Origin of the sequence: Aliirhizobium smilacinae, assembly GCF_006335145.1 — a bacterium.
Classification (GTDB): domain Bacteria; phylum Pseudomonadota; class Alphaproteobacteria; order Rhizobiales; family Rhizobiaceae; genus Neorhizobium; species Neorhizobium smilacinae.
This window is the reverse complement of sequence record NZ_VDMN01000002.1, coordinates 629,248-744,590: the sequence shown is the minus strand read 5'-3', so window position 1 is coordinate 744,590 and position 115,343 is coordinate 629,248. Positions and strand designations below refer to the sequence as shown.

105 protein-coding genes (2 of these 105 only partly in view) are annotated in these 115,343 nt (G+C 59.9%); 56 read left to right on the top strand and 49 right to left on the bottom strand.

What is annotated here, in order from left to right; all coding sequences use genetic code 11:
- From FHP24_RS14175 to FHP24_RS14165, 3 genes are all read left to right on the top strand, one after another.
- Positions 1-118: the 3' end of an ABC transporter permease gene (locus tag FHP24_RS14175; protein WP_139676829.1), read on the top strand. Its footprint begins 764 nt before the window's first position; 118 of the gene's 882 nt are visible here — the last part of the coding sequence; the start codon falls outside the window, past its left edge; the stop codon is at positions 116-118.
- A gap of 168 nt (positions 119-286) precedes the next feature.
- On the top strand, positions 287-1,093 hold the full coding sequence (locus FHP24_RS14170) for a glycine betaine ABC transporter substrate-binding protein (protein WP_180356009.1): 807 nt from the start codon (positions 287-289) through the stop codon (positions 1,091-1,093).
- 66 nt (positions 1,094-1,159) lie between these two features.
- On the top strand, positions 1,160-1,417 hold the full coding sequence (locus FHP24_RS14165) for a helix-turn-helix domain-containing protein (RefSeq protein WP_139676827.1): 258 nt from the start codon (positions 1,160-1,162) through the stop codon (positions 1,415-1,417).
- 106 nt (positions 1,418-1,523) lie between these two features.
- Here FHP24_RS14165 and FHP24_RS14160 read toward each other — a convergent pair whose 3' ends face one another.
- The 3 genes from FHP24_RS14160 to FHP24_RS14150 form a co-directional block, all read right to left on the bottom strand.
- Complete coding sequence (locus FHP24_RS14160; protein WP_139676826.1) at positions 1,524-2,150, bottom strand: TetR family transcriptional regulator; 627 nt, start codon at positions 2,148-2,150, stop codon at positions 1,524-1,526.
- A gap of 93 nt (positions 2,151-2,243) precedes the next feature.
- A complete protein-coding gene (locus FHP24_RS14155; protein WP_139676825.1) occupies positions 2,244-5,390 on the bottom strand; it encodes an efflux RND transporter permease subunit in 3,147 nt (1,048 codons plus the stop codon).
- 12 nt (positions 5,391-5,402) lie between these two features.
- Positions 5,403-6,599 carry an efflux RND transporter periplasmic adaptor subunit gene (locus FHP24_RS14150; protein WP_139676824.1) on the bottom strand — a complete coding sequence of 399 codons (1,197 nt, stop codon included), beginning with the start codon at positions 6,597-6,599 and terminating at the stop codon, positions 5,403-5,405.
- Between the two features lie 491 nt (positions 6,600-7,090).
- Between FHP24_RS14150 and FHP24_RS14145 the strand changes: the two genes are divergently transcribed.
- The 6 genes from FHP24_RS14145 (at position 7,091) to FHP24_RS14120 (ending at position 16,023) form a co-directional block, all read left to right on the top strand.
- A complete protein-coding gene (locus tag FHP24_RS14145; RefSeq protein WP_139676823.1) occupies positions 7,091-8,302 on the top strand; it encodes an efflux RND transporter periplasmic adaptor subunit in 1,212 nt (403 codons plus the stop codon).
- A gap of 13 nt (positions 8,303-8,315) precedes the next feature.
- Positions 8,316-10,265, top strand: a complete 1,950-nt coding sequence (locus FHP24_RS14140; protein ID WP_139676822.1) for a MacB family efflux pump subunit — start codon at positions 8,316-8,318, stop codon at positions 10,263-10,265.
- Positions 10,266-10,314: 49 nt separating this feature from the next.
- On the top strand, positions 10,315-10,941 hold the full coding sequence (locus tag FHP24_RS14135) for a TetR/AcrR family transcriptional regulator (RefSeq protein WP_139676821.1): 627 nt from the start codon (positions 10,315-10,317) through the stop codon (positions 10,939-10,941).
- Between the two features lie 108 nt (positions 10,942-11,049).
- Positions 11,050-12,120, top strand: coding sequence for an HlyD family secretion protein (locus FHP24_RS14130; RefSeq protein ID WP_139676820.1), 1,071 nt, complete (start codon positions 11,050-11,052; stop codon positions 12,118-12,120).
- 10 nt (positions 12,121-12,130) lie between these two features.
- Entirely contained in the window at positions 12,131-14,908 is a 2,778-nt protein-coding gene (gene rbbA, locus FHP24_RS14125) for a ribosome-associated ATPase/putative transporter RbbA (protein WP_139676819.1), read from the top strand.
- A gap of 2 nt (positions 14,909-14,910) precedes the next feature.
- A complete protein-coding gene (locus FHP24_RS14120; protein WP_180355994.1) occupies positions 14,911-16,023 on the top strand; it encodes an ABC transporter permease in 1,113 nt (370 codons plus the stop codon).
- A gap of 9 nt (positions 16,024-16,032) precedes the next feature.
- Here FHP24_RS14120 and FHP24_RS14115 read toward each other — a convergent pair whose 3' ends face one another.
- From FHP24_RS14115 to FHP24_RS14105, 3 genes are all read right to left on the bottom strand, one after another.
- Positions 16,033-19,158, bottom strand: coding sequence for an efflux RND transporter permease subunit (locus FHP24_RS14115; RefSeq protein WP_139676817.1), 3,126 nt, complete (start codon positions 19,156-19,158; stop codon positions 16,033-16,035).
- Complete coding sequence (locus FHP24_RS14110; RefSeq protein WP_139676816.1) at positions 19,155-20,390, bottom strand: efflux RND transporter periplasmic adaptor subunit; 1,236 nt, start codon at positions 20,388-20,390, stop codon at positions 19,155-19,157. Before FHP24_RS14110 ends, FHP24_RS14115 begins: the two co-directional genes overlap by 4 nt.
- Positions 20,391-20,536: 146 nt before the next feature.
- A complete protein-coding gene (locus FHP24_RS14105) occupies positions 20,537-21,385 on the bottom strand; it encodes a MurR/RpiR family transcriptional regulator (RefSeq protein ID WP_139676815.1) in 849 nt (282 codons plus the stop codon).
- 100 nt (positions 21,386-21,485) lie between these two features.
- Here FHP24_RS14105 and FHP24_RS14100 point away from each other — a divergent pair, with 100 nt between their 5' ends.
- From FHP24_RS14100 to FHP24_RS14080, 5 genes are read left to right on the top strand one after another with little or no spacing between them, the layout of a single operon-like run.
- Complete coding sequence (locus FHP24_RS14100) at positions 21,486-22,223, top strand: 5-formyltetrahydrofolate cyclo-ligase (RefSeq protein WP_139676983.1); 738 nt, start codon at positions 21,486-21,488, stop codon at positions 22,221-22,223.
- 43 nt (positions 22,224-22,266) lie between these two features.
- The gene (locus tag FHP24_RS14095; protein WP_139676814.1) at positions 22,267-23,238 is read left to right on the top strand and encodes an ABC transporter substrate-binding protein; all 972 of its coding nucleotides are present in this window, start codon (positions 22,267-22,269) and stop codon (positions 23,236-23,238) included.
- A complete protein-coding gene (locus FHP24_RS14090; protein WP_139676813.1) occupies positions 23,238-24,008 on the top strand; it encodes an ABC transporter ATP-binding protein in 771 nt (256 codons plus the stop codon). The genes FHP24_RS14095 and FHP24_RS14090 overlap by 1 nt, the downstream gene beginning before the upstream one ends.
- On the top strand, positions 23,998-25,608 hold the full coding sequence (locus FHP24_RS14085; RefSeq protein ID WP_139676812.1) for an ABC transporter permease: 1,611 nt from the start codon (positions 23,998-24,000) through the stop codon (positions 25,606-25,608). Before FHP24_RS14090 ends, FHP24_RS14085 begins: the two co-directional genes overlap by 11 nt.
- Before the next feature lie 18 nt (positions 25,609-25,626).
- Positions 25,627-26,382 carry a 5-formyltetrahydrofolate cyclo-ligase gene (locus FHP24_RS14080; protein ID WP_139676811.1) on the top strand — a complete coding sequence of 252 codons (756 nt, stop codon included), beginning with the start codon at positions 25,627-25,629 and terminating at the stop codon, positions 26,380-26,382.
- 116 nt (positions 26,383-26,498) lie between these two features.
- Here the strand turns inward: FHP24_RS14080 and FHP24_RS14075 are convergent, their stop codons facing one another.
- A complete protein-coding gene (locus FHP24_RS14075; protein WP_139676810.1) occupies positions 26,499-27,452 on the bottom strand; it encodes an IS110 family transposase in 954 nt (317 codons plus the stop codon).
- A 452-nt stretch (positions 27,453-27,904) separates the two neighbouring features.
- On the opposite strand from FHP24_RS14075, the gene FHP24_RS14070 reads away from it, so the two are divergent.
- Both FHP24_RS14070 and FHP24_RS14065 read left to right on the top strand, forming a co-directional pair.
- On the top strand, positions 27,905-28,699 hold the full coding sequence (locus FHP24_RS14070) for a MetQ/NlpA family ABC transporter substrate-binding protein (RefSeq protein ID WP_139676809.1): 795 nt from the start codon (positions 27,905-27,907) through the stop codon (positions 28,697-28,699).
- Positions 28,700-28,742: 43 nt separating this feature from the next.
- Positions 28,743-29,792: a lipoate--protein ligase family protein gene (locus FHP24_RS14065; protein ID WP_139676808.1), complete on the top strand. Its 1,050-nt coding sequence runs from the start codon at positions 28,743-28,745 to the stop codon at positions 29,790-29,792.
- A 30-nt stretch (positions 29,793-29,822) separates the two neighbouring features.
- On the opposite strand, the gene FHP24_RS14060 is transcribed toward FHP24_RS14065, so the two are convergent.
- Positions 29,823-30,326, bottom strand: coding sequence for a hypothetical protein (locus tag FHP24_RS14060; RefSeq protein ID WP_139676807.1), 504 nt, complete (start codon positions 30,324-30,326; stop codon positions 29,823-29,825).
- Positions 30,327-30,583: 257 nt separating this feature from the next.
- On the opposite strand from FHP24_RS14060, the gene FHP24_RS14055 reads away from it, so the two are divergent.
- Complete coding sequence (locus FHP24_RS14055) at positions 30,584-31,684, top strand: methyl-accepting chemotaxis protein (protein WP_139676806.1); 1,101 nt, start codon at positions 30,584-30,586, stop codon at positions 31,682-31,684.
- Positions 31,685-31,700: 16 nt separating this feature from the next.
- On the opposite strand, the gene FHP24_RS14050 is transcribed toward FHP24_RS14055, so the two are convergent.
- Complete coding sequence (locus tag FHP24_RS14050) at positions 31,701-32,114, bottom strand: type II toxin-antitoxin system VapC family toxin (RefSeq protein WP_139676805.1); 414 nt, start codon at positions 32,112-32,114, stop codon at positions 31,701-31,703.
- Positions 32,111-32,377, bottom strand: a complete 267-nt coding sequence (locus FHP24_RS14045; RefSeq protein ID WP_139676804.1) for a type II toxin-antitoxin system VapB family antitoxin — start codon at positions 32,375-32,377, stop codon at positions 32,111-32,113. The genes FHP24_RS14050 and FHP24_RS14045 overlap by 4 nt, the downstream gene beginning before the upstream one ends.
- Positions 32,378-32,502: 125 nt before the next feature.
- Between FHP24_RS14045 and FHP24_RS14040 the strand changes: the two genes are divergently transcribed.
- The 6 genes from FHP24_RS14040 to FHP24_RS14015 all read left to right on the top strand — a co-directional run bounded on the left by FHP24_RS14040 (position 32,503) and on the right by FHP24_RS14015 (position 37,612).
- On the top strand, positions 32,503-32,880 hold the full coding sequence (locus FHP24_RS14040) for a GFA family protein (protein WP_139676803.1): 378 nt from the start codon (positions 32,503-32,505) through the stop codon (positions 32,878-32,880).
- Positions 32,881-32,952: 72 nt separating this feature from the next.
- A complete protein-coding gene (locus FHP24_RS14035; RefSeq protein WP_139676802.1) occupies positions 32,953-33,378 on the top strand; it encodes an HD domain-containing protein in 426 nt (141 codons plus the stop codon).
- A gap of 66 nt (positions 33,379-33,444) precedes the next feature.
- Positions 33,445-34,224, top strand: coding sequence for an SDR family oxidoreductase (locus tag FHP24_RS14030; protein WP_139676801.1), 780 nt, complete (start codon positions 33,445-33,447; stop codon positions 34,222-34,224).
- 144 nt (positions 34,225-34,368) lie between these two features.
- Complete coding sequence (locus FHP24_RS14025) at positions 34,369-34,827, top strand: MarR family winged helix-turn-helix transcriptional regulator (protein WP_139676800.1); 459 nt, start codon at positions 34,369-34,371, stop codon at positions 34,825-34,827.
- The gene (locus FHP24_RS14020) at positions 34,814-36,508 is read left to right on the top strand and encodes an MFS transporter (RefSeq protein ID WP_139676799.1); all 1,695 of its coding nucleotides are present in this window, start codon (positions 34,814-34,816) and stop codon (positions 36,506-36,508) included. Before FHP24_RS14025 ends, FHP24_RS14020 begins: the two co-directional genes overlap by 14 nt.
- A 36-nt stretch (positions 36,509-36,544) precedes the next feature.
- On the top strand, positions 36,545-37,612 hold the full coding sequence (locus FHP24_RS14015; RefSeq protein WP_139676798.1) for an HlyD family secretion protein: 1,068 nt from the start codon (positions 36,545-36,547) through the stop codon (positions 37,610-37,612).
- 108 nt (positions 37,613-37,720) lie between these two features.
- Here the strand turns inward: FHP24_RS14015 and FHP24_RS14010 are convergent, their stop codons facing one another.
- On the bottom strand, positions 37,721-38,836 hold the full coding sequence (locus FHP24_RS14010) for a glycoside hydrolase family 25 protein (RefSeq protein ID WP_139676797.1): 1,116 nt from the start codon (positions 38,834-38,836) through the stop codon (positions 37,721-37,723).
- A 263-nt stretch (positions 38,837-39,099) separates the two neighbouring features.
- Between FHP24_RS14010 and FHP24_RS14005 the strand changes: the two genes are divergently transcribed.
- Positions 39,100-40,536: a sensor domain-containing diguanylate cyclase gene (locus FHP24_RS14005; protein ID WP_139676796.1), complete on the top strand. Its 1,437-nt coding sequence runs from the start codon at positions 39,100-39,102 to the stop codon at positions 40,534-40,536.
- A 3-nt stretch (positions 40,537-40,539) separates the two neighbouring features.
- On the opposite strand, the gene FHP24_RS14000 is transcribed toward FHP24_RS14005, so the two are convergent.
- Positions 40,540-42,870, bottom strand: a complete 2,331-nt coding sequence (locus FHP24_RS14000; protein WP_139676795.1) for a heavy metal translocating P-type ATPase — start codon at positions 42,868-42,870, stop codon at positions 40,540-40,542.
- Positions 42,871-43,142: 272 nt separating this feature from the next.
- On the opposite strand from FHP24_RS14000, the gene FHP24_RS13995 reads away from it, so the two are divergent.
- The 4 genes from FHP24_RS13995 to FHP24_RS13975 all read left to right on the top strand — a co-directional run bounded on the left by FHP24_RS13995 (position 43,143) and on the right by FHP24_RS13975 (position 47,052).
- Complete coding sequence (locus tag FHP24_RS13995; protein WP_394344625.1) at positions 43,143-44,141, top strand: ABC transporter substrate-binding protein; 999 nt, start codon at positions 43,143-43,145, stop codon at positions 44,139-44,141.
- A gap of 215 nt (positions 44,142-44,356) precedes the next feature.
- Positions 44,357-45,181, top strand: a complete 825-nt coding sequence (locus FHP24_RS13985) for an ABC transporter permease (protein WP_139676792.1) — start codon at positions 44,357-44,359, stop codon at positions 45,179-45,181.
- A gap of 5 nt (positions 45,182-45,186) precedes the next feature.
- A complete protein-coding gene (locus FHP24_RS13980; protein WP_139676791.1) occupies positions 45,187-45,975 on the top strand; it encodes an ABC transporter permease in 789 nt (262 codons plus the stop codon).
- A gap of 18 nt (positions 45,976-45,993) precedes the next feature.
- Positions 45,994-47,052: an ABC transporter ATP-binding protein gene (locus FHP24_RS13975; RefSeq protein ID WP_139676790.1), complete on the top strand. Its 1,059-nt coding sequence runs from the start codon at positions 45,994-45,996 to the stop codon at positions 47,050-47,052.
- 461 nt (positions 47,053-47,513) lie between these two features.
- Here the strand turns inward: FHP24_RS13975 and FHP24_RS13970 are convergent, their stop codons facing one another.
- Entirely contained in the window at positions 47,514-48,509 is a 996-nt protein-coding gene (locus tag FHP24_RS13970) for a glycine betaine ABC transporter substrate-binding protein (protein WP_139676789.1), read from the bottom strand.
- Between the two features lie 179 nt (positions 48,510-48,688).
- Here FHP24_RS13970 and FHP24_RS13965 point away from each other — a divergent pair, with 179 nt between their 5' ends.
- The 6 genes from FHP24_RS13965 to speB all read left to right on the top strand — a co-directional run bounded on the left by FHP24_RS13965 (position 48,689) and on the right by speB (position 54,082).
- Positions 48,689-48,919: a type II toxin-antitoxin system CcdA family antitoxin gene (locus FHP24_RS13965; RefSeq protein ID WP_139676788.1), complete on the top strand. Its 231-nt coding sequence runs from the start codon at positions 48,689-48,691 to the stop codon at positions 48,917-48,919.
- Positions 48,919-49,212 carry a CcdB family protein gene (locus tag FHP24_RS13960; protein ID WP_139676787.1) on the top strand — a complete coding sequence of 98 codons (294 nt, stop codon included), beginning with the start codon at positions 48,919-48,921 and terminating at the stop codon, positions 49,210-49,212. The genes FHP24_RS13965 and FHP24_RS13960 overlap by 1 nt, the downstream gene beginning before the upstream one ends.
- A gap of 958 nt (positions 49,213-50,170) precedes the next feature.
- Complete coding sequence (locus FHP24_RS13955; protein WP_139676786.1) at positions 50,171-51,106, top strand: 2-dehydro-3-deoxygalactonokinase; 936 nt, start codon at positions 50,171-50,173, stop codon at positions 51,104-51,106.
- Between the two features lie 11 nt (positions 51,107-51,117).
- Complete coding sequence (locus tag FHP24_RS13950; protein ID WP_139676785.1) at positions 51,118-51,741, top strand: 2-dehydro-3-deoxy-6-phosphogalactonate aldolase; 624 nt, start codon at positions 51,118-51,120, stop codon at positions 51,739-51,741.
- A gap of 106 nt (positions 51,742-51,847) precedes the next feature.
- Positions 51,848-52,837, top strand: coding sequence for a cell division protein FtsZ (gene ftsZ, locus FHP24_RS13945; protein WP_139676784.1), 990 nt, complete (start codon positions 51,848-51,850; stop codon positions 52,835-52,837).
- Positions 52,838-53,026: 189 nt separating this feature from the next.
- A complete protein-coding gene (speB, locus tag FHP24_RS13940) occupies positions 53,027-54,082 on the top strand; it encodes an agmatinase (RefSeq protein WP_139676783.1) in 1,056 nt (351 codons plus the stop codon).
- A gap of 201 nt (positions 54,083-54,283) precedes the next feature.
- On the opposite strand, the gene FHP24_RS13935 is transcribed toward speB, so the two are convergent.
- From FHP24_RS13935 to FHP24_RS13925, 3 genes are read right to left on the bottom strand one after another with little or no spacing between them, the layout of a single operon-like run.
- Positions 54,284-55,918: a GMC family oxidoreductase gene (locus FHP24_RS13935; RefSeq protein ID WP_139676782.1), complete on the bottom strand. Its 1,635-nt coding sequence runs from the start codon at positions 55,916-55,918 to the stop codon at positions 54,284-54,286.
- 14 nt (positions 55,919-55,932) lie between these two features.
- The gene (locus FHP24_RS13930; RefSeq protein ID WP_139676781.1) at positions 55,933-56,460 is read right to left on the bottom strand and encodes a sugar dehydrogenase complex small subunit; all 528 of its coding nucleotides are present in this window, start codon (positions 56,458-56,460) and stop codon (positions 55,933-55,935) included.
- Between the two features lie 49 nt (positions 56,461-56,509).
- Complete coding sequence (locus tag FHP24_RS13925; RefSeq protein ID WP_139676780.1) at positions 56,510-57,973, bottom strand: c-type cytochrome; 1,464 nt, start codon at positions 57,971-57,973, stop codon at positions 56,510-56,512.
- Positions 57,974-58,263: 290 nt separating this feature from the next.
- On the opposite strand from FHP24_RS13925, the gene FHP24_RS13920 reads away from it, so the two are divergent.
- Both FHP24_RS13920 and FHP24_RS13915 read left to right on the top strand, forming a co-directional pair.
- Positions 58,264-59,163, top strand: coding sequence for a LysR family transcriptional regulator (locus FHP24_RS13920; RefSeq protein WP_139676779.1), 900 nt, complete (start codon positions 58,264-58,266; stop codon positions 59,161-59,163).
- A 201-nt stretch (positions 59,164-59,364) separates the two neighbouring features.
- Positions 59,365-60,600, top strand: a complete 1,236-nt coding sequence (locus FHP24_RS13915) for a PAS domain S-box protein (protein ID WP_139676778.1) — start codon at positions 59,365-59,367, stop codon at positions 60,598-60,600.
- A 70-nt stretch (positions 60,601-60,670) separates the two neighbouring features.
- Here FHP24_RS13915 and FHP24_RS13910 read toward each other — a convergent pair whose 3' ends face one another.
- The 11 genes from FHP24_RS13910 to FHP24_RS13860 form a co-directional block, all read right to left on the bottom strand.
- A complete protein-coding gene (locus tag FHP24_RS13910) occupies positions 60,671-60,997 on the bottom strand; it encodes a hypothetical protein (RefSeq protein WP_139676777.1) in 327 nt (108 codons plus the stop codon).
- Between the two features lie 12 nt (positions 60,998-61,009).
- Positions 61,010-61,915, bottom strand: a complete 906-nt coding sequence (locus tag FHP24_RS13905) for a 2-hydroxyacid dehydrogenase (RefSeq protein WP_180356008.1) — start codon at positions 61,913-61,915, stop codon at positions 61,010-61,012.
- Positions 61,916-61,970: 55 nt separating this feature from the next.
- A complete protein-coding gene (locus tag FHP24_RS13900) occupies positions 61,971-62,750 on the bottom strand; it encodes an amino acid ABC transporter ATP-binding protein (protein ID WP_139676775.1) in 780 nt (259 codons plus the stop codon).
- A gap of 24 nt (positions 62,751-62,774) precedes the next feature.
- Positions 62,775-63,572, bottom strand: coding sequence for a transporter substrate-binding domain-containing protein (locus FHP24_RS13895; protein ID WP_139676774.1), 798 nt, complete (start codon positions 63,570-63,572; stop codon positions 62,775-62,777).
- 50 nt (positions 63,573-63,622) lie between these two features.
- Positions 63,623-64,282: an amino acid ABC transporter permease gene (locus FHP24_RS13890; protein ID WP_139676773.1), complete on the bottom strand. Its 660-nt coding sequence runs from the start codon at positions 64,280-64,282 to the stop codon at positions 63,623-63,625.
- Positions 64,283-64,295: 13 nt separating this feature from the next.
- Positions 64,296-64,964 carry an amino acid ABC transporter permease gene (locus FHP24_RS13885; RefSeq protein WP_139676772.1) on the bottom strand — a complete coding sequence of 223 codons (669 nt, stop codon included), beginning with the start codon at positions 64,962-64,964 and terminating at the stop codon, positions 64,296-64,298.
- A gap of 73 nt (positions 64,965-65,037) precedes the next feature.
- Positions 65,038-66,093: a LacI family DNA-binding transcriptional regulator gene (locus FHP24_RS13880; protein ID WP_139676771.1), complete on the bottom strand. Its 1,056-nt coding sequence runs from the start codon at positions 66,091-66,093 to the stop codon at positions 65,038-65,040.
- A 100-nt stretch (positions 66,094-66,193) separates the two neighbouring features.
- Positions 66,194-67,255 (bottom strand): molybdenum ABC transporter ATP-binding protein, encoded by a 1,062-nt coding sequence (gene modC / locus FHP24_RS13875; RefSeq protein ID WP_139676770.1) that lies wholly within the window; start codon positions 67,253-67,255, stop codon positions 66,194-66,196.
- Complete coding sequence (gene modB / locus FHP24_RS13870) at positions 67,252-67,968, bottom strand: molybdate ABC transporter permease subunit (protein ID WP_139676769.1); 717 nt, start codon at positions 67,966-67,968, stop codon at positions 67,252-67,254. The genes modC and modB overlap by 4 nt, the downstream gene beginning before the upstream one ends.
- Positions 67,969-68,019: 51 nt before the next feature.
- Positions 68,020-68,808: a molybdate ABC transporter substrate-binding protein gene (gene modA / locus FHP24_RS13865; protein WP_394344624.1), complete on the bottom strand. Its 789-nt coding sequence runs from the start codon at positions 68,806-68,808 to the stop codon at positions 68,020-68,022.
- Positions 68,809-69,011: 203 nt separating this feature from the next.
- Entirely contained in the window at positions 69,012-70,514 is a 1,503-nt protein-coding gene (locus FHP24_RS13860; RefSeq protein ID WP_139676767.1) for an ABC transporter substrate-binding protein, read from the bottom strand.
- A gap of 333 nt (positions 70,515-70,847) precedes the next feature.
- On the opposite strand from FHP24_RS13860, the gene FHP24_RS13855 reads away from it, so the two are divergent.
- From FHP24_RS13855 to FHP24_RS13810, 10 genes are all read left to right on the top strand, one after another.
- A complete protein-coding gene (locus FHP24_RS13855) occupies positions 70,848-71,627 on the top strand; it encodes a GntR family transcriptional regulator (RefSeq protein WP_139676766.1) in 780 nt (259 codons plus the stop codon).
- Positions 71,628-71,629: 2 nt separating this feature from the next.
- Positions 71,630-73,138: an ABC transporter substrate-binding protein gene (locus tag FHP24_RS13850; protein WP_139676765.1), complete on the top strand. Its 1,509-nt coding sequence runs from the start codon at positions 71,630-71,632 to the stop codon at positions 73,136-73,138.
- Positions 73,139-73,211: 73 nt separating this feature from the next.
- Positions 73,212-74,138, top strand: a complete 927-nt coding sequence (locus FHP24_RS13845; protein WP_139676764.1) for an ABC transporter permease — start codon at positions 73,212-73,214, stop codon at positions 74,136-74,138.
- Between the two features lie 65 nt (positions 74,139-74,203).
- Positions 74,204-75,004, top strand: a complete 801-nt coding sequence (locus FHP24_RS13840) for an ABC transporter permease (RefSeq protein WP_139676982.1) — start codon at positions 74,204-74,206, stop codon at positions 75,002-75,004.
- Positions 75,005-75,011: 7 nt separating this feature from the next.
- Complete coding sequence (locus tag FHP24_RS13835; RefSeq protein WP_139676763.1) at positions 75,012-75,797, top strand: SDR family NAD(P)-dependent oxidoreductase; 786 nt, start codon at positions 75,012-75,014, stop codon at positions 75,795-75,797.
- A gap of 16 nt (positions 75,798-75,813) precedes the next feature.
- Positions 75,814-76,734: a polysaccharide deacetylase family protein gene (locus tag FHP24_RS13830; protein ID WP_139676762.1), complete on the top strand. Its 921-nt coding sequence runs from the start codon at positions 75,814-75,816 to the stop codon at positions 76,732-76,734.
- Positions 76,731-78,272, top strand: a complete 1,542-nt coding sequence (locus FHP24_RS13825; protein ID WP_139676761.1) for a gamma-glutamyltransferase family protein — start codon at positions 76,731-76,733, stop codon at positions 78,270-78,272. Before FHP24_RS13830 ends, FHP24_RS13825 begins: the two co-directional genes overlap by 4 nt.
- On the top strand, positions 78,269-79,243 hold the full coding sequence (locus tag FHP24_RS13820; RefSeq protein ID WP_139676760.1) for an ABC transporter ATP-binding protein: 975 nt from the start codon (positions 78,269-78,271) through the stop codon (positions 79,241-79,243). Before FHP24_RS13825 ends, FHP24_RS13820 begins: the two co-directional genes overlap by 4 nt.
- Entirely contained in the window at positions 79,240-80,244 is a 1,005-nt protein-coding gene (locus tag FHP24_RS13815; protein WP_180356007.1) for an ABC transporter ATP-binding protein, read from the top strand. The genes FHP24_RS13820 and FHP24_RS13815 overlap by 4 nt, the downstream gene beginning before the upstream one ends.
- Positions 80,241-80,639 (top strand): RidA family protein, encoded by a 399-nt coding sequence (locus tag FHP24_RS13810; RefSeq protein ID WP_210237830.1) that lies wholly within the window; start codon positions 80,241-80,243, stop codon positions 80,637-80,639. The genes FHP24_RS13815 and FHP24_RS13810 overlap by 4 nt, the downstream gene beginning before the upstream one ends.
- 41 nt (positions 80,640-80,680) lie before the next feature.
- Here FHP24_RS13810 and FHP24_RS13805 read toward each other — a convergent pair whose 3' ends face one another.
- From FHP24_RS13805 to FHP24_RS13770, 8 genes are all read right to left on the bottom strand, one after another.
- Positions 80,681-81,730 (bottom strand): LysR family transcriptional regulator, encoded by a 1,050-nt coding sequence (locus FHP24_RS13805; RefSeq protein ID WP_139676758.1) that lies wholly within the window; start codon positions 81,728-81,730, stop codon positions 80,681-80,683.
- A gap of 211 nt (positions 81,731-81,941) precedes the next feature.
- Positions 81,942-82,778, bottom strand: a complete 837-nt coding sequence (locus FHP24_RS13800) for an alpha/beta fold hydrolase (RefSeq protein ID WP_394344623.1) — start codon at positions 82,776-82,778, stop codon at positions 81,942-81,944.
- Positions 82,779-83,089: 311 nt separating this feature from the next.
- A complete protein-coding gene (locus FHP24_RS13795) occupies positions 83,090-84,688 on the bottom strand; it encodes an MFS transporter (protein WP_139676756.1) in 1,599 nt (532 codons plus the stop codon).
- Positions 84,685-85,128 (bottom strand): DoxX family protein, encoded by a 444-nt coding sequence (locus tag FHP24_RS13790; protein WP_139676755.1) that lies wholly within the window; start codon positions 85,126-85,128, stop codon positions 84,685-84,687. Before FHP24_RS13790 ends, FHP24_RS13795 begins: the two co-directional genes overlap by 4 nt.
- A gap of 350 nt (positions 85,129-85,478) precedes the next feature.
- Positions 85,479-87,461: an amidohydrolase gene (locus tag FHP24_RS13785; RefSeq protein WP_139676754.1), complete on the bottom strand. Its 1,983-nt coding sequence runs from the start codon at positions 87,459-87,461 to the stop codon at positions 85,479-85,481.
- Positions 87,461-87,751, bottom strand: coding sequence for a XapX domain-containing protein (locus tag FHP24_RS13780; RefSeq protein ID WP_139676753.1), 291 nt, complete (start codon positions 87,749-87,751; stop codon positions 87,461-87,463). The genes FHP24_RS13785 and FHP24_RS13780 overlap by 1 nt, the downstream gene beginning before the upstream one ends.
- Before the next feature lie 65 nt (positions 87,752-87,816).
- Complete coding sequence (locus FHP24_RS13775; RefSeq protein WP_139676752.1) at positions 87,817-88,506, bottom strand: hydrolase; 690 nt, start codon at positions 88,504-88,506, stop codon at positions 87,817-87,819.
- A gap of 462 nt (positions 88,507-88,968) precedes the next feature.
- Positions 88,969-89,880 carry a helix-turn-helix domain-containing protein gene (locus FHP24_RS13770; RefSeq protein WP_246091743.1) on the bottom strand — a complete coding sequence of 304 codons (912 nt, stop codon included), beginning with the start codon at positions 89,878-89,880 and terminating at the stop codon, positions 88,969-88,971.
- Between the two features lie 218 nt (positions 89,881-90,098).
- Here FHP24_RS13770 and FHP24_RS13765 point away from each other — a divergent pair, with 218 nt between their 5' ends.
- Entirely contained in the window at positions 90,099-90,662 is a 564-nt protein-coding gene (locus tag FHP24_RS13765; protein ID WP_139676751.1) for a hypothetical protein, read from the top strand.
- A 69-nt stretch (positions 90,663-90,731) separates the two neighbouring features.
- Here FHP24_RS13765 and FHP24_RS13760 read toward each other — a convergent pair whose 3' ends face one another.
- The gene (locus tag FHP24_RS13760; RefSeq protein ID WP_139676750.1) at positions 90,732-91,664 is read right to left on the bottom strand and encodes a VOC family protein; all 933 of its coding nucleotides are present in this window, start codon (positions 91,662-91,664) and stop codon (positions 90,732-90,734) included.
- 117 nt (positions 91,665-91,781) lie between these two features.
- Here FHP24_RS13760 and FHP24_RS13755 point away from each other — a divergent pair, with 117 nt between their 5' ends.
- Positions 91,782-92,681 (top strand): LysR family transcriptional regulator, encoded by a 900-nt coding sequence (locus tag FHP24_RS13755; protein ID WP_139676749.1) that lies wholly within the window; start codon positions 91,782-91,784, stop codon positions 92,679-92,681.
- Positions 92,682-92,754: 73 nt separating this feature from the next.
- Here FHP24_RS13755 and FHP24_RS13750 read toward each other — a convergent pair whose 3' ends face one another.
- Positions 92,755-94,422, bottom strand: coding sequence for an acyltransferase (locus FHP24_RS13750; RefSeq protein WP_139676748.1), 1,668 nt, complete (start codon positions 94,420-94,422; stop codon positions 92,755-92,757).
- A 59-nt stretch (positions 94,423-94,481) separates the two neighbouring features.
- Positions 94,482-95,345 (bottom strand): SMP-30/gluconolactonase/LRE family protein, encoded by an 864-nt coding sequence (locus FHP24_RS13745; protein ID WP_139676747.1) that lies wholly within the window; start codon positions 95,343-95,345, stop codon positions 94,482-94,484.
- Between the two features lie 261 nt (positions 95,346-95,606).
- Between FHP24_RS13745 and FHP24_RS13740 the strand changes: the two genes are divergently transcribed.
- Complete coding sequence (locus FHP24_RS13740; RefSeq protein ID WP_139676746.1) at positions 95,607-96,344, top strand: FadR/GntR family transcriptional regulator; 738 nt, start codon at positions 95,607-95,609, stop codon at positions 96,342-96,344.
- Positions 96,345-96,377: 33 nt separating this feature from the next.
- Here the strand turns inward: FHP24_RS13740 and FHP24_RS13735 are convergent, their stop codons facing one another.
- Together FHP24_RS13735 and FHP24_RS13730 are read right to left on the bottom strand one after the other, a co-directional pair.
- Entirely contained in the window at positions 96,378-97,166 is a 789-nt protein-coding gene (locus tag FHP24_RS13735; RefSeq protein WP_139676745.1) for a carbohydrate-binding protein, read from the bottom strand.
- Between the two features lie 10 nt (positions 97,167-97,176).
- Positions 97,177-98,967, bottom strand: a complete 1,791-nt coding sequence (locus FHP24_RS13730; RefSeq protein ID WP_139676744.1) for a heparinase II/III domain-containing protein — start codon at positions 98,965-98,967, stop codon at positions 97,177-97,179.
- Between the two features lie 225 nt (positions 98,968-99,192).
- Between FHP24_RS13730 and FHP24_RS13725 the strand changes: the two genes are divergently transcribed.
- The 7 genes from FHP24_RS13725 to FHP24_RS13695 all read left to right on the top strand — a co-directional run bounded on the left by FHP24_RS13725 (position 99,193) and on the right by FHP24_RS13695 (position 107,256).
- Positions 99,193-100,134: a carbohydrate ABC transporter permease gene (locus FHP24_RS13725; RefSeq protein WP_139676743.1), complete on the top strand. Its 942-nt coding sequence runs from the start codon at positions 99,193-99,195 to the stop codon at positions 100,132-100,134.
- Between the two features lie 3 nt (positions 100,135-100,137).
- A complete protein-coding gene (locus tag FHP24_RS13720) occupies positions 100,138-100,974 on the top strand; it encodes a carbohydrate ABC transporter permease (RefSeq protein WP_139676742.1) in 837 nt (278 codons plus the stop codon).
- A gap of 4 nt (positions 100,975-100,978) precedes the next feature.
- Complete coding sequence (locus FHP24_RS13715; RefSeq protein ID WP_139676741.1) at positions 100,979-102,151, top strand: glycoside hydrolase family 88 protein; 1,173 nt, start codon at positions 100,979-100,981, stop codon at positions 102,149-102,151.
- A gap of 12 nt (positions 102,152-102,163) precedes the next feature.
- A complete protein-coding gene (locus FHP24_RS13710; RefSeq protein ID WP_139676740.1) occupies positions 102,164-103,273 on the top strand; it encodes an ABC transporter ATP-binding protein in 1,110 nt (369 codons plus the stop codon).
- 24 nt (positions 103,274-103,297) lie between these two features.
- Positions 103,298-104,029 (top strand): DUF624 domain-containing protein, encoded by a 732-nt coding sequence (locus FHP24_RS13705; protein WP_139676739.1) that lies wholly within the window; start codon positions 103,298-103,300, stop codon positions 104,027-104,029.
- Positions 104,030-104,060: 31 nt separating this feature from the next.
- Positions 104,061-105,341 (top strand): ABC transporter substrate-binding protein, encoded by a 1,281-nt coding sequence (locus tag FHP24_RS13700; protein WP_139676738.1) that lies wholly within the window; start codon positions 104,061-104,063, stop codon positions 105,339-105,341.
- Positions 105,342-105,408: 67 nt separating this feature from the next.
- Positions 105,409-107,256 (top strand): DUF2264 domain-containing protein, encoded by a 1,848-nt coding sequence (locus tag FHP24_RS13695; RefSeq protein WP_139676737.1) that lies wholly within the window; start codon positions 105,409-105,411, stop codon positions 107,254-107,256.
- 39 nt (positions 107,257-107,295) lie between these two features.
- Here FHP24_RS13695 and FHP24_RS13690 read toward each other — a convergent pair whose 3' ends face one another.
- From FHP24_RS13690 to FHP24_RS13650, 9 genes are all read right to left on the bottom strand, one after another.
- Positions 107,296-107,946, bottom strand: coding sequence for a hypothetical protein (locus FHP24_RS13690; protein ID WP_139676736.1), 651 nt, complete (start codon positions 107,944-107,946; stop codon positions 107,296-107,298).
- A 35-nt stretch (positions 107,947-107,981) separates the two neighbouring features.
- Positions 107,982-108,791: an inositol monophosphatase family protein gene (locus FHP24_RS13685; protein WP_139676735.1), complete on the bottom strand. Its 810-nt coding sequence runs from the start codon at positions 108,789-108,791 to the stop codon at positions 107,982-107,984.
- The gene (locus FHP24_RS13680; protein ID WP_139676734.1) at positions 108,788-109,624 is read right to left on the bottom strand and encodes a glycerophosphodiester phosphodiesterase; all 837 of its coding nucleotides are present in this window, start codon (positions 109,622-109,624) and stop codon (positions 108,788-108,790) included. The genes FHP24_RS13685 and FHP24_RS13680 overlap by 4 nt, the downstream gene beginning before the upstream one ends.
- Positions 109,621-110,661 (bottom strand): ABC transporter ATP-binding protein, encoded by a 1,041-nt coding sequence (locus tag FHP24_RS13675; protein WP_139676733.1) that lies wholly within the window; start codon positions 110,659-110,661, stop codon positions 109,621-109,623. Before FHP24_RS13675 ends, FHP24_RS13680 begins: the two co-directional genes overlap by 4 nt.
- A gap of 7 nt (positions 110,662-110,668) precedes the next feature.
- Positions 110,669-111,493 (bottom strand): ABC transporter permease, encoded by an 825-nt coding sequence (locus FHP24_RS13670; RefSeq protein ID WP_139676732.1) that lies wholly within the window; start codon positions 111,491-111,493, stop codon positions 110,669-110,671.
- Position 111,494: 1 nt separating this feature from the next.
- Positions 111,495-112,379 carry an ABC transporter permease gene (locus tag FHP24_RS13665; RefSeq protein ID WP_139676731.1) on the bottom strand — a complete coding sequence of 295 codons (885 nt, stop codon included), beginning with the start codon at positions 112,377-112,379 and terminating at the stop codon, positions 111,495-111,497.
- On the bottom strand, positions 112,376-113,527 hold the full coding sequence (locus FHP24_RS13660; RefSeq protein ID WP_139676730.1) for an extracellular solute-binding protein: 1,152 nt from the start codon (positions 113,525-113,527) through the stop codon (positions 112,376-112,378). Before FHP24_RS13660 ends, FHP24_RS13665 begins: the two co-directional genes overlap by 4 nt.
- A 346-nt stretch (positions 113,528-113,873) precedes the next feature.
- Complete coding sequence (locus FHP24_RS13655) at positions 113,874-114,932, bottom strand: ABC transporter ATP-binding protein (protein ID WP_139676729.1); 1,059 nt, start codon at positions 114,930-114,932, stop codon at positions 113,874-113,876.
- Between the two features lie 12 nt (positions 114,933-114,944).
- Positions 114,945-115,343: the final stretch of a DUF5060 domain-containing protein gene (locus FHP24_RS13650; RefSeq protein ID WP_139676728.1), read on the bottom strand. The gene runs 1,119 nt beyond the window's last position; only the last 399 of its 1,518 coding nucleotides appear in the window; its start codon lies beyond the right edge, outside the window; it ends in the stop codon at positions 114,945-114,947.

Genomic DNA, 115,343 nt, shown 5'->3' with positions numbered 1-115,343 from the left:
GATCCTGGCGGTCATCCTCGATCGTCTCACCCAATCCCTCGGAAAGCCCCGCGCCGCATTCTGGTCCGTGTTTTTCAAGAAGACCGAGCGCGAGGAGATGGCGACGGCAACCGCCTGAGCCTTTCCTACGCCGAACCATGCGGGTGCTGAACCCGCGATCACAAACCTCCCGTAAGGAGAACACATGCTGAAAACTTTCTCGATCGCCGGCCTTACACGCCGTGCCACCCTTGGTGCCACGCTTGGCCTCGCGGCCGCACTCGTTGCCGGTTCGGCCCTGCCGACGATGGCGCAGGATGCCAAGCCGGTGAAGATCGGCTGGTCCGCCTGGTCCGACGCCGAATTCGTCACCAAGCTCGCCGCCAAGCTGATTACCGATGAACTCGGCGGCAAGGTCGAGCTAGTGCAGACGGACGTGGCTCCGCTCTACCAGGGCGTCAGCCGCGGTGATGTCGACGTGATGATGATGAACTGGCTGCCGGCAACGCATGCCGACTATTTCGACAAGGTGAAGAATCGCGTCGAGACGCTCGGCACCGTTTATGATGGCGCCAAGCTCGGCTGGATCGTTCCGGACTACATTCCGGAAAGCGAGATCGCCTCGATCGAAGACCTCAAGAAGCCGGAAGTGCAGGAAAAGCTCTCGGGCACCATCCAGGGTATCGATCCGGGTGCCGGCCTGACGCGTCTTTCGGAGAAGGCCGTGAAGGATTACGCTCTTGACGGCTACAAGCTGCAGATTTCCAGTGAAGCCGGCATGTTGACGACCGTTGATCGCGCGGAGCGGAGTGAAAAGTGGTTCGTCGCCACCTCCTGGAGCCCGCACTGGATGTTCGGCAAGCACAAGCTGCGCTACCTTGCTGACCCGAAGAACTCGCTCGGCGAAGCCGAACATGTGAACATTCTCGCGACCAAGGGCTTTGGGGAAGAGAACCCGAAAGTGGCCGGCTTCCTTTCGCGCATGAAGCTGCCGATTGATGATCTCGAGGCTGCGATGTTCAATGCGCAGGAAACATCCTACGATGCGGCGATCGAAAAATACATCAAGGACCACCCGGACCAGGTCAAGACCTGGGTCGGTGACAAGGGTTAATCTCTGAAACGAAAGTGGCCGCTTTTATCCAAAGCGGCCACCTTGCCTACAAAGGGAGACACCTTGATGAGCAATCGAAAACTCGAACCTGTCTACGGTATCGACGATACCCTGGGCGGGCGGATATCTCTCGCCCGCGATGCTCGCGACATATCCGTTGAAGAAGCCGCGCAGATCCTCGGCGTCGAGCCCGGCACATGGTCGGCCTGGGAAAACGACCGTGACGAGCCGCGCTCCAATCGTCTCGACATGATGGCCGGCGTGCTGCAGGTCAGCGTCGCCTGGTTGCTGAATGGCCAGGGAGCCGGCCCGAACTGGCGGTAATGCCATCCTCATGCCGCCTCGCCCGCCCCATCAGCGCCCGAGGACAAAGAACCGTCCCTCTCCGGCGCCGCGGCCAGCGTGATCAGGTTTCCGTCCCGCGACGATACTATGACGGATCGGGCAGCTTGCGAAAACTGGCGAGCAATCGCCTGATCCTGTCAGCCCCATCTTCGGCCAGATCGAATTTCTGACCGAACAGAAGCCAGTCCCAGCACATCCCCTTCATAAGCCACTTGAAAGCCTTGCTGGCAGATTGCGGCGTCCACGTTTCCGCTAGACCTCCGTTGCCTTGGGCTCTGGTGAGAATGGTCTCCATGTGCAGGGTGTGTTCCTGATCGAGCTTCTCAAGCTCAATCATGACAGGCTGAAATTCCTCGGTAAAATTGGTCCTGAGCAGAATAGAAAGAAGGCGCTGGCGGTGCCGGTCCGAAGCCAGTTCCTTCAACCAGTCACAAGCCATTTTCTCGATTGTCTGGAACGCATCACCGTCATCGGTCTCGATACCATCGACATCCGCCATATTGACCCGCGGAAGCTGGGCGGCGTTGTAGAGTTCGAGGAAAAGGTCGCTCTTGCTGGCAAAGTGCCAGTAGATCGCCCCGCGGGTTACGCCAGCGGTTGCGGCAATCTCATCGAGCGCACTGTTGGCGACACCCTTTTCGAAAAAAAGCTGCTCAGCCGCGCAAAGGATAGAGCACCGCGTCTCGGCAGCCTCGGCCTTGGTCCGTCTCATCCCTCCTCCTTTCCATCACGCCCGAGCACTCCACGCTCTCGGGCTAAGCTGGCGGTCGTCCCCGGAACCCCTTGGGGCCCCGGGGACGACAATTCAATGCTCCGACGAGCCGTTCTTGGCTTCGTATTTGCCGCCCATCGGCTCGGCTCGGGTCTTTTTGCTGAACAATCTCATGACGAACATGAAGAAGGCCGGCACGAAGAAGATCGCGAGAATGGTGGCTGAAATCATGCCACCGAGAACACCGGTGCCGATGGCGTTCTGGCTGGCCGCGCTGGCACCCGTTGCAATCGCCATCGGCACGACGCCGAGGGTGAACGCCATGGACGTCATCAGGATCGGGCGGAAGCGGAGATGGGCAGCTTCCACGGTCGCCTCGTAGGTGGTCTTTCCTTCGGCGCGCAGGTCCTTGGCAAACTCGATGATCAGGATGGCGTTCTTTGCCGAAAGACCGACGATCGCAATCAGGCCTACGAGGAAGTACACGTCGTTGGGCATGTCGCGTATCATCACTGCAGCCACGCAGCCTATGACACCGAGCGGCACGACAAGGATGACCGAGATCGGGATCGACCAGCTTTCGTAAAGCGCCGCCAGAAGCAGGAAGACGAACAGAATGCTGAGCGCGATCAGCGCCGGCGCCTGCGAACCCGACTGGATTTCCTGCAACGACTGTCCGGTCCATTCATAACCGAAACCATTGGGAAGCTGAGCCGCGAGACGCTGCATTTCCGCAATCGCATCACCGGACGAATAGCCCGGACCGGCCTGTCCGGCGATACGGATCGACGGATAACCGTTGTAACCGACCACCTGCGCCGGACCACGCATCCAATCGACCGTCGCGAAGGAGGACATCGGAACCATGCCACCGCTGGCATTTCGAACGTTCAGCTTCAGCAGATCGGCCGTCTGCATACGTTGATTGCCGTCTGCCTGCACCGTGACGCGCTGCATGCGCCCGGCATTCGGGAAGTCGTTGACATAGGTTGAGCCGAGATTGGCAGTGATGGTCGAGTTGATGTCGCTGAAGGTCACGCCGAACGTGTTGGCCTTCTCGCGATCGATCAGCAGGTTTACCTGCGCTGCATCCGGCATTCCTTCAATACGCAATCCAGCAAGGATCGGGCTCTTGCGTGCTTCGGCCATCAATTGGTCACGAGCGGCCGCCAATGCCGTCTGCCCCAGACCGGCGCGATCCTGCAGGCGGAACGTGAAGCCGGACGAGTTGCCGAGGCCCTGGATAGGCGGCGGCGACAGCGAGAATGCGATCGCATCGCGAATGCCGAAGATCTTGCCGTTGATACGCTGTGCGAGTGCTGCGGCCGAATCTTCCGGTCCGCGTTCGCTCCAGTCCTTCAGGGTGATGAAAGCGAGGCCGGCATTCTGACCCGAGCCCGAGAACGAGAAGCCGTTGATGGCAATGATGCGATCCACCGCTTTTTCCGCCATTGCGATCTTTTCGATCTGCGAGATGACTTCGATCGTACGGTCGGTACTGGCTTCCGCCGGCGCCTGGACGTCGACGATCAGGAAGCCTTGGTCTTCGTTCGGCAGGAACGAAGACGGCAGCTGGACGTAAGCCCATCCGAGACCGGCAACCAGTGCGAGATAGATGATCATGAAGCGGCCGGACCGCTTGATGATGCCACCGACCGTGCTGGAATAACCGTGCGATGCCTTGTTGAAACCGCGATTGAAGAGCCCGAAGAAACCCTTCTTCTCGTGATGCCCCTCTTTGATCGGCTTCAGGAACGAAGCGCAGAGCGCCGGTGTCAGCGACAGCGCGAGGAAGCCCGAAAACAGGATCGAGACGACCATGGTCAGCGAGAACTGCTGATAGATGATGCCGACCGCACCGGGGAAAAAGGCCATCGGAACGAACACGGCGGTCAGAACCAGCGTGATGCCGATGATGGCCCCGGAAATCTGGCCCATCGCCTTGCGGGTCGCGTCCTTCGGCGACAACTTCTCTTCCGCCATGATGCGTTCGACGTTCTCGACGACGACGATCGCATCATCGACAAGGATACCGATCGCAAGCACCATGGCAAACATGGTCAAGACGTTGATCGAGAAGCCGGATGCGTACATGACCGCACAGGTGCCGAGCAGCGCGACCGGGACGACCAGCGCCGGAATCACGGTGTAGCGGATGTTCTGCAGGAATACGAACATCACCACGAAGACGAGGATCATCGCCTCGATCAGCGTATGGATGACCTTCTCGATCGACACCGCCACAAACGGGCTCGTGTCGTAGGGAATTTCATACTTAACACCGGCCGGGAAATATTGGGCCAGTTCCTCCATGACTGCCTTGACGCCTTCAGACGTCGCAAGCGCATTGCCGGTCGGCGACAGCTGGACACCGATGGCGGCACTCGGCTGCCCGTTCAGGCGGCTGGAGAAATTGTAGCTTTCTCCGCCCACTTCAATACGCGCAACGTCGCGAAGTCGCACGGATGAACCGTCCGGATTGGCACGCAACACGATCGCACCGAACTGCTCCGGCGAAGTCAGCTGTCCTTCGACGTTGATCGTTGCGGAGATCTGCTGACCGATCGGGTTCGGCGTGGCTCCAATGCGTCCACCGGCAACCTGGGCGTTCTGAGCCGAGATGGCGCTGACGACATCCGAAGAAGTCAGGCTGAGGCCGACCATCTTGTCTGGATCCATCCAGATACGCATGGAACGCTGCGTCGCGAAAAGCTGGGCACTGCCGACGCCCTCGACGCGACGGATTTCGCCGATCACGTTGCGCTGCATATAGTCGCCGAGGCCGATCGCATCGGTATTGCCATCGGTCGATGTCAGCGACACAACCATCAGGAAGGACGTGCCGGCACGCTCGACGCGAACGCCCTGCGACGTCACCGTCTGGGGCAGCCTCGGTTCGGCACGGGCGATACGGTTCTGAACCTCGACCTGTGCCTCACCGATATTCGTACCGGGTGCGAAGGTGACGTTGATCGATATGCGACCTGACGATTCCGACGTGGATTCGAAATAGATGAGGCCGGGAACGCCGTTCAACTCGTCCTCGATCGGACGCGTGACGCTCTGATAGATATTTTCCGGTGACGCACCCGGATAGCTGGTGGAAATCGTGATCTGAGGCGGCGCAACGTTCGGATACTGCGCAACCGGCAGCATCGGAATGGCGAGCACACCGGCCAGCATGATGAAAATCGCCACGACCCAGGCAAAGATAGGCCGATCGATAAAGAAACTTGCCATACGATCGGATCCTTACTTTTGCGCTGCGGGTGCAGCTGGCGCAGCGCCGGCCGCCTGATCCGCTGCCGGCTTTTCCGGGCTCCACGGCTGCGGCTGGACGGTTGCGCCGGGAGCGGTCTTCTGGAAGCCATCAGCGATGACCTTGTCGCCTTCTTTCAGGCCCTGCGAGATCACCCAGCGATCACCCAGCGAACGACCGACGTTGACACGACGCTGCTCGACCTTGTTGCCCTCGCCGACGATAAGCACGCTTGCCTGGCCGCCTGGATCACGCTGGACCGCCTGCTGAGGCACGGCAAAGGCCTGCTTCTCGACACCCTGCTGGATCTGTACGCGCACATACATGCCCGGCAGCAGATCGCCGTCCGGATTGGGGAACTCGCCGCGCAATGTCACCTGCCCAGTGGTCTCGTCGACAGCGGCTTCGGAGAAAAGAAGGCGACCCGACTGAGGATAGGGCGTGCCATCATCGAGAAGCAACTTCACCTCGGCCTCGTTGTCTCCAGTCAGAAGCTTGCCGTCCTGCAGGGCCTTGCGCAAACGGATCAGATCCGCCGCAGGCTGGGTGAAGTCGGCATAGATCGGATCAAGCTGCTGAATGGTCGCAAGGTTCTCTGTGCTCGTGGTACTGACCAGCGCGCCTTCGGTGATCAGTGCGCGGCCGATCCGGCCGCTGATCGGTGCCGTTACATGCGAGTACTGGAAATTGAGGCGCGCTTGAGCAAGGCCGGCGTTTGCCACTGCGACATCGGCATCCGCCTGCGCAAGCACACCGATGGCATTGTCGAATTCCTGCTGCGAGCCGACATTGGAGCGGCGAAGCTGCTGCTGGCGGTCGGCGGTCTGACGTGCCTGCAGCTGTCCGGCCTTGGCCCGCGCCAGAGTTGCTTCGGCGCTATCGACCTGAACCTGGAAAGGCGCAGGATCGATGCGGTAAAGCACATCACCTTCGTTTACATGCGAACCCTGTTCGAACACCCGCTCGACGATTATACCGGAAACGCGGGGCCGAACTTCCGCCAGCCTGGTCGGTGCAATACGTCCCGGCAATTCGTTGATGATTGGGAGAGCTTCCGCAGAAATCGTGACGATCCCGACCGGCATTGGCGGCGGCGCTTGCTTGGCCTGCTCTTGCTGCTCCTGCTGGCAACCGGCCAGAAATGCGAGACCAGACAATAGTGCGAGAGCGCGCAGCGGCGTCTTTTGCATCGGAAAGCTCCAACTGAAAGGGGAGAAAATTTACATACAAACTAATACGTATATAAATTATGGCAAGTTGATTTCAAACATCATTGTGGTTGAGTGGCGGCATATCACTTCATGCCAGAATTGCTCAACCGGGAAGAGCTCTCGCCCCCTGCCGCAACATGCGTCGTTACCGCCCACGCGGATAAAGACAAATTTTAAAGTAAAAAAATTATATAAATTCAATTACTTAAAATAACTCCCGAGCCGACTAAGCGAAGCCTGTCAGGCTGATATCCAGTCGAACATGGTCGGCCATGTCCCAGCAACGATTATCTACCGATCTAACGTAGTTTTGATAATCAGCAGTTGCGAAGTTGAGCAGTCACGAACTGGGAGCAGACACAGACGATGCTCCTCGCGACTCTAAACATCATTTAATGTTCACCACGTTGACAGGCCACCGCTGACAAACAATATCGGTACTCATCGGTTTTAGAAAGATTGAGTATCTTATGCGTCTCAAGACGGTCCTGCCAATTCTGCTCATTGCACTTGTTATCATCGGCACCGCTGCGGCCTTTACGCTGTCGTCGTCAGCCTCCGGTCCGGCAACGATCACCACGCCGGTGACGCGCGGCAATGTGGAATCGACGGTGCTGGCCACAGGCACGCTGAAACCGTCCCGACTGGTCGCCGTCGGCTCGCAGGCCTCCGGCCGCATCACCTCGCTGAAGGTTGCGGTCGGGGACACAGTGAAGGCCGGTGATCTGATTGCCCTGATCGATTCCACTACGCAGGATAATGCCCTGAGAACATCAAAGGCGGCGCTCGCAAATGTTCAGGCACAACGCAACGAGCGCGTCGCCGAGCTGGAAAATGCCGAACTGACGTTGGCGCGCCAACAGGCCATCTATGAAAAACAGGCCGGTTCGCGCGCCGATCTGCAGTCGGCTGAAGCCGAAGTGAAAGTCGTCACCGCCCAGATCGAGGCACTTGACGCACAGATCACCGAGGCCGAAGTCGCGGTAGAGACGGCACAGGCGGATGTCGGCTACACCCGCATCAGCGCCCCGATGGATGGAACGGTTCTGGCAATCGTCAACCAGGAAGGCCGCACGGTCAACGCCACCCAGTCGGCGCCCACCATCGTCGCCCTCGGCGATCTGACCCGGATGACGGTGCGCGCCGAGATTTCCGAGGCCGATATCACCCGCGTCGAAGCCGGACAGAAGGTAAGATTCAATGTCATCGGCGACCGGGCCAAGTCATATGACGCTACCTTGACGGCAATCGAACCCGCTCCGGAATCGATCGTCGACGACAGCAGCGTCGCGACCTCCAGCACCGGCTCCTCATCTTCTTCGTCCTCAACCTCCTCCTCGGCCATCTATTACATCGGCGTCTTCGACATCCCCAATGACGATGGCCGTTTCCGCACATACATGTCCGCCGAGGTCAACATCATCCTCGGCTCGGCGACGGAAGTGCTCACGATCCCCTCCTCCGCCTTACCGGAAACCGCCGCGACCGGCGCCTCCCAAGTGCGCGTCGAAAAGGACGGCAGGATCGCGATGCGCAAGGTCGAGATCGGCCTCAACAACAAGATCGCCGCCGAAGTGAAATCCGGTCTCGAAGAGGGCGAACGGGTGGTGATCGGCGAAGCCTCCGCCACTACGGCCGCCACATCCAGCCGCCGCAGTCCGGGCGGCCCGCCGATGTTCTGACGGGAGCGAGACGATGACAGAACCCTTGATTTCGCTCGCCGGCCTGCGCCGTGACTATGCCTCCGGCGACGGCACGATCACCGTGCTGAAAGACGTCGACCTGACGATCGAGCGCGGCGAGATGGTCGCGATCATCGGCGCCTCCGGCTCCGGCAAGTCGACGCTGATGAACATTCTCGGCCTGCTCGACCGGCCGAGCGCCGGCACATACAAGATTTCCGGCCGCGAGACGTCCACCCTCGACAATGACGACCGTTCGGCGCTCAGACGCGAGCATTTCGGCTTCATCTTCCAGCGCTATCATCTGCTGGACGAGATATCGGCGCTCTCCAATGTCGAGATTCCCGCAGTTTATGCGGGCCGCGACCGAAGCCAGCGACGCGAAAGGGCGGCCGCCCTTCTCGGACGCCTCGGTATGGCGGATCGTACCGAACACCGTCCGGGCCACCTTTCCGGCGGCCAGCAGCAGCGTGTGTCGATCGCCCGCGCGCTGATGAACGATGCCGATGTAATTCTCGCCGACGAACCGACCGGCGCACTCGACAAGGCGAGCGGCGAGGAAGTGCTGCGTATCCTCGACGAGCTGCATGCCGAGGGCCGGACGATCATCATCGTCACCCATGATGCGACAGTGGCGGCACGGGCCGAGCGCATCATCGAAATCTCCGACGGCCGGATCATTTCCGACACGCGCTCGGCGGCGCACCAGCCGCAGGTCCATCAGCCGGAGCTCCGGCACGCGGCACCGGCAAACCGCGTCGGTGCGGGCCTTGATCGCTTTCGCGAAGCGTTTTTGATGGCCTGCAAGGCGCTGAAGGCGCATCGCATGCGCTCATTCCTCACCATGCTCGGCATCATCATCGGCATCGCCTCAGTCATCTCGGTCGTTGCACTCGGCACCGGCAGCCAGCAGAAGGTCTTGGCAAACATCAGCAGCCTCGGCACCAATACGTTGGAAGTGTTTCCCGGTACCGGTTTCGGCGACATGCGGTCCGGCAGGGTCAAGACACTGCTGGTGTCCGATGCCGACGCCTTGGCAAAACTCTCCTACGTCGCCGCCGCGACACCGACGGTTTCGACCAGCACCACCGCCCGTTTCGGCGCAATCGAGGCCAATGCCCTGGTCAACGGCGTCGGCAGCAAATATTTCGAAGTCAAAGGCTCCAAGCTCGTCGCCGGACGTTTCTTCGACGATGCCGGCGTGCAGGCCATGGAGCAGGATGCGGTCATCGACGAAAATACTGCCAAAACCCTGTTCGGCGGCGACACCACCCAGGCGATCGGCCAGGTTTTTCTGGCCGGCAGCGTCCCGTCGCGGGTGATCGGCGTGATTTCGTCGCAGCAGGGCGGTTTCGGCTCCAGCGACAATCTCTCCATCTACATGCCCTATACGAGCGTGCAGACCCGTTTCACCGGCGATCAATCTTTGCGCAGCATCACACTCAGGATCAGCGACGACGCCGACACAAGCGTCGCTGAACAGACGGTAACCACCTTCCTCACCGGCCGCCACGGCACCAAGGACTTCTTTGTCCTCAATACCGACGATATCCGCCAGACGATCACCAGCACGACCCAGACCATGACACTGCTAATCGGCGCAATCGCGGTCATCTCACTGATCGTCGGTGGCATCGGGGTAATGAACATCATGCTCGTTTCGGTATCGGAACGGGTGAGCGAGATCGGCGTGCGCATGGCCGTCGGCGCCAGACGGCAGGATATCCTGCAACAATTCCTGATCGAGGCGGTTCTCGTCTGCCTGATCGGCGGCGTGCTCGGGGTAGCACTTGCCCTTCTGTTCGGTTTCACATTCAGCCTGTTCGGTTCAAGCTTCAGTCTCGTGTTTACGGCGGCGCCGATTGTGCTGGCCGTTGTTTCCTCCTGTTTCATCGGCATTGCCTTTGGATATCTTCCTGCGCGCAACGCCTCGCGACTTGATCCGGTGGCAGCTCTTGCCTGATCGTGTGGGCCTGATACTGCCAGATAGCGGTTGAAGGAGAAATGACGCCATGTCCGAGATGAAGCGCTCAAGAGGGCGCCCGAAAACGCAGAGCGACGACGAGCGACGCAAGGCGATCGTCGACGAGGCGCGGCGCACCTTCGTCGAACTCGGTTACCGCGGTACCACGACCGATATCGTGGCGGCGCGATGTCATATCTCCAAGCAGACGATCTACCGGGTGTTCGAAAGCAAGGCGGATCTTTTCCTGGCGGTCGTCGGCTCGCATCGCCGAATGATGCTGGCCCTCCCCCGTCCGGAAGAAGAAGACAGGCCGATTGATGAGGCGCTACAAGATATCTTCATGATCGACATTGACGAGGCAGCCGAACGCGAGCGCGAAGCTTTCATCTTTTTCGTCATGCAGGAATCGGCGCAGGTGCCTGAACTCGGAGACATCCTGCGCCGCGAAGGTATGGAGCGATCACGCGGCTTCCTCGCCGAATGGCTCGACATCCAGGTGGCCCGAAAAAAAATTGCGATCGATGACACATTGAGCGGTGCCCGAATGCTGATGGATCTGTTGTTCGGCGGCCTCGTCGGACCGGCAAGCCGCGACTGGAAAAACCGGGAGGATCGCAACCGTCATCTGCGGCGCTGTATCGACGTTTTCGTACGGGGTGTTCAACCATCCTGACTGGTCGCCTTTCACCTTCGGCAAAAAGTTGCATTGACCATGGTCAATTCAACGTTTCGCGATAAGATTACTCTGACGCGAATGATTGCAATTGCTTAGGGGGTAGTGATGGCGAAGTCCGCAAGAAGATGGATCTGGGGCGTAATCGCCGTCGTTGTAATTGCTTGCGGATATTACGCCTGGACAGTCTTCCGCAGTGACGATCTGCCAATCGGCTTCACCTCCAGCAATGGCCGGATCGAGGCCGTCGAAATCGACATCTCCACCAAGACGGCGGGCCGCCTGAAGGAACTGCTGGTTCGCGAGGGCGATTTCGTCAAGGCCGGCCAGGTTCTGGCACAGATGGACACGGCCCAGCTGGAAGCCGGCAAACGTCAGGCGCAAGCGCAGCTACGCCGCGCCGAAATCTCCGTAGATACTGCCCACAGCCTCGTCGCCCAGCGGGAGGCCGAACGGAAATCCGCCCTTGCCGTCATCGAACAGCGCAAGGCACAGCTTGATTCGGCTCAGAAGACCAATGCCCGCTCGCGCCAACTGCTCGCCAACAACACCGTCTCGCAGCAGGTGGTCGATGACAGCGAGGCGGCCGAACAGGCAGCGCGTGCCACGCTCGCCTCCGCGGAAGCATCGCTTGCGGCATCGGACGCCGCGATAAACGCAGCCAAAGCTCAGGTTGTCGATGCTGAAGCGTCCGTCGATGCCGCGAAGGCCCAGATCGATAGCGTCGACACAGATATCGCCGACAGCACGCTGACCTCGCCGCGGGACGGCCGGGTCCAGTATCGCGTCGCACAGTCCGGCGAAGTACTGTCGGCCGGCGGCCGCGTGCTCAATCTTGTCGATCTCGGCGACGTCTACATGACTTTCTTCCTGCCGACGGCGCAAGCCGGCCAGACCTCGATCGGCTCCGACGTCCGCATCGTCCTCGACGCAGCGCCGCAATACACCATCCCCGCCAAGGTCTCTTTTGTCGCCGATGTTGCGCAGTTCACCCCGAAGACGGTCGAGACGGAGGAAGAGCGGCAAAAACTCACCTTCCGGGTCCGCGCGCAGATCCCGCAGGAACTGCTCCAGAAATACATCCAATACGTCAAGACGGGCCTGCCTGGCATGGCCTATGTCCGGCTCGATCCGCAGGCCACATGGCCCGAAAATCTTGAACGCAACCTCGTGAAGTGACGGCGCCGAGATGGACGCCGCCAAGACAGAAGTCTCGACCGAAAGCCCCAAGCCGGTAGTCCGGTTGCAGCAGGTATCGCTTGCCTACAAAAAGACGATCGCGCTCGACGGCGTTTCGCTAGACATCCCGTCCGGCTGCATGGTCGGCCTGATCGGGCCGGATGGTGTCGGCAAGTCGAGCCTGTTGTCGCTCGTCTCGGGTGCCCGCGCGATCCAGAAGGGCAAGGTCGAAGTGCTCGGCGGAGACATGTCCGATGCCCGCCATCGCGACACGACCTGCCCGAAGATCGCCTATATGCCGCAAGGGCTCGGCAAGAACCTCTATCCGACGCTGTCGGTCTTCGAGAATGTCGATTTTTTCGCCCGCCTGTTCGGCCAGGACAAGGCCGAGCGCGAGGCCCGCATCAAGGAACTGCTGGAAAGCACCGGCCTAGGCCCCTTCGCGGACCGACCGGCGGCCAAACTCTCCGGCGGCATGAAACAGAAACTCGGCCTCTGCTGCGCCCTGATCCACGATCCCGATCTTCTGATCCTCGACGAACCGACGACCGGCGTCGATCCCCTTTCCCGGCGGCAGTTCTGGGAGTTGATCGATACGATCCGCGCCGGCCGCCCAGGCATGAGCGTCATCGTCGCTACCGCCTATATGGAAGAGGCAGCCGGTTTCGACTGGCTGGTGGCGATGAATGCTGGCAAGGTACTCGATACCGGCACACCGGCCGAACTGCTATCACGTACAGGCACCGGCAATCTCGATGCCGCCTTCATCGCCCTCCTGCCAGAGGCAGAACGGCGCGGCCATGTGGATGTCGTCATCCCGCCGCGCGAGCATGGAGGGACGGAAGACTATGCCATCGAGGCGAGCCATCTCAGCATGCGTTTCGGCAGTTTCACCGCGGTCGACAATGTCAGCTTTAAAATTCCGCGCGGCGAAATATTCGGTTTCCTCGGCTCCAACGGCTGCGGCAAGTCGACAACGATGAAGATGCTGACCGGCCTCCTTGCCGCCAGCGAAGGCGAGGCAAAACTTTTTGGCCGCACGGTCGATGCGAGCGACATGGCGGTGCGCCGCCGCGTCGGCTACATGAGCCAGGCCTTTTCGCTCTACAGCGAACTGACTGTCCGCCAGAACCTCGATCTGCATGCCCGCCTGTTCAAGCTGCCGGAGGAAAAAATCCCGGCGCGGATCGACGAGATGGCCAGCCGCTTCGGCCTGGCCGACGTGATGGAAACGTTGCCCGACGGTCTGCCGCTCGGCATCCGCCAGCGCCTGTCGCTTGCGGTGGCGATGATCCACGCCCCCGACGTGCTGATCCTCGACGAACCGACCTCCGGCGTCGATCCCATCGCCCGCGACGCCTTCTGGCAGATCCTTGCCGACCTGTCGCGCAAGGACAATGTCACCATTTTCATCTCCACCCATTTCATGAACGAGGCGGAACGCTGTGACCGCATCTCGCTGATGCATGCCGGCAAGGTGCTGATCAGCGATACGCCAGCCGGGATCGCCAGGAGCAGAAATGCCGCGACGCTCGAAGACGCCTTCATCGCCTATCTAGAAGAAGCCTCCGGCATCGCGCCGTCTGAAAAGAAAGCTGAAACGGCCGTTCCGATCGCACCAGTCCTCCCGCACGACACCCATTCCCCGAAGAAACGCCGTTTTTTCGATTTCCGTCGTATGTTCAGTTACACAAGGCGCGAAACGCTCGAACTCCAGCGCGACCCGATCCGCGCCACGCTCGCCGTTCTCGGCAGTGTCATCCTCATGTTCGTCATCGGTTACGGCATCAACATGGATGTCGAGGACCTGACCTTCGCCGTGCTCGACCGCGACGACAGCACCATCAGCCGCGACTATGTGCTGGATATCGCCGGCTCCCGTTATTTCATCGAAAAGGAGCCGATCCGCGATTATGCCGATATGGACAAGCGGATGCGGGAGGGCGAGATCAGCCTTGCGATCGAGATACCGCCCGGCTTCGGCCGCAACGTGCTGCGCGGCGACACTGTCGAGATCGGCGCCTGGATCGACGGTGCTATGCCGCAACGGGCGGAAACCGTCAGCGGTTATGTCCAGGGCATGCACGCCAACTGGCTGAACCGCAAGGCAAACGAGGTTTATGGGTCGGCGGCCACGCAAGGGACGTTCTCCATCGAAACCCGCTTCCGTTACAATCCGGACGTCAAAAGCCTCGTTGCCATGGTGCCGGCGGTCATTCCGCTTCTGTTGATCCTCATCCCCGCCATGCTCTCAGCCCTCAGCGTCGTACGGGAGAAGGAACTGGGCTCGATCATCAATCTCTACGTCACGCCGGTGACACGGCTGGAATTCCTATTCGGCAAGCAGCTGCCTTACATCGTGCTCGGCATGCTGAATTTTCTTCTGCTGGTCGCCTTCGCCACGCTGATTTTTCGCGTGCCCTTCACCGGCAGTTTCATCACCTATGCGACGGCTGCCCTTCTCTACGTGATCATCGCCACCTCGATCGGCATATTGATGTCGACCTTCATGTCGAGCCAGATCGCCGCCATCTTCGGCACCGCGCTGCTGACGCTGATCCCGGCTACGCAATATTCCGGCATGACCGACCCGGTCTCGTCGCTGCAGGGGGCCGGTGCTTTCATCGGACAGATCTATCCGACCAGCTATTTCATGACGATATCGCGCGGCACATTCTCCAAGGCGCTGGATTTTGCCGGTCTTGCCGGATCCTTCGTACCCCTGCTGATCGCCATCCCGATATTGGCAGCGCTCGGCGCGGTGCTTCTCAAGAAGCAGGAGAGCTGACCATGTTCTCGTCCAACATCTTCCAACTCGGCCTCAAGGAGTTGCGCGGCCTCGCCCGCGATCCGATGCTTTTGCTGCTGATCGTCTACGCCTTCAGCCTGCAGATCTATACCGGCTCCAGCGCCATGCCGGAAACGCTGAACAATGCAGCCGTCGCCATCGTCGACGAAGACCAGTCGCCGCTCTCCAGCCGCATCAGCACCGCCTTCATGCCTCCCTATTTCGTACCCCCGAAACAGATCTCGATTGCCGAAATGGACAGCCGCATGGATGCCGGGCTCGACACATTCGCGCTCAACATCCCACCGGATTTCCAGCGCGATGTGCTGGCCAATCAGCAGCCGGTCATCCAGCTCAATGTCGATGCGACCCGCATGAGCCAGGCCTTCAGCGGAAACGGCTACATCCAGACCATCGTTGGAAATGAGGTCAGCGAATTCCTCGATCGATACCGCGGCGCAAGCAGCGTCCCCGTCGACCTGACGCTCCGGGCACGGTTCAACCCGTCGCTCGACAAGTCCTGGTTCGGCTCGATCACCAATATCATCACCTCGATCACCATGCTGTCGATCGTCCTGACCGGTGCTGCCCTCATTCGCGAACGCGAACATGGCACGATCGAGCATCTGCTCGTCATGCCGGTCACGCCGACGGAAATCATGATCAGCAAGATCTGGTCGATGGGCCTCGTCGTGCTGCTCGCCTCGAGCTTTGCTCTTTTCGTCGTGGTGAAAGGCCTGCTGTCAATCCCGATCGAGGGATCGGCGGCAGTCTTCCTCCTCGGCACGGCGCTGTTCCTGTTTGCCACCACCTCCATGGGCATATTTCTGGCAACGGTCGCAGGTTCCATGCCGCAATTCGGCCTGCTGCTGATCCTCGTGCTTCTGCCGCTTCAGGTCCTCTCAGGCGCGATGACGCCGCGTGAAAGCATGCCGGATATCATCCAGTACATCATGCTTCTCGCCCCCAACACGCATTTCGTCATCCTCGCCCAGGCCGTGCTGTTCCGCGGCGCGCAGCTCGATGTGGTCTGGCCACAACTGCTGGCGCTGCTGGTCATCGGCTCGGTCCTGTTCTGGATGGCACTGCGCCGCTTCCGGCGTTTCCTCAGATAGGCACTACCATCACTCCGCCGCGATTGCCGGACGATGATCGTCATTGCTCTCGGTCCGCTCCTCGTCCTTGCGGCGGCCGAGGCGGCTGAGGAACCGGCCGAAACGGTCCATTTCGACAAAAATCACCGGCGTAATGAACAGCGTCAACGCCTGACTAACGATCAGGCCACCAACCACGGCTACACCCAATGGCTGGCGAAGCTCCGACGAAGCGCCGCCGCCGATGGCGATCGGCAATGCACCGAGCAGCGCGCAGAATGTCGTCATCATGATCGGACGGAAACGCCGCACGCTTGCCTCATGGATCGCGGCCGCAGCACTTTCGCCTTTCTCCCGCATCGTCTCCACCGCCACGTCTATCATCATGATGGCGTTCTTCTTGACGATGCCGATCAGCATCAGAAGGCCTATCAGCGCGATGATCGAAAGGTCGAAGCCGAACAGTTTCAGTGCCAGAAGCGCGCCGAATGCCGCGGCCGGCAAGCCGGAAAGAATTGTCAGCGGATGAATGAAGCTCTCGTAAAGCACCCCGAGCACAACATAGATGGTCAGCACGGCGGCGAGGATCAGCAGTGGCGTATTGCCCTGGCTCTGCTGAAAAATCTGTGCCGTACCGCCGTAAGAGGTGAACACATCGGCCGGCATGTCGAGCGATGCCTTGATCTGGTCGATGGCCGCAGTCGCATCGCTGAGCGCAACATTGTCGGGCAGGTTGAACGAAATGGTCGTTGAGACGAGCTGGCCGGTCTGGCTGATCGTCACCGGTGCCGTCTTGCGCTCCACATGGGCGAAGTTCGACAGCGGCACCAGCGTGCCGTTGGACGACATGACCCGCACCTGCTGCAGCAACTGGTCGTTCCACTGCCGGCTGGTATCGAACTCGACGATGACCTCGTAACTGTCGCCCGTCGACTGAATTTCGGCAGCATTATAACCACCGAAAGCCATTTGCAGCGATTTGCGCAACGTGTCGTCGGTAATGCCGAAACGGGCGGCCTTTTCCGTATCAACCTTGATATCGGCCTCGATCGCGTTGTTCTGCGCATCGGACGTCACGTCGGTAAAATGCTGCCGGTCCTGCCGCATGGCGGCCTGCAGCTTGCCCGACCATTCATTCGTATCGTCCACTTTCAAGGCCTGGACGACGAGCTGGTACTGGCTGGCGGTGCTGCGCCCGCCGAAGCGAAGGCTCTGCTGCGGCGTGATGAAGGCGCGGATACCGGCGATCTTGCCCGTCGCCTGCCGCAGCTCCTGCAAGGTTTGCTGCAATGGCGGCCTGCTGTTCCGGTCCTTCAGTTCCACAAAAACCGTGCCGTTGTTGAGCGGGCTTCGGCTGTTGCCGCCGACCGTCGAGGTCACGTGGTTGACCGCCGGGTTGGCGCGGATCGCCTCCACCACCTGAGCCTGCAGGTCGCGCATCGCCGCATAGGAAATGTCTTCGCGTGCACGGGTCGAAACCGAAAGCCTGCCGATGTCTTCCGTCGGGAAAAAACTGCTCGGGAGCGTCTTGAACAGATAAAGAGAACCGCCGACCGAGGCCAGGAAAACCAGCATGATCACCGTCCGGTGCCGCAGGCACCAGCCAACCGACCGGTCGTAACCGCGCAGCGTCTTCTCGAAACCGCGATCGAACACCCGGACGATCAGGCTCGGCCGATGATGCCTGTCCGACATCCGCGATCCCAGCATCGGCGTGACCGTCAGCGACACCACGGCCGAGGCAACGATCGCAAGCGCAACCACCATGCCGAATTCGTTGAACAACCGACCGACCACGCCGCCCATCAGCAGGATCGGAATAAACACCGCGATCAGCGAGATCGACATCGAGATAATCGTATAGCTTACCTCCGCTGCCCCCTGCAGCGCCGCCTGCCGCACCGGCATTCCGTCCTCGATATGCCGCATGATGTTTTCGAGCATCACGATCGCATCGTCGACCACCAGCCCGACGGACAGTGTCAGCCCCAGAAGCGAGATATTGTCGATGCTGTAGCCGAGCAGATACATGGCGCCGAATGTGGTGATCAGCGATAGAGGCACAGCAAGCGCCGGCACGATCGTGGCGGAAACCCGCCCGAGGAACAGATAGATCACCAGCACGACAAGCGCGATGGTCAGCCCAAGCGTGAACTGAACGTCCGAGATCGATTCGCGGATCGACGTGGAGGAATCGTTCATCACATTGAGCGTGACCGATGCCGGTATCTCCGCCGTCAGCGCCGGGATCTTCGCTTTCACCGCATCGACGACGGCCACCGTATTGGCATCCGGCTGGCGCTGCACGGCCAGCACGATGGCTGACTGGCCGTCATACCAGCTGCCCGCATCGAGGTTCTCGACACTGTCCTCTACCCGCGCGATATCGCCAAGATGGATCGGCGCGCCGTTGGGCGATGCTATCACCAGCGAGCGGAACTCCTGCGCATTGGTGCGTTGCGTGTCGGCATTGATCGTCAGCTTCTGGCTGCCGTTCTGCAGCGAGCCGACCGGTGCCTGGCTATTGGCAGCCTCGATCGCGTTCGTCACGCTCTGGACGCCGAGACCCCTTGCCTGCAGCTTGTTCGGGTCGACCTCGACACGAACGGCATAGGTCTTGGCCCCGAAGATCGACACCTCGGCAACGCCGGGCAGTGTCGAAAGCGTCGGCGAGATAACGTTTTCGGCAATTTCGTCCACCTTGCTCGGCGGCAGGCTGTCGCTTTTCACCGTCAGAAGCAGGACCGGCGCATCGGCTGGGTTGGTCTTGCGATAGCTCGGCGCCGTCGTCATGTTGTCCGGCAACTGCCGGCTTGCCTGTGAAATCGCCGCCTGTACGTCGGCGGCAGCGGCATCGATATCACGGCTCAGATCGAACTGCAGCACGATCGAGGAATTGCCGAGCGAGTTTGTCGCGCTGATTTCACTGATGCCCGGAATGGTCTCGAATTTCTTGATCAACGGGGTGGAAACCGCCGTCGCCATCGTCTGAGGCGAAGCGCCGCTCAGCGACGAGGACACGTTGATCGTCGGAAAATCCACCTGCGGCAGGGCTGCCACCGGCAGCATCCGATATCCGGCAAGCCCGGCCAATATGGCCCCGATGGCAAGAAGCGTGGTGGCGACGGGACGCCTGATGCAGAATTCGGGGATCAATTGTTGGCTCCCAGTTCAATCACGGCATTGACCGAGGCGGTATCGCGGCTCGCAGCGGAAAAATCCTCATGGACCGTCGCCCCATCGGCAAGCTGCGACTGCCCTTCGATCACGACATGCGCGCCGTCCTCGATCCCTTTGGTGATCGCCGTGTCGCTGCCATTGGCGCGGGAAATCGTCACCGACGTCTTGTGGGCCTTCCTGTCATCGCCGATCGTATAGACAAAGGGGCTGTCGGCTCCCGGATTGACTGCAACCGTCGGCACGACGATGTCTTCTCCGCCGCCACCGAAACGCACCGTCACGTTGACGGACTGGCCCGGCCACAAAGCCCCATCCGGATTGTCGAACTTCGCCTTTGCCAAAATGGTTCCCGACGCGGTGTCGACCGTATTGTCGAAGAAACTGAGCTCGCCGCTGACGATCTCGTTCGAAGACCATTGCGGCAGCGCATCGACCGCCACTGCACCACCGGCAAATCCCCGGCGCAATTCGCCGAGATAGCCTTCAGGCAGATGGAAATTCACATAGATCGGATCGTATTTGGCAATCGTCACGACGGTCGAGCCTACACCGAGATAGGCACCGACACTGACCGTGATATCGCCGAGACGCCCGTCGAACGGCGCGCGGATTTCCGTGTGATCCAGATTGACCTGATCGGCTGCGATCGTGGCTTTGTCGCTCTGCACCGTCGCTGCATTGGTATCTCGCGTCGCCTGAGCCTCGTCGACGGATTGCTGTGTCCCGGCACTGCGATCGACCAGCGTCTTTGCCCGCGCAAGTGCCGTTTCGGCACCTCTGAGCGAAGCTTCGTCCCGCGCCAGCAGGGCCTTGTCCTTGTCGAGAGCGGCCACGAGGCTACGATCGTCCAGCTTGGCGATCAGGTCGCCGGCCCTGATGACATCGCCGTCATGCGCGGCGATCGACATCACCGTTCCGGCTTGCTGCGCGGCGATCGTGGTGTTTTCATCGGCAACGGCTGCGCCCGTCGCGGTCACATCGAGAGGCAGCGTCATCTTCACTGCGGCAATAGTCTTGACCGCCGGCGGCTGGCCGTTGCCGCGTCCACGCTGGCCATTGCTGCCGCCCCCCTGCTGTGTCTCGGTCGAAGCCGTCTTATCTGCGGGAGCTTGCGGATAGAGATGATCGAGAAAGGGAAGCTGCGCTCGAAAATGCCAGCCGGCTGCGGCCACCACGGCAATACAGGCCACGATCCAGATCTTCTTCATGCCGATGGTTCTCCATGAGGGCCTTGCCTCTGCGGAGGAGGATATTGCGCTCAAAACGGCGAAAATCCAGCGAGCACAGCGTCCTGCGGATTAAATCTTGGTAAGGATGCAGCGGACTTAATGAAGCAGGAATATTACCGGACCGCTCAGTAAAGATCGCCCAGTTCCTCGTGAATGGCCGATATGATCTCGGCCCGCTGTTGCGCAGACCTGCCGGAATGGGCCGCATAGGTCAGCGCCAGCAGCCTCACCGTACTCAATATCGTCGTATGCGAAGGGCCAAGCGCAAAGCTCGCCACATGGCAGGGCAGCACGACATTCGAGTAGCGTTGCGCCTCCAGCATCGAAGTCCGGTCAGTGATGGTGATGACGTTGAGACGACTTGTCGCGGCGTGGCTGAGGATCGGTTTGAGGATCGGCTGGTGCGGCGGCAGCGTCACCAGAAGCAGCACGTCCTTCGGCCCGGTCATGGCCAGATCTTCCGCCCATGACCCCTGGTTGATGCCCAGAATCATCACACTGTGCCGCAGCCGCGAAAACATCAGCCGCGCATATCGCGCCACGCCCTCTTCCGTGCCGAGCCCAAGCACCCACACCTTTGGCGCCGCGGCAATCAGCTCGGCCGCTTCGCGCACCTTGTCGGAGCGCATTTCCTCAAACGTCTTGGTCAGATTTTTCAGCTCGAGTTCCAGATGCGCGCCGATCGTACGCCCCAGCGCCACCTGTTCCGATTGCGTGACCGAATACCCGTAAGGCTCCGTGCGATTGCGCTCCTCGCGTGCCTGCAGCTTTACCTCGTTGAAATCCGCATAGCCAAGATGCTGGAAGAATCGCGCCGCGGTTGCCTTGGAAACCCCTGCCATTTCGGCGATCTCGGTCGCCGAATGGGTCAGGATATCGTCCTGCCGGTCAAGGATCAGCTGGGCGAGTTTCTGCTCTCCGGCTGTCAGCCGCTGATAGCGTTCCTGAATGCGCAAGACGAGACGCGAGGCCATGATTTCTCCGGTTTGCCGCTCTGCATAAAAAGACTAGCACCCCTCTTGCAACAATGAAACTATTGTTTCACAATTATGAAACATTGAAACAGAGGCCATGATGGCACAACCACGCGTGATCCGGCAGAGAATTTGGGATAACCTCAAGGTTGTCGCTCGCCCCGACACGCGCTTTCACTTGAGCTTCAGCGAGTTCATTCCGGATTTCGACGGCGTCGAACAAGCGACCGACCGGATCGTCGCCCTCCCGGCCTTTGCCGACAGCAAGCTGGCTTTCGTCACGCCCGACAATTCCATGACCGAACTGCGCCGCCGGCTGATCATCGAGGGCAAGGCCTTTGTCATGTCGACCTACAACATGCAGCGCGGCTTTCTCTACATGGCGCCGGGCATCGTTCCGCCGGAAGCCGCCCCATTCGCGGCATGGTTGGACGGAATGGAACATTTCGCCCGCCCCATCAGCCTTGAGGAGCTGACCGGCATCGGCCGTTTCGACCTCCTCGCCACCGGTGCATCGGCGGTGACGAAGGATGGTATCCGCTTCGGCAAGGGCCACACCTATTTCGATCTCGAATGGGGCATGTTCACCGATCTCGGCCTGATCGACGAAAAGACGCCGGTCGCCGCGATCGTCCACGATGTTCAGGTGGTCGATGAGCAACTGAGCCCCAGCGAAACCGATATTCAGGTCGATTACATCGCCACACCCAACCGGATTTCGACGGTCGAACGCCTCACCCGGCGCCCCCGTGGCATCAAGTGGGAGCAGCTGACGCGGGACGAGATCGTCAATACGCCGCCACTGAAAGAACTTGCCCGCATGCGCGGCATCGCCTGACGAATTTACCTAAGCCATCACCCCGATAACAAGGAACAGCCCGATGCATCTTTCCCTCAACCGCCGCCATTTCATGGGCCTGATGGGCGCCGCCGCGACCGTGCCGATGATGGGCCGCTCGGCCTCTGCCGCCACGCCTTTCAACTTCCAGGCCTCGTGGATCAACGATGCCGAATTCGCCGGTTATTTCCTCGCGGCCGACAAGGGTTATTACAAGGAAGCCGGCCTTGAGCTGGAATATCTCTCCGGCGGCCCGGACGTCATCCCGGAAAGCTCGATCATCGCCGGCAAGGCCGACCTGACGCTGACGACGCCAGACACCACGATCAAGGCGATCGTCGAACAGGGCGCGCCCTTCAAGATCATCGGCGCCCAGTACCAGAAGAACCCGATCGGCATCGTCTCGCTGGCGAAAAACCCGATCAAGCAACCGAAGGACCTGATCGGCAAGACGCTCGCCGTGCCGCCGGTCAACGTCATCTCGGTCGAAGCCATGCTGAAGATTTCCGGCATCGACCGCGCCCAGGTCAACATCGTGCCTTACGCCTACGATCCGACACCGCTGATCAAGGGCGAGATCGACGCTTCCGTCGACTTCACCACCAACGTGCCTTTCACCATCAAACAGGCCGGCGAGGAAGCAACCTCCTTCCTGCTTTATGACTTCGGCTTCACCATCTTCAACGACACCGTCGTCGTCACCGAAGAAGTGCTGAAGGCCAAGCGCAAGGAAATCGTTGCCTTTCTCAAGGCCAGCCGCAAGGGCTGGGAAGAAAACCTTGCAGACCCGGCTGCCTTCCCCAAGACCTTTGCCGACACCTGGTTCAAGGGCACCGGCCGTTCGATCGAAAACGAGGTCTATTTCAACACTGCGCAGAAGCCGCTGATCGAAAACGCCAACGGCATCTTCTCGATGAGCGAGGAAGCGATTGCCGCCAATATCGAGGCGCTCGCCGCCGTCGGCATCACTGCCAAGCGCGAATATTTCGACACCACCGTTCTCGAAGAAGTTTGATGATCTCGAATACCGGCATCACGCTTGAAACCGTCTCGCGCTCCTTTCAGGGGCGCGGGACTGTCGTTCAGGCGCTCGACAATGTTTCTCTCGATTGCCCGGCAGGCTCGTTCACCGCGCTGATCGGCCCATCCGGCTGCGGCAAGTCCACCATGCTGCGTCTGGCGCTCGGCCTCGATGACGCCACATCGGGCGAGATCGGCGTTGCCGGCATGAAACCGCAACAGGCGGCAAAGGCCGGCCTCACCGGCGTAGCCTTTCAGGATGCCGCCCTGATGCCCTGGCGCAGTGTCGAGGACAATATCGCCCTGCCGCTCGACGTGCTCGGTCGCAAACGCTCCGATTTCACCGCCAAGATTGACGGCCTGATCGACCTCGTCGGTCTCAAGGGCTTCGAGAAGTCGCTGCCCGGCGAACTGTCAGGCGGCATGCGCCAGCGCGTGTCGATTGCCCGTGCCCTCGTCACCGATCCGAAAGTCCTGTTCCTCGACGAACCTTTTGGCGCGCTCGACCAGATTCTCCGCCGCCAGATGAATATCGAGCTGCAGCGCATCTGGATGAAGAACCGCGCAACGACGCTGCTTGTCACCCACGGCATAGACGAGGCTGTCTTCCTCGCCGACCGTGTCGTCGTCATGCAAAGCCGACCGGGCCGCATCGGCAAGGTTGTCGATATCCCGCTCGCCCGCCCCCGCCTGCCGGAAATTTTTACCACACCGGAATTCCATGCCCTCGAAGATCAGGTCGCGGAGGCGCTGGATGGCCACTGAGACGGCGCTTGGAGCATCTTCCGGGACAACCAAAAGCGAAACCGGTTTTCGCCACTGGTCCGCGCTCAGAAACGCAGCAATTCTGCTCGCCCTCTGGGAAGTCCTCGGCCGCTTCAAGCTCGTCGCCGGCGGCGCTTTGCCTGCCCCGACCGAAGTCCTCATCCGCTTATGGTCGGATCGCGGTGATTATCCCTTACATATCCTCGCGACCTTCCAGGGCGCATCCCTCGGCTTCCTGATCGGCAATGGCCTCGCCATCCTCGCCGGCATCCTCTTCGCCGTCTCACCGGTCGCAGCACGCCTCGGTCGCGGCCTCAATGTCGCGATCTTCGCGCTGCCGCCGATCGCCATTTCCCCGATCCTGGTGCTGACCTTTTCAGGCATGACGCCGCGGGTCGTGCTCGCCGCACTCGGCTGTTATTTCGTCACCATGAGCGCCACCGTCACCGGCATCAGCCAGACGGACAAACGCATGCTCGATGTCGTGCGCGCCTATGGCGGCGGACGCCTAGCTCTTCTCTGCCTCGTCGAAATCCGCTCCGCCCTACCCGCCATTCTCGCCGGCCTGCGCGTCGCGGCACCGGCCGCCGTGCTCGGTTCGATCCTGGCGGAATTCGGCGGCGGCGGCCGTTTCGGCCTCGGCGCCTATCTGATCGGCTCGCTCGGCCGCGCCGATCCCGCCCGTCTCTGGGGCATCGGCCTTGCCGCCACCGCCATGGCGCTGATCGCCTACGGCATTTTCGCGCTTATCGAAGCCCGCCTCACCCGCTCCACCCGCGCCGTCACCGTTGCCGCAACGCCGCCCGGCATCCGTTCCGAGGGCAGCCTTGTTTCGACAATCGCCATCACGCTCGCCTCGATCACGCTCCCTTTCATCGTCTGGTGGCTGCTGCTAAAAGTTCTCGGCACACCGGCAATGATTGCCAAGACACCGGCCGGCGTCTTCGACTATCTCTTTCTGGCACCGTCAGCGACATCGGCCCAGACGCGCCTCCTCGCAGCACTCGGCCAGACGCTGCCGATGACGCTGATCGGCATGGCCGCCGGCCTCGCCTTCGCCTTTGCGCTGGCGCTCGCCTCGGTCGTGCGCCCCGGCATCGTCCGTTCGTTCATGCCGGTGGCGCTGGTGACGCAGACCATGCCGCTCGTGGCGCTGACGCCGCTTCTCGTGCTGCTTCTCGGACGCGGGCCTTCGCTCATCCTCTGGATCACCATCTCCGTCACGTTCTTCCCGGCCTTCGTCACGCTGGCGCAGGGTCTCGGCATGGTCTCGCGCGGGGCGCTCGATGTGGTGCGCGCCTATGGCGCCAGCCCCTTCACCGAGCTCAGGCTCGTCTCGATCCCGGCGTCCCTGCCTTATCTCTTCGCCGCCATGCGGCTTGCCGTGCCACGTGCGCTTTTGGGCGTGATGATCGCCGAATGGCTCGCCACCGGCACCGGGCTCGGCAATCTTCTGAACCAGTCGAGAGGGTATCTCGACTACGGTATGATCTGGACGGTCGCCGTGGTCTCGGTCCTCATCTCGGTCCTCTTCTATCAAATCGTCATCGTCATCGAACGGCATGTGCTGCAAAAGCGCGGCATGCAGCCGGCCGCCTGAATGTTACAAGGAGCCCCCATGTCCACCCACGCTGAAATCGCCGATCATAAGTCTTCTGTGCGCGAACGCGTCTGGACCGAATTGCGCAAGGTCGCCATCGCCGACAGCCGTTTTCATTTCGATTTCGCCGAATTCATCGCCGATTTCGAAGGAGGCGAAGCGGCCGTCGACCGCCTGCTCGACAACCCCTATTACCGCGACGCCCGCCTGATCTTCATCACTCCCGACAACTGCCTCGACCGGCTGCGTTTGCAGGCCTTGAAAGACGGCAAGCTGGTGCTGATGACCACCTATTCGATCAAGCGCGGCTTCTGGCTGCTCGATCCATCGAAGATCGCGCCCGAACTCTATCTTTACGCCTCCACGCTCGACGGCATGGAGCGCATCGGAAAGCACATGACGCTCGCCGAGATCCAGACCAAGCTGCCGAATGTCGATTACATGGTCACCGGCACCGGTGCGATCAATCTTGAAGGCGTGCGTTTCGGCAAGGGCCACGGTTTCTTCGATGCCGAATGGGGCATGCTCTATCAGCTCGGCAAGATTTCCGTCGAAACCCCCTGTGCCGCCGTCGTCCACGACTGCCAGGTTCTGTCGGAAAAGCTCAACCCCGATGTCTATGACACCGTCGTCGATGTCATCTTCACCCCCACCCGCACAATCGGTGTCTGCAGCCCGCACAAGCCGACCTGCGGCATCATCTGGGACCGCCTCGACCAGCACATGTTCGACACCATCCCGCCGCTGCAGGAACTGAAAGCCATGGGTCTCTGATCCCCGCTCCTCCGGTTGCCGGCAGCGATGTCGATAGCCCCGGATTGCTGGCAAGGCTTACGGTTCAGCATCACCAAGGTCTCTTTAGCCATGAGCGGCAACCAACCTCTCCCTCATCAAGTCAGTTGCGTCTCGTATTCTTTTAGCCTCGCATTTGCGATGACGACGATGCGTCGCATGATGGCGTTGATTGCGAGGCGCTTCGGCTTTCCGGCTGCGACGAGCCGTCGGTAGCCGTCTGCCAGGGGGCTCGTTCCGCGGATTGCCGTGAGGGCGGCGGTGAAGAGCACCGGCCTGATCTGTCGTCTTCCGCCCGAGGTGACTCGATGGCGCTGCATTGCGCCGCTATCGCGCGGATGAGGCGCGCAACCGGAAAGGCCGGCAGCCTTGCGGCGATCGATATGGCCAAGCTCGGGCATGGTGGCGATCAGCATGGCGGAAACGACGGGACCAATGCCGGGAACCGATTGCAGAATGGTTCTGCGTTGCGCCATCTGCGGGCTTTTGGCGATCAGCAGGTCGATCTGCCTTTCTGTCTCCACAATGCGCCGGTCGAGATCTCGGACATGGCTTTTGATCTGAGTTGCAATCGGCCTGTTGCGAGGGGCTGCCAGCCTATTGGTTTCCTGCACCCGCATGGCCACGAGATCGGCGCGACGGGCGACAAGCAGTTTGACCATGCTTTGCGTCTTTTCCGGCAGTTGCCAACGGCAAAGCCTGGTGCCGCGATCAAGTGCGTAATGGGCCAGGAAGCGCGCATCGATCGGATCGGTCTTGGCTCTGGTGCCGAAGGAGCGGATGAAGGCCTTGACCTTGGCAGCATCGGCCCGGTGGGTGGGAATGGCGAGGGCGGCAAGGACGCTCAGCAGCATGTCCTCGTATCCGCCGGATGCATCACAGACGGCCAGCACATCGCGGCAGCCTGCATAGGGTTCAAGCGCCTTTCGAAGGGCCGCTGGTGTATTTTCGACGGTGCTTGTCTGATGGCTTCGGCTGTCGAAGATGGTGACGGTCCGGCAGGAGACGTCACAGCCGAGGGCGAACTGGATTTTATCGGCATTCGGGGTCATGATGGTGCTCCATGCTTAGCATTGTCTGCGGGCGCGGCGAAAGCCGGCCCTTTCAAGTCAACAAGCGATGCGAAGCTGGTGCGGCAGCGGCCCACCATGAGGCCGGTCGGAAAGACCTATTCCTGTCCGGGCGCGCCACCGCATGATCCCCGGGAAGGCCATCCCGGGGATCATCCAGGCTTCGGCAGCAGTAAAGCACATTTCTCGATAGACAATCCCTGTGCTTGTCACAGGAGTGAGGGTGATTGAGGCCACGTCGTCGAAAACAGCTCCGTCGGTGATCTGCGGTTATCACCAGAACTACCGGCAACGCCTCTCCAGCCCATAAACTTGACTCCATAAGTACAATTTTTATTTCCCCCATGGATTGCATCGACAAACAGAGGTAAAGCACCGCAAAACTGCGGTGCAGTGACAGTGTCGCCGCGCCGATCCCATTTGCGAGCACGTCCATGACCTTTCGCCGGCATATCCTCCCAATCGCAATCCTGATGGCAGCATCCCTCACCGCCTCGATCGCCGCGGCGCAGGATGAGGCTCCTTTGCGCATCGCGCTTGCCACCAGCATTTCCAATCAGGCTGCAGAAGTTGCCGCCGAAGAGGCGAAGGCCCAGGGCCTCAAGGTCGAACTCGTCGAGTTCAACGACTGGAACACGCCCAACATCGCTGTCGCCGACCGGGAAATGGATGCCAACCTCTTCCAGCACATCCCCTATCTGGAATTCACCAATCAGGCCGGCGGCCGCGATCTTGTTGCCGTTTCGCCAGCCTATGCCACGCCCTTCGGCATCTATTCCAAGAAATACAAAACCCTGGAAGAACTGCCCGACAATGCGCAGATCGCCTTCTCCGGCGACGCCGTCAACACCGCCCGTTCGCTGCTTCTGCTGCGGCAGGCCAAGCTGATCGAGCTGAAACCCGGTATCGGCCATCGCGCCACACTCGAAGATGTCGTCAAGTGGGTGAAGCCGCTGCGTGTCGTGCAACTCGACGGACCGCAGATCGCCCGCGCGCTCGATGATGTCGATGCCGCCGCCACCTACCCGACTTTCGCCAAGCTTGCAGGCCTTAACCCGGCCTCCGGCCTGATCTTCGAAAACGACCCGATCTATGCCTTCCAGTTCGTCACCCGCCCCGACATGCGCGACGATCCGCGCCTGCGCAAATTCATTGACATCTACCGCGGTTCTGACGCTGTAAAGGCAAAGCTCCGCTCGCTTTACGGTGACCTCGTCTCCTTCCCGTGAGCACGGGCGGGCAATAATTACGGCATAGTTGGGAAGCAGCACGATGCATGGTGAATACAAGGTCCAGGGCGGAAAGCTCGTCGTCGTAGAAGTCGAGATCCAGGATGGTCTCCTTTCGAATGTCCAGGTCTCGGGTGACTTCTTCCTCGAACCGGCGGAAGCGCTGGACGATATCCGTCTCTCGCTGGAGGGCCTTGCCGCCTCAGCCAAAGTGGAGGACATCGTTGCCGCTATCCGTGGCGGATTGCGGCCGGGCGCCGAAATGATCGGCTTCAGCCCCGAGGCTGTCGCGATTGCGGTGCGCCGGGCGCTCGGCGTCACCGGCACCTGGCGCGATTACGAATGGCAGATCATCGAAGCGCCCGCTCAGACGCCGACCATGCATCTGGCACTCGATGAAGTGCTGGCGAGGGAAGTCGGCACCGGCCGGCGCGGCCCCTGTCTGCGGTTCTGGGAATGGGAACGCCCGGCCATCATCATCGGCAGTTTCCAGTCGCTCCGCAACGAAGTGGACATGGAAGCCACCGCCGAATTCGGCATCGAAACCGTCCGCCGCGTCACCGGCGGCGGCGCGATGTTGGTCGAACCCGGAAACAGCGTCACCTATTCGCTTTACGCGCCGGCCGAACTGGTGCGTGACATGAGCTTTGCCGATTCCTACGCCTTTCTCGACGACTGGGTCTTAAAGGCGCTCCAGTCGCTGGGCATCGACGCCTTCTACAAGCCGCTCAACGATATCTCCAGCTCCAAGGGCAAGATCGGCGGCGCTGCGCAAAAGCGTTTTTCCTCCGGCGCCGTGCTGCACCACGTCACCATGGCCTATGACATGGATGCCGAGAAGATGGTCAAGGTCCTGCGCATCGGCCGCGAAAAACTCAGCGACAAGGGCACAACCAGCGCCGTCAAGCGCGTAGATCCCCTGCGCAGCCAGACCGGCCTGCCGCGCGAAGAGATCATCCGCCGGATGAAAGAGACCTTCGTTTCCCTCAACGGCGGCACGACCGGCACGATTTCTGACGCGGAATATGCCGAGGCGGAGAAGCTGGCGAAAGAAAAATTCTCTACAGAAGAGTGGCTGCGGCACGTCCCGTAATTTTGCCGCGTAAAGCCGATTGTAGGCAGTTTACTGGCGCAAATCGATGCTGCTCGTCACCACCGACTTGCCGCTTGCCGGATCCTTGTCGATGGTCTGTAGCCTCAATCGGTTTTCACCGAGTTTGGCGATCGTCATCGTTGCCGACCGGTCACCGTTGATGTCCCTCACCCAGCGGACGGCCAGATTGATCGAATCCCCCTGCCGGCTACCCGAAAGAGATGACGGCTGGCCCGAAGGTCCGGTATAGGTGCCGCTATAACGCGTGCCCTTTGCCTTCAATGCCGCCGAAATCGAGCGGCTGACGACGACGAGACTGCGGCAGGTGCCCTGCATCGACAGGTCGGAAGACCCGGCGGCAAAACCGATATCGCAGCGAACGTTGACGGATTTGCCACCGATACGGGTCAACACCGTCCCGCCACCTGACCATTGTCCATCGATCGATTTGAGAAAATCGCTCTCCGCCGCGTTGGCCGCGAGAGGAAAGCAGAAAGCTGCCGCCATCGCGGTAGTGAGGAACTGCGCACGCATCCTGACCTCCATGAAATAATGGGGTCCAAACGCCGGGGTTCGCAAGATGTTCCGGTCCGCGCGACCGGGCACAGCCGCGGGCCCTCTTCCATTACCCGCACCTGCCGACAGCCCGCCCCTCCACACCAAAAAACGGCTGAACAGCAAAATATCGCTCTTTCCGTTCCCGCAAAGATTTAAATTAACCAAGCAAAAACCAGAGCGTGCAAAATATAGACATATTGTCACATCTCCACTTTTTATTTCAGGATCTGCAAATGATACCCGTACAGGCAGAAAAGCAGCAGCATGCCGCGACGCCCCGTTCGATGCAGGTCATCACGGATGGCATCGGTAAGGATCTAGAGCGCTTCAGCACCGACAACACGCATGTCGTCAAGCAGATCAAACTTCTGGCCATCAACGCCCTGATCGAGGCGGCCCGCGCCGGCGAGATGGGCAAGGGGTTTGCCGTCGTCGCCAACGAAGTGCAGCGGCTGGCCCAGATCGCCACCGACATCGCCTCAAAATTCGAAAGCAACGTGCTCGGCCGCATCGGGCTGACACGCACCATGGCGGATTCCCTTGTCCACGAAATGGAAGGCGTCAGACTTACCGACCTCGCCCAAACCCTGGTTCAGCTGATCGTGCGCAATCTGTTCGAACGCACCGCCGACGTCCGCTGGTGGGCGACGGATACTGCGCTCTGGCAGGCCCTGGCCGACCCGCAGGCCGAGCGGCGCGCTTTTGCTGCAGAGCGGCTCGGCGTCATCAACCGCTTCTACACGGTCTATCTCGATCTCGTCATGACGGATCTCTCCGGCAAGGTCATCGCGTCTGCCAATCCGAAATTCCAGCGCAAGTTGATCGGCACCTCGCTTTCGGATGAACCATGGTTCCTGGCCGCCAGGCGCTGCGCTTCCGGTGACGACTATGTCGTCGACGAGGTCAAGCGCTCCGCCCCGCATGACAACCGGACGGCGCTCGTCTACGCAACCGGCATTCGCGACGGCGGAAAACTCGACGGCGCTCTGCTCGGCACGCTCGGGGTCTATTTCGACTGGGAAAACCAGGGCCAGTCAATCGTCGACAAGGAGGCAAACCTGCCGCCTCATGTGGCGGAAAAGACCACCGTTCTGCTGCTTGACGGCAACAGCCGCGTCATCGCAACCACGAACCCCGCGATGCTGTTCACGCATTTCGTGCTCGCCAACCCGAGCGGACAGGCGTCGGGCAGCTATTACGACAACAGCGGCTCCATTGTCGCTTATGCAAGAACCCTTGGTTATGAGGATTACGACGGCCTTGGCTGGTACGGCGTGGTTGTCCAGAAACTGGAAAACGAGGAAGAAATCCGCGCAACGCTGAACATTCGCTAGGTTGCCGGCCCTATTTTCAAAAATTCCAGGGCGATATGAGATCCAATCCACAACCCTGAAAATCCTTGAGATTTCGGGTCGCAAGCCTGCCGCCATTGATAAGCGCTATGGCCGCAATCAGGCCATCGGGCACGGACATGGGCCGCCCGCTGTGCACGGCTTTCCCCATGATGTCGCCATAGGCCAAAGCTGCATGTTCGGTCACGGGAAAAATCCTGTCCGCGAAACGGCGACGCCAGTCAGAAAGCGCCTGTTCGAGCCGATCAGCTCTCTCCTGCGGTCGTATCTTGCTGATCCCGAACGCAATTTCGGCAATTGCGATTGTCGGCAAGGCCAGTTCGGCGTCATACCGTGCCAGCCAGGCCATGACATTTTTGTCGGGATCGCGCTTCAGGGTTTCGGAGATAACGTTGGTGTCGAGAAAGATCACAGGTCGATACCCTGATGGGGCTTTCGGTTTTCGTTGATGATCGTCTCCAGATCGATGTCACTTCCTTCATTGGAAGACGCCTGCGCATGTTGAGAGATTCGTGCGTAAAATGCCGCCGCCGGCTCGCGGCCGGCTTCGCGAATCTCATAGGCTTCCAGCGCACGCTCGACGATATCGGCGATCGATCTATTTTCACGTCGGGACAGCCGGTGGGCCAGATCCCGCGCCTTGGCACTTCGAACGGAAAGTTGCGGTTCGACCATGTGACGGCCTTTCGAATGAGTGCTCTGCCATCAAGATAGCATTTGATGGCAAGATGGCAAATGACGATATCTGGTCGGATCGCGGATCGGCACTAGTTCGTTTCATAAGCCTTGGAGGAGTCACCATGATTATTCGTTCCGGAAGCTGTCTTTGCGGGAAGGTTCGCTACAAGGTGAAGGCGGACCCTATCCGTATCGGACTTTGCCACTGCATGGATTGCCGAAAGGAAAGCGGTTCGGTTTTCGCCACGTTCGGAATCTGGCCTGCCCATGCGTTCGAGGCATCGGGAGAGGTCCGCTATCACGAAGGACGCGGTTTTTGCGTGAACTGTGGTTCCCGCGTCTTTTCCGAACCGGCAGAGGACGAGGTCGAGATCCGGGTCGGGTCGCTGGATATGGCACCGACCGATGTTCAGCCCACTTACGAATTATGGGTCAAGCGCCGCGAAGACTGGCTTGCGCCGCTGGACGGCGCTGAACAGTTCGAGGAAGACCGGCTCTGATCCATATCGCCATCTGCAAAGCGCTTTGATATGCCTTCGCTCCAGCAGAAATCACGGCACGGTGAGACCCCGATGACCTACGAGACACAACTGAGCAAGGCGATCGGCATCGCCACCAAGGCCCATGAGGGGCAGTCCAGCAAAACGGGTGGCCCGTTCATCGATCATGTCCGGCGGGTGGCAGAGCATGTCACGGGGGAGGACCAGACGCTCGTTGCCTGGCTCCACGACGTTGTCGAAAAAGGCCCCGGCTGGACTTTCGAGCGGCTGCGCGAAGAAGGCTTTTCGGAAAGCGTCGTCGATGCGGTGGATGCAATGAGCAAACGGGACGGCGAGGACTATTTCGATTTTGTCCGCCGCTCGATCGCAAACCCGCTGGCTCGCCCGGTAAAGCGGGCAGACCTTACCGACAATCTTGCCCAGATGCGCCAGATGGGCGGCGATGGCAGCAAATTCGCCGAAGGCCTGCGCATTCTCACCGACACCTATCCAGATTGATCGGAACCTCGTCCTGCCTCTTTCGTTGCCGCGGTTGGAACACCGTCAGAAACGAGAGGATAGCCGATGGAACTTCAATCGAAAGTCGCTCTGGTCACCGGCGCAGGTTCGGGCATTGGACGCGCTTCGGCAATCCGGCTGGCAGAAGCCGGCGCCATCGTCGGTCTTCTCGGCCATACGCTGAGCGAGCTTGAGAAAACCGCCGACCTGATCAGGTCGGCAGGCGGCAAAGCCATCACTCTCGATGCAGACGTCGCCGATGAAACCGCCATGCATGCCGCTATCGATACCTTGATTGCCGAGACCGGCAGGCTGGACGTCGTCGTCGCCAATGCCGGTATCAACGGCATCTGGGCCCCCATCGATGATCTGAAGCCCGAGGAGTGGGACCAGACGATCCGGGTCAACCTACGCGGCACCTATCTGACGCTGAATGCCAGCGTCCCACACCTGAAAAAACAGGGCGGCTCTGTGATCGTCGTGTCCTCCATCAACGGCAACCGCACCTTCAATACACCGGGCGCAACCGCCTATGTCGCCACCAAGGCCGCTCAGGTGGCGATCGTCCAGCAACTGGCACTCGAGCTGGGGCGACACCGGATCCGCGTCAACGCGGTCTGCCCGGGCGCCATCGAGACCAGCATCAACGACAACACCAAGGTTCGCGGTGAAGAGGAGACAGCCGTCCCTGTGGAATTCCCTGCCGGCGACATTCCGATCACCGGCGGCAAGGCGGGCCGAAGCGATGATGTCGCGTCGGTCATCCTGTTTCTTGCTTCGGATGCGTCGCGCCATGTCACGGGAACGCCGGTTTATGTGGATGGTGGCCAAGGCCTGCTGCGGTAGCGATTCCCTGCGTCCCACACACAACGAGTAAATCTGACCGCAACCCATGCAAAATACAGATACCTGACTTGCGCATGGTCAAGTGTTGAAATTCGATAGTTTGGGTGCTAACTAATGTTGCAGATAAACTTAGTGTGCTAACCAATGCCCTACACAGATCAGACCGCGTCGGAATTTCTGGAAGAGCTGACCAAGGTCAGCCGAAAGATCCGCACGACATTCAACAAGAAGGTCACGGCTCATGGCCTGACCTATCCGCGCGCCCGTGCGCTCTTTCGCCTGGCCAAGAAGCAGAACATGACGCAGACAGAACTCGCCTGCGATCTGGAACTCGAGCAGGCGACGCTTGTCCGGCTTCTCGACCGCATGGAGGAAAACGGCCTGATCGAACGCCGTCCCGATGCCAACGACCGGCGGGTCAAGCTGATCGCGCTGACCGAACATGGCGAGGAGCAGGCAGCTTTCGTGCGTGCATTGGCCGACCAGATCCGTCACCAGTTTTTCGAGGGCATCGATGAAGCCGAACTGAGACAGACCATCGAACTGATGCAGCGGATTTCCGAGAACGTCTCCAATGTGGAGGTCGATGATGTCCGCGCGTGAGGCCACGATCAGAAGCGAAGATCAGCAGATCGGACCGCCTGAGGCCGCCACAGCCGAGGTCCAGACGCCGCCACCTGCGCCGGCGCCGGCAGCACCGCCAGCCTTCGTGCCGAAGCCGCTGCCGATCGCGCTGCTTTATGCGCTGACCTCGCTCACGGCTGCCGTCATGCAGGGCCTGGGCACGGCAATGATCTCCACCAACCTGCAGCAGATCGCCGGACCTCTGGAAGCGACCCAGAACGAGGCCGCCTGGCTGATGGCCGCCTATCTCTTCCCCAATGCCAGCCTCGGCCTGTTCCTGTTCAAGGTCCGTACCCAATACGGTATCCGGCAGTTCTGCGAACTGGCGATCATCCCTTATGTGATCATCAGCCTCGCGCATCTATGGGTCAACGATCTGAGCCTCAGCATTGCGCTGCGCTTCTTCGCAGGTGCTGCGGCCGCGCCGATCTCGTCGATGGCCTTCCTCTACATGCTGGAAATTTTCCCGCCGGAAAAGAAACTGAACATCGGCCTCTGCCTCGCCCTGATAGGCCTGTCGCTGTCGACGCCGATCGCCGGCCTCATCTCGCCGTCGCTGCTCGATATCCATGACCTGCGCGGCCTCTATCTCGTCGAACTGGCGCTGGCGCTGATCGTCTTCGGCCTGATCTACATCCTGCCCTTGACGTCGCCACCCCGCGCCAAGGTCATCTCGTCGATGGACTATGTGAGCTACGGCCTGCTGGCCACCTCGATGGGCTGTCTCGCGGTCTTCTTCACCATGGGCCGGCTTTATTGGTGGCTGGAGGCCAACTGGTTGGCCTGGGTGCTGATCACCGGCATTGTCAGCGGCACGCTCTGCATCATGCTGGAGCTCAACCGCAAGAACAATCTGATCGACGTGCGCTGGATCGGCTCGTGGGAGATCGTCCACTTCGCCGGCGTGCTGCTCGTCTTCCGCATGCTGCTTACCGAACAGTCGACCGGTGCGATCAACTTCTTCCGCCAGCTCGGCCTTTTCAACGAGCAGATGGCGCATCTCTATTGGGCAGTGCTGATTGCCAGCGTCGCCTCCGGCCTGCTCTGCGCCATGTTCATGAAACCAGGCCGCGAGGCCTCCATACACCTGCTCGCCCTGATCCTGATTGCCGCCGGCACCCTGATGGACAGCCAATCGACGGTTCTGACGCGCCCCGACCAGATGCTCCTCAGCCAGTCGCTGATCGCTTTCGGCAGCGGCCTCTTCCTGCCGCCCGCCATGGCCGTCGGCTTTGCCGCGGCGCTGAAGAAAGGCCTCACCTATATCATAAGCTTCATCGCGGTGTTTCTCTTCACCCAGAAGGTCGGCGCCTTCATCGGCAGCGCATTGTTCGGCAGCTTCGTCACCTGGCGTGAGCAATATCACTCCGCCATCCTGACAGCCCGACTTCTGCCGACCGATCCGCTCGTGGTGCAGCGCCTCAACCAGTATGTGGCCGCCTATAGCCGCACCGGCTCCGACGCCGCCCAGCACACGATCCAGGGCACCAGCACCTTCGCCAAGCAGGTCCAGCAACAGGCCTATGTGCTTGCCTATAACGACGCGTTTTTCGCGACATTCCTCATCGCGGTTGCAGCCATCGCGCTGCTGCTGCTTCACATCCTCTGGAACAACCGCCACCGGTTTTCGCGTAACACAGACACCCCGCAAACTGCCTGACGCCCGCAACCTGGCCCCAAGAACAAGTCAAAGACCATGAAATCCGTATTCCGCTCTCTCGCAACCTATCTCGCGGCCGCCGTCGGCATCGCCGGTGTGCTCATCATTCTCTATGTCTGGAACCTGCCGCCCTTCAAAGGCTCGATCGAGACTACCAATGACGCCTATGTCCGCGGCCAGGTCACGCTGCTCAGCCTGCAGCTTGCCGGCTATATCGTCGAAGTGCCCGTGCAGGACTACCAGAAGGTCAAGAAGGGCGATCTCATCGCTCGCATCGATGACCGCATCTATGCCCAGAAACTGGAACAGGCCAAGGCGACGCTGGCATCGGCCGAAGCCTCGCTTGCAAACTCAGAGCAAAGCCGCAAGTCTGCCGAAGCCAAGATCGTCTCTGCCAAGGCAGCCGTAGAAAGCGCCGATGCCGCCTTCAATGCAGCCAAGACCGCCTATAACCGCACCCAGTCGCTGCTGAAGAGCAATGTCTCGACCCAGAGCGATTTCGAAAAGGCGCAGGCCACCTACGACCAGGCACAGGCAGCCGTGCATCAGGCAGAAGCAGCCGTCCTTGTCGCCGAACAGGATCTCAACACGATCGTGGTCAACCGCAGGACGCTGGAAGCGACCGTCGAAGGCGCCAAGGCTTCGGTCGAGCTCGCCGATATCGACCTGCAGAACACCCGTATCACCGCCCCGCAGGATGGCGAACTCGGTGAGGTCACCGGCCGACTTGGCCAGTATGTCTCGATCGGCACCCAGCTCGCTTCGTTGGTGCCCAATCATGTCTGGGTCGTCGCCAATTACAAGGAGACGCAGCTTGAAGGGATGAAGCCGGGACAGGAAGTCACCTTCACCGTTGATGCCCTCGGCCACCAGAGTTTCAAGGGCAAAATCGAGCGCTTCGCGCCCGCCACCGGTTCCGAATTCTCCGTCATCAAGTCCGATAATGCGACCGGCAATTTCACCAAGGTCGCCCAGCGTATCCCTGTCCGGATCGCAATAGAGCCGAACCAACCACTCACCGACAGCCTCGTTCCCGGCATGTCGGTTGTCGCCAGCGTCGACCTCGCGCAGCAAAGTGGACCAGCTCTGGCGCAGGGCAACTGACACCGCCGTCAGCCTGTCACAGCGTCCTTTCCGGACAAAAGAAGCCCCGCGCCGTGTTCAGCATCCCGGCGCGGGGCTTTTTCGATCTCGAATTTTGAGGGTTCCTGCTCAGCGTCGGGCGACGGCGCTTCCCGACCCGGTGGATCGCGCCACCCAGTCGTGCCAGCCTTCCTCGCCGCCGTTAAAAACATTGAGGTCGATCTTGCCTTCGACGCCCTGCGACAGGCCCGATCCAGAATACTGCCAGAATAGCCACTTGCGATCCGGATAGATTTTCGACGGATGCGCAGCGACCGATCTCAGCCAGAACGGATAGTCGCGGAACTGGCCTTGCAGATGATCCTTGTAGAAATCCGGCGCCGTATAGATGACCGGGCGCTGGCCGTAATGCCGTTCCAGCCTGTCCATGAAGACCTGCATCTTCTCAAGCACCCGCTCGGTCGACAGCTTCATCTTGCAACCAGACTGGTGATTGTATTCCACATCGATCACCGGCGGCAGCGCATCGGGATCGCGCGGCACGTTGCGGATGAACCAGTCGGCCTGTTCACCAGCGGTACGGCACCAGTAGAAGAAGTGATAGGCACCGCGACGGATGCCCGCCTGCTGCGCTCTCGCCCAGTTCGTCTTGAACATCGGGTCGATATGATCGCCGCCATCTGTCGACTTGATATAGGCGAAGTTGGCGCCCTGGGTGCGCAGTTTCGCCCAATCGATATTGGCCTGCCAGCGCGACACGTCGACGCCGTGTACGGCGAAATGCCGGGGAGCGACACGACCGAAATTCATCGGCTTGGCGTCGCTGAAACGATGGCCGTAGACCCTCAACCGCTGCCCGCCACCGGACGGCGGCATGGGCTGGCTATACGACGGATTGATCGCCGGCCTGAGCGAAGCGACGGGGCGCTCCGCAGGCACCGGCATGCCGACCGTGGTCTGCAACCCGTCGAAAGCATGCGTACCCTCACCCCCGCCATTCCAGGCCAGAGCATGCGGATCGTTGACTGCGGCGGGCGGCGCGATCGCCGCAACCGGTGTCGGATCGATGGCCGGAACGGAAGCGGACGGCATATACGAAGGAACGATCGCGGACGATGGCGCAACCCGTGCGGTCTTCACCGATGCCGGCGGTACGGTCAGCGCCGTCTCTGTGCTCGAAGAGGTGCAACCGGACAGGCCGATGCAGGTGGCAAGGATAGCCGAGGTGGCAGCAGAAAAACGCATGAGAACCCGTACGCAATACACCCATCCCGCCCTGGCTGCCCCATCTCAGGCGCAATACGGGATTTCACTAACAGGACCTTACCGAGAAAACCTAAATGCAATCTTTACGAGTCGTTCACGTCACCGGCATTTAAGGAGCTTGTGCTAATAAAATAGTCGCTGATTATTTCATATACGCGACTGGCGATAACGCCATCGTGAGAACTTGCATCCGATAGTCGCGCTCATTGACATAAGCCAAATTCCAAGAGCGTCTCCACCCTATGCGCTTCATCCATTTCAGGCTCGTCGGTCCGGTCATCATCGCAGTTGCGATCCTGATCGCCGGAATGGCGGCCATCCCCTATTTCGGCATCGCCCAGATCGATGCCGACCTGCGCCAACGGCAGGAAACCCTGGTCAAACACAATATCGACCTGTGGATCAGCGATATCGAGTTCTCGCTGACGGCCTGGACGATATGGGATGAGTCCATCGCCAAGATCGACAACAGCTTCGATTTCGAATGGACCGACCGCAATATCGGTGCGTCCCTGATCGGCACATCCCGCACCCGCTTTGCCGCGGTGCTCGATCATGACGACAGGCTGATCTATTCCCGCACCGACGACAGCATCAAGGATCGCGGCTTTTTTACACGCGGCGTTCCGACTGTCATCGAGGATGCGGCCGCTCTGGTGGCGAATGTCCGCTCAAGGGAACCCGGGCGCATCATCGAAGGCATCCCGAAACCGGTCAGCATCAGCCGTATCGAAGTTTTAGGCGACGATGCAGTCCTGATGACGGCCGCACTGTTTCAACCGGATTTTTCAACGGCAAAGCCGAAAGGCGCGCGCGCGCCGATCCTGATCACGGCCATGCCGATTACCGGAACCATCCAGGAATTCTTCGGCACACGCTTCCTGCTCGACGATGCGCGGATCGGCTCTCTAGCGGGTATTACGCCGGACCGGGGCCATGTCGAGATCGCCGTCGGGCCGAATGGAGAACCTCAGGTCCTGTCCTGGCGCCCGCCAAGCCCGGCCGCCGACCTGTTGTACCGCTCTCTCCCGCTGCTCGTCACCGTCGGCCTCCTCCTACTGGCCACCGGCATCTTCACGGTGCGGATGTCGCGCAACGCCGCCCGTACGCTTTTGTCGCGGGAAAAACGCATGCGTCACGCTGCAACCCATGACTTCCTGACCGGCCTCGCCAACCGCGCATTGCTGGAGCCGGAATTCCGCTCTTTGAGCGAAAGGGGGCCGCTCGCCGTCATCTGCCTTGATCTCGATGGCTTCAAAAGCGTCAACGATACCTATGGCCACGCCATGGGCGATGACTTGCTGAAAACTGTCTCCGCCCGGCTTCGTGCAAATACGCGGGAAACCGACCGCCTCTTCCGCCTCGGCGGTGACGAATTCGCCATTCTCATGCCGGAAGTCTCGGCAATCCAGGCCGAGGGGATCTGCCAGGATCTTTCGATATCTCTGGCAAGGCCGATGGGGCTGTCGAAAGGCGACGTGTCGATCGGAGCTTCCTTCGGCATCAAGCTTGTCGAAAAAGGCGAAACATCTTGCGATGCGGCACTCGGCGCGGCAGACGCGGCGCTCTATCACGCCAAAGCCTCTGCCCGCGGCAGTTCTGTTCTATCGAGCAACCTCCCGCCTGCCCGGCCGGAGGCATTAGCCTCAATTCCTACAGCCATCCGCCGCAGCGCCTAAGATCTAGCGCCGCAAAAGCCGCAGCGCATTGATCGTCACCAGCACGGTCGCGCCCGTATCCGCAAGGATTGCCGGCCAGAGGCCGGTGATACCGATGATCGTCGTCACCAGGAACACCGCCTTCAATCCGAGCGCGATGGTGATGTTCTGCCAGATATTGCGCATCGTCCGCTTCGACAGGTCGATCATCCCGGCAATATCCGATAGGCGGCCATGCAGAACGGCCGCATCGGCAGTTTCCAGCGCAACGTCGGTGCCGCCGCCCATGGCAATGCCGATATCGGCTGCCGCCAGCGCAGGCGCGTCGTTGATGCCGTCGCCGACCTTGCCGACGACAAATCCCTCGCGCTGCAATTCACCGACAATCCGCTGCTTGTCCTCCGGCATCAGTTCTGCTCGCACCTCGATCCCGAGATCCTTGCCGATCGCCGCTGCCGTACGGGCATTGTCGCCGGTCAGCATCACCGTCTTGATGCCGGCATCGGCAAGCGCCTTCAGCCCGGCCTTTGCATCGGCACGCGGTTCGTCGCGCATGGCGATCGCACCCGCCAGAACGCCGCCGACAACCAGCACGGAAACGGTCTTGCCCTCGTCATTAAGACCGGTGATGCGGCGCGAATGGGCCATCGGCAGGGAGGCCCGCTCTGCGGCGGCCTTCGGCGATCCGAGAAACACCTCTTCGCCACCGACGATCGCCGTCACGCCCTTGCCCCCAAGCGCCTTGGCATCGCTTGCGGCCGGAATGTCCAGCTCATATTCCGCTGCCCTGGCAAGGATTGCCATTGCCAGCGGATGGCTGGAGCCTGTCTCGAGTGCCGCCGAAATCCGCAGCACATCGTCGGCACTGTATCCGAAGGCGATCACATCGGTCACCTGCGGCTTGCCTGAAGTCAGCGTCCCGGTCTTGTCGAAGGCCACTGCGGTCAGCTTGCCAAGCGTTTCGAGCACGGCTCCGCCTTTCAACAACAGGCCACGGCGCGCGCCGGATGAAAGAGAGGCGGCAATTGCTGCCGGCGTCGAGATGACCAATGCGCAAGGGCAGCCGATCAGCAGGATGGCAAGACCCTTGTAGACCCATTCATCCCAGTCCGCGCCGGCCAGGAGCGGCGGCAGGATGGCGACGAGTGCCGCCACCACGACGACGCCCGGCGTGTAATAACGCGAAAACCGGTCGATGAAACGCTCGGTCGGCGCCTTCTTCTCCTGCGCCTCTTCCACCAGCCGCACCACGCTAGCGATCGTATTGTCCTCGGCCGCAGCCGTGACGCGCACCCGCAGCGCCGCAGCGCCATTGATCGTGCCGGCAAACACCTGATCGCCCTCGCCCTTCGAAACAGGCGTGCTTTCGCCCGTTACCGGCGCCTCGTCGATGCCGCTTGTCCCCGCCACGATGACGCCATCGGCGGAAATCCGGTCGCCCGGCCGCACCAGAATGACCGAACCGACGGCAAGACCTTCCGCTGGAACTTCAAGAGTCTTGCCGTTCTCTTCCAGCAGTGCCGTCTTCGGCACAAGCGCCGTCAGGCTCTGGATACTGGAACGCGCCTTGCCGGCCGCCACACCTTCCAGAAGCTCGCCGACCAGAAACAGGAAAACGACGGCTGCCGCCTCTTCCGACGCATCGATGATAACGGCGCCGACCGCCGCAATCGTCATCAGCATCTCGATCGAGAACGGCGTACCGGCGAAAGCCGCCATGATCGCGCGCCGCGCGATCGGCACCAGACCGATCAGCATCGCAGCGGTGAAGATGTAGCTGTCATAGGCCGGGACGAGATGTCCGAGTCCATAGGCAACCGCAAGTGCCAGCCCGACGAGAATGGTCAGCCGGCCCTTTTTCGATTGCCACCAAGGCCCATCCATCGGCCCGTGGTCGTGACCATGAAGACCTTCGATTTCTTCGTGGTCATGGTCGTGCTCGGAGTGATCGTGTCCGCCGCCATGATGATGCGCATGGTCATGCTCTCCATCGTGGTCATGACTGCAGCCGGGGCCATGTTCGTGATGATCGCGCGGCTGGTTGATCTCTCCCACTGTGGGGGAGATGCCCGGCAGGGCGGAGGGGGGTATGCCGCGCTCTGCCTTACCCTTTCGCCCCAATGCCCTGAGCGAATAACCAAGGCCTGACACCTTTTTTTCCATGACTGCGAGATCAGCACTCCCATCGTGGCTGACCGTCATCGTGCCGGCGGCGACCGAAACGGAGACATCCTCGACGCCCGCAACGCGCCGCACCGCTGTGTCGATCTTCGTCGCGCAGCTGGCACAATCCATGCCGCCAACCTTGTAGCGCGCCTGATGTGAGGTCCCGTTATTCGTCCTGTCGTCCGCCATGTCACTCTCCGCCATTGCATCGAGAACCTTTCTAGGACCTCTAGTCACTAGAGCTGCAAGACCCGTTTATAGAAAAGATCATCAGGTCCGGCAAAAACTGCGGCAACAGGACCTTGAAAAACGTGGACTGCACGCCAAACAGGCTTGCAGCGAGATCGCTCAAAAAATAGAATTACCCTCAAAGTCCGGTTGTATCCCGGTCAACCGGTTTTCCGAAAGGTCTTCGTCCCGTGAACGTCTCCCGTGTTCTCCGCGCGTCGGCAGTCGCCGTCATCGCTTCACTCGTCGGCGTTTCCGCCGCCAGCGCCCAGTCGAAGACCCTCACCATCTCGTGGTGGGGTTATAATGGCGAAAAGATGAACGCCAATATCATCGAGCCGTTCAAGAAGATCTGCGGCTGCGACATCGTTTTCGAGACCGGCAACAATGCCGACCGACTCAACAAGCTGCGCCTGCGCGACGGCAAGGGCGTTGACGTCATCTATCTCTCCGACAGCTTTTCACAGCTCGGCATCGAACAGGGCCAGTTCCTCGAAATCGACCCGGCCAAAATCCCGAACCTTGCGGACATCTACGAACTCGGCCGCCAGCCGCAGGGCAAATACGGCCCGGCCTACACGATCGGCCGCGTCGGCATCGTTTACGATTCGGCCAAGGTCAACCCGCCGATCACCTCGTGGAACGACCTGTGGCGCGCCGATCTCGAAAAGTCGATCTCGCTGCCGGGCATCACCACAACGGCCGGCCCGATGGTCGTGCTGCAGGCCGGCAAGCACGCCCAGAGCGATGCCTTTGAAGATAGCGAAGGCGCGTTCGGTGCCATCGAGGAACTGAAGCCGAATGTCGTGAAGAACTACAATACCGGTTCCGAACTGGTAAACCTGATCTCCACCGGCGAAGTGCGTGTCGCCATCGCCCAGGATTTCACGCTGGCCTCGATGCAGGCCGCCGTCCCGACAATGGCATGGGCAAAGCTTTCCGATGGTGACATCGCCACCGTCAACACGATCAACATCCCCAAGGGTTCGGAAAACGTCGAGCTCGCCTACCAGTTCATCAACTTCGTGCTGTCGAAGGACGTGCAGCAGAAGGAAGCCGAACAGGGCGTCGATGCCCCGATCAACACCAAGGTCGAACTGAAGCCGGAGCAGGCAAAAATGTGGACCTACGGTGCCGAACAGGTGAGCAGCCTGTCGCGTATCGACTACGCCAAGATGAACGAAGCCAAGACCGACTGGATCGACCAGTGGAACGAGCTGTTCGCGCAGTAAGGCGAAGTCATCGGAGGAGTACCCCCTCTGCCCTGCCGGGCATCTCCCCCACAAGGAGGGAGATCAGCTGGGCGCACTCGAACAAAAATAGGCACCATTCCCGTAAAACTCGTTCGTCTAAATAGGGCGAAGGTCTCGCCACTTGTGATCTCCCCCCCTTGTGGGGGAGATGGTCGGCAGACCAGAGGGGGTGGCGAGCGGTTGAAAGTAAAAATATGAACAAGTTCGCCAAATGGGGACTGACGCTGCCGGCCACCATTGCCGTCACTCTGCTTCTCGTGGTCCCCGTCCTCATCACCATCGCCACCACATTCGGTGAGCCGAAGGGCGTCTTTTCCACCTATACCGCCTTTTTCAACAGCGGCTTCCGCACCAACATCCTTTATCGCACGCTGAGAATCGCGCTGATCACCACGGCGATCTCGCTGGTCATCGGGTTCCTCACGGCTTACGTCATCGCCCAGATGCCCGGCCGTCTGAAATCCATCGCCATCATCGCCGCGGTTTTCCCGCTTCTGACCGGCGTCGTCGTGCGGTCCTTCGCCTGGCTGATCATTCTCGGCAAGAACGGCATCCTGAACAGCTCGCTCCTCTCGCTCGGCATCATCTCAGAGCCATTGTCGATGCTCTATACCGAGGGCTCGGTCATCGTCGCGATGGTCTATCTCTTCGTGCCGCTGATGATCCTGACGCTGACCGGCGTACTCGAAGGCATTCCGCGCGATGTGGTGGAAGCGTCTGCCTCGCTCGGCGCAAGACCGATCGCCACCTTTTTCCAGGTCATTCTGCCGCTTGCCGTCCCCGGCCTCATCGTCGGCGCCGTGCTCGTCTTTACCGGCAGTTTCACCTCATACGCCACACCGCAGCTTCTCGGCGGCGAGCAGATGATGATGATGGGAACCCTTCTCTACCAGCGAGCCATGGTCACCTTCGACTGGGTCGGCGCCTCCACCATCGCGGCAATCATGGTGGTCATCACCATCGCCGTCGTCTCGATCATGAGCCGCATCGCGCGGCGTCTCAACCCGATGGCGGTGTAGCCAAGATGACAGCCCGTATCCACCCGCTCCTCGGCGCCTTCGCCATTCTGGTCTTCCTGTTCCTGCTCGCCCCGCTGGTCATCATCGTCGGCGCGTCGCTCAGCGATACGACCTATCTCACCTTCCCGCCGCAGGGCCTGACCCTGCGCTGGTTTGCCAATATTTTCGAGATCTCGGCCTTCCGCAACACGGCGATCACCAGTTTTCAGGTCGCGATCCTCGGAACCGGCCTTTCCCTGCTGATCGGCATTCCGGCGGCCTATGCGCTCAACCGCTACCGTGTCGGCCTGCCGAAATGGCTCGGCACACTCTTCATCCTGCCGATCCTGGTGCCGGAAATCGTTTTCGGTTTTTCGCTTCTGAAAACGATCACAATCGGCCTCGGCCTGCCGGTCTATCCGAGCCTGATCATCGGCCATGCGCTGCTCGTGCTGCCCTATTCGGTGCGCGTCGTCGGCGCCTCGCTCGCCTCCTTCGACTTCTCGGTGGAAGAAGCCGCCATCAGCCTCGGCTGCCCGCCGCTGAAAACCTTCTTCACCGTGGTGCTGCCGAATATCCGCGCCGGCGTGATTGCCGCCTTCATCCTCGCCTTCATCACCTCGATCAACGACGTGTCGATCTCGGTGTTTTTGACCGGCCCCGGCATTTCCACCCTGCCGATCCAGATTCTGGCCCATATGGAACAGTTCTTCGATCCCACCATCGCCTCCGTTTCCGTGCTTCTGATGCTGGTTACCGTCGGCGTCATGGCGATCGTCGAAATGACGCTCGGCCTCACCTTCCTCACCAAATAAGCAGAACGCCCCGATCTCATGACCGTATCGCTGACCATCGAAAATCTCTCCGCCCATTACGGCCAGACACAGGTCCTGAAAGACCTGTCGATCTCGGTTGCGGCCGGCGAACTCGTCTCGCTTCTCGGCTCCTCCGGCTGCGGCAAGACCACGACGCTTCGCATCGTCGCCGGTTTTTTAGCACCGACCAGCGGCCATGTGAAACTCGGGGATCGTGACCTCACGACGCTTCCCGCCCATGCCCGCGATATCGGCCTGGTTTTCCAGAACTACGCGCTTTTCCCGCATCTGACGGTGATGGAAAACGTCGCGTTCGGCCTGAAGCAGCGCGGCATCTCCTCTTCCGACCGTGCCAAGCGCGCGACGGCCATGCTCGAACGTGTCGGTCTGGCACCTCTCGCAGACCGCCTGCCCGCAGCCCTGTCCGGCGGCCAGAAACAGCGCGTCGCGCTTGCCCGCGCGCTCGTCATCGAACCGCCGCTGCTGATGTTCGACGAGCCCTTGTCCAACCTCGATGCCAAGCTGCGTGTCGATATGCGCGTCGAGATCCGTCAGTTGCAAAAAGCCAATGGCACGACTTCGCTTTACGTCACCCACGATCAGGAAGAGGCGTTCTCGATCTCCGACCGCGTCGCGATCATGAATGCCGGCCGCATCATGCAGCTCGATACGCCGGAAGTACTCTATCAGAAGCCTGCAAACGCCTTTGTCGCCCGTTTCGTCGGTTTCGAAAACCTGATCCCGATGAAGACCGTCGCCCGCGACGGAGTGATCGTCACGGCCGAGGCAGCAGGCGGCGCAAGATTGCACCTGTCGCAGGATGCCTTCGGTCCGATCAAGGACGATTTCGTCCTCGCCACCCGCCCCGATGGCCTGGTCACGCGCGGCACGGGCGAAGGCATTCCAGCGACGCTCGGCACCCGCACCTATCTCGGCCGCGCCTATCAGTACAAATGCGAGACGGCCGCCGGCGAAATCACGGCCAACGGCGCCTTGTCGGAAATGTTCGAGCCCGGCGCTACGGCAGTGCTCGTGCCGCTGCCCGAACAGTGCTGCATCCTCGATCCCGAGAATTAAATCGCTCCCTCGCGCCCTGATTGAACCTGCGCGACGCAAGCTTCGGTCAATATTGTACCTTCTTGCCTGCACGCAGATGGAGGCATCGGGATACCGGCAAGGCTTTGCCCCGCAGGTTCCTGAATAACAAGGGAGAAAACATGGTCTACGAGTGGGATGCTCGAAAGGCGCGCCGGTCACGGCTCGTCAGGACTGCGATCGTTTGCCTTGCTGTGACGATCGCCTTCCTGCCGCTGTCCTACATCACCCTCGGGTGAAGACGGCGCCAATACAACCGCGTCACCTGTTTGGGTGACGACCTACTGATATAACTATGGTGTCATGGAGTTGGAGTTACCTGAGCTCCGATCTGACTTTCCAGCCTTTAGCCCCTCGTCAAACCAGCGAGGGGCTTTTTCTTTGCCAGGTGGCACTGTGAAAAGCGGAAAAGCCGGACCCACCGCTCGCATCTTGGAGCGAGGTTACAGCGAAGCCTTCACCTTCTCGGCAATCTCCGGGCTTACCCATTTCATCCAGACATCTTCCCGGGTTTCGAGAAAATGCTTGGCGCCATCCGCATTGGTGCCCTGATTGTCCACCTGCCAGGCCAGGATGGTGCTGATCGTGTCATTGGTCCAGCTGCGTGTCTTCAGGTAATCCATCGCCACTGCGTTCTCCTGCGAGAACTTCTTCGTCACCACGGTGAAGACTTCCGAGACCGGATAGGAATTGACCTTCGGCTCGGCGCAATCGAGCACGGATGTGCAGGCGTCCCATTCCGCCTTGTCATGCGGCACATCGAAGGAAAGCCGCACCATCGGGTATTTGCCGAGAATGGCGGTCGGCGACCAGTAATAACCGAGCCAGCCGGTCTTTTTCTCAAAGGCGCCGGAAATCGTGCCGTCGAGTGCGGCCGCCGAGCCGGTATCGGCGATCTCGAAACCCTTGCCCTTCCCGTCAAGCGCGCGGAAAAGATTGCCAAGCGATGCCTGGCACTGCCAGCCCGGAGGGCAATTGTAGATCACACCCTTGGATGGATCGTCCGGCGACGGAAACAGTTCCTTGTGTTCCAGCGCCTGCTGTACGGTCTTGATCTCGGGATGCGCATCGGCGAGGAATTTCGGGATCCACCAGCCATCCTGCCCGCCTTCGGAGAGAAGGCCGGCGGCAATTACCAGACGGTCTTCGGCGACAGCCTTGTCGAGCGGGGTGCGCACCGCATTGATCCACAGTTCCGGCGCGATATCGGGCTGACCCTTCTCGTTCATCGAGGTAAATGTCGGCAGCGTGTCGCCGCTGACCAGTTCCACCGAGCAGCCGTAACCTTCTTCCAGGATGATCTTGTCGACATTGGCGGCGACGCCGGCTGACGCCCAGTTCATCTCGGCGATCGACACCGGGCCGCAATCGGCCTGTGCCGCCCCGGCAAAGGCATAAAGCCCGGCGGCAAGAGCGGCGGAACCAAGGAGCAGTTTCATTCAAGACCTCGTCTTGTTCATTTCAATTTCAGTGCCTTCTGGCATTCGGCGACCATTGGCAGCGTTTCACAACAATCATATGTCGGCCGTCATGTTTCGCAGCCTGCCCACAGAAAAATCGCCAACTTGAATTCATGCGACATGCGCATATAATCTGCGTATCTATTCTGGAGGGTTCGATGCCGTCAGCCAGCCGCAAGGCCGCCAATCTGTCGCTCGACAGCGATTTGCTCACCCAAGCCCGTGAACTGGATATCAACCTGTCGCGCGCCGCCGAAGATGGCATCGCCAAGGCCGTCAAAGCCGAGCGCGAACGTCGCTGGCTGGAAGAAAATGCCGAGGCGATCAAGGCCCATAACGAGTATGTTGCCATCCATGGCCTGCCGCTTGAAAAATACCGGATGTTCTGATGGCGCGTTTTTATGTCTATCAGTTTGGCCGCGGCTTGGTTGTGGATATACAGAGCAATTTGCTTGATACGCTTCACACCCGCGTCGTCGTCCCGTTGGTGCCCGAATCAGAGGCAAAACGAGCAGCCGAGAGACTCAATCCCCGCTTTGAGATAGACGGCACCACCTATGTCATGATGACCGAGTTTCTTGCGGCCGTTCCTGTTGCAAGACTCGGCATCCATATCACCATCCTCTCGCATCGTTCGGACGAAATCACCGCAGCCACGGATTTCCTGTTTCAGGGTTTTTGAAAGGCGAACACCTTGCGCTCTGGCGAATGGCCGTTGTGGAGAGGCAACTTCTAAGATTTAGCTTTCTCTAAGATGTTGAAATCGCTTTCTCTCCCACAAGGGTAGAGACTGGTGCCGCACCCTCGTCGCCCTACCTCTCCCCTTGTGGGAGAGGTTACAAAATCAATATCTTAGCGAAGCTAAGTCCTAGATTTTGTTGGTGAGGGGATCCGCCCCATCGGGGATGTTTCTGGCCCCCACCTCAACAAATCCAATCCCTTACACAAAATTTCATCCTCGCCCTCCAAACCTGTGCCTACAATCACCCCGTTCCGTCACGGATACACCGGCAGGCGTGCCGGCGAGGCGGGACCGACGCTGGTGGTGGCGGGACGACGTGAATCGTCACCACCGGGGTCCGCGGAAAATGGTCTCCCTCCGGCGACACGGGGGAAGCGGATGAGGTTTCGGACCGGCCTTTCCGCTTCTGATGCTCGAACGGCGCGTCGGATGTGCCTGTGCGGCACACAGGGTGGCTTCAGGGATGGTTTCGCCGGGCTGTTAAGTCCGTCCGTGAAAACGGATAGCCCGGCGGCGGTAAAACGGAGTGTTGGCGGTAAGTCGTTCCGCCCGTGTTTCGTGGCATCAGACGAACACCATCCTGAAAGGCCAAGGCAGAGGGACCGGAGTCGCGGATAAAAACTGCCGAACGGGGCGCTGACAGGTGTCACCTATAAACTTAACTTACGAGGCAGCTTTCAGCGCCCCGGCCACCATCCTTCGGCATCCTCGGGATGAGCGAAGCGAAAACCGAGGATCGCCAAGGGCTTATTGTGCCTTCGTGGAAGCCACACAACCAACCACCGCTTGGCACTGACGGCATCCGGCCTAAAGTATGACTTTATCGGCATTTCTTCTCGACAGCCGCCCTGCCACCGCGCTATCGAGGGGCGCAATAATTCTCGGGAGGAAATCTGGAATGCCAACACCTGTGTCGATCATCCTTGATTGGGGTACGAGTTCACTGCGTGCGGCACTTGTCGCCGAAACCGGAGAGACACTCGATACGCGCGACACGACGAGCGGCGGCATCCAGTTCGTCAAGGATGGCGCCTTTGAAGCGGCCCTGATGGAAACCGTCGGCGCGTGGTTCACCGAACACGGCCCCCTTCCGGTCATTGCCAGCGGCATGATCACCAGCCGCAACGGCTGGATCGAAGTCCCTTATGTCGATGCCCCCGCCGGTCTGGCCGAACTCGCCGCCGGCACGAAACAGCTTACGTTGCAGAACGGCGCCATCGTCACCTTCCTGCCCGGCATGCGCGATCCGGCGGCAAAGCCGTTTCCGGATGTCATGCGCGGCGAGGAAACCCAGATCGTCGGCTTCGGCCTGGACAAGGATTGCACCGTTGTCCTGCCTGGCACCCACAGCAAATGGGCGCGCGTCGAGAATGGACGCATTGCCTCTTTCCAGACCTATGCGACCGGCGAAATCTTCGCGCTTCTGACCAAACATTCCTTCATCGCCAAAGCCGTTGAACCGGCTCCCGGCTCAGAACCCGTCTGGTCGGCATTCGATCGCGGCGCTGAATTCGCAACGAGCGATGCCCGCGCCGCCGATGCATTTCTCGCAGCGGTCTTTTCCGCCCGCACCGGCATACTTGCCGGCGTATTGAAACCCGAGGATATCGGCGATTACGTTTCCGGCCTTGTGATCGGCTCTGAATTCCGCCAGGCCCGCGCCGCCGGCTGTCTTATCGCCGGCGAGGCGATCGGCATCGTCGGCAACAATGTCTTGAACAGCCGTTACGGGCGCGTCGCGCCGCTTTTCGACCTCACCGTTGCCCCGAGCCCGCCAGATGCCGCCAAACGTGGCGTTCAACTGATCGCCGGCCAATTGCAATTGACGAAATAAGGACGTTTCCCATGAACCTCCACGACGCTCTCAAAGAATGCAACCTGATCGCCATCCTTCGCGGCATCAAGCCGGAAGAGGTCGAAGCGATCGGCGAGACGCTGATCGAGGCCGGCTGGCGCATCCTCGAAGTGCCGCTCAACTCGCCCGATCCGCTGAAAAGCATCGAAAAGCTGCAGAAGCGTTTCGGCGACAAGGCTTTGATCGGCGCCGGTACCGTGCTGACGCCTGCCCAGGTCGCGGATGTCGCCGCCACGGGCGCAAATGTCATCATCTCGCCGAATGCAAACCTCTCGGTCATCGAAGCGAGCGTCGCCAAGGGCATGGTCAGCCTGCCCGGCGTCGCCACGCCGACGGAAGCCTTTGCCGCGATCGGCGCTGGCGCCACGGGCGTCAAGGCATTCCCGGCCGAAGCCATTCCGCCTCACGTCATCAAGGCGTGGAAGGCCGTGCTGCCGAAGGATATTCCGGTTCTCGCCGTCGGCGGTGTAACGCCCGACAACATGAAGGCTTTCGTGGACGCCGGCGCTGCCGGTTTCGGCATCGGCGGTTCGCTCTACAAGCCCGGCGACGATGCCGCGACCGTCGGCGCCAAAGCCCGGCAGTTCATCGAAGCGATGCGCGCCGCCCGATAGTCTGTCTGCCTTGGGCTTCCTTCTAGCTTCCGACGCAATCGGCAGATAGTTTGGCGAGCGATTCGCCGCTCCATGAAGCGGCACGAAGAACTGAAGGAGCCTGAGGTTGACGGACTTGAAACGCGGCCTGACTGAATTGAAACCGCAGATCACCGTCATCGGTGTCGGCGGGGGTGGCGGTAACGCGATCAACAACATGATCGAGGAAGAACTCCGCGGCGTCGAATTCGTGGCGGCCAACACGGATGCCCAGGTGCTGGCAACATCCAAGGCGTCACGCCGGATTCAGCTCGGAGCCCAGATCACCGAGGGTCTCGGCGCCGGCTCTCTGCCCGATATCGGGCGCGCCGCCGCAGAAGAGTCGATCGACGAGATCATGGACCATCTGGCCGGCTCGCACATGTGCTTCGTCACCGCCGGCATGGGCGGCGGCACCGGAACGGGTGCTGCGCCCGCGATTGCGCGTGCCGCACGCGCCGCCGGCATCCTCACGGTCGCCGTTGTCACCAAGCCGTTCACCTTCGAAGGCCAGCGGCGGATGAAGACGGCAGAACAGGGCATTCTGGAGCTTCGGGATGCGGCAGATACCGTCATCGTCATTCCGAACCAGAACCTCTTCCGCATCGCAGATGCCAAGACCAGCTTCGCCGACGCGTTCATGATCGCCGACCGCGTGCTCTTTTCCGGCGTTGGCTGCATCACCGACCTGATCGTCAAGGAAGGCCTGATCAATCTCGATTTCGCCGACGTGAAATCGGTCATGCGCGGCATGGGTCGCGCCATGATGGGCACCGGCGAAGCGTCCGGCGACAATCGTGCGCTGCAGGCGGCAGAACTGGCCATCGCCAATCCGCTGCTCGACGATATCTCGATGCGGGGTGCCAGAGGCGTCCTGATCTCGATCTCCGGCGGCTCCGACATGACGCTGTTCGAAGTCGACGAGGCCGCAAGCCGTATCAGGGATGAAGTCGAGGCGGACGCCGATATCGTCGTCGGCGCGATCTTTGATCGCAATCTCGACGGCAAGTTCCGGGTCTCGGTCGTTGCCACCGGTCTGGACGGCGATCGTGGTGCTGTCGCTTATCACAACGGCTGAAATCTCACTTCCGTGACATCCCCGGATGTCACGCCCGTGCTATTCTTCCACACCGAACAGGTCCGGCATCTGTTCGGTGTTTTTGTTTTTCAAGCTGCTCCGACTTGCGGTCGGCAGTTTGCTATTCAAGAATGACCGGGCCTGCCCCAAGCAGGCACCGAGAGTGGATAAAAACAAACGGGAACGTCCATGCCATTCGACGACAAGAAACTGGAAGCGCTGCGGACAAAATACGAAAACAGCCCCGGCGGCGAGATTTTCGATCCGAAGTTCAAGAAGGTTGCCGAGAAGATCTTCAACAAGGCCGGAACCCGTGTTGCGCCCTATGCCGGCATCCCGACCCTGCTTGATGCTCCCTATCTGCCTGTCGATGCCGAAAACCCGGAGTTCGGCGATCTGCAGGTCGCCTTGATCGGCATGCCGATGGATCTCGGCGTCACCAACCGGCCGGGCTCCCGCTTCGGACCGCGGGCGCTGCGCGCCATCGAACGTGTCGGCCCCTACAATCATGTGCTGGAATGCGCACCGACCCATGAATTGCGCGTGGCCGATATCGGCGACGTTCCCTTCCGCAGCCGCTACCGGCTGGAGATGAGCCATGACGATATCGAAAAACGCATCGGCCAGATCGTCGATGCGGGCGTGATGCCCCTTTCCGTCGGCGGCGATCATTCAATCACTCATCCGATTCTCAAGGCGGTCGGCAGGAACCGGCCGGTCGGCCTTATCCATATCGATGCCCATTGCGACACGAGCGGCCTGTTCGACGAGACGAAATTCCATCACGGCGGACCGATGCGCAATGCCGTGCTGGATGGGGTGCTTGATCCGACAAGAACGATCCAGATCGGCATTCGCGGTGCCGCCGAATATCTCTGGGAGTTTTCCTACGAGTCCGGCATGACAGTCATCCATGCCGAAGAAGTCACCGGCATGGGCATTCCGGCGATCATCGAAAAGGCCCGCGCGATCGTCGGTGACGGGCCGACTTACGTTTCCTTCGATATCGACAGCCTCGACCCAAGCTTTGCGCCCGGAACCGGCACGCCGGAAATCGGCGGGCTGACGACACGGGAAGTTCTGGAACTGATCCGCGGGCTGAAAGGCATCAACATCGTCGGCGGCGACGTGGTCGAAGTGGCACCACAATATGACTCGACCTACAACACCGCCCATGCCGGCGCGCAGATGCTGTTCGAGATCCTCAGCCTGATGGTTTTCAGTCCTTCACTGGGGAAATCCTGAATATTCAACATCTCTAATTCTTCCTGTGGATGAAGCAAGAAACCACTTCAACCGAACATGACTGTGAATTACAAAATCTTCATTTGACGCGGAAACGCCGAATCTACACCGTTTACCCCAGCCGCCATGATGGCGGTTAGAAGCCCGCATCGTGTCTTCATGTCACGATGCGGGCTTCGTCTCTGACTGCCTTGCGGCGGGTCAGATCTCCTTGATCAACTGTTCCGCAATCCGCACGCTGAGCGCCGCCCCCGTCAGTGTCGGGTTCATGCAGGATGCCGATGGCATGACGCTGGTGCCGGCGATGAACATGTTTGGATGGTCATGGGTGCGGCAATCGCGGTCGACGACCGAATCCGTCGGGTCGTCGCCCATGCGGGTCGTACCCATCACGTGCTGGCGGTTCTGCCACTTCACGTCGGTGGACAACACTTCGGCATCCAGCAGCTTGGCGATCTTGTTGAGGTCCTGCAATCCGCGGTCACGACCGGCATTCCAGTAATCGGTGACGCTGTAATAAAGAACCGGAACCGGGATGCCGAGTGCATCGAACTTGGTCTTCGACGGCGTAACGCGGTTTTCGGCCAGCGGCAGCGGTTCGAAATCGATCGCCCAGTTGAGCGAACGGGCGGAATATTTGCGGATCTGCTCGTCCAGCTTGGAGCCGAGAATGCCCTTCTTGAGAAAACCCTCGGTCATCTGCTGGGTCGGCACGGTGTTGCGCACCTTGATCTTGTAGCTCGGATGGTCCTTGCGGAATTCACCATCGCGCTGGTTAAGATAGACCAGAAGCTCGGTCGGACCTTCACCCGGCCACATGTCTTCCTTGGTCAGCATGTTCATGCTGATGCCGGTATGGTCCATCAGGTTGCGGCCCACCTGATCCGAGGAATTGGCGATGCCGTTCGGATATTTCTGCGAGGTCGAAATCAGAAGCAGCTTGGCGGATTCGATGCCGTAAGCGGCAAGCACGAAATATTTCGCCGTCAGCCGGTGTTCGGAATTGTCCGGCTTCTTGTACCAGATCGCCACGATCTTGCCGTCGTCGCCGGCCTCGACCCTGTAGACCGGCGAGTTGTCGAGCAGCTTGGCGCCATGGCGTTCGGCTTCGTCGATATGCATCGAGCCGTCATATTTGGCGCCGATCGGACAGACCGGATTGCAATTGTTGTTGCCGGCGCAGACCGGGCGGTTGCCATAAGGGCGCGAGGCGCGGCCATGCGGCTCCAGCACGGGATTGAAGCCGCCGACCGAGAGCTTTTCCGCCAGCGTGTCGAACATATAGCTGGTGTTCAACTGCTTCATCGGGAAAGGCATGGAACGCGGCGGCATCGGACCGCCGCCCTGGCCGCTCTCGTCCTGATCGTCCGTGCCGGTCACGCCGAGTTCAAGTTCGGCCTTGTTGTAATACTGCTCGAGATCGTCGTAACCGATCGGCCAGTCCCGGCCGCGACCGTAAAGCGACTGGATCTTGAAATCGTTCGGGATCATCCGCCATAGGGCCGAGCCGAAATGCCAGGTCGTGCCACCGACCACGCGAAGGTAGGAGGTGTTGTATTTCACCGGCCCTTCATATTGCAGGTAATCGCCATAGGTGGAAGGCGCATGTGGAAGGCTCGGAAACGGGGAACCGGCGCCCTGCAGCTTGGCGTTAGCCAGCGACAGTTTTACGGGCGCATTGCGGTAGGTCTCGACGATCTCGCGGCGGTTGACGCGCGGACCAGCTTCGAGAACGATCACCTTCTTGCCGGCCTTGGCGAGGTTGGCGGCGACGATGCCGCCCATCACGCCCGAGCCGATGACGATCAGGTCCGCATCATAGGATGTGTTAGCCATTGTCTTTGTTCCTGTCAGATCTTGCTACCGGGCTTCGGTCCCCAGGCATTGGGGCCAGGACCATAAGACGGGACGGTAAGGAGGCCCTTGGTCGGGCGATACATCAGCGAGTCGGCATAGGTGATCAGCTCCGCATCCTCCGGCTCGCCGACGACGCCGAGATACCAGGCGGACACGACCTTGGTGGCGGTCTTCATCAGCGCCGGATCAGTGCCGGTCAGAGCCAGAAAGCCATCCATGTTCGGCACGCCGGATTGCTTGATAAGCTGCGAAAGAGCGACAAGGCTTGCATCAAGATCAGTGTCGCGTTTCTTCAGCGCCGCCAGGAAGCGTGCGCCGAGCACGGGGTCGAGCTTGTAGCCGGTCAGGAACTCGGACAACTGGGTGAAGGAAGCGGTACTTTCGTCGGCCGCGGCAGCCGATATCGGACCGAGCAGATTGGCAGCGATTGCCAGACCGCCAAGGGCGGCCGTACCGCGCAGCAGGCTGCGGCGCGAGAGATGATGGCCAAGCATGGCCGGGGAAGAAGGATCAAAAGGCATCAGGATCTCCAGGGGAGCGTTCAATGCTGAAAGGAAAAGCGAAACAGGCTCAGCCGAGCGCGGGACGCGAACGGCGGCGCGACAGCAGCCAAATGATCAAGGCAAGCACGATGACGGTAATGGCGATCGCGGCAGGAGCTGCAAGCGGCGCCAGCTTGACGATCAGCGGCTTCTCGCCACCGTCACGGATGCGCACCACATCGGCGGGCGTAACCTTGACGGCCGGGTTGCCGTAATTCGCCAGCACATAATTGCTGACATCGGCAATGTCCTTGTCGGACAGACGATCCGTGAACGATGCGTCAGGACCGAAGGCCGGCATGAAGGCGACATGGTCGCCGACGGTGCGATGCAGGCCGTAAAGGATGGTCGAAACGAGGTTGTCCGGGCGGTCTTCACCGGTCGCCGTGTTGTGGAACAGTGACGGGTAATGGTCGTTGCCCTGCCCTTCCACCTGGTGGCAGGCGGCGCAACTGCCGCTGAACACGTGGTAACCGTTTTCATCCGCCATCTGGCCCGGCAGGCCGCGAAGCGACGCCTCGACCACGGACGAAGGTTTGCCAAGCTCGGCGCGCGACGGCTTGTCACCGGATGCGATCGCTGGCACGTCCCTCAGATAGGTGACGATCGCCTTGAGGTCGTCGTCGGAGAGATGCTGCAGGCTGTTTTCGACCGCTTCCGCCATCGGGCCGGCGGCCTGCGCCTTGCCGGCAACATTGCCTGTCTTCAGATACCGGATCAGCTCATCGTCCGACCAGCCACCGATGCCGGCGACCTTGTCGGACGTGATGTTCGGTGCATACCACGACCCGACAGAACCACCGGCAAGCGGCTGGCTCGCGTCTTCAGCCATGAAGGCGTTACGTGGCGTATGGCAGGTCGAACAGTGCTCCAGCGCATCAGCAAGATAGGCGCCGCGATTCCATTCGGCCGACTTTGCCGAGTTGGGCTGAAAGCGCGTCTTGTCGAGGAACAGCAGATTCCAGACGGCCATCGAGGTCCGGATGGAGAAGGGGAAAGGCAGTTCGGTCTTCTGCGGCTTGTGATCGTCCGGCTTCACCCCGTTCATGAAGTATGCGTAAAGCGCCTTCATGTCGTCATCGGTGATCTTGGCGTAAGCCGTGTAGGGCATGGCCGGATAAAGGTGACTGCCGTCCTTGGCGACACCTTCGCGCACGGCGCGGGCGAAGTCCTCTTCGCTGTAATTGCCGATGCCGTCTTCCTTCGACGGCGTGATGTTCGTCGAGAAAATCTTGCCGAGCGGAGTATCTATACCGTAGCCGCCGGCAAAAGGCGTGCCGCCATGCGGCGCGGTGTGACAGGCGGCACAGTCGGCTGCCGTCGCAAGGTAGCGACCACGCGCCACCAGATCGGAGGCATCGTCCGCAAAGCTGGCGCCGGTCGTTGCGACCAGCGCGGAAAGACAGAGAAACACGGGGCGAAGCGAAGCGGAAATCGGCGCGAACAGAACGCTGCCGATAAACGTACCAGGCGAGACAGGAGGCGTAAGCATATATCCCCGTGCTTTCATCAAGCATGAACAAACAATGCCAGTCTCAAACGTGCCTCCCACACGTCAGACTGGCCTTTATCGCCGCAGACAGAAGCGGCACATCGGGAGAATGCCACTCGTCCCGAAGCAATTCTTGAACAAAAATGCTTGATTGACGGGTTCAGAATCAAACCTGAGGCGTGTCGATGTGTCGCGGTGCGACTTGATTTGTGTCATAGCGCCGTGAAAGATGGCTTGTGTAGTCAGTTTGTCGTACAAACAGCCTTCACCAATCGTGAAAGCTCGCCCGGATGAAATTTGATCTCACCGATCTGAGGATATTTCTGGCCGCCGTCGAAGGCGGGAGCCTTACGGCTGCGGCTTCTCAGAACAATATTGTCGTGGCAGCCGTCAGTGCGCGCCTGCGAAAAATGGAGGAATCCTTCGGGCTGACACTGTTCGAGCGAACGGGTCGCGGTATCAAGCCGACGCTGGCGGGCGATATTCTGGTCGGCCATGCCCGCAAGGTGCTCGACGATACGCGAAAGCTTCAAGTGGAACTCGACGCCTTCTCGGAAGGGCGTGGCGGGACGATCCGCCTCCTGTCGAACACCAATATGCTCTCCGAGCACATGCCACAACTGCTGGGATCATTCTTGCGGGAGAACCCGGATATATTCGTCACCGTCAAGGACAAGCCGAGTTTCGAAGTGGTCAATCTCTTGATCAACGGCGAGGCTGATATCGGCATCGTGGCGTCCTCGGCGGATATGAGCGGCCTCGAGAGTTGGCGGTTCGTACCTGACAGGCTCGTGCTGGTCGTGCCGAAAGACTCCGCGCTCGAAGGACCGGTTGCTTATACCCGGATACTTGACCACGCGCTCATTTCGCTCGATGCAACGGTGGCTCTGTCGCAATTCCTGCGGCGCTTGGCAAACGAACTCGGCAGACGTGGAAATATCCGCGTCCGCGTCGAAAACTTCGAGGCCTTGTGCCGGATCGTCGAATGCGGCGCCGGTCTGGGTATTGTGCCGGAAAGCGCTGCCCGCCGTTACGCCCGTGACATGAGTTTCCGCACGCTGCAGATTGCCGACGGATGGGCCGAGCGCGAGCTTTATGTCTGCGTGAGACATGAGCAGCAACTTCCTCTTTATGCCCAAAAACTCCTGCAGCACTTTCGCGCTTATGCCGAACAAAAGAGAACCATCTGAGCACTTCGAGTTTTGATGCCCCGCAATTTTGCGCAAAGCACCCAGCCTGTAAAAATCCACGATCATTAAAATTTGAATTTTTGTCGCATATTTGACCATCGTCAATTCATGTTAAAAACTGGAATGACAGTAGAACATTTCGATGCAAGAAATCCCCTCTGGGAAATAGGGAGGATATTTCTTGCGGCGAAAGTTTAATTCATGGATTCTGCAGCGGTTTACGAGCAGTCACAATTATATCGCGAAATAGAAATTCCGTTCAGCTTCGCGGAGATCTTCTTTTCCAGAACGGACGGGCGCGGAAAAATCCAGTCCGGCAATGAGGTCTTCCAGCGCATCAGTGGGTATTCCTGGAGCGAACTCGCCGGAAAACCCCATAACATCATCAGGCACGAAGGCGTGCCGCGCGCTGTTTTCTGGTTGCTTTGGGAGCGATTGAAGAAAGGTCTTCAGACCGGTGCCTATGTAAAGAACAAGAGCAAGGACGGCCGTTTCTATTGGGTCTACGCCATCATAACACCGTGCGAAGGCGGCTATCTTTCCGTCCGCATCAAACCAAACAGCGGCATATTTGGTGTCGTACAGGCGGAATATTCGTCTCTGGTACGGATGGAGGCCGAGGAAAGGTTGTCGCCTGCGGAAAGTGCGACACGGCTAATGGCTCGACTGTCCGCTCTCGGTTTCGAAAGCTACGATGCCTTCATGGCGACAAGCCTGTCTGCGGAATTTTCCGGACGTGAGGAGAACCTGCAAAGACAGCCTCGGCAGACACTTGCCCTTTATGAACGGCTGATGCCTTCGGCTACACGGTTGCTGGCTGCGGCCCGCCAGATCTCGGAGGGTTACCTGACCTACAGGTTCGTTCCGCTCAATCTGCTCGTCCATGCAGGCCAGATCGGCGAGGCAGGCGCCGCGATCGCGACCATATCAACGAATTACAACACGCTGTCCGAGGAAATAGAGCGAGGCCTGGAAGGTTTTCTGGAAGCAGCTATTAGAGTCTCCCAAACCATTAATGTCGGTGCATTTCTCCTTGCAACATCCTATGTCCAGCAGGAAATCGCCGCCAGCTTCAGGCAAGAGGCAGCTATAGAGGGCGTCGACCACGCAACCGAGAAAAACTACCTCAACCAGCAGCAGTTGACCTACCAGGGCGAGGCCTTAAAGAGCCTGACCGGCATCGAACAGGAACTGAAGAGTTTCTTCGAGATGGTATCGGAGATGAGACGACTGGCTTCCGGCCTGGCTGCGATCCGCATCATGGGAAAGGTGGAATCCGGGCGCCTGAGTGTCGGCGTGGTGAAAGACCTGATCATGGATCTGGAAGCATTCCAGGACATCGTGCAGAGCGGTCTTTCGGACATCCTGCAGGCCAATAGCGCGCTGAAGCTGGACACATCGCGTTTGCTGGAGGCTTACTCGACCGAAGACGTCTGATCATGTCCGGCTGCGGGCCGGACATGATGAAAAATCCCCGCTAACGGCAGGTCAGCGAGGGGTTATCCGTTTATTGCCCGAGCGCTAGATCGAAGACGTGGTGATGGATATGTCCGTCGAACATCTCCAGCAATCCCTTGGTCATCTCCCGGCTCTCGTAACGCACGGGCGATTCCAGGGCAGTGGCGAGTGCCTCGCGGCTGTCATAGGCGGTCCATAGAACCATGGGAAAGGGCGGAGCGCCCTCGTCCCTCTCGACGGCATAAAGAACCTTGACCTCACGGATGCCGGGAAAGGCCAGCCACATCGGCATCAGCTTTTCCTCGACATAGGCCTTGAAGGCCGTTTCCTTGCCGGCATGGATCGAGCCTTCGAAAAAGGCCTGACGAATGATCATGGATGGCTGCCCTCAGTTGACGGTCGTCGGCGGCTTTTCGCCGGCGAAATAGGCGGCAAGGTTGGTCAAAACCATTTCGCCCATGGCAATGCGGGTCTCGACCGTGGCGCTGCCCACATGCGGCAGAAGCACGGTGTTCGGAGCGGTGAAGAACTCTTCGCGAATGTTCGGCTCGTTGACGAAGACATCGAGGCCGGCGCCGGCAATCTTGCCGGAGGTCAGGGCCGCGAGAAGCGCATCTTCATCGACCACCGTGCCGCGGGCGATGTTGATCAGATAGCCCTTCGGGCCCAGCGCTTCGAGCATTTCGGCGTTGACGATATTGAAGGTCTGGTCGTTGGCGGAGATCACGACGCAGAGCACATCGCTGTCCCGCGCCAGTTCGATCGGCGTGGCACAGGCTGTCCAGTCCGTATCCGTAACCGGCGACCGGTTCCAATAGCGCACCTCCATGCCGAAGGCTTCCGCCTTGCGGCCGACGGCCTTGCCGATCTGGCCCAAACCGAGAATGCCGAGGCGCTTGCCCTTGGGGCTTGTGGCGAGCGGGAAACCGCCCTTGTTCCAGTTGCCGCTGCGGACATAGGTGTCGCCGGCAACGATCTGCCGCAAGACAGCCAGGATGAGGGCGATGCCGACATCGGCAACATCGTCAGTCAGGACGCCGAGCGTGGTGGCAACGTCGATATCATGTTCGCGGGCGAATTTGAGGTCGATCTTGTCGGTACCGACACCGTTGACCGCAACAACGCCGAGGTTAGGCAGCTTGCCGATCCATTCGTTCGAGATACCGCCGCCGCCGCCGGTCGCCGCCGCTCGGATGCGCGGCAACGCCTCTTCGATCGTCTGGCTCTGGCTTGCGTCATAGGCGCGATGCACGGTGTAGAGCGCATCGAGCTTCTCCTCGATCGGCTTCATCATCGGTTCGAGAAGCAGGAGGTCCGGTTTCATCTGTCGTATCCTTGTTATGCGTGGATCAGGAGATCTGGCCGAGGAAGTTCTTCAGGCGTTCGTTCTTCGGATTGTCGAAGAACGTATCCGGCGGTCCCATTTCCAGGATTTCACCACGATCCATGAAGATCACCCGGTCGGCCACCTGACGCGCAAAGCCCATCTCGTGGGTTACGCAGAGCATGGTCATGCCTTCCTTGGCAAGGTCGATCATCGTATCCAGAACCTCTTTGACCATTTCCGGGTCGAGTGCCGAGGTCGGCTCGTCGAACAGCATGATCTTCGGGTTCATGCAGAGAGCACGGGCAATCGCCACGCGCTGCTGCTGACCGCCCGAAAGCTGCGCCGGATATTTCTCGGCCTGCTCCGGGATGCGGACGCGCTCGAGGAAACGACGGGCCGTCTTTTCAGCTTCGACCTTGGAAATGCCGCGGACCTTCATCGGCGCCAGCGTGCAGTTTTCCAGAACCGTCATGTGCGGGAAGAGGTTGAAGCTCTGGAAAACCATGCCGGTTTCCTGCCGCACCAGATCGACATTCTTGCCGCCGGCGGTCAGATCGTGGTTGTCCACCACGATGCGGCCCTGCTGGATGACTTCCAGCTGGTTGATGCAGCGGATCAGCGTCGATTTGCCCGAGCCCGAAGGGCCGCAGATTACGATTCGCTCGCCGCGGCTCACCTCGAGATTGACGTTGTTGAGGGCGTGGAAGGCGCCGTACCACTTGTTGACGCCTTCCATATGCACGGCCAGATCGGAAGTCCCGCGCACGGCCGCCACTGTTGCGTTCGCTTTTGCCTCGGTCATGCGAGGAACTCCTTCACGTCTCAATTACTTCTTGGCAACGAAATCCGGCAGCGGCGAACCGAGCCACTTTTCATGGATCTTGTTGAGTTCACCATCAGCCTTGGCCTTTTCGACGAAGGCGTTGACAGCGGTCAACAATTCGGCCGAACCCTTGCGAACAGCGATACCCTGAACCTGCTGGCTGAGCTGCAGTTTCTGGTCGAAACGGCCGGGAGCGGCCTGTTCGATCTGGGTGGCGACGACGTTGGAGACGCCGATCAGCTCGACCTGACCGGAGAGCAGAGCCTGAACGGCGCTGGCATCGTCATCGAAACGCTGGATCTTGGCGTCCTTCGGAGCAACCTTGGTGACGGCCGTATCCTGCGTGGACGCGCGGGCGACGCCGATCGTCTTGCCCGACAGGTCTTCAGGCTTGGAGACCTTGGTATCGGATGCGCCGAACACGCCGATCGAGATGCCGGCATAAGGCTGCGAAAAATCGACGTTCTTGGCGCGTTCTTCGGTAATGCCGAGCGACGCTACTAGCAGATCGACCTGGTTGCTCTGCAGATAGGGAATGCGGTTCGGGCCGGTAACCGGAACGATCTGGACCTTTACGCCCCATTCGGTGCCGAGCAGCTTGGCCACGTCGGCGTCATAACCGTCCGGCTCGTTCGAGGTATTCATGATGCCGAATGGCGGGAAATCCACCATCATGCCGATCTTGATCGTGCCGGCAGACTTGATGGTTTCAACCGTCTGCGCCGATGCAAGCGAAGCGGTTGCCCCGATCATCAGTGCAGCACCGATGCCGGCGACTGCGATGCGTCTCGAAATGTTCATGTTCCTACCCTTTCTTTTCCACCGGCATCCTCCCGCCGGCAAAGGACCGGTCAACGTGTGGTCGACCGGGAAAACTTCACTTCCATGCGACGTGCCAGCAGCGACAGCGGCCAGCAGAGGACGAAATAGACCGCAGCCACGGTGCCGAACACCATGAACGGGCTGAATGTCGCATTGTTGATAATCTGCCCCTGTCGCGTGAGTTCGGTGAAACCGATGATCGCGGCAAGCGATGTGCCCTTGATCAGCTGCACCAGGAAACCGACGGTCGGCGCCACCGCGATGCGGCTTGCCTGCGGCAGGATGATATAGCGCATGCGGTTGACATAACGCAGGCCGAGGGCTGTTGCCGCTTCACGCTGGCCGGGCGGGATCGCCTCGATACAGCCGCGCCAGATTTCGCCGAGAAATGCGCTGGCATGCAGCGTCAGCGCAACGGCTGCCGCGATCCAGGGATTGATGGCAAAGCCCAAAATGTTCATGCCGAAGAACACCAGGAAGAGCTGCATCAAAAGCGGCGTGCCCTGGAAGATGCGGATGAAACCAGTAGCAAGCAGCCTTGGCCACCTTGCGTCGGATACACGCGCCAGCGCGATCAGCAGACCACCGACGCCGCCGCCGGCAAAGGCGATTGCGGAGAGCGCAATCGTCCACTGCGCCGCCATGACGATGATCAGAAATTCGTTCCAGCCAAAAGGTCTGATAAGCATGATCCAGCCCTCCTCAGCGGCTCAACGGATATCGGAAGGCGACCTTCTCGATCATCGAGAAGACTGCTGAAAACCCGATCGACATGACAAGATACATGGCCGTGATGACGATATAGACCTCGAAGCTGGCGAAGGTCGCAGACTGCAGGTCGTTGCCGGCAGCCGCCAGATCGTCGGCCGAGATTGCGGAAACCACGCTGGAGGTCAGCATCAGATAGATGAACTGGCTGGTCAGCGCCGGATAAACCGTTCTGAGCGCCGGCTTCATGATGATGTAGCGGAAGATTTTCAGCTTGGAGAGGCCGAGTGCGGTGCCCGCCTCGATCTGCCCCTTCTGGATCGACTCGATGCCCGCGCGGATGATTTCCGTGCCATAGGCGCCGAAATTCACCACCAGAGCGACAAGTGCCGCGCTGTTCGGCGAAAGCCGGATACCAAGCGCCGGCAGGCCGAAGAAGATGAAGAAGATCTGCACCAGGAACGGCGTGTTGCGGATGATCTCGATATAGGCATCGATCACCCATCGCAGCGGAGCAACACGCGAGGTCTTGCCGGCGGCACAGAGGATTGACACGATCAGGCCGATCACCATCGCGGCGCAGGACAGCTGGACGGTCACCAGGGCGCCGATCAGGAGCTTGTCAAAACCCGCCAATACCGGCTCGAAATTGAAAGTGTACAAGGGCTCCTCCGCGCTCGTAAGTCGCACCTCCATGCGACGATTTAGATCGATCTAAATCAGTTGTCGGACAACGTCAACCCGAATTTTGGACCCTCCCGAGGCCAGTCCCGCTCCATCTGGCGCTTGACTGGCGAATCCGTAGCTGTGGCGCCTTCACAAGTTTGCGAGGCGGCAGATCCGGCTGGGTCAGGCGATCCAGAAGCAGTTTCGCGGCTCCCTCGCCGATCGCTTCGGGGAATGTGGCAACCGATGTCAGACGCGGGCGCATCGCTTCGGCATCCGCGACATCATCGAACCCCACCAGAGAGAAATCGCGGCCGATCGTGATGCCGAGATCGTAAAGCCCGGCCGACAAACCGAGGGCGACGACGTCGTTAAAACAGACGACCGCACTCGATCGGCCGGGACCGGACGAAAACAATTCGGCGGAATCAGCGATTGCCGCCATCTGGTTCGGAACCCGGATGATGGTGTTGGGATAGAGGCCACGTGCCTCCATTGCCTCGCGAAAACCATCGACGCGCTCCTGATAGGCCGAATGAACAGGGCCGTGCACGGCAAAAGCGATATCGCGGTGCCCCAGTTCGACAAGATGCCCAACGGCCTGGTGCATTCCGACACCGTAGTCGACACCGGCATAATCGCAGTCATCCGTGACATGGCGCAGAACCTGGACGAGAGGCAGGTCCCATTCCGCCATCCGTTCGACCAGCGACATCTTCGTATCCGCCGCCGGGCAGAGGATGATGCCATCGACGCCGTGTTCACGCATACGCGTCAACAGTGTTTCCTGGCGGGTGACGAGGTCACCGCTGTTGACCAGGATCACGACCATTCCGGCCGCATCGATGACCGTTTCGATCCCGGCCAGCAATTCCGTAAAAAACGGGTTTACGAGATTGGGAATCACGACCCCGATCGTCAGGCTCTTGTCGGCCCTCAGCCGCGCCGCACCCATATTGTAGACGTAGCCGAGCTCCTGCATTGCGGCCTCGACCTTCGCACGGGTTTCCGTGCTGACAAGCGGGCTCTTGCGGATGACAAGCGATGCCGTCGCACGCGAAACGCTTGCGTGACGGGCGACATCGAGCAGTGTGACACGGTTCTTTTTTCGGCTTTCGGATACCATAGTGCATCGTCCTCCCGAGCCGAAGCAGTTGCGCCTATAGATTGACCGCGACCCACCATCGGTCAATCCTCTGGCGAGCAAGAAAGTCGATTGCCGACGGCTAACGCTCCAGCGCCACCGTCTTGATGACGGCGAAGACGGGTTTGTCGATGACAAGAGCCAAGCGCTCGACGGAGAGCGTGGTGACGCGGGAAAGCACGATATCGTCACCCGAACGGATGTGGATACGGGCCATGCCCTCGCCATCCGGCTCGACTGCCGACACGAAGCCATCGATGATGTTCAGGGCGCTCAAACCTTCCGGACGGATCGTCGCGACCATCACATCCCGCTCCGGAATGTGCAGGCGCACGTTTTGTCCAGCAACAAGCCTGGCGCTCGGCACGATGATGCTGGCTGCAGAAAGTCTGACGGTCGAAAGCCCGTGCGCCGGGTCTACCATATGCACGGTACCGGAAAGCACGGCGCCGGATTCTCGCCGGTCGGCGGACGGCAGCGATAGAATTTCGGACGGCGTCCCGGTCGCCTCGACCCGCCCATCCTTCATCATCACCACCGTGTCGGCGAGCTGGGCCACTTCTGCGACCGAGTGGCTGACATAAACGATCGGTGTCGCCGTCTCGTCCCGCAGCCGCTGCAGATAGGGAAGGATTTCCGCCTTGCGGGCTTCATCGAGGGCGGCGAGCGGCTCGTCCATCAGAAGCAGGCGAGGCGCTGACAGCAGCGCCCGGCCGATCGCCACGCGTTGCTTCTCTCCACCAGACAGACCACCCGGCCGCCGATCCAGCAGGGCATCGATCCCGAGCATATCAACGATACGACCGAACTCGGCTGCCTGCGCATTCTTTGGTGCGAACCAGCGGCCATAGGTAAGGTTCTGGCGGACCGACAGATGCGGGAAAAGCCGTCCTTCCTGAAAGACATACCCAAATCGCCGCCTGTGCTTGGGCACAAAGATGCGCATTTCCATATCGACCAACACTTCGCCGTCAATCACCAGCCGCCCGTGATCGGGTTTCGCCAGACCTGCGATGATCCGCACCATCGATGTCTTGCCGGAGCCTGAACGGCCGAACAGTGCGGTGACACCGCCTTCGGAGGAAAAGCCGGCATCGAGCGAAAAGGCGCCAAGTTTCTGCCTTGCTTCGACAAGAAGGGTCATTCGGGGCTCACCCTTTTTCCGACGGCATGGGCAAGTAGTTCCGAGGCAAGCAATGCCGCAAAGGAGATGACGATCGCAACGATGGTCAGGCGCATCGCGCCGAGATCGCCTCCCGGCACCTGAGTGAAGGTGTAGATGGCAGCTGACAGCGTCTGCGTCTCTCCGGGGATATTGGAAACGAAGGTGATCGTTGCGCCGAATTCGCCCATCGCCTTGGCGAAAGCGAGAATCATGCCAGCGATGACACCCGGCAGGATCAGCGGCAGGGTGACGGTCATAAACACCCAGGCCGGGCTGGCCCCGAGCGTTCCGGCTGCCTCTTCGAGCTTGCGATCGACGGATTCGATCGACAGGCGGATGGAACGCACCATCAGAGGAAAACCCATGACGCCGCAGGCGAGTGCCGCCCCTGTCCAGCGGAAGGATAGAACGATGCCGAGATATTCGTTGAGGAAGGCGCCGATGACACCGCGGCGGCCAAAGAGAATAAGCAGGATGAAGCCGGTAACCACCGGCGGCAGGATCAGCGGTAAGTGAACGACACCGTTGAGGATAGACTTGCCCCAGAATTTGCCCCGCGCCAGCAGATAAGCGACGATGATGCCGAACGGCAGGCTGACCACCATCGCGACACCGGAAACCCAGAGACTGAGCCGGATCGCCACCCATTCGTCATCGCTTAATGTCAGCCAGTCCAAAGATCCGCTCCGCATGAAAACGGCCTCCGCTCGGGCGGAAGCCGCAATATCGTATCGCCCAAGAGATTACTTCAGAACCGTGAAACCTTCCTTCTCGAAGAAGGGGGCTGCCTTGGCGGATTTCAGATACTCGAGATAGGCGGCGGCATCCGGTGCCTTGGATTCGGACAGGATGGCGATCGGATAGATGATCGGGGCATGGCTGTTTTCCGGGAACGTGCCGACGACGGCAACGCCCGGATCGGCAGCGGCATCGGTTGCGTAGACGATACCGTAAGGCGCTTCACCGCGGGAAACGAGCGCGAGCGCGGCACGGACGCTTTCAGCACCGGCAACGCTTTTTTCGACCGAGGCCCAGGTACCGAGTTTTTCAAGCGCGGCCTTGCCGTATTTGCCGGCCGGAACGCTGTCCGGTGCGCCCATGGCAAGTTTGCCGCCATTCAACAGACCCGCGAGATCAAAACCCTGCTTGATATCGACCGGCTTTGCATTTTCCTTCGGCGCGACCAGCACGATACGATTGCCAAGCCAATTTGACTTCGTATCTTCCTTCACCAGCTTCTTGTCAGAAACGTATTTCATCCAGTCGAGGTCGGCCGAGATGAACACGTCGGCCGGCGCGCCGCTTTCGATCTGCTTGGCGAGCGCCGAGCTTGCAGCATAGGAAGCCGTCACTTCCTTGCCCGCTTCCGCGCTCCAGGCCTTATTGGCCGCGTCGAGCGCATTCTTCATGCTGGCGGCGGCGAACACGGTTATTTTTTCCTGCGCTGCGGCCGAAGACATGGCCGCTCCCATGACAACAAAAGCCATTGCGGCCGCTACAGCCGCTTTATTGATCCAACGACGGTTGACGATTTTCATAATAAGGCTCCCTCAGCATACGAAATATCGACGGGAATATATCGATGGGCATCACTTTGGCCAGCGTTATGTTCGAACGGATATAATGAAACTTCAGTGATCGGCCTTTGCCTTTCGCGGAGCAGGCAACGCCAGCGGCCTATGGAGCGTCCAGCGTCGCCGTTGAAGAGGTCGAGGACCTCTTCAATCAGTCGAACTCAATCCTTCCATACGACCCGGTTGAGGAAAATGCTCTCGTTCGGCGTCGGCGTAAACGAAACCTGCTCGGCGGCACCGTAAACGACGGAGGCCTGGTAGAGCGGAATGATGAGATTTTCCGCATTCACTTTCTCATGCACCGTCTTGTAGGCCGCAAGCCGCTCCTCTTGCGACAGCGACTTGCGCGCCAGATCGAGTGCCTGATCGATCTCGGCATCCTTGATGCTCGACCAGCCGCTCGACGAATGAAGCAGCGGGTAGAGAATGCCGTCGGCATCCTGGCAACCGCAACTCCAGCGGCTGAAGGCAATCGCGGGAATGACGCCCGGTCCGCCCTGCATCTGCTTCAGCCAGTTGGGCATGTCGGTCATCTCGATCTCGATCTTCATGCCGACGTCGTTCAGCATCTGCTGGATCGCCTGTACCACACGCTGGTCATAGACCGGTGAGGTAAGAAGCTTGACGGGCGCATCCGCGCCGGGCGTGGAAGAGATGATCCCTTTGGCCTTTGCCGCATCGAAGGGCAGCGCCTCGATGCCCTCGACCCAGCCTAAATGGGCTGGCGAGGCGATTTCAGGCACCGGCTTTTCTCCGGTGGCGAGGATACCTTCCGCGATCCCCACCTTGTCGATCGCCATGGCGATCGCCTCGCGAACCGCGGGCTTGTCCAGCGGTGCCTTGGTGACATTCATGCCGAGATAGGCGACGCGCTCCGTATTACCGACAAGTGCCTTGCCTTTACCCGAAGCGTCGATCTGCGCCACGAGATCACCATTCAGATACGTGGCGAGATCGCTTGCACCCGCCTGAAGATTGGCGACGCGGGTCGCTGCATCTGGCACGGCGCGGAATACTGCTTTCGGGAAGACACCCTTGTCGCCCCAATAGGCATCGTTGCGCGCAAGTGTCACCTCGACGCCACGCTGCCAGTTCTCGAACCTGTAGGGGCCGGAACCAACCGGGGCCAGATTGAAGGCATCCTTGCCAACCTTCTCAACGACCGTCTTCGGCACGATCGACAGTTTCACCAGCTGGGCGAAGAGCGGCGGATAGGGGCCGTTGGTCGTCAAAGTGACGGTGGCCGGATCATCGGCGATCGCGTCGGTGATCTGGTTGAACTGGCCGAGCTGCGGGCTGGCGAATTTGGGATCGGTGATCCGCTTGACCGAGAAGGCGACATCCTCGGCCGTCAGCTTCGTCCCGTCGTGGAATGTGACATCATCCCTGATCTTGAAGCGTATTTTCGTGTCGGACAGGTAATCCCAGCTGGTGGCGATCTGAGGGACGATCTTTCCGGCGTCGTCGCGGGTGACGAGATTGTCGAACACGTTGCGATAGACGTTGTAGCTGTCTGGATTCCATTGGACATGAGGGTCGAGCGAAGAAGGCTCGCCGGGCAGATCGATAACGAAGAGATCCTTCGAGGCCTGAGCCTGTAGCGGTAGTGCAATGCTGGTTGCGGCGATGATGATGCCGGCGAGAATATGCCTGTATGATCGCATGAGTTGTTCCCCTTATTTGCGAAAGTCAGTTCTCGAAACGCCTTAGCTTGAACTGCAGACCGGCGCAGGTCATGCAATATTATTCCAATTCTGAGATGTCAGATAAAATAAATGACACCCCATAAACTCATGTTGACATCTTAAATTTCGCCATGCAATCCTGAATATCGAGGCGAACGACTTAACGCCAAACAGCCGAAAGAGCTGAGGGCAAGAGGCGGCCGGACATGGCTGTACTCAGGGAATCTGCTTTGACAAGTTTTGCAAATCTGACGATGAAGGGATCGGGAGAGGGCCATACCGGCTGTCAATTTATGCAGTTGAGATGCCAGAATGCTCGATAACGATGCCTATTCATCGCCGATACCCGGTCTCGGCAAAGGTCTTTCCGCCGAACATACGTTGCGCAGCGCAATCGTGCATTGCGTATTGAAGCCCGGTGAAGTGCTTTCGGAAGCCCGGCTTTGCGACGAGTTCGCCATCGGTCGTGGTGCAGTCCGCACGGCGCTGCAGCGCCTGCAGGCAAGCGGACTGGTGACCGCAGCGCCCAGAAGCGGCTGGCAGGTATCGCAGGTTTCCGCCGGTGAAATCCGCGAAGTCGTCGCGGCACGTCGGCATATGGAAGGGATACTTGCGGATGTGAAGCTGACGGACGCTGACAAGGCGCATGTGGCGAAGCTGAGCGACATGTATGCCGCATTGCATGGCCGAAGCGATCCGTCGCTCGATCTGCAGGCGACGCTGCGGCGCGCCGAACGCGACCTGTTTTCGCTTCTGGCAGTCCGGCTCAACATGCCGACGGTCAGTGGCTGGCTTTTCGATCTTTGGGATCGCTCTGCCCGGCTCGTCACTTTCTTCGAGGCACGCAGCACGGTGAAATTGAAGGGCGCGGACCGCGCAGCCCTCGGCGCCTGCCTGCTTGCCGACGACAGCGAAGGCGCCAAGGCGCATCTTGCAGCCGCGACCGACCAACTGGAAGCCTATCTTGCAGCACGTTTTCTAGAATCCTCCGCCGTCCTCAATGAACCGGTTGTTCGCCGCAAGCGGACCGGGAAGGCCAAGGCGGAGACAAACGATATTCAACCGAACCAGGAACGAATAAGGACGAACTGACAATGCCAGGTTTGAGACGTATTACTTCGGTACTTTTGCTTGCCGCCACTCTCGGCAGCGCGACTTTCCTCGGCGGCACTGCGAGCGCCAAAGACCTCTTCGTCGTCGATCTGGTCAACGAGCCGTCCTCGCTCGACCCGCAGAAGCAGTGGAATCCGGACAGCTATTACGTCTACCGCAATGTCTTCGACAATCTGATCACCCGTAACGATGACGGCAAGATCGCGCCCCAGATCGCGACGAGCTGGGACTACAAATCGCCTTCCGAAGTCGTCTTCAAGCTCCGCAGTGATGTGAAGTTTCATGACGGCGAGAAGCTGACAGCAGAAGACGTTGCCTTCTCCGTCACGCGAATTATCGACCCGGCTTTCAAGAGCCCCCAGATCAGCCAGTTCAACAAGATCAAGTCCGCCGCGGTTACCGGCGAGAATGAAGTCACCATCACGACGGACGGGCCTTATCCGGTGCTGCTGGCGCAGTTGGTGAAATTGTCGATCGTGCCGAAACATGCCGTCGAGAAAGCCGGTGACGACGCCTTCAATGCTGCGCCGGTTGGCTCGGGCCCATACAAGTTCGATCGCTGGGACCGCGGCTCGCTGGTCGCCCTTGCGCGAAATGCCGATTACTGGGGCGACAAGGGACCGTTCGAAAAGGTCGAGTTCCGCGCCGTTCCCGATGCGGCAACCCGTCTTGCCGATCTCCAGGCCGGCAATGCCGACCTTATCGTGACGCTCGATTCCGATCAGGCCAAGCAGCTCGAAAGCAGCGCTTCAGCCAAGGTGCTGAGCGCCCTGACCGAGCGCATCGCCTATCTGAAACTCAACCCGACGCTGCCGCCGCTCGACAATGCAAAGGTGCGGCAGGCCGTTGCCATGGCAATCGACAAGCAGGGCATCGTCGAAGGCCTGCTCGGCGGCTTCGACAAGCCGGCATCGCAGATGGCGAACGACACCTATTTCGGCTACGTGCCGGACATCAAGAACGTGGCCTTCGACCCGGAAGCCGCCAAGAAGATCGTTGAGGAAACCGGAGCCGGCAAGACCAAGCTGTCGTTTGCCACCTCGCCGGTCTTCGACCAGCGCATCGTTCAGGCTCTGGCGCAGATGCTTTCCGACGTCGGCTTCACCGTCGAGATCCAGCTGACCGACATGGCCGCCTATCTGAAGCGTGCCCAGAGCGAACCGGCGCAGCAGGCGAACCTCGCCTTCGGCCGCTGGTCATGCGCCTGCCAGGATGTCGATGGCGTGCTCTTCCCGCTTCTGCATTCCTCGAGCTCCTGGTCGTCGCTTCGCGATCCGAAGATCGACGCGCTGCTCGTCCAGGCACGCAATACGCTCGACGACAAGGAACGCCAGCAGGCTTATAACGGCGTGGCCAAATTCGTTGCGGACGACGTTCCGATGGTACCGCTTTATGAAGCCGCCGTTCTCTACGGTGGCGCCAAGAACCTTCAATGGCAGCCGACCGCCAACGAAAGCATGTTCCTGAACCGTATGTCCTGGAACGACTGACGGAAGCCGGCTGCGATCCGCAATCGCCGGATCGCAGCCCTCCCAACCAGCGGGAAACCCAACGGGAAACCAAGTGCCCATCTTTTTTGCCAAGCGTCTTTTCCAAGCGCTGATCGCCATATTCGGCGTGATGACGCTGATCTTTTTCCTGCAGCGGCTGGCGGGTGACCCGGTTCTGCTGCTGGTGCCGATGGATGCATCGCAGGCGGATATCGACAGGATGAGGATCGCGCTCGGCTTCGATCGGCCGGTCGTTGTTCAGTATCTCGAATATATCGGCAACCTGCTGCTCTTCGATTTCGGCCGCAGTTATGTCCAGAACATCCCCGTTGCCGAACTGATCCGGACCCGCCTGCCCTACACGCTGATGCTGGCCGGAGGCGCTCTCGTGGTCGCCTTCGGTATCGGCATTCCGATCGGCATCACGCTGGCGATCCGCCGCGGCAAGCCGATCGCACGGGTGCTTTCGGGTTTGGTGCTTGCCGGGCAGTCCATGCCGACGTTCTGGAGCGCCATCCTGATGATCATGGTCTTCGGCGTCTGGCTCGGCTGGGCGCCGCCATCGGGGGCGCGTCAGATATCGAGCATCGTCATGCCCTCGATCGCGCTCGGCCTGTTATCCATGGCGACCTTTGCCCGCGTCGCGAGGACGGCCGTGCTCGACGAACTGGAAAAGGATTATGTCCGCACCGGCCACGCCAAAGGCCTGCCGATGCGCCGCATCATCTTTCGCCACCTGCTGCGCAATGCCTCGATCCCGGTTGTGACGGTCTCAGCGCTGGAAATTGCCAATCTCCTGGCAGGCGCGGTCATCGTCGAGACGGTGTTTGCCTGGCCGGGGCTCGGACAATTGACCATACAGGCGATTACCGCCCGCGATTTCATGGTTGTCCAGGGTGTGGTCCTGCTGGGCGCAATCACCGCGATCGGCCTCAACCTCATCGCCGATCTGCTTTACAGCCTGATTGATCCGCGCATCCGCATGGGAGCCGGCTCATGAGCGCCCAACCGCAACCCGTCACCCCGGCGAAATCGGCTCGGTCCTTCGATATTCCCTGGACGGCCATGCCCTTCCTGCTAATCGTCGCGGTGATGGTGCTGCTGGCGGTGGCCGCACCGCTGGTGGCACCGGTCGATCCCAATACGCAGAACCTGCTTGCCCGGCTGAAAGCACCCGGCACCGTCTCGCGTGGTGTCACCTATATCCTTGGTTCAGACGAACTCGGGCGAGATGTTTTGAGCCGCTTGATCTACGGCGCGCGGATTTCGCTGTTTGTTGCCTTCTCCTCGGTTCTCCTGTCCGGCACGCTTGGCAGCATATTGGGCATGGTCGCGGCCTTTTATCGCGGCTGGGTCGAGATCGTCATCATGCGGCTGGTCGACATCGTGCTGTCGGTGCCGGCGATCCTCTTCGCAATCATCACCGTCGCCGTGCTCGGTCCGGGCCTCGTCAATGTCGTCATCGTTCTGGCGCTCACGCGCTGGCCGCGTTATGCGCGCGTTGCCTACGGCCAGACCCTTTCGGTCGCCAACATGCCCTATGTGCGGCTTTCCCACTTCATGGGAGCCAGCTGGATAAGGCTTCTCGGCCGCCATGTACTGCCGAATATCGCCGGTTCACTTGCGGTCGTCGCGACGCTCGAATTCGGCCTGATGGTGCTGTTCGAAGCCGGGCTTTCCTTTCTCGGCCTGGGCGTTCAGCCGCCGATGGCGAGCTGGGGCGCCATGCTCTCAACCGGCCGCAACTATGTGGCCACCGCCTGGTGGATCGCCACCTTTCCGGGGCTCGCGCTTTTTCTTCTCGTTTTATCGATCAACCTGATCGGCGACCACGTGCGTGATCGCCTCGATCCGAAAGCAAGGTAATCCCGACATGGATTTCAACAATGAATTTGCCGGCAAGAAGGTCATCGTTACCGGCGCCTGCGGCATTATCGGCGGCTGGATTACAAAGGCCTTCGCCGAAGCCGGCGCAAAACTCTGCCTCACCGACCACCGGGCGGAGGCACTTGCCGCGACCGTCGGGAGCTACGGAGATCAGGCCTTCGGCATCACGACGAACCTGATGAGTTCGCCGGATATGGAACGGTTTGCCACCGAAATTGCCAGCCGCTGGGGTGCGCCGGACATTCTCGTCAACAATGCCGGGATCTACCCCTCCGGCTTTCTGCTCGATATGGAGATCGAAGACTTCGACGCGATCATGGGCGTGAACCTCAGGGCGCCTTTCTACCTGTCGAAATTGTTTGCCCGGCAGATGGTCGAAAAGAGCGTGAAGGGATCGATCGTCAACATCTCCTCGGGTGCTGCCCGCAAGATGCGGCGCACCGCCGTGACCTACTCGACCTCCAAGACCGCGCTCGATCGGCTGACCAAGGGATTTGCCATCGAGCTCGCCGAATACGGCATTCGCGTCAATATCGTCGAGCCGGGTTTTGCCGCCGGCAGCAACGTCAGCACCCTGAGCAAGGAACATATCAAGACGGTGACCGACGCCATTCCGCTCGGCCGTGCCTCGAGCAGCGACGACGTGTCGAATGCCGTGCTGTTCCTGTCGTCATCCGCGGCGTCCTACATCACCGGCGCGACCCTTGCCGTCGATGGCGGCAATTCGATCGGCTCGCTCGCCGTCTATCAGGACAAGAAGAAAGCTCTCTAAGGCCGGGGACGAAGCTATGCCAGACCAGAAGCCAGATCCGACCGCACCACTATCCGCCTTCCCCGCCTATACCTGGCCGGAGGGCAAACAGTCTGCGGTGCTGCTCTCCGTCGATGTCGATGCGAATTCTCCGTTCCTTTGGTCTCAGGGAGACAGCGCACCGGAGCGGCTCGGCACCCACGAAATCCGCAATTTCGGTCCACGCACCGGCCTCTGGCGTCTGGTCGAGCTTTTTGCCCGTTTCGACTTCAAGGCCAGCTTTTATGTGCCCGGCCACGTGGCCGAACAGCACCCGGACATGTTGCCGGCGCTGCTGGACGCTGGACACGAGATCGGCCTGCATGGCTATTTCCACGAGATCGTTTCGGAAATCTCCGATGCGGAGTTCACTGGCGCGCTTGAGGCGAGCCTGGAACTCTTCATCGCGCAGACAGGAAAGCGACCAAGCGGCTTCCGGTCGCCGGCCTGGGAGATGACGCCGCACATGTTGTCCGAGGTGAAGCGGTTAGGCCTTGCCTATGACAGCTCGCTCTCCGGCTTCGACCACCCTTACGAGATCGAGGGCGTGACGGAAATTCCGGTCCAATGGGCCACCGACGATGCGATCTTCTTCAAGTTCGAGGGCGGTGGCCGGGATCGGTTTCCGATGCAATCCGGGCGTATGGTGCTGGAGGACTGGAAATCGGAGTGGCGTACCCTGCACCGTTTCGGCGGTCTTTTCACCCTGACCATACATGACTGGATTTCCGGACGCGCACAGCGCATCGCGCTTCTCGAAGACCTTCTGCAGGAAATTGCAGACGAGCCGACAGCCTGGGTCGCGACCGCTGACGAGATCGCCCGTTTTCATCAGGGCTCCGCCAATCGCAACCGCTTCGCCGTCGAGGCAAAAATACCGCAGGCGATCGCCTCGCGGCGATTTGGAAAGAACGCATGAAAGAGAGCTGGACCATTCGCAAGGGCGAGACCCGCAGCCGCCACGGACTGATCGCCTGCCAGAACCGGCTTGCCGCGGAGGCGGGAGCCGCAGTGCTTTCGCGCGGTGGCAATGCCGTTGATGCGGCAGTCGTCACGGCCCTGGTGCTCAGCATTGTCGAACCCTGGCTTTCCGGCATCGGCGGCGGCGGATTTCTGCTCAGGGCGGACGGCGCAACCGGTGTCGTCGATACGCTCGATTTCAACGTGAAATCCGCGTCAATGCTAGACCCGGAAGATTATCCGCTGGCCGCCGGGCGCGATGGCGACTGGTTCGACTGGCCGTCGGTTGCCGGCGACCGCAATCTCATCGGCTATTCGTCCATCTGCACGCCGGGTGCGATTGCGGGGCTTTCGGAAGCGCTTGAAAAATTCGGAACCCTGACCTGGGAAGAGGCTCTCCAGCCGGCAATCGAGCACGCGCATCGCGGCACGCAACTCGATTGGTTCACTGTGCTGGCGCTGGCGATCGATGCTGCCGGCCTGTCGCGTTTTCCGGCATCGTCATCCATCTTTCTCGTCGATGGCCGCCCCCCTCGGGCGCCCGAGCGCGGCGTGCAGGCCTATCTCCCGATGCCCGCTAAGGCGGCAACGCTGGAGCGGCTGGCGAAAGCCGGAGCACGGGATTTCTACGAGGGCGAAACGGCCCGGAAGATTGTTGCGGATCTTCAAGCTGGTGGCTCCCGCATCGGAGACGACGATCTTTCCAGCTACCACCCGCGGTGGCTGGAACCGCTGAAGCATGGCTATCGCGGCCTCGACATCTACGCCATGGGCGGCCTGTCCGGCGGTCCGACGATGATCGACGCGATTTCCGAACTCGACAAGACATTGCCGACGGAAGATCCACTGTCCGGCACCAGTTCGCTGGCGTTTGCGCGGGCGCTGCGCCGGGCATCGGAACATCGCCTGCGCAGCCTCGGCCATGCCGGCGGAGGTAGCTGCACGACCCATATCAGCATCGTCGATGCCAGCGGCACGATGGTGTCGCTCACCAATACGCTCCTGTCCCGCTTCGGCTCGAAAGTCTTGCTGCCGCAGACCGGTTTCCTGATGAACAACGGCATGATGTGGTTCGACCCCCGCAAGGGCCAGCCCAATTCGATCGCGCCGGGTGTGCGGCCGCTCGCCAATATGTGCCCGATCATCGCGACGCGCGACGGCAAGCCCTATATGGCGCTGGGTGCGGCAGGCGGTCGGCAGATCATGCCCGCCGTCGTTCAGCTTCTGTCTTACGTGGCCTGTTTCGGGCTTTCGCTGGAAGATGCGTTCATGAGCCCGCGGATCGACGCGAGCGGCGTCACGATCGTGGTCGATCGCCGTGCCCGTGCAGACGTCGCCAACAGGCTTTCCGGCGAATTTCCCGTCGAGATCGTCGAGGACACGCTCTATCCCGTCAATTTCGCCATTCCCTCGGCCGTGATGCGAGATGGCGATGAATTCGTCGCCATGGCGCATCCAAACCACCCGTGGGCAGCGACTGGCGAGGAGAAACGATGACGGGACCTGTCCTGGCCGTCAGCGATCTTTCCGTCTCGATCCGAGGCAATACGGTGGTCGACGGCGTTTCGCTTTCCATCCATGCAGGGGAGATCGTCTCGCTGGTGGGGGAATCCGGCTGCGGCAAATCGATGACGGCATTTGCCGTGATGGGGCTTCTTCCGAAAGTGGCGAGGATCGATAAAGGCCGGGTGGAGCTTGGCGGATCCGATCTTGTCAGCATCAGCGAGGAGCGGCGCCGGCAGTTGCGCGGCGCGGAACTCGCGATGATCTTCCAGGAGCCGGTCGCCTCGCTCAATCCACTGATGCCGATCGGCAAGCAGATCGAGGAAAGCCTGATCATCCACCGCGGTGCATCCTCCCGCGAGGCCAAAGCCGCCGCCATCGACATGCTGGCGGAAGTGGGTATTCCCGAGCCGCAGCTGCGTTACCGGCAATATCCATTCGAGCTTTCCGGCGGCATGTGCCAGCGGGCGATGATCGCCATGGCGCTGATCTGTCGGCCAAAACTCCTGATCGCCGACGAGCCGACGACGGCGCTCGACGTGACGATCCAGGCACAGATTCTCGAGCTGATGAAACGGCTGCGGGAGGAGACGGGCACGGCCATCCTGCTGATCACCCACGACATGGGCGTTGTTGCCGACATGGCGGATCGGGTTGCCGTGATGTATTCCGGCCGCATCGTCGAGGAGGCGCCGGTCGATGCCATCTTTGCCGGCCAGCGCCATCCCTATACGCGGCTTCTTCTCTCCACCATTCCCCGCCTCGATGGCGCGGCCAAAACTGAACTGCCCGTTATCGAGGGCATGGTGCCGGACATCGGATCATGGCCGGCCGGATGTCGCTTCAATCCGCGCTGTCCCGTGGCCGGCGACAGGTGCCTGAGCGAACAGCCGGCACTTTCGCCAAGGCCCGATATCGGCCGTGCCGCCTGCTGGCACAGCGATCGCGTGGAGGCGCTCGTCTGATGGCTCCACTCCTCTCCGTCCGCGGTCTCAAGGTCCACTTTCCCATCAGCAGGGGCATCTGGAGCCGTGACGTCCGTTATGTGAAGGCTGTCGATGGCGTCGATTTCGATATTGCGCCCGGCGAAAGCATGGCGCTGGTCGGCGAAAGCGGCTGCGGAAAGTCCACGCTCGGCGCTGCCGTTCTCGGCATGCAGATTCCCACCGCCGGTGTCATCTCCTTTGCTGGCGAAGACGTAAGGCATGGCGAACGCCAGACACGCATCCGCCTTTCCCGCGACATCCAGACCGTCTTCCAGGATCCGGTCGCCGCGCTCAATCCGAAAATGTCGATCGGCGACAGCATTGCCGAACCGCTTGCCATTCATGGCGTGGGCGATGCGAAAGAGCGTGCCGAGCGGGTGGCGGAACTGCTTTCGCTTGTCGGCCTGCATCCGCAGCATGCCGAGCGCCGGCCGAACGCCTTTTCCGGTGGCCAGCGCCAGCGGATCGTCATCGCAAGGGCTCTGGCGTTGCAACCGAAACTGCTGATCCTCGATGAGCCGGTTTCGGCACTCGACGTCTCGATCCGATCGCAGATCCTCAACCTTCTGCTCGATCTGCAAAGGCGCTTTGGACTCTCCTACCTGTTCATCAGTCACGATCTCTCCGTCGTGCGTCATTTCGCCGATCGCGTGGCGGTGATGTATCTGGGAAAACTGGTCGAGACCGGGCCGACCGAAACGGTTTTTGCGCGGCCGGTACATCCCTATACGGAAGCGCTTCTCTCTGCCGTTCCCTTGCCCGATCCCGTCGCGCAAAGAGCCCGCAGGAGGATCGTCCTGACTGGGGATCTGCCGAGCCCGGCCAATCCACCGGCAGGTTGCTCCTTCGTCACCCGCTGTCCGCTGGCTGAGGAGATTTGCCGGCGCGTGCCGCCACCGCTCGTCGCGGCCGGCAAGCAGGAACGGGCCGCATGCCATGTGCGCGCATCACGGCTCAACGAGGAAGGAAGTTTCGCATGACCAAAGAGCTGAAGATCGAACCCGTCAACGCCGAGAATGCACCACAATCCCTGCATCGACGCTATTCCCAGGCCATTGCCCTTTCCGGCCACAGCAGCTTGCTGTTCATCAGCGGACAGATTCCGGCCGGAAGAGACGGCAGCGTTCCCGCGGTTTTCGAGGAGCAGGCAAGGCTTTGCTGGGCCAATGTCATTGCACAGCTCGAAGCGGCAGGCATGGGCCTTTCGAACCTGGTCAAGGTGACGACGTTCCTGAAGCGCTATGAGGATCGCGATATCAATGCCAAGGTCCGCTTCGAAGTGATGGGCGAGCACCTTATCGCGCTCTCGACCATCATTACGGATGTCTATGACCCCAACTGGCTGCTTGAGATCGAGGCAATCGCCGCCGATTAAGAGGCGTTCCATCGCCCCCTCTGCCATGCGCCTGTCGAAAGCTATTCCATCGGGGCTAAGGCCACCTTATCGGTTCGAGCCATTCCTCCGGGAAAAGATGCAGGAAGACCATCCTGTTTTCCCATTCCCGGTCCCGCCACTCTTGCCGGCACCGTGTCGAGCCGACGGGCCGATTTAAAACTCTCGTCGCTGCGAAGATCCGGCATGCTGTGCATCGTTTCGATGAAGCGCTGGGCGACCGGTTGAAGCGAATGGTCGGCCTTGCGGATGATGCCGACCCGGCGATTGAACCAGGGAGCTTCGACAAGCTTGTAGGCAAGGCCCGTCATGTTGCCGGCTTCGACGGCAGAGGTGGGAAGGATTGCGACACCGACCCCTGCCCGCACCATGCTGAGCGCCGTCGACATGTAGTTGGCTTCCATCGCCACGCTGACTTCGCAGCCTTCGCGATCCATCGAACGCTCGAAAAGCACCCGAACGGTGCTGTTCTTTCGTGTCAGGACAAGCGGATAGGGAGCAAAGTCACTGATCTGCAGGACCGGCGGCGCGTTGGCCAGGGGATGGCCGACGGGGAAAAACGCGCAGAGGCTGTCGGATACATAATCCTCGACCTTGATGCTTCTGTCCGAACTGATGCGCGTCCCGATGCCGAAATCGACCTCCTCGGCCTTCACAAGCTTGATGATATCTTCGCCGACGACATCCCAGACATTGATCTCGATACCTGGGTTCTGCTGCCGGAAAACCATGATTGCACGCGGCAGAAAGCTCGCGGCGACAGACGGCAAGGCGGCGATCTTGACGATCCCCCTTCGGGCATAGGTCAGGTCCGATGCGGCAAGCAGGATGTCGTCCATGTTGATGGCAAGCCGCTCCATAAGCGGCAGGATATTGCGCCCTGCTGGTGTCAGTTCGACCCGCCGTTTGTTGCGATCGAAAAGCTTGATGCCCAACTGTTCCTCGAGCTGGTTGATCTGCACCGTCAATGTCGGCTGCGACACATTCAGTTCCTGTGCAGCACGCGTGAACTTCAGATGCTGCACAAGAGACAGGAAGGCACGAACCTGACGGAAGCTGGGAGGAAGGGACATGAGGGACCAGTGCTCTTTCGCATAGGCGTTTGATTTCGGTCGCAGACGACGAAGGCGACGGCATTGAAATCATGGCTAAAGCATCGAGAGCCTGAAGAGATTGATCGTTGTCATAAACAGGAACAAATCGTCCGCCAGTCCATCCGGTACGGATAACAAAAACGGGCTGCGGCATATCCCGCCGCAGCCCGCTATTCAAAAATCAGACGGTTCAGCCCTGGATGAAGGCCAGCAGATCGGCATTCAGGACGTCCGCATGGGTCGTCAGCATGCCATGCGGGTAACCGGCATAAACCTTCAACGTACCGTTCTTCACCAACTTGACGGAAAGCCTGCCTGCATTGTCGATCGGCACCACCTGGTCGTCATCGCCATGCATGACGAGAACCGGTACGGTGATCGCCTTCAGGTCTTCGGTTTGGTCGGTTTCGGAAAAGGCCTTGATGCCTTCGTAATGGGCCTTGGCGCTGCCCATCATGCCCTGGCGCCACCAATTCTGGATCACGCCCGGATAAACCTTCGCGCCTTCGCGGTTGAAACCGTAGAACGGGCCTGTCGGGAAATCGACGAAAAGCTGCGCGCGGTTTTCAGCGACGCCCTTGCGGATACCGTCGAAGACTTCCATAGGCAGACCGCCCGGATTGGTGGCGGTCTTCAGCATCAACGGCGGGACGGCGGACACAAGAACCGCCTTGGCGACGCGGCCGGCAGGCTGACCGTATTTTGCAACATAGCGGGCAACCTCGCCGCCGCCGGTGGAGTGGCCGATATGGACGGCGTTCTTCAGGTCAAGATGCTCGACGACGGCAAAGGCGTCGGCGGCGTAATGGTCCATGTCGTGACCTTCCGAAACCTGAGCCGAGCGGCCGTGGCCACGACGGTCATGGGCGACGACGCGAAAGCCCTTGGAGAGGAAAAACAGCATCTGGGCATCCCAGTCATCCGACGACAGCGGCCAGCCGTGGTGGAAAACGATCGGCTGTGCGTCCTTCGGACCCCAGTCCTTAAAGAAGATTTCGACGCCGTCCTGGGTGGTGATCGTGCTCATGGTCTTGTTTCCTTCTGTGGGGTGCTTGGTGGACGCAGCATCGGCTGAGAGGGTGAACGAGGCTGGAATTGCAAGAGTTGCAGCGGCTGCGGCTCCGGAAAGCAGAGCGCCGCGGCGCGTGATGGGGAAGATGGTATTGGTCATCGTGAACTCCGGGGTGTCCGTCTCTGCTTGAAAGCCAGGGTATGCGGATCTGATGAGTAGATATTGTCGAAAAATATCATCGCAAACAATTGCACCAATATTATCGAATTAATTGCGATTTATGAAATTATACCGAGAGGCGACAAATGCCGCCTCTCGTCGTTTCTTCAAGCGGCACCCGGCCGGTTGATGGTCAGGAAGTGGCGCACGACAGGCTTTTCAGGACCAGTGTGATAGGCGAGTACCTTACCCTGAAGATCGGCATCGGCATTGGAAACCCGCTTGTGCTGGCGCAGGTGTTCCGCCCAGGATTCGACCATGAACCATTCGACCAGCTTTTCCGGATCGGCACTGTCCTCGGTCACACCCCAGCCATAGGCACCGTCACGGCGACGCTCTTGGGAAAGTTCGTCGAGTGTGTGCAGGAAGGCCGTCCGATGGTGTTTTTCGACATGGTATTCGATGAGGATAAGGACAGGGCCACGGTCATGGGCGACGGGCTCTGCGACAAGCGGTTCTGGCCAATGGTTGGACGGAACCATATCCGCGTCACCTGTCGGCAGTTTCAGGCGGTGCATGATGAAGCCTGCAACGAGCAGCCCGGCTGCGCCGATGAGCAGTGTTCCTTGTATGCCTGTGGCCTCACCAACAGCACCCCAGCCGATGCTGCCGGCCGTCATCGCGCCATTGAAAACCGTGAGGTAGACGGCAAGTCCGCGGCCACGCACCCAGTTGGGAAGGACAGCTTGAGCTGCGCCGTTAAGCGTCGTCAATGCGGTGATCCAGGCGCCACCGAGAAAAAGCAGAACGATGATGGCAACCCATTTCGGCGGGGCGAGTGCCAGTGCGCCCATGACCAGTGCCGTGATGACGGCTGCGCCGAGCAGCAGGCCATCCGAATCGAAGCGCGTACGCAGCTTCGGCATGACCAGTGCGCCACCGATCGCTCCCGCCCCGACAGCACCGAGCAGGATGCCGTAAAAGCTTGCGTCACCGCCAAGCAATTGCCGGGCGACGAGCGGCAGCAAGGCCCAGACGGCGCTGGCGAAAGCGAAAAAGATCGCTGCACGGGCCAGCACGACATGCAACGGACGGCTGGCTCGGGTGTAACGAAGACCGGCCCGGAATGCGCCGAAGAAACCTTCCGCCAATACATCATTGGCGTTCTTTGCTCGTGGCCACCAAACCAGAGCCGCGATCACGAAGAGATAGCTCGCGACGTCCGCACCATAGGTGACACCCGCGCCGAACGCTGCAAGCAGTAGACCACCGGCGGCGGGACCGATCGATCGGGCAATATTGATACCGAGCGAATTGAGCGCGACGGCGCTTTTGACATCCTGTCGAGGCACAAGCTCGGGAACGATGGCCTGCCATGTCGGCCCCATCAGTGCTGCACCGATGCCACCGACGAATGTCAGGGCGATGAGAGAACTGATCGACAGCATGCCGGTATGGGCAAGAGCCATCAGTGTGAGGCTGACCGATGCCAGCAGGACCTGCACGGCAATGAGAAATTTGCGGCGGTCGAGAATGTCGGTCAGCACGCCCGCCGGAATGGCGAGCAGGAAGATCGGCAGCGTGCCAGCCGCCTGAACCATGGCGACGGCCGCTGGCGAGGCGGACAGATCCGTCATCAGCCAGGAGCTGGCGACATCACGCATGAAGCTGCCGGTATTGCCAAGCACGGTCGCGGCCCAAAGGACTGCAAAGACCGGTTGAGCGAGCGGGGCAAAGCTGCCACCGGAGGATTTTGAAGCGCTCATTTGGCCCCTCCCTTTGTGAGATCGATTGCAGCGACGATGACGAATGCACCGGCGAGGCCGAGATGTTCGAAAAAGGCATTGGTCGCCATCATGCGATCCATGCCGGGCACCATTTCCCAGAAACGAAGAGCAATGATGGTTGCCAGAAGCGTAAAACCGGCAAGCGCCAGGGCACCGGCCCAGCGCATAAAGCCGGATATGACCATGGCGGAGGCGGTAAGCTCAAAGGCGATAACCGCAACGGCGAAGAAACCGGCAGGATGCAAACCGAAATGCTCCATTTCGGCCAATGCGCCGCCGAAGTCGAAAATCTTGGTGAGCGGCCCCTGGATATAGGCTGCACAGAGCGCAAGAAGTGCTGCAGTGCGTGTCACCGGGGCGGCAACGACGCTGGCGAGCACAGTGCTCGCGCGCGCTGTGGATGGAGAATGATCGGTCATGTCTGCTCCTCTAAGGTTTGGCCGGTCGGATCGAACGGCGTTGTGTCGGCTGATGGAGCGATATTGGCCGGAAACATTGCCGCCAACAATTGCATCAATTATTATTATATAATTGCGAATATCGCAATTATCTCACGTCTTCCCGCCGTTTCACTGCCGGTGACCGAGGTCGAATTGCGAGGCATCTGCAAACCCCGCCGTCATGCTCGGGCTTTTCCCGAGCATCTGCGACGTCTGGGCATCTGCAACGTGAACAGATCCTCGGGACAAGCCCGAGGACGACGTTTCATATGGTTGCGGCTTTGTATGGAACGCTCTGAGACGCCCACCTTGCCACGAGTAGCAAAGCCTCACACCGCCCAGCAGGAGCATCCGAGGGCGCCGAAGAAGCCTTTCAGATCAGCGATCGGCAGTTTCGAGGTCCAGGCGCCGGCGTGATCGTGTCCATGCACGCCGCAATCACTGGCGCAGCCGCATGTCGCGATTGCCGTACGACGCAGCGAGTTGCGACCCGCACCTTCCGGTTCACCCCAGGCGGCATAACCGCCGAACTTGCGAACCGGCGACCAGTCCGGCATGGCGGGCGGCACGTCGTTTTCGTCCAGCGTTTTGAAATCACCGGCGCCGTAGACGATCTTGCCGCCAACCATGGTGAGTTCCGAGGTGAGGAACGAGATCTCGTCTTCGGCGCAATTGAAGAAGTCCTTGTCCGGCACGACGAGATCGGCGAACTGGCCTTTCTCGATTCGACCCTTCTTGCCTTCCTCGTTGGAGAACCAGGTGACCTTTTCGGTCCACATGCGCAGTGCCGTCTCGCGGTCGAGGCAGTTGGCGCGCGGATAGAGCTGCATGCCGCCGACTGTCTTGCCGGTGACCATCCACGACAGCGAGACCCAGGGATTATAGGAGGCGACGCGGGTGGCATCGGTGCCAGCCGAAACATTGACGCCCTTGTCCAGCATTCGACGGATCGGCGGAGTGGCTTCGGCAACGCCGTGGCCATACCGCTCGACGAAATATTCGCCCTGATAGGCCATGCGGTGCTGGGTGGCGATGCCGCCACCCAGCGCTGCGATGCGGTCGATCGAGCGGTCCGAAATGGTCTCGGCATGGTCGAAGAACCAGTTCAGCCCTTCGAGCGGAATATCCTTGTTCACCTTTTCGAACACATCGAGCGAGCGTGAGATGGTTTCGTCATAGGTAGCGTGCATGCGCCAGGGCCAGCGGTTTTCGGCCAAAACCCGGACGACCTCTTCCAGTTCGCCTTCCATTTCCGGCGCCATTTCAGGCCGCGGCTGGCGGAAATCCTCGAAGTCGGCAGCGGAGAAGACGAGCATTTCGCCAGCACCGTTGTGGCGGAAATAGTCGTTGCCCTGCTTGTATTTGACCGAGGATGTCCAGTCGAGAAAGTCCTGCTTCTCTTCCTTCGGCTTCTGGGTGAAGAGATTGTAGGCGAGGCGGACGGTGAGCTGGTTTTCGTCCGACAGTTTCTGGATGACTTGGTAATCATCCGGATAATTCTGATTGCCGCCGCCCGCATCGATGACACCGGTTATGCCAAGGCGATTGAGTTCACGCATGAAATGGCGGGTGGAATTCACCTGATAGTCGAAAGGCAGTTTCGGGCCTTTGGAAAGCGTCGAATAGAGGATGCCGGCATTGGGCTTGGCAAGCAGCATGCCGGTCGGATTGCCGTTCACGTCGCGAGTAATCTCGCCGCCCGGCGGGTTCGGCGTGTCCTTCGTATAACCAACGGCGCGCAGGGCGGCACCGTTGAGAAGCGCCCGGTCATAGAGATGCAGCAGGAAGACCGGTGTATCCGGGGCGATCGCATTGATCTCCTCGATCGTCGGCAGGCGCTTTTCGGCGAACTGGTGTTCGGTAAAGCCGCCGACGACGCGCACCCATTGCGGTGCCGGTGTGATCGCCACCTGCCGCTTCAGCATGTCCATAGCGTCGGCCAGCGAACGAACGCCATCCCAGCGCAGTTCCATATTGTAGTTCAGGCCACCGCGGACGACGTGGGTGTGATTGTCGATCAGACCGGGCAGAACACGCTTGCCCTTGAGGTCGACGATCTTCGTATCGGGACCGGCAAGGCTCATGACCTCGCCGTCGGTGCCGACGTCCGCGAACAGGCCGTCCTTGATGGCAATTGCCGTGGCATTGGGATTGGCGCGATCGAGCGTGGTGACCCGGCCGTTGTGGAGGATGATGTCGGGATGCATTGTATCGGCTCCGGTTTTGACGGGATCGGCAGCGCGGGCCGACGAGAAGAGCGAGGGGAAGGCAAGGCTGGAAGCCGCGCCGAGAAGGGTTCGACGGGTCGGCATCAACCTTTCTCCTCTGCGGATGATTTTGAGCCGGCCGCGAGATCGGCTGTGTTCTGGCCGCCCTTGGGCAGATGGCCGAACATGTGCGGCTTGATCTGGTTGATCCACGAGATCGCAGCGGGCTCCTTGCTCCAGAGAGTTTTCGCAAGCGGGATGATCTGCTCGCCGACGAGAATGCCGAGAAGACCCACCAGCGCGATAACCGGTGGCGCCGGCGAGCGGACGTTAAGCAGGCTGTAAACGAGACCGACCAGCAGACCGGCACCAAGAGACAGAAGATAGATTTTCATGAGAAACCTCCTCGATGACAGGAAAGCCGCTCCGATTGGGGTTATCGAAGCGGCGCGGTCAGGTCTTACTTGGCTGGATTGGGGCCGATACGCTTGCCGTGGGCGATACGCTCTTCAGCGTCGTGAACCATGGTGTAGGCGTAGTCGATGCCCATGCCGTAGGCACCAGAATGTTCCTTGGCGAGCGTGGTGACGGCGTCATAGGTTTCACGATGTGCCCAGTCGCGCTGCCATTCGAGCAGAACCTGCTGCCAGGTGACCGGGATCACGCCGGCCTGAACCATGCGGTCCATCGCATATTTGTGGGCATCCGCCGTGGTGCCGCCGGACGCGTCGGCGACCATGTAGATTTCATAGTCGGGAACATCGTGCATAGCCGAAAGCGAGAAGGTCGTGTTGCAGACCTCGGTCCAAAGGCCCGCGACGACGATCTTCTTGCGACCTTCGGCGGCGTTCTTTGCCAGCGCATCGCGAACGTTCTGGTCGTCCCAGGAATTCATCGAGGTGCGTTCGAGAATATCGTTTTCGGGGAAGACGGCGAGCAGTTCCGGGAATGTGTGACCCGAGAAGGAGAGCGTCTCGACCGTGGTGATGGTGGTCGGAACGTTGAAGATCTTGGCTGCCTTAGCAAGGCCGACGACATTGTTTTTCAGAACCTGGCGATCCATCGACTGGACGCCGAAGGCCATCTGTGGCTGCTGGTCGATGAAGATGAGCTGGCTGTTCTTCGGGGTCAGGACTTCGAGCTTGGACATTTCATGTTCCTCTTGGCGTTTGTTGAACCGCTGATGCGGCAGGTTTTGATTGGGCAGCACCTGCCGGTCGCGCGCCGGGTTGTCGGCGCTCGTCTCAGAAGGTTCGTGAGTATCCGGAGCCTTTCGAGCTTTGCCGCTCCGTCCACTCTCGTTCGTCTTGGCTGCTGAAAAGAAACCTAAAGCGATTTCTAAATTCACGGAATTGCAATATTAATTGCGAATGAATTGCGATTTTCGAAATTATCGGAGCGCGCCTTTTCTACAGCTCGTGTCTTTGGCCCGAAGCCAAATACTCATCGGTTGCGCTGCGGAAAATCGCTTAAATGACGACAGGGGTCTTGTCTTAAAGTCCTGCGCTTTGGACGTAAGGAACGTTAGATTTGGCAAATGGCAAAAGCGGGCATGCGACAGCCAGTGTCGAAACCGAGCGCAGCGAAGATGAAAACAGGCGATAGACCTTGCCTAGGCGTTGCGCCGCCAGTGCCCCGGCGTCGTCCCAACCACGTTGGTAAAGACCCGGGTGAAATGGCTCTGATCGGCAAAGCCGCAGGAAATCGCCACCTCGGAAAGCGAAACTTCCGAGCCTTTCAGCAGTTCACGAGCACGGGTGATCCGTTCGTTGAGAAGCCATTGATAGGGCGTCACACCCGTCGTTTCACGAAAGGCACGAATGAAATAGCCGCGCGAAAGATTGCATGCGCGCGAGACGTCCATGATCGAGATGTCTCCGTCCAGATTTTCGAGAAGAAGGTTCTTTGCCAGGGCCTCGTGCGAGCGTGACAGCTTTCTCGACCGCAATGCGGATATCTGCATCTTGCCGCCGTAGCGCTGAACGAGATGGGTTCCGATCGCTGTCGCCAGTTGATCGACGAACAGCTTGCTTGCCTCCTCGGGGTGTTCCAATGCCGGTATGAGCGCGCGGACGAGGTTGGCGAGGACGAGATCCTTCGACGCGGTTTGTGCCTCCAGCATGGTCACGCCGGAAAAGTCCGCTTCCTGGGCAATTTTGTTCAACGACGCCGGAGAAATTTCAAGCAGAAGCATGTCGAAGGCGCCGATGAGATCCGCCCTGTAAGGCTCTGCAAGATTGCGGATATAAAGCGAATCCTCGTCGAATACATGGGTGGTCGCGTGGCGTTCGTGGAAGATCCGGCGTGTGTGACCGGCAAGTGTCGATATGCCGATGGCAAAACCGCGATCGCTGGCCGGTGTCACCACCTGCTCTATTCTATCGTCGCGTGTTCCCTTACGGAAAAAGGAAATATCCGCACCCTGGAGTGATTGATCCTTGTAGAGCTTGTCGAAAGGGCATCCGAAACTATCGGTTGTCTGCCCGACAGGAGATTTCGTCCCGGCGATGGATTTACGGAGCAAGGCGCACTACTTTCTCTTTCAACCGCTCAAGGCAAACATGCGTTTTGATGCCATGGCTGGAAGATTTGGTCTATTCCGTTCTATCGCGCGCATGATTGTCGAATATGATTGATTGCGCCATACCGCTTAAGTCGAAACGGCTGATCGGGGCTATTTTTTCCGAACCTGCTTTGCACAGCGCGGCCATATAGGCAGACGCAGGAACAAGCGAGACACATGTGAGTGAAGCATTGCCTATAGGCGAGAAGATTGCGGAATATTTCGGGGCCGAAAATGCCCGGTCCCTGATGACCAGACCGCTTCGCCGGGCGGAGCTTGCCATCACCCATCTCTGGCGTCACTACGAAGATGGCGACCATCCCGTTATCCTGCCCGCAGATGATGCGTTTCTTGTCGTACTTTATCTGATCGACGTCGAGCACCGCGATATCTGGCCCGATCGGCCGCCAGCGCCGCTAAAGCTCTATCCAAAGGGTTCGATCTGCCTGATCAGCCTGAAACAGGGGGCCGGCATCGCAATCCGTGGCAGTTTCGAAGCACTCGTCTTTCACATTCCACGCTCTCATCTGGCGGAACTTGCCGACGAGGCCGGTGAGCCCCGCGTCGACGACCTTGCGATTTGCCGCGGGATCGAGGACCGGACAGTCCGCGATATCGGCGCGGCACTGATGCCGCTGTTCGATATGGCGGATGATGTAAGGGATCGGCTTCTCGCGCATGTTGCACTGGCGTTCAACGCCCATATCGCCCAGCGTTATGGGCGCTCCCTCTATCGGCATTAAAGCGCCGCGGTCTTTGGGACACGCAGCGCTTTAATCTTCTAATTTATACCATCCGGCCGAATGGAGCCGTCAGGCTGCCAAGGGTTCGAGATTGGCTTCGATCCGACCGCGGAACGGCTCGTACTGGCTTGGCAGTTTCAGGACTTCACCGAGATGTGCGGTATCCTCGTCACGATTGAAGCCCGGCTCATTCGTGGCGATTTCGAACAGCACGCCGCCCGGCGTGCGGAAGTAGATCGCCCAGAAATAATCGCGGTCGATCACCGGTGTCACCTGATATCCCGTGTCCATAAGGGCCTTGCGTACCTCGAGCTGCTTTTCGCGGTTATCGACGGCAAAAGCGATGTGGTGCACCGAGCCGGCACCTTGCCGTGCGAACGGCGTTTTTGGAAGCGATGCCACATCAATCGTGTCAGCCCCGTTGCCGCCCGGAATGATGAAGCGGGTCACATCACCTTCCTTCTCGGCGCGCTGGTAGCCCATGAAGCCGAGCAGTTCTTCCGTGGCAGCGGTGTCGTGCAGGTTGAAGCGTGCTCCGGCAAAACCGCGGATCGCCGCATCGTCGGGGATACCGTTTGCAAGCCAGGGCGTGCGGTTGTCATCGGCCGCTTCGATCAGTGCCAGCGCGTCGCCATCCGGCCCCATGAAACGCAGGCGGTTGGCGCCAAAGACCGTATCGGTCTCAAGACCATCGACGCCCTGTGCGACGAAGCGGTCCTGCCAGAATTTCAGCGCGCCCTTCGGGACCGAGAACTGGGTTTCGCCGACTTCGCCCACGCCCGGACGACCGAGCATCATGTGCTGGAACGGGAAATAGGTCATCACCGTGCCGGCCGAACCATTCTCGTCACCGTAATAGAGGTGGTAGACGCTGGGATCGTCGAAGTTTACGGTCTGCTTGACGCGGCGCAGCCCGAGCGTGTCGGTGAAGAACCGGTTATTCTGGCGGGCGTCCGACGCCATCGATGTGACGTGGTGCAGTCCCTTGATATCCTTGATCATCTGAATGCCTTTCTTTCGTGGCTGGTCCGTTTCGTTGGGAGAGATTTAGGCGGATTGATCCAGATGCGGAATTGCAATATTAATTTTGATTGAATTGCAATTTTTGAAACAATCGAGATGAACGACTACAAAGCTCTCAGAATTTTTCTGCTCGCCGCAGAAAAGCGGAATTTCGCCCAGGTCGCCCGCGAACTCGACATGACGCCGGCGGCGGTCACTCGCGCCATCGCGGCACTGGAAAACGATCTCGGCGTCCAGCTTTTCGTCAGAACCACACGGCAGGTTTCGCTGACGACCGACGGCGCAATCTTTGCCGCGCAGGTCCAGCCTGCCATCGAGACACTTGAAACCGCCCGCAGGGAAGTGATGAACGCCCACAAGGCCGATGAGGGCCGCCTGCGGATCAGCGCGCCGACCTGGTTCGGCAAGGCCGTCCTGCCCCCGATCCTCTCGGGCTTCAAGGAACGTTATCCGAAGATGAGCTTCGAGATCTCGCTTTCCGATGGGCTCGTGAATATCGTCGACGATGACTACGATCTGGCAATCCGCATCTCGTCTCAACCATCCGACAAGTTCACCATCTGGCGCAAGATCCGTGTCGTGCCACGCATTCTCGTTGCAGCGCCCGGAAGCCGGTTCGTCGACATGCAGCATCCGAGCGAATTGACGCCGGACGATTGCCTTGCCTATAGCGGCGAAAGCCGGCGGGAGAACTGGGTTCTGTCGGATGGCGGGTCGAGCATGACGATCTCAGCCGGCCGCGGCTTCAGCGCCAATAGCGGTGAGGTTCTGGCGGATATGGCAGCGGATGGCGCCGGTGTTGCAATGTTGCCCGGATTCCATATCGCCGAACATTTGAGGACAGGACGCCTCGTGCATGTTTTGCAGGGATGGGCGCCGCCGGAACTCTGGCTGACGCTCTATTATCCGCCTTATCAGGCACTGCCGCCACGGATCGCCTCGTTCTCGAAATTCTTCGAGGAACAGGTGGCGTCCCACATGGTCATGCTCGAATGAGGAGCGATCTGCCGTCTTGTCGTTCTACCGAAATGGTCTGGCGCTAAACCATTCCCAAGTGCCGCTGGTCGCCCTAGACGCCTAATCCGGCAGCGCGTGTGCGATGTACGCCTTGCGGAACGAAGGCGAACTGTTCCGTAAGGTTCAGAACATCTGCAGCGAGATGCAGCGTCGACAGCCACATCTCCGTTCCCTGCAAGCTCGCCTGCTGACCATCCGCGAACGCAAAGCCCGTTCCGGCTTGCCAACGTTCCGGCGCGCGCAGGATGATGGTTTCGGCGATAGCCTCCGATTGGACACGCATGAAATCCGTCTGCTTGAGGCAAAGCCATAACGGGTGGATCGTATCGAGAAGGTTGCAGGCCGTGTAGCTATCGCCGGAAAAACCCTGGTAATTCCGGTAGTGAGACAGAACGGAATTGATCGCCGCTTCCGGATAGGGAACCGGCACACCGAATTGTCCGTAAGTACCGCGCGAGAGACGGTAGAAGCCGTTTATCGGCTGGAGAAGCCCCTGCTCCGCCGTCGGACGGCCCCAGAGACCCGTTGCACGGTCGACATGGGTTGTGAGCCATCCAAACAGGACCTCCCGCCCCCTGCCGCTTTCGAAATACCGCGCGTTGAAATAGAGCGCCGTAGCGATCCCATCGATGCGATCACCACACCGCCAGGCGCGTTGCTTCCAGGGCAAGGCCTCCAGCCAGTCGCAAAGCGCGACCGCATCCATCTCTGCGATCGCAATCGGGAATTTCGGTCTGGCACCGAGGATTTCCAGCGCGTAACCGACGGCAAGGACGTTGTAGAGCGAAAAGGTATCGTCCAGAACGAGCGCGGACGGATCGGGCGGCGTAAAAGGATCGGGGAAGAGGCCTGTCTGCGGATCCTGCAGCGAACGAAGGCGATCGATGATCGCTTTCGCCTCTTCTCCGGAAGGAGGCTCGCCGAAGCCCGCAGCAATTTCTATCGCATCACATTGATGCCTTGCACTTCTGCAAACCGCGCCGCTGGCGTCGGCCGAGAGATAACCTTCGGGCCGGCGATAATGGCTCAGAACGTCCCGCCACTGGCTTTTGGCCATCTCGCTGATCGAGCGAAGCGCCTGTTCGACTTCGCTGCGAAGAGACCTTGCAGCCGCGGGCTTTTCGCCACGGTGGCGGACGAGTTTTGCCGGTACGCCGGCCATGATCGCTAACGGGGCTACATCCTTGTTAACGACGGCACCTGCCGCGATCACCGCACCGTTGCCAATCGTCACGCCGTCGAGAATGACCGCATTGGCACCGATCCAGACATCATCGCCGATGACGATACCCTTGATTTCGTGCGGCTGATCGTTGATCGGCGTGTTGGGATCGTCAAAGCCGTGATTGAAGCCGACGATCGATGCAAGCGACGCAATGCGAACACCGTTTCCGCAGCGAACCTTTCCCGAGATGCAAGCATAGGCATTGACCGAACAATTCGTGCCAAGCTCAAAATCTCCGCGGATGAGGGCATGTGCCGCGATCCAGGACCGTTTGCCGACCGTGAGTGCCGAGGTGAAGATGCGAGCATCCTCGGCGATATAGGCCGTATCGGCGATCCGCGCATTGGCAGATTGCGCGAGCTTTTCCTTCAACGCCCTCTGGCTTGGGCTGTCGGCCTCGGCCGGCGTGCGCTCCCAGGTCATGAATTCCAGCCGCGCGTGGCGATCCGCTGCCGTTTTATCAGCGTCAGAATCTGCATCTATTCCGTGGTTCATCTGCTTGTCCTGTTCATGCCTCTAACGCCGAGACGGGTCCGCGAAGCCAATGACGATGGTCAGCCCAGAATGACTTGCGGCTCGCTCACGCCGCGGAACGCCGTCTTGCGCTCAAACGTCATGCCGGCAAGCGGTTCGGCTTCGCGTGCCTCGGCACTCGTGCCCTGGCAGGCGGTGGTTGCAAAAAGGCTCTGCATGTCAGCGCCCCCGAAAGCCGGGCACGAGATGCGCGTCGCCTCGAAATATTCGGCTGCGATTTCCTGTCCATCGGGCGCGTAACAGGCGACGCGGCGTCCACCCCACTGGGCGTTCCACAGATTGCCCTGCGCATCGATCACGGCGCCGTCGGGGGAATGGGGCGCACCCGTGAGATCAACAAACAGTTCCGGTTCACCCGACGGCCATCCGTCGTCATCCAGCCGCACATGCCAGATCTTCTTCAGCCGCGTATCGGAGAAATAGGCAAGCGATCGCTCCGCATCGAAGCAGATGGCATTCGGGATGCTGATCCCTTCGTAAATCATGCGAAACTCGCCGCGCCAGTAGCGCCATATCGCACCGGCCTCCCGTTCCGAACGCTTGCCCATGGTGCCGATCCAGAAACCACCGTAGGGATCTGCTCGGCCATCATTGGAGCGAAGGATCAGATTATGCGGAAAAGCGGCCACAGGCTCGCGTTTTCCCGACACCAGATTCAGGCTCTGCAGGCCGGTTTCTCCCGCAATCAACAAGTCATCTGCAGAAAGCCAGCCCGCAGCCGACACGTTTTCCTCGAATGCCCAAGTGAGTGGCTTGCCACCTTCCTGGCTCAGAAGCACGTTGCTGACGATATCGAACCAGAAGAATTGCTGACGTTGCGGATGCCAGAAAGCGCCTTCCCCGAGTTCGCAACGGCGTCGATCGAATATGTCATTCGTGGGCATAGTGCCTGCATCCTCCCGAAAATGCTTTCGCGCAGCTCATATTATGACTTGATGAAAATGCTCGAAATTCAGGAATACAGCAGACAAATACCCCAGTCCAGTCTTCGTTTTCGTACCGGAAAAAGCGTCAATTGGACGCAAAACCTCTCTTGCTCGCGTTTCCGTGATTGATAATAATTGAAATTTGTCATACCTATTTAGCGAACACGCGGATATGCCGGAAATCGTTTCGCCTTATCTGCAGCATCGCGAGGAATAGCTGTGACGGTCCAGACCAAGGTTCGACCCAAGGGGCCAGGATCACTGGTTTCAAAAGTGGGGGCAAGCCTCCGGCACGCGATAACCAGCGGCCAGTATTCGCCCGGACAGAAACTGCCGAGCGAAGTGGAGCTGACGGAAACCCACCAGGTAAGCCGCACGGTCATTCGCGAGGCGGTCGCCGCCCTCAAATCCGACGGGCTCGTGGAGGTGAGGCAGGGTGCCGGCATTTTCGTGCTCAGCCCGACTTTTCAGCTGACCGCGAACCGCACCGTCGACAAGGCACGCGTATCGTCAGATCTCGAGGTGCTCGAGGTTCGCGCTCCGCTGGAGATTGAAGCGGCGGGCCTCGCCGCAGCACGTCGATCGCCGGCGCAGGAAGAGGTGATTTTTGAGTGCCATCGGCAGGTTCTGCGCTGTATCGAGCAGAATGAGTCGATCCGGATGGCCGATCTGGCGCTCCACTTCGCGATTGCCGAGGCGACCAACAACCCGCTGTTCCGGCAGCATCTGGAATTTCACGGCAGCGCCGTCATCCCCCAATCCAGGCCCATGCCGGATCCAGACTTTGCCGAACAGACCGCCTATCGCCGCCTGATCCACCAGGAACATGAAACGATCGTCATGGCGATCTCCGACCGCGATGAAGAGGCGGCCCGCAACGCCATGCGCGACCACCTGAGAGGAAGCCAGGCCCGCTATCGCGAACTGCTTCGCAACTCGCGCTCCATCCCCGGCTGAACCTGCGCGGGGCATTTGGACTTGACGCTGCATTCAGTCCAAGTCGCGGCCCCAGACTTCAATCTGCGTCAGTGCCGGAAAGGGCGAGGGATCCTCTGCCTTCACCAGACTGTGCAGCTTGACCCACTCGACCGTCTGCTCCTCGATCCGGAATCCCTGTGCAGCACCGGTTTTCACCAAAGGAAAGCTGTGCACCTGACCGCTCGACAGCGTGATGCTGGCATTTTCCCACCAGGCATCATGCGGGAAATCGGCACGCAGATAGAAAACGATCTCATCGACCTTGACCGGCCGGCCGAACTCCACAACCAGTTCCGCCGCCGGGTCCATATTGATGCCCCAGCTGGTATACGGCCAGGAGCCATGGTTATCATTGGCCTTTTCGCCATCGATCGCATTGCGGGCAGCAAACTGGGTTTCCCCGCGGGTCTGAACATTTGCCACGGCATGCGGGAATAAAGTCGAATTGCTTTTATCGTCCCAAGGATTGAGGGCGAGGTTGCGACGTTGAACCACCTCCTCCGGCCGCGCCTTTCGAACATGCAGACGATGCAGATCACCGGCGAAAGCACGCGGCGAATAGGGCGGACGCCGGATTTCGAAAGGAACGGCAAGCTCGTAGCTTTTGCCTGTCAGATATACGAGCGTCGGGGTTATCGCATCGTCCAGCGCAAGGACGATATGTCCCGGCGACGACGCTTCGACGACCACCTGATCACCGTCTTCGTAAGCGCCTGAGAAAATCAGAAATGTCTCATCCGTGCCGGTCGCTTCAGCGCGGACGAAACCGCTGCCATCAATTACTTTCAGTATAAGTTCCATTCCGTCCTCCTCAGACGATCTGCAATTTCAGCCGCTTCCTGAGAAGAGGAATACGCAGCCGATAAATTTTCGAGGGCCATGAAATCTTCAGCCGCGCATCGTCGATCTCGATCGTATCGATCTCGATATTGCCGCCCCCTTCGATCTCGATGCGACCCAGTTCGCCGACATGGACCGATCCGCCGTGTACAATCGGCTCGTCGCGGGTCATCAGCGAGAGGACCGCTGGCAGGTCGCCGTCATGGTCATCGATGATCTCCACGCCATGCCCGCGGCGCAGCGATACGGTGCGGCGATAGGCTCGCAACCTTGCCTCTTGCGGATAGGCCGCCGCGATATCGAATGAGATTTCGGCTGCTTCCGATGAAAAATCCGCCCGCACATCGCGCGCAGCAAAAGCTGCGCCGTCCGACTGCATGACGTCATCAAACGTCGGCAGATTGTGAAAGGCCGACTGCATCGTCCAGATTTCGTAACGCCGGGGCGAAAAGGTCTTGGCCGTATAGGTCTCGACACCGACATCGATCAGAAACGGCTTGCCGTCCTTATAGAGCGTGACGCTGCCGACATCGTTGTGATTGTGGCTTTCGCCGTTGCTGCCGGCCTTCACGGCCAGCGCAAAACAATCGTCACGGGCGACGAACAGTCCGATGCCCGGATAGGACGCATCCCTTGCGGGCTGCACCTTCGATGCCTGAGGCGGCTGGACGTCAATCAACAGCTCCTGAACGCGGTACCAGAGGTTCCACTCGTCCGGCAGATGTGGTGTCGTGCTGGTCGCACGATCCCTTGCTGCGAAAGCCGCCAGCGCATCGGATCCGACGGCCTTGCCGAAAAGATATTCGCGAACGCTGCAGGGATCGATGACGGCGGCAGAATCGGCGAAATTGAAATAATAACGGCCGTCCACATGCATGTGGAGAATGTATTCCGCCATGTTGCGGATTTTTGGCGCGCCCCACAGAGGCGCCATCGAACCGGGTGCCACATGATCAAGAATGCGCATGGCACCGAACATGCAAAGGGCCGCATGCCGGTAATAAACCACGCCCTCTTCGCAGGCGCCGTCCTCGGCGTAATCCTTGATGAAACAATCGAGGCTGCCGAGTGCCTTCTCCACGACATTGCGCCGCAGATCATGGTCGCTATCGAGGCTGAAAGTGGCGAGAAGAACGTTCTGTGTGATCCATGCCGTCCAGTTGTTCACCCGCTCCGACCCGTTGCCCATCCACCAGAAATGGGTGCCCAGATAGGGATCTAGAATTCGGACCCGCACCTCATGCTCGATCCGGCGCCGAACGGTGGGGCTGATCTCGTCCAGCGGCCCGCCAAGAAGGGCAGCCACAGTGGCCAGCAGCGCGCCGGTCTCGGCCGCAAACAGATCGATCACCGGCCGCTCTACATCGGGCAGAGGATGCCGTACGCCACCACGCTCATAGGAATTGTGCGCCGGAAGCTGCCATCCGCTTTCCTCGCAGATCAGCATGACGCCGTCGACAATCGATGGCAGAAAACGCCCCTTGCCTTCGACCAGTTCACCCAGCACGAGATCGTTCAGCATCCGGCGGCGGGAGAAATACGCCGCTTCGAAATCCGCTCTGTTGCCGGTGATCGAAAACTGCCGATAGTCCTGCGCTTTGATCACCGACCAGCTGCGGCAAGATGCCGCCTCGGCATCTCCCACCACATGCGCCTTCAGATCATCGGATACGGCCTGCCAGGCGTCTCGATCACCAAACGGAGCACCGGGAAGAAACCCTGAGAAAACCGAGGGTATGCGCGCTGCAGCTTCGCGAAACATCGCTTCCTCCTGCCATGAAAACTGCCTGAGAACCCGCCTATCATATGTATTTTGGCTTTTCTACAGAATTCATATGATCCATTTAGAAGTTGTTTGACCAATGTCATGGATATGATATGTCGATCGTGGGAGGAGGCACGGGAAGCAGATCGGTCTGGCTGACGTGCATCCGCGGACAAGTGTTTTGCAGCACATGTCTGTGGCGATTTCTTCGGAGGATTTCTTATGGCCAATTCTACCGTTGCCGCGAGCGACACGCCGGTTCCGGCAAGACGACGCAAGGTGGTTTCCAGACGTCGCCGTCGGGTGCAGGACGCGCTTGTGGCCTATTCCTTCATTGCGCCGAACTTTCTGGGCTTTGCCGTCTTTACGCTCGGCCCGATCCTGTTCGCCTTCGTGCTGGCCTTCATGCACTGGGACGGCAGCAATGCCATCACTTTTGCCGGCCTCGACAATTTCTGGCGTCTTTTCGAGGACAAGGCATTCAAGGATGCCTTTTGGAACACGATCGTCTATACGGTCGTCTCGGTTCCGGTAACGCTCGCCTGCGCGCTTGGCCTTGCCATTCTGCTCAACCAGAAGATCCTTGGCCGCGATTTCTTCCGTACAGCGATGTTTTTCCCTTACGTCGCATCGCTGGTCGCCGTCGCCGTCGTCTGGAACATGATCTTCAACCCCGAAATGGGGCCGGTGAACATGATCCTCTACACGCTCGGCCTCGACCCGCAGAACATGCCGGGCTGGGCTGCCGACCGCCATTGGGCGATGGTCACCGTCATCCTGTTCGGCGTGTGGAAGAGCATGGGTTATTTCATGGTCATCTATCTGGCCGGCCTGCAGGGCATAAATTCCGAGCTCTATGAGGCCGCCGATCTGGATGGCGCCAATGCCTGGCAGAAGTTTCTCTACGTGACAGTGCCGCAGCTCGGCCCGACGACCTTCTTCGTCACCGTGATGCTGACCATCCAGTCCTTCAAGGTGTTCGACCAGATTTACATGATCACCCAGGGCGGACCCGGCACCTCAACCCTCGTCCTCGTTTATCACATCTACAACGAGGCCTTCATTTCCTGGGATCTCGGTTACTCCAGCATGATCGCGCTCGTCCTGTTCTTCCTCGTGCTGGGTGTCACCGTCATCCAGTTCCGCCGCCAGAAGGAGGACTGAGCCATGCGGATTGCCGGCCAGAAACTCACCGGAAAACTGTTCGCCATCTATGCGACGGTCATCCTCATCACCATCGTGATGCTGCTGCCGTTCGCCTGGATGCTGTCGGCCTCGCTGAAACTCAGCAGCGAAGTCTTCGTTTTCCCGATCGAATGGATCCCATCCAAACCGCAGTGGCAGAACTACGTCGATATCTGGACCAAGATTCCACTGGCGCTGTTCATCTACAACACATCCAAGCTGACGATCATCGTCACGCTGATGCAGCTGTTCACCTCCAGCTTTGCGGCCTACGCCTTTGCCAAGCTGGAATTTCCCTACAAGAACGCACTGTTCCTCGGCTACATCGCCACCATCGCGATGCCCTGGCAGGTCTATATGGTGCCGCAGTTCCTGCTGATGCGCGAATTCGGCCTCAATAACACCCATCTGGCGCTGATCTGCCTGCAGGCCTTCACCGCTTTCGGCGTGTTCCTGATGCGGCAGTTCTACATGTCGATCCCGACCGAGCTTTGCGAAGCCGCCCGTATCGACGGCATGAACGAATACCAGATCTGGGCAAAGATCATGCTGCCGCTGTCGAAGCCGGCACTCTCGACGCTGACGATCTTCACCTTCGTCACCACCTGGAACGACTTTCTCGGTCCGATGATCTACCTGACCAAGACCGAGCTGAAGACCATTCAGATCGGCCTGCGCATGTTCATCAGCCAGTATTCCGCCGAATACGGGCTGATCATGGCGGCATCGGTCGTGGCGCTGATCCCGGTCCTGATCGTCTTCCTGTCGCTGCAGCGCTTCTTCGTCGAAGGCGTCGCATCCTCCGGCATCAAGGGTTAAGTTCATGAACGCCGTTTCCCCCATCGCCCCGCAGCCGATCACAGACGCAGAGGTGAAAGCGGCCCTCGATGTTGCCGTCGCGCAGATCCGCCATAACCTGCCGGAATTCACCTACGCCGCGCAGAATCATTCAAGCGTGAACAACTTCTATCCGCCCGTCGCCAACGATCAGTGGACGGCCGGCTTCTGGCCGGGCGAGATCTGGCTAGCCTTCGAGCATAGCGGCGACAAGGTGTTTCAGTATGCGGCCCAGATCCAGGTACAGAGTTTTCTCCACCGGATCGAAAACCGCATCGAGACCGACCATCACGACATGGGGTTTCTCTATTCCCCTTCCTGCATTGCCGCCTGGAAACTGGTGGGCGACGAGGATGGTCGCAAGGCAGCGCTTCTTGCCGCCGACCAGCTGATCGAGCGTTATCAGCCGATCGGTCAGTTCATTCAGGCCTGGGGCCGCAAGGGCGTGGCCGAGGAATACCGCTACATCATCGACTGCCTGCTGAACCTGCCGCTGCTCTACTGGGCGACGGAACAGACCGGCGATCCGAAATACCGCGACATCGCACTGATCCACGCCCGCACGACGCTGGCCAATTCCGTGCGGCCGGATGATTCCACCTATCACACGTTTTACATGGACCCGGTAACCGGCGCGCCGGTGCGTGGCGCCACCAAGCAGGGCTATAGCGACGACAGTTTCTGGGCTCGCGGTCAGGCCTGGGGCGTAGCCGGCATGGCGTTTTCCTATCGTTACGAGCGCATCGACGAATATCGCGACACGTTCGACCGGCTGCTGGCTTTCTACCTGAACAAGCTGCCGGCCGACATGGTGCCCTACTGGGACATGGTGTTTTCCGATGGCGACGGCGAGCCGCGTGATACATCGGCGGCCTCCATCGTCGCCTGCGGGCTTCTGGAGATGGCGGATCTGGTGGGCGGCGAAGACGCAGACCGTTACCGCGATCTCGCCCGTCGGATGGTGAAGAGCCTTTCCGATCACTACGCGGTTAAAGACCCGGCCGTTTCCAACGGGCTGGTCCTGCACGGCACCTATTCCAAGAAATCCCCCTACAACACCTGCCGCGGCGAAGGCGTCGACGAGTGCGTGTCATGGGGTGACTATTATTACATGGAGGCCCTGACGCGCCTGTCGCGTTCGTGGTCTTCCTACTGGTGAGAGAACAAACCGATGGCCAGCATTTCACTCAAGAAATTGAACAAGTCCTACGGTGCACTGACCGTTGTCCATGACATCGATCTGGAGATCGCCGACAAGGAATTCATCATTCTGGTTGGCCCGTCCGGCTGCGGAAAATCGACCACCCTGCGCATGATCGCCGGCCTCGAGGAAATCTCCGGCGGCGAACTGATCATCGGCGGCGACCTCGTCAACGACGTGCCCTCGAAAGACCGCGACATCGCCATGGTGTTCCAGAACTATGCGCTTTACCCGCATATGACCGTCTACAAGAACATGGCATTCGGCCTGCAGCTGCGTAAAGCCTCGCGCGAAGTCATCGACCGGAAGGTGCAGGAAGCCGCCAAGATCCTCGACATCACGCATCTCCTGAACCGCAAGCCCAAGGCGCTTTCCGGTGGCCAGCGGCAGCGCGTGGCGCTGGGCCGCGCCATGGTGCGCAACCCGGAAGTCTTTCTGCTCGACGAGCCGCTGTCCAACCTCGACGCCAAGCTGCGCGGCACGATGCGCGCCGAGATCACCAAGCTGCACAAGCGGCTGAACTCGACCTTCATCTACGTTACCCATGACCAGATCGAAGCCATGACCATGGCCGACCGGATCGTCGTGATGGCCGACGGTCATATCCAGCAGGTCGACACGCCGCAGAACCTCTATGACCGGCCGATCAATATGTTCGTCGCTGGCTTTATCGGCGCACCGCAGATGAACATGCTGCCTTCGAAGATCGAAAAGCGCGGCGAAGGCTATGTCGCGATCTTCGACGGACGTGTACTGCCGATCCCGGCCGGCTTCGACAAGGCCCGTATCGCGCCATACGAAGGCAAGGACGTTATCGTTGGTATTCGTCCTGAAAACTTCCATGAACTGGCGCCGGGCGACATCAATCCTGAAAACATCGCGCCGTTCGAAGCCGTGGTCGATCTTGCAGAACCGATGGGTTCGGAGATCCATCTCAATATCACCGCCGGGGAAAAGGCTATGACTGTTCGTGTCTCGCCGCGCTTCAAGGCGAGAACGGGCGAAACGGCGAAGCTGGTCGTCGATACGACCAACATGCAGTTGTTCGACAAGGAAACGGAACGGTCCATCCTCTACTGAGGAGGCCGCATCTGGAGGAAGGCCATGCAGTGGCTGCGGAACATGTGGACGAAGGAAGGGCCGGGCATTCCCAAGAATGCGCCGAAAAAGACCGGCCTTGCCTTGTTCGGCCAGATTTTCGCGCGCGAATGGTGGGAAATGGTCAAACTGAACATCCTGTTCATTCTGGCCGCTCTTTTTATCATTCCCCTGCCCGCAGCGCTCGCCGCTTCGGCCTTTGTTTGCGTCGCGCTTGTCGAGGATCGCAACACCTATCTGCTGCAGGACTTTCTGGACGCGATGCGTCGTTATTTCTGGCGCGCGACGCTGTGGGGGCTGTTTTTTGCAGGTGCAATCGGCCTCGGGGTCTATGCTATCGGCACCTATGCATCGGCAACACGTGACAATCTGGCGATGGCGGCCCCGCTGGCGATCGCGCTCGTTGTGACCGGCTTTCTCTGCGTGATGGCCTGCCATCTGCTGGTGCTGATGGTGATGCGCGACCTGTCGACCGCAAACCTGCTGCGGCTTTCGGCTATGGCTTCGATCATCAGGCCACTGCCGGTGATTGCGGCACTTCTTTTCGTGGCGGGCCTGTGGCTTGCCCATATCGCATTTTATCCGGTGTCGGTTTTCATGCCGGCCACGCTCAATTTTTCTCTTGGCATGTTCGCCATCGTTTTCGCCGCTCACCGAGCCGCCATGATGGTGCTTGCCCTGCCTGTTGCGGTACCGCCCGCCCTCGAAACAGGGACGGCTGACGCAAAACATATCTGATCCAGACATAATCCAGGGAAGGAGAAACAGGATGGTTTTGGAAAAATTCGGGAGAGGCATGAAGCTCGCATTGGCGGGCCTTGCTTTGGCAGCATCGACGGCAACAGTCGCCATGGCTCAGTCCGGCGCGCCGGTCACGCTGCGTTGGGCACTGTGGGACTGGGACAAGGTTCAGTATTACAAGCCGCTGATCGAAGGCTATCAGGCCAAAAATCCTAACGTGAAGTTCGAGCATATCGATCTCGGCTCGACGGATTACCAGCAGATGATCGCCACCCAGCTTGCGGGCGGCTCCAAGGATATCGACATCGTCACCGTGAAGGACGTGCCGAACTACACGAACCTCATCCGCGCCGGCTCGATCATGGACCTGTCGGCCTTCATGAAAGAGGCGAAGATCGATCCCGCATCCTTCGGCGGTCTGGCCGAGGAAATGACGGTCGACGGCAAGCTCTATTCACTGCCGTTCCGCTCGGATTTCTGGGTCGTCTACTACAACAAGGACATCTTCGACAAAGCCGGCGTAGCTTACCCGACCAATGACATGACCTGGGCGCAGTTCGACGAGACGGCGAAGAAGCTTGCCGGCGGCATGGGCGTCAACAAGACCTATGGCGCACTGCTTCACACCTGGCGCTCCACCGTGCAGCTTCCCGGCATTCAGGATGGCAAGAACACGCTGGCCGGCCCTGACTACGCCTTCCTGAAACCGTGGTACGAGCGTGCGCTGGCTCTGCAGAAGGGTGGCGTCGTGCCTTCCTATGCAACGCTGAAGACGTCCAACACCCATTATTCGGGTCCGTTCTTCAACGGCACTGTCGGCATGCTGCCGATGGGCACATGGTTTGTCGGCACCCAGATCGCCAAGGTGGCTTCGGGTGAATCGAAGAGCAAGAACTGGGGCATTGCAAAATTCCCGCATCCGGAAGGCGTTGTCGCCGGCACGACGGCCGCTCAGATTTCCGGCCTGTCGGTCAACAGCAATTCCACCCAGAAGGAAGCGGTGCTCGACTTCATCAAGTTCGTCACCGGCGCGGAAGGTGCCTCGATCATCGCCTCGACCGGCACGATCCCGACCGTTCGTACGCCGGAAGTGACGGCAAAGATCGCTTCGCTGCCCGGCTTCCCGCAGGACGAGACCAGCAAGGCAGCACTCGAACCCGGCAAGTCCTATCTGGAAATGGCGGTGACGCCGAATGCCGCACGTATCGAGGTCATCCTCAACCGCGCGCATGACTCGCTGATGACCGACAATATCTCGATCGACGACGGTCTGAAGGAAATGACCGACGGCGTGAAAGCCATCAAGTAACAGCCCTGCCCCCGCGGTGACCCTGGTCACCGCGGGGTTTTCTTTTGCCAGTATGAACGGAAGAACGATGATCTACGATCCTGCCCGCGCCAATCCCCTCCATGGCAATCCTCTCAAGACGCGCGACGATATCGCGAAAGCGGTGATGGATCTGTTCAAGCCGCTCCTCCCCTATTTTTCAGAGGGTGGCGCGCGTGTGCGTCTCAGCGCTACCGGCGCCCATTTCGATCGTGCCGCCGCAGATCTCGAAGGTTTTGCCCGGCCGCTCTGGGGCATCGTGCCGCTCGCAGCCGGTGGCTACGATTTTCCGCATTGGGAGCTTTATCGCCGCGGTCTTGCCAACGGCACCGATCCGTCGCATCCCGAATATTGGGGCGATGTGTCCCGCACCGATCAGCGGCAGGTGGAACTGGCGGCTATCGGCTTTGCCATTGCCATGGTGCCGCAATTCATCTGGGACCCTTTGAGCGAAGCCCAGAAAGCCACCATCGCCGCCTACCTGATTTCGGCACGAGACAAGGAATTCGTCGATAATAACTGGAAGTTTTTCCGCGTCCTGATCGATCTCGGCCTCACCCGCGCCGGTATCGATTTCGACCGCGCGCTGACCGAGCAATATCTCGACGAGGTCGAGGCGTTTCGGCTCGGCGAAGGCTGGTATCGGGACGGGCCGGTGAAGCGCGCCGACCATTACGTACCCTTCGCACTGCATTTCTATGCACTGATCTATTCCGTCATTGCCAAGGACGACACCAAACGCGCCTCCGCCTATCGCGAGCGCGCCAATGTGTTTGCCACGGATATCCGTCACTGGTTCGGACCCGATGGCGCAGCGCTGGCCTTCGGCCGCAGCCAGACCTATCGTTTCGCCTGCGGCGGCATATGGGGCGCATTGGCCTTTGCGGGTGTCGAGGCTTTGCCGTGGAGCGAGATCAAGGGTTATTACATGCGCCACATCCGCTGGTGGTCGGATCTGCCGATTGCCGAGCGCGACGGCGTGCTATCCATCGGTTACGGTTATCCGAACCTGATGATGAGCGAGAGCTATAATTCGGCTGGCTCCCCCTATTGGGCGCTGAAATTCTTCCTGCCCTTGGCACTTCCGGCCGACCACCCGTTCTGGGCGGCCGAGGAAAGTCCCGCTCCGAGTTTCGCTGATCCGGTGCCGCTGAAGGAAGCCGGCATGGTGGCGATGCACACGCCGGGTAATGTCGTCATTCTCTCCTCCGGCCAGCAGCATGACAAGATGCTCGGCGCCAACGAGAAATACTCGAAATTCGTCTATTCGACGCGTTACGCTTTCAACATAGAGCTTAACGACCGCCATTTTGCCGCTGCAAGCTTCGACGGCATGCTGGGTCTTTCCGATGATGGCGTGCATTTTCGTATGCGTGAGACGCTGGAAGAGGCCTTGATTGCCGGCGACAAGCTCTATTCCCGCTGGAAACCTTGGGATGACGTCACCGTCGAGACCTGGCTTGTGCCGGCCAATCCCTGGCATATCCGCCTCCACCGCATCACCACACCGCGCCCGTTACAGACGAGCGAGGGTGGCTTTGCCATCCCGCGGGCCGATTTCAACGCCGATCTCGCAGAACAAGGCGAAGGCAGCGCCATCTGGCGTGGTCAGACGGATACCAGCGCCATCTTTGATCTGTCGCCGGTCTTCCGACGGAGCGGTCAGGCGATCAGCGCCATTGCCAATAGCAACCTCATCCACGCCAAAACGCTCGTCCCTCAGCTTCGCGGTGAGATCGCGGTCGGTACGACACTGCTAGCAACTGCAGTCGTCGCCCTTGCGAAGGCCGATCCAAGCACGGAATTGTTGCAGAACCCGCCGAAATGCCCCGATATCGGCGAACTCGAGCAGCTTTTCCGCAGTGAAGGCTTTCCGGTTCCTATCTTCGGCGATTGAACCCGAGCCTGGTCCTCTCCGGATTTCTGTCCGGAGAGCCTATCGGGTCGCAAAATCGAGAAGCGAGACATCGACAGACCAATCGTAGTCTTCAGGTTTGATCGTTGAAGGTCGGGGGGGAGCAAAGCCGAGCGGAAGCAGCCCTTGGCAAGTCACCGAAGCCTCTCCTGGCGCAATGATCTTGTCGTCCCTCAGAAAGCCGCGATAGGCAATCGAAGAATGTTCCTTTACGCGTCCGATGAGACTGAAGGATACTCTCTGAATTGCCGTATTGTTGCCGTTGACGAATTCGATGGCGATGGGCTTCGAAACGTCCGGGCATGCTCGCGGATCCAAAGAGGCTTTTGCCGCGACGGCTTCCTTCGTGTTCTGGCGCGCAGATGGTTGCAGTACTGTTGCGACGGCCACGACGATGCCGACGATCGCAACCAGCGCCAGTGCGGGATAGGCAAAACGTCGATTGAAGATGAACAGCAACCCCACCAACAGGATCGCGACGGCTGCGGTCCAAGCCATCACTTCACCTGTATCATCGAGATTGTCTCCATACTCCCGAGATAAGCATCTCTCACCGACAAGCAATAGCTTGTCGGAAAATTGGGTTGTATAGCCATACACTTGGTAGTGAATGCCGCAGACAGTACAGGCTTCCCGGCACGGCAAGATAACCAGCCGATCCGACAGATCCATGCCCGCCCCGCAGGGTCAGGCATGGATGAAAAAGCTTAAGCGGCGTCCTTGAGCGGAGCCACACGCAAGTGCTCCAGCAAATAGGCATGGGTTGCCGGATTGGCGACGATCAGCGTGCCGGTTTTTTCATAGACTTCCGGGCCGCGTCCCCACCAGTCCGTGACGATACCGCCGGCTTCCTGGACGAGAAGAATACCGGCTGCCGTATCGACGAAACCGGTCTCCTCGTAATAGCCGGTAAGCCTGCCGCAGGCGACATAGGCGCAGGAATTGGCCGCACTTCCGACGATACGAACCGCACCGATCGGCGCGCGGATTTCATCGAGGCGCTGATAGGCACCCGGATGCAGCGAAAGGTTGGGAGTGGGCAGGCCGGTGCCGACGCACATCAGCGCGACGTCCGTGCTGGCGCTGACCTGCAGACGCGTGCCGTTGAGATAGGCGCCTTCGCCCTTGATGGCGGTGAACATCTCGTCGGAAACGGGATTGTAGACCAGCCCGCACATCGTTTCATTGCCGCGACGCAGTGAAATCGTGATCGTGTAATGCTGGCCATAGATGAAATTGGTCGTGCCGTCGATGGGATCGACCAGCCAGCGATGACCGTCATCCACCCCATCCACCGGCGCGAACTCCTCGCCGGTGAGGCCCCAGGGATACTGGCTCAACAGGCGGTTTCGGATCAGCGTCTCGGATTCCTTGTCGGCATCGGAGACGAAATCACCCGGCCCCTTGATGCCGATTTCGATATCGCGGAAGCGCTTGAAATGGTCGAGCGTCAATGCGCCGGCCTCACGAGCGGTTGCGACCATGTGGTCGAGAATGGTGCTGTAATTGACTGTCATTGACGAATGGCCTTGGCTAACCCTTCCGGGTCATCTGTGGTGATCTGGTCGACCTTGAGCCTCAAAAGGCGCTCGATCTGTGCGATGGTTTGAGGGGTGATGCGATTGATCGTCCAGGCATCGACGCGACGACCGGCAGCGTGGACCGGGGCGACGATATCGACTCCGGCATCCTCTGCGGCGAGGATGATGTCGTAGGCGAGATAGATCATCCGGGCGTCCGGTGCGGTGACAAGGGCCTGCTCGATGAACCCGCGATAATCTCCCGTCGCCCGCAACCGGGCCAGGCTTTCACCGTAACAGGGGTCATAGCCTGTCGCGATACCGGGAACCGCCTTGGCCAGCATGGCGATGGCATCGAAATCACCGCCTGACAGGATCAGCGATCCGGCAATCGGGGCAACACTTTTGCCGAAATTGGCGACGACCTGCGGGGTGAGCGCCTGCAGGTCCTCCTTGAAATCGAGTTGGAGTAGCGCATCTGGATGGACGCCTTCGCGGGCGAGGAGCGCACAAAGATCTTCGAGCAGCATCACCTTTTCAGCAATGGGCCGCCCTTCATCGTCGCGAAGATGAAGCTGTCGCAGAGTGTCCGCACCGGTATCGCGCACTTTGCCACTGCCCGTGGTCTCCCGATCGAGGTCCAGGTCGTGCAACACCGCACAGCCATCATCGGCATGAATGACGAGATCGACTTCGACACTGGCGCCAAGGCGCATGGCGTCGATGATGCGCTCTCCGGTAAAGACCGGATCGGACAGGCGGCGGCGGCCGCGATGCCATTTGATCCAGGTGCGGTGGCCATTGCGCTCGATATGGATTGGAGCGGTCATGGTGAACTCCGGTAAATCTGCTGGTTGTTGCGATAGGCGGCGACGGCGCGCGGCAGAAGTTCGATCCCCTGCCCTGCGCGGAAAAGATCCGGGTGCGCCACCATGGATTTCAATCTTGTACCATCGGCAAGGTCCAGATCGACGAGACCATGTGTCCCGTAATCCGTGACCCGGTGCACCGATGCGCCGGGCTTGTCCGAGGCGGCAAGATCGAGAGATTCAGGACGGATAGCCAGCGTGGCCGGACCATCGGCAATGGGAAGTGGCACCGTAAAATCCGCGCGGACGAAATGTCCGCCTTGAACCTCACCCTCGATCAGGTTCATCGTACCGATGAAGCCCGCCACGAAGGGTGTCTGGGGATTGCGATAGACGACATCGGGCCGATCGATCTGCTCGGTCTTGCCGTTGGCCATGACGACAATGCGATCGGCCATGGAAAGCGCCTCGTCCTGGCCGTGGGTGACAAACAACGTGGTGATCTTGAGGCGTTGCTGGATGTCTCGCACTTCTTCGCGCAGCCGCTCTCTCAGATGCTGGTCGAGGCTGGCGAAAGGCTCGTCGAGGAGCAGGATCTTGGGCTCCAGAACCAGCGATCGCGCCAGCGCTACACGCTGCTGCTGGCCGCCTGAGAGCTGGGTGGTCATGCGATCGCCGTAACCGGCGAGACCGACCAGCTCGAGCACGGCTTCGACCTTTTCCTTGATCAGGTTGGCGGGCATATGGCGCAGTTTGAGGCCGAAGGCGAGGTTCTTGAAGACGTTCATATGGGTCCAGAGCGCATGGCTCTGGAACACCATGCCGGTGGGGCGACGCTCCGGCGGCAGGTGGGTGACGTCTTCGCCGTCGATCGTGATGCGTCCGCCGGTCGGCTGTTCAAAACCTCCGACCATGCGCAGGAGCGTGGACTTGCCTGAACCGGAAGGGCCGAGAAGGCAGACGAGTTCGCCATCGGCAACGTCGAGCGAAAAACTGTCGACGGCATTGGTGCCGCCTGGGAAGGTCTTTGTGACCTCAACGATATGAAGAACTGACATGAGATTCCTAGCCGCCGAAACCGCGGGCGAAGGCCCCGCCACCGATGACACGGCGGGCGAACATGAGGGCAATGAACGAAGGCACCCAGAGTACGACCGAAAGAACGGCGCCAAACTGGATGACCATCTGGTTGTTGATGTAGCTGATCATCAGCACCGGCATGGTGCGGATGCCCGGCGCGCCGATGAGCCATGCGCCTTCGGTTTCATAAAAGGTGCCGACGAAGCTCAAAAGGACGGCCGCGGCAATGGTCGGACCCGCCTGCGGCAAGGTGATCGACCAGAACACCCGCAAGGGACTGGCACCGACATCGCGGGCCGCCTCTTCCATACGGCGATCGACGGCCTGAAAAGCGGCGACAGGAATCCAGATCATGAACATCAGCGTGCCCACCAGCTGGATCAGCACGACGCCCCAGAAGGTGCCGATGAGATCGAGCTGCAGGAAGATGGCCGCAATCGCGACCAGAAGCCCGAATTTCGGGAAAGCATGGCCGGCAAGGAACGAGAAAAACAGGATGTTGCGGCCCGGAAAGCTCATCCGCGCAAAGGCATAGGCAGCCGGGAGGCAGATCGCCGCCGAAAGCAGGGTCACGACCGTCGTGAGCTGCAGGCTCAGCATCAAGGCATTCCAGACATCGGGGCGCCCGAGGGTCTGGCCCCAGAAACGGAAGCCGAACTGCTGGGGAATAACATTCGGATAACGCCAGACCTCGGTGAAGGCCCATGTCCCTACCACGAGCAGCGGCCCGACGATGGCAATCGTGAGAAGAGCCGCGAAAACAATGCCGAGCCAATCGGTGCGCGGGCGTACGAGAGCGAGGGTTGTCATGTCACTTCCCCTGGTTGCGCGCGACGGAGCGCACGTAAAAGAGGCCGAACACGATGCAGAAACCGAAGGCGACAACGGCCTGGGTCATGGCACCGACGGGGTTCTGCACTTCACGCAGGGTGCGCTGCATGAACGGCCCAAGCATTTCCGGCGACGCAGGACCCAGCAGATAGGGAAGCGTGAAGGACGAGAAAATCCCGAGCACGGAGAAGGAAAGCGCCACCAGAACGGAGTTGGAAATACGCGGCAGGATGATATGCCAGAACACCTGGAGCGCATTGGCACCCACGTCACGTGCAGCCTCGATGGACTGGTTGGCGACGCTGCCGAGGCCTGCGAGCAGGATCAGAACGGTCAATGGAATATTGTCCCAAACGAGGCCGATGACTGGCCCCCAGGGCGTCAGATAAGGCGTCCTTATCTTGGGCAGATCGACCGCGTTGAGCAGGATGTCCACCATACCGTTCGGTCCAAGCACGCGGATGAAGGCGAAGGCGAGGATGATGGAAGGCACGAACATAGGGAAAATGGCCAGCGCCTGCACATAGGCTGACAGGCGGCCGTGCGAAAAGCGCAGATAGAGTGCGATCGGCAGGCAGATCACCAGCAGAAGAATGGCGCAGACGAATGTGGTCCAGAGCGTTACGGCAAGGTTGTCGAGGCTGTAGCGATCCGAAAAGAAGAACACGTAGCTCGAGAGATCGAAACTCAGCTGGCCATTGGCGTCGGTGCGCCAGATGGTGCGGCCGATCGCGTTCATGGCCGGCCAGATCACCAGCCATATCATCAGCAGAACGGGAATGGCGACTAGCAGGAGGCCTATCGGCCTCCTGCGCGCTGCGCCATCGATGAGCGGTCGAACCGCTCCTTCGGTCACTTCACTCACGACTTGCGATCGACGTTGGGAGCAACGTTGCGATACCAGCCATCATTGATGGCCGCTTCCCACTTGCCACCCGGGAAGGTCGGGATGGACTGCGGAATGATATCCGCGAAGCGCTTGCGCAGATCGGCGGAGACGTGATCCCAGGAAACGCCCGGGAAACCGCCGAGTTCGGTAAGGATGGCGCTCTGCATTTCTTCGGAAAGCATGAAATCCGCCAGCTTAAGCGAGGCTTCGCGATTGGCGCCGTTCTCGATGACGACGGAGCGCGTGAACCCGCCGCACAGCGCCAGATCCTGCAACTGAACCAGACCGGTTTCAGCAGGCAGAACGCCCTGCTCGATAGCCTGCAACACCTGATCCGACCAGACCGGAATCATCGTGACGACGCCCTGGCTCAACAGTTGGAGCGACTGGGTATTGCCGGAAGAATAGGCGCCCTTGTCATAAAGCGACGGAGCGATGTCAGCCAACAGCTTCCAGGCCTTGCCGAGAGCTTCGTCACCGAATGCCTGGGTATAGTTGTCGACCTTGAACGCCTTAGGGTCGAGGCCGTTGGCCTGATGGATGGCGCGGCGGACGAAATTGCCACCAGAACCGCCCTTGTCGGGACGGTTGTAGACGAACTGGCCGGGATTGGCCTTGATCCAGGTGACAAGCTGTTCCCAGGTCTTCGGCGCATCGGCTGGCTTCAGCTTGGTCGTATCGTAGGCGAGCAGCACCTGGCTACCGCGATAAGGCAGGCTGTATTCGCTCTCGATCGCAAGCGGGTTGACCTTGGAATAGTTGGCAAGGCCGGCTTGCTTGATGTTGGTGTAGACACCCGCCTTGATGGCGCCGGCCGGCAGCAGGGCATCGGCGGATTCGAAATAGTCGGCCTGCGGGTCGGCTTTGGTCTGCTTGGCGGCGATAGCGCGCTCGCCGATTGCGATGACACCGGCACCGTCGCCTGCATCAACGAGGTTGAGCTTGATGCCCGGATTGGCGGCTTCGAAGGCGGGCTTAACGGTGTTCGTCCAGAAATCCAGAATATTCGTGTCCGAGCTGGTGTACCAGTCGATCGTGCCCTGAGCGGCAAAGCTCATACGCGGTGCAAAAGCGAGACCGGCGGCAGCACCCGCGGTGGACATCATAAAAGTGCGGCGTTTCATATTCGTCTCCGATTCAGTCGGCGCGAGTAAAATTGGAAGCCGCCGATTCAACCGAAATATGATTAAAGGCGGCGCTGACTGGTGGCTGCACAGCCGTGCAAGAGCGAACCAATCGGCGCCGTTTCTACTGTCCTCCCATAACGCTTTCATGACAGAATTTGGCGCGAATGCGCGAGAACCGAATTCTGCGGTAGAGCCACCGGTGTCATGCGGTCGCAACCAACGACAGCTGGATGCACGGGCGGAGGCGGCACTGCCGCAGAATCCGATCTTCGCGCAGACGCAATCCTGCGAGCCAGAGCAGGCTCAAAAAATCAGGTGAAGATCGCGCTTTTACCCCGTTGGATTAATCGAGCCGCACTTCGCTAACCGGATCGAAGAAGTGGACCTTCGCCGATGTGATGGATAGCCGGATTTCCTGACCGGGCGCAAACTCCACCCGATCATTGACGACACAGGTGATTTCGGTGCCGTCGATTTCCGCCAGGACATGCGTGTCCGCACCCGTTGGCTCGACGACCTTGATCGATGCCCTTGCGCCGTCCTGGGTCCCCACGGCAAAACCCTGCGGGCGGATGCCGACCACGATGTCACCGCCACCACCCGTTTTCGGCAGGGAAGGAAGTAACAAGCGTTCGCCATCCGGCAGGAGAAGCGACTGGCCTTCGATCTTTCCACGTAGAAAGTTCATCGACGGTGACCCGAGGAAGCCTGCAACGAACATGTTTTCGGGGTGATCGTAAAGTTCGAGTGGCGTACCGATCTGCTCGACGCAACCGCCGCGCAAAACCACAATTCGATCGGCCATGGTCATGGCCTCGACCTGGTCATGGGTAACGTAAACGATCGTGGATCCCAGCCGCTGATGCAGCGCCTTGATCTCCGCCCGCATCTGAACGCGCAGCTTGGCGTCGAGGTTTGAGAGCGGCTCATCGAACAGGAAGACGTCGGGATCCCGAACGATGGCGCGCCCCATTGCGACGCGCTGACGCTGGCCGCCGGACAATTGAGACGGCTTGCGCTGAAGCAGAGGGTTGAGGCCGAGAATTTCGGATGCCGCTGCCACCTTCTTGTCGATCTCGGCCTTCTTCAGGCCGGAGATTTCCAGCGAGAAGCCCATGTTCTGGGCCACCGTCATCTGCGGATAGAGCGCATAGTTCTGAAACACCATGGCGATGTTGCGCTCTTTCGGCGAGAGCGTGTTGACGACACGCCCTCCGATATCGATCCGCCCCGCGGATATGTCCTCAAGTCCGGCGATCATCCTGAGCAGGGTAGACTTGCCGCAACCGGACGGCCCGACAAGGATCAGGAATTCTCCATCCCTGATATCGATTGAAACACCTTTGACTACCTCGACCGCACCGAAACTCTTGCGCAGATCGGAGACATGAACCGTCGCCATGATGATACCTTTCTAGTGCGTCTTGCGGGGGCGTATGCGCACGGCAAGGTTAGGCTTGCCCGGCAATCTCAGCCCGAATGCTGCAGCGAACTGGTTGGTGATGTGCGACCCGCCGGTAATGCGCTGCGGATGAACCTTCGGCAAAGGCCCCTTTTCGATCGGCGTGATCGTCATGTTCCAGACATCGATGAGGTCGATTTCCCAATCGCCATCTTTTTCGGGCAGGCCGAGCCCCCATTCCACCGGCTGATGCTCGCCGAAATAGATGTAACGGACTTCACCGTCCTGCACTGCGGATACGCGTTTGTAGGTCGTGCCCCGCTCCAGCATGGGGGTCAGACCGTTGACCGCATCCTCTTCGAAGATCTTGCGAAGAAACGCGATCCGCGCTGGCGCTTCGCCGTGAAGCAC

Excerpts from the sequence above, each read along its gene's own strand:
- FHP24_RS14170 (WP_180356009.1), top strand. The coding sequence starts at position 287 with ATGGCGCAGGATGCCAAGCCGGTGAAGATCGGCTGGTCCGCCTGGTCC.
- FHP24_RS14165 (WP_139676827.1), top strand. The coding sequence starts at position 1,160 with ATGAGCAATCGAAAACTCGAACCTGTCTACGGTATCGACGATACCCTG.
- FHP24_RS14160 (WP_139676826.1), bottom strand. The coding sequence starts at position 2,150 with ATGAGACGGACCAAGGCCGAGGCTGCCGAGACGCGGTGCTCTATCCTT.
- FHP24_RS14155 (WP_139676825.1), bottom strand. The coding sequence starts at position 5,390 with ATGGCAAGTTTCTTTATCGATCGGCCTATCTTTGCCTGGGTCGTGGCG.
- FHP24_RS14150 (WP_139676824.1), bottom strand. The coding sequence starts at position 6,599 with ATGCAAAAGACGCCGCTGCGCGCTCTCGCACTATTGTCTGGTCTCGCA.
- FHP24_RS14145 (WP_139676823.1), top strand. The coding sequence starts at position 7,091 with ATGCGTCTCAAGACGGTCCTGCCAATTCTGCTCATTGCACTTGTTATC.
- FHP24_RS14140 (WP_139676822.1), top strand. The coding sequence starts at position 8,316 with ATGACAGAACCCTTGATTTCGCTCGCCGGCCTGCGCCGTGACTATGCC.
- FHP24_RS14135 (WP_139676821.1), top strand. The coding sequence starts at position 10,315 with ATGTCCGAGATGAAGCGCTCAAGAGGGCGCCCGAAAACGCAGAGCGAC.
- FHP24_RS14130 (WP_139676820.1), top strand. The coding sequence starts at position 11,050 with ATGGCGAAGTCCGCAAGAAGATGGATCTGGGGCGTAATCGCCGTCGTT.
- rbbA (WP_139676819.1), top strand. The coding sequence starts at position 12,131 with ATGGACGCCGCCAAGACAGAAGTCTCGACCGAAAGCCCCAAGCCGGTA.
- FHP24_RS14120 (WP_180355994.1), top strand. The coding sequence starts at position 14,911 with ATGTTCTCGTCCAACATCTTCCAACTCGGCCTCAAGGAGTTGCGCGGC.
- FHP24_RS14110 (WP_139676816.1), bottom strand. The coding sequence starts at position 20,390 with ATGAAGAAGATCTGGATCGTGGCCTGTATTGCCGTGGTGGCCGCAGCC.
- FHP24_RS14105 (WP_139676815.1), bottom strand. The coding sequence starts at position 21,385 with ATGGCCTCGCGTCTCGTCTTGCGCATTCAGGAACGCTATCAGCGGCTG.
- FHP24_RS14100 (WP_139676983.1), top strand. The coding sequence starts at position 21,486 with ATGGCACAACCACGCGTGATCCGGCAGAGAATTTGGGATAACCTCAAG.
- FHP24_RS14095 (WP_139676814.1), top strand. The coding sequence starts at position 22,267 with ATGCATCTTTCCCTCAACCGCCGCCATTTCATGGGCCTGATGGGCGCC.
- FHP24_RS14090 (WP_139676813.1), top strand. The coding sequence starts at position 23,238 with ATGATCTCGAATACCGGCATCACGCTTGAAACCGTCTCGCGCTCCTTT.
- FHP24_RS14085 (WP_139676812.1), top strand. The coding sequence starts at position 23,998 with ATGGCCACTGAGACGGCGCTTGGAGCATCTTCCGGGACAACCAAAAGC.
- FHP24_RS14080 (WP_139676811.1), top strand. The coding sequence starts at position 25,627 with ATGTCCACCCACGCTGAAATCGCCGATCATAAGTCTTCTGTGCGCGAA.
- FHP24_RS14075 (WP_139676810.1), bottom strand. The coding sequence starts at position 27,452 with ATGACCCCGAATGCCGATAAAATCCAGTTCGCCCTCGGCTGTGACGTC.
- FHP24_RS14070 (WP_139676809.1), top strand. The coding sequence starts at position 27,905 with ATGACCTTTCGCCGGCATATCCTCCCAATCGCAATCCTGATGGCAGCA.
- FHP24_RS14065 (WP_139676808.1), top strand. The coding sequence starts at position 28,743 with ATGCATGGTGAATACAAGGTCCAGGGCGGAAAGCTCGTCGTCGTAGAA.
- FHP24_RS14060 (WP_139676807.1), bottom strand. The coding sequence starts at position 30,326 with ATGCGTGCGCAGTTCCTCACTACCGCGATGGCGGCAGCTTTCTGCTTT.
- FHP24_RS14055 (WP_139676806.1), top strand. The coding sequence starts at position 30,584 with ATGATACCCGTACAGGCAGAAAAGCAGCAGCATGCCGCGACGCCCCGT.
- FHP24_RS14045 (WP_139676804.1), bottom strand. The coding sequence starts at position 32,377 with ATGGTCGAACCGCAACTTTCCGTTCGAAGTGCCAAGGCGCGGGATCTG.
- FHP24_RS14040 (WP_139676803.1), top strand. The coding sequence starts at position 32,503 with ATGATTATTCGTTCCGGAAGCTGTCTTTGCGGGAAGGTTCGCTACAAG.
- FHP24_RS14035 (WP_139676802.1), top strand. The coding sequence starts at position 32,953 with ATGACCTACGAGACACAACTGAGCAAGGCGATCGGCATCGCCACCAAG.
- FHP24_RS14030 (WP_139676801.1), top strand. The coding sequence starts at position 33,445 with ATGGAACTTCAATCGAAAGTCGCTCTGGTCACCGGCGCAGGTTCGGGC.
- FHP24_RS14025 (WP_139676800.1), top strand. The coding sequence starts at position 34,369 with ATGCCCTACACAGATCAGACCGCGTCGGAATTTCTGGAAGAGCTGACC.
- FHP24_RS14020 (WP_139676799.1), top strand. The coding sequence starts at position 34,814 with ATGTCCGCGCGTGAGGCCACGATCAGAAGCGAAGATCAGCAGATCGGA.
- FHP24_RS14015 (WP_139676798.1), top strand. The coding sequence starts at position 36,545 with ATGAAATCCGTATTCCGCTCTCTCGCAACCTATCTCGCGGCCGCCGTC.
- FHP24_RS14010 (WP_139676797.1), bottom strand. The coding sequence starts at position 38,836 with ATGCGTTTTTCTGCTGCCACCTCGGCTATCCTTGCCACCTGCATCGGC.
- FHP24_RS14005 (WP_139676796.1), top strand. The coding sequence starts at position 39,100 with ATGCGCTTCATCCATTTCAGGCTCGTCGGTCCGGTCATCATCGCAGTT.
- FHP24_RS14000 (WP_139676795.1), bottom strand. The coding sequence starts at position 42,870 with ATGGCGGACGACAGGACGAATAACGGGACCTCACATCAGGCGCGCTAC.
- FHP24_RS13985 (WP_139676792.1), top strand. The coding sequence starts at position 44,357 with ATGAACAAGTTCGCCAAATGGGGACTGACGCTGCCGGCCACCATTGCC.
- FHP24_RS13980 (WP_139676791.1), top strand. The coding sequence starts at position 45,187 with ATGACAGCCCGTATCCACCCGCTCCTCGGCGCCTTCGCCATTCTGGTC.
- FHP24_RS13975 (WP_139676790.1), top strand. The coding sequence starts at position 45,994 with ATGACCGTATCGCTGACCATCGAAAATCTCTCCGCCCATTACGGCCAG.
- FHP24_RS13970 (WP_139676789.1), bottom strand. The coding sequence starts at position 48,509 with ATGAAACTGCTCCTTGGTTCCGCCGCTCTTGCCGCCGGGCTTTATGCC.
- FHP24_RS13965 (WP_139676788.1), top strand. The coding sequence starts at position 48,689 with ATGCCGTCAGCCAGCCGCAAGGCCGCCAATCTGTCGCTCGACAGCGAT.
- FHP24_RS13960 (WP_139676787.1), top strand. The coding sequence starts at position 48,919 with ATGGCGCGTTTTTATGTCTATCAGTTTGGCCGCGGCTTGGTTGTGGAT.
- FHP24_RS13955 (WP_139676786.1), top strand. The coding sequence starts at position 50,171 with ATGCCAACACCTGTGTCGATCATCCTTGATTGGGGTACGAGTTCACTG.
- FHP24_RS13950 (WP_139676785.1), top strand. The coding sequence starts at position 51,118 with ATGAACCTCCACGACGCTCTCAAAGAATGCAACCTGATCGCCATCCTT.
- speB (WP_139676783.1), top strand. The coding sequence starts at position 53,027 with ATGCCATTCGACGACAAGAAACTGGAAGCGCTGCGGACAAAATACGAA.
- FHP24_RS13935 (WP_139676782.1), bottom strand. The coding sequence starts at position 55,918 with ATGGCTAACACATCCTATGATGCGGACCTGATCGTCATCGGCTCGGGC.
- FHP24_RS13930 (WP_139676781.1), bottom strand. The coding sequence starts at position 56,460 with ATGCCTTTTGATCCTTCTTCCCCGGCCATGCTTGGCCATCATCTCTCG.
- FHP24_RS13925 (WP_139676780.1), bottom strand. The coding sequence starts at position 57,973 with ATGCTTACGCCTCCTGTCTCGCCTGGTACGTTTATCGGCAGCGTTCTG.
- FHP24_RS13920 (WP_139676779.1), top strand. The coding sequence starts at position 58,264 with ATGAAATTTGATCTCACCGATCTGAGGATATTTCTGGCCGCCGTCGAA.
- FHP24_RS13915 (WP_139676778.1), top strand. The coding sequence starts at position 59,365 with ATGGATTCTGCAGCGGTTTACGAGCAGTCACAATTATATCGCGAAATA.
- FHP24_RS13910 (WP_139676777.1), bottom strand. The coding sequence starts at position 60,997 with ATGATCATTCGTCAGGCCTTTTTCGAAGGCTCGATCCATGCCGGCAAG.
- FHP24_RS13905 (WP_180356008.1), bottom strand. The coding sequence starts at position 61,915 with ATGATGAAGCCGATCGAGGAGAAGCTCGATGCGCTCTACACCGTGCAT.
- FHP24_RS13900 (WP_139676775.1), bottom strand. The coding sequence starts at position 62,750 with ATGACCGAGGCAAAAGCGAACGCAACAGTGGCGGCCGTGCGCGGGACT.
- FHP24_RS13895 (WP_139676774.1), bottom strand. The coding sequence starts at position 63,572 with ATGAACATTTCGAGACGCATCGCAGTCGCCGGCATCGGTGCTGCACTG.
- FHP24_RS13890 (WP_139676773.1), bottom strand. The coding sequence starts at position 64,282 with ATGCTTATCAGACCTTTTGGCTGGAACGAATTTCTGATCATCGTCATG.
- FHP24_RS13880 (WP_139676771.1), bottom strand. The coding sequence starts at position 66,093 with ATGGTATCCGAAAGCCGAAAAAAGAACCGTGTCACACTGCTCGATGTC.
- modC (WP_139676770.1), bottom strand. The coding sequence starts at position 67,255 with ATGACCCTTCTTGTCGAAGCAAGGCAGAAACTTGGCGCCTTTTCGCTC.
- modB (WP_139676769.1), bottom strand. The coding sequence starts at position 67,968 with ATGCGGAGCGGATCTTTGGACTGGCTGACATTAAGCGATGACGAATGG.
- FHP24_RS13860 (WP_139676767.1), bottom strand. The coding sequence starts at position 70,514 with ATGCGATCATACAGGCATATTCTCGCCGGCATCATCATCGCCGCAACC.
- FHP24_RS13855 (WP_139676766.1), top strand. The coding sequence starts at position 70,848 with ATGCTCGATAACGATGCCTATTCATCGCCGATACCCGGTCTCGGCAAA.
- FHP24_RS13850 (WP_139676765.1), top strand. The coding sequence starts at position 71,630 with ATGCCAGGTTTGAGACGTATTACTTCGGTACTTTTGCTTGCCGCCACT.
- FHP24_RS13840 (WP_139676982.1), top strand. The coding sequence starts at position 74,204 with ATGCCCTTCCTGCTAATCGTCGCGGTGATGGTGCTGCTGGCGGTGGCC.
- FHP24_RS13835 (WP_139676763.1), top strand. The coding sequence starts at position 75,012 with ATGGATTTCAACAATGAATTTGCCGGCAAGAAGGTCATCGTTACCGGC.
- FHP24_RS13830 (WP_139676762.1), top strand. The coding sequence starts at position 75,814 with ATGCCAGACCAGAAGCCAGATCCGACCGCACCACTATCCGCCTTCCCC.
- FHP24_RS13825 (WP_139676761.1), top strand. The coding sequence starts at position 76,731 with ATGAAAGAGAGCTGGACCATTCGCAAGGGCGAGACCCGCAGCCGCCAC.
- FHP24_RS13820 (WP_139676760.1), top strand. The coding sequence starts at position 78,269 with ATGACGGGACCTGTCCTGGCCGTCAGCGATCTTTCCGTCTCGATCCGA.
- FHP24_RS13810 (WP_210237830.1), top strand. The coding sequence starts at position 80,241 with ATGACCAAAGAGCTGAAGATCGAACCCGTCAACGCCGAGAATGCACCA.
- FHP24_RS13805 (WP_139676758.1), bottom strand. The coding sequence starts at position 81,730 with ATGTCCCTTCCTCCCAGCTTCCGTCAGGTTCGTGCCTTCCTGTCTCTT.
- FHP24_RS13800 (WP_394344623.1), bottom strand. The coding sequence starts at position 82,778 with ATGAGCACGATCACCACCCAGGACGGCGTCGAAATCTTCTTTAAGGAC.
- FHP24_RS13795 (WP_139676756.1), bottom strand. The coding sequence starts at position 84,688 with ATGAGCGCTTCAAAATCCTCCGGTGGCAGCTTTGCCCCGCTCGCTCAA.
- FHP24_RS13790 (WP_139676755.1), bottom strand. The coding sequence starts at position 85,128 with ATGACCGATCATTCTCCATCCACAGCGCGCGCGAGCACTGTGCTCGCC.
- FHP24_RS13785 (WP_139676754.1), bottom strand. The coding sequence starts at position 87,461 with ATGCCGACCCGTCGAACCCTTCTCGGCGCGGCTTCCAGCCTTGCCTTC.
- FHP24_RS13780 (WP_139676753.1), bottom strand. The coding sequence starts at position 87,751 with ATGAAAATCTATCTTCTGTCTCTTGGTGCCGGTCTGCTGGTCGGTCTC.
- FHP24_RS13775 (WP_139676752.1), bottom strand. The coding sequence starts at position 88,506 with ATGTCCAAGCTCGAAGTCCTGACCCCGAAGAACAGCCAGCTCATCTTC.
- FHP24_RS13760 (WP_139676750.1), bottom strand. The coding sequence starts at position 91,664 with ATGATCAAGGATATCAAGGGACTGCACCACGTCACATCGATGGCGTCG.
- FHP24_RS13755 (WP_139676749.1), top strand. The coding sequence starts at position 91,782 with ATGAACGACTACAAAGCTCTCAGAATTTTTCTGCTCGCCGCAGAAAAG.
- FHP24_RS13750 (WP_139676748.1), bottom strand. The coding sequence starts at position 94,422 with ATGAACCACGGAATAGATGCAGATTCTGACGCTGATAAAACGGCAGCG.
- FHP24_RS13745 (WP_139676747.1), bottom strand. The coding sequence starts at position 95,345 with ATGCCCACGAATGACATATTCGATCGACGCCGTTGCGAACTCGGGGAA.
- FHP24_RS13735 (WP_139676745.1), bottom strand. The coding sequence starts at position 97,166 with ATGGAACTTATACTGAAAGTAATTGATGGCAGCGGTTTCGTCCGCGCT.
- FHP24_RS13730 (WP_139676744.1), bottom strand. The coding sequence starts at position 98,967 with ATGTTTCGCGAAGCTGCAGCGCGCATACCCTCGGTTTTCTCAGGGTTT.
- FHP24_RS13725 (WP_139676743.1), top strand. The coding sequence starts at position 99,193 with ATGGCCAATTCTACCGTTGCCGCGAGCGACACGCCGGTTCCGGCAAGA.
- FHP24_RS13720 (WP_139676742.1), top strand. The coding sequence starts at position 100,138 with ATGCGGATTGCCGGCCAGAAACTCACCGGAAAACTGTTCGCCATCTAT.
- FHP24_RS13715 (WP_139676741.1), top strand. The coding sequence starts at position 100,979 with ATGAACGCCGTTTCCCCCATCGCCCCGCAGCCGATCACAGACGCAGAG.
- FHP24_RS13710 (WP_139676740.1), top strand. The coding sequence starts at position 102,164 with ATGGCCAGCATTTCACTCAAGAAATTGAACAAGTCCTACGGTGCACTG.
- FHP24_RS13705 (WP_139676739.1), top strand. The coding sequence starts at position 103,298 with ATGCAGTGGCTGCGGAACATGTGGACGAAGGAAGGGCCGGGCATTCCC.
- FHP24_RS13700 (WP_139676738.1), top strand. The coding sequence starts at position 104,061 with ATGGTTTTGGAAAAATTCGGGAGAGGCATGAAGCTCGCATTGGCGGGC.
- FHP24_RS13695 (WP_139676737.1), top strand. The coding sequence starts at position 105,409 with ATGATCTACGATCCTGCCCGCGCCAATCCCCTCCATGGCAATCCTCTC.
- FHP24_RS13690 (WP_139676736.1), bottom strand. The coding sequence starts at position 107,946 with ATGGATCTGTCGGATCGGCTGGTTATCTTGCCGTGCCGGGAAGCCTGT.
- FHP24_RS13685 (WP_139676735.1), bottom strand. The coding sequence starts at position 108,791 with ATGACAGTCAATTACAGCACCATTCTCGACCACATGGTCGCAACCGCT.
- FHP24_RS13680 (WP_139676734.1), bottom strand. The coding sequence starts at position 109,624 with ATGACCGCTCCAATCCATATCGAGCGCAATGGCCACCGCACCTGGATC.
- FHP24_RS13675 (WP_139676733.1), bottom strand. The coding sequence starts at position 110,661 with ATGTCAGTTCTTCATATCGTTGAGGTCACAAAGACCTTCCCAGGCGGC.
- FHP24_RS13670 (WP_139676732.1), bottom strand. The coding sequence starts at position 111,493 with ATGACAACCCTCGCTCTCGTACGCCCGCGCACCGATTGGCTCGGCATT.
- FHP24_RS13660 (WP_139676730.1), bottom strand. The coding sequence starts at position 113,527 with ATGAAACGCCGCACTTTTATGATGTCCACCGCGGGTGCTGCCGCCGGT.
- FHP24_RS13655 (WP_139676729.1), bottom strand. The coding sequence starts at position 114,932 with ATGGCGACGGTTCATGTCTCCGATCTGCGCAAGAGTTTCGGTGCGGTC.